General features: G+C 59.5%; 105 protein-coding genes, 3 tRNA genes, 2 pseudogenes and 2 riboswitches (1 of these 112 only partly in view). Of the genes and pseudogenes, 54 read left to right on the top strand and 56 right to left on the bottom strand.

Features of this window, described 5'->3' with window-relative positions; genetic code table 11:
* Positions 1-566, top strand: the 3' portion of a protein-coding gene (locus GRO01_RS08025; RefSeq protein WP_062510772.1) for a metal ABC transporter permease. 241 nt of this gene lie to the left of the window's left edge; only the last 566 of its 807 coding nucleotides appear in the window; its start codon lies beyond the left edge, outside the window; its stop codon occupies positions 564-566.
* On the opposite strand, the gene GRO01_RS13740 is transcribed toward GRO01_RS08025, so the two are convergent.
* Positions 553-681, bottom strand: a complete 129-nt coding sequence (locus tag GRO01_RS13740) for a hypothetical protein (protein ID WP_264787969.1) — start codon at positions 679-681, stop codon at positions 553-555. The two genes, GRO01_RS08025 and GRO01_RS13740, sit on opposite strands and share 14 nt — an antisense overlap.
* 118 nt (positions 682-799) lie before the next feature.
* Between GRO01_RS13740 and GRO01_RS08020 the strand changes: the two genes are divergently transcribed.
* From GRO01_RS08020 to GRO01_RS08010, 3 genes are all read left to right on the top strand, one after another.
* Positions 800-2284, top strand: coding sequence for a sugar porter family MFS transporter (locus tag GRO01_RS08020; protein ID WP_062510769.1), 1485 nt, complete (start codon positions 800-802; stop codon positions 2282-2284).
* Positions 2285-2318: 34 nt separating this feature from the next.
* Positions 2319-2759, top strand: a complete 441-nt coding sequence (locus tag GRO01_RS08015) for an HIT family protein (protein WP_062510767.1) — start codon at positions 2319-2321, stop codon at positions 2757-2759.
* A 175-nt stretch (positions 2760-2934) separates the two neighbouring features.
* Positions 2935-4620: a hypothetical protein gene (locus GRO01_RS08010; RefSeq protein ID WP_141306943.1), complete on the top strand. Its 1686-nt coding sequence runs from the start codon at positions 2935-2937 to the stop codon at positions 4618-4620.
* A gap of 9 nt (positions 4621-4629) precedes the next feature.
* On the opposite strand, the pseudogene GRO01_RS08005 reads toward GRO01_RS08010, so the two are convergent.
* The 6 genes and pseudogenes from GRO01_RS08005 to rfbB form a co-directional block, all read right to left on the bottom strand.
* Positions 4630-5105, bottom strand: a pseudogene (locus GRO01_RS08005) (IS5 family transposase); the annotation flags it as partial.
* A gap of 46 nt (positions 5106-5151) precedes the next feature.
* Positions 5152-6105, bottom strand: a complete 954-nt coding sequence (locus tag GRO01_RS08000; RefSeq protein WP_062510760.1) for a glycosyltransferase — start codon at positions 6103-6105, stop codon at positions 5152-5154.
* Between the two features lie 112 nt (positions 6106-6217).
* Positions 6218-7117, bottom strand: coding sequence for a dTDP-4-dehydrorhamnose reductase (rfbD, locus tag GRO01_RS07995; RefSeq protein ID WP_062510759.1), 900 nt, complete (start codon positions 7115-7117; stop codon positions 6218-6220).
* A 2-nt stretch (positions 7118-7119) separates the two neighbouring features.
* Entirely contained in the window at positions 7120-7683 is a 564-nt protein-coding gene (gene rfbC / locus GRO01_RS07990) for a dTDP-4-dehydrorhamnose 3,5-epimerase (protein WP_062510758.1), read from the bottom strand.
* Between the two features lie 90 nt (positions 7684-7773).
* Entirely contained in the window at positions 7774-8640 is an 867-nt protein-coding gene (rfbA, locus tag GRO01_RS07985; RefSeq protein WP_062511413.1) for a glucose-1-phosphate thymidylyltransferase RfbA, read from the bottom strand.
* Positions 8641-8660: 20 nt separating this feature from the next.
* Entirely contained in the window at positions 8661-9716 is a 1056-nt protein-coding gene (rfbB, locus tag GRO01_RS07980) for a dTDP-glucose 4,6-dehydratase (protein ID WP_062510756.1), read from the bottom strand.
* Positions 9717-9923: 207 nt separating this feature from the next.
* Between rfbB and GRO01_RS07975 the strand changes: the two genes are divergently transcribed.
* Positions 9924-11972, top strand: coding sequence for a hypothetical protein (locus tag GRO01_RS07975; RefSeq protein ID WP_062510754.1), 2049 nt, complete (start codon positions 9924-9926; stop codon positions 11970-11972).
* The gene (locus tag GRO01_RS07970; protein ID WP_062510752.1) at positions 11969-12655 is read left to right on the top strand and encodes a histidine phosphatase family protein; all 687 of its coding nucleotides are present in this window, start codon (positions 11969-11971) and stop codon (positions 12653-12655) included. Before GRO01_RS07975 ends, GRO01_RS07970 begins: the two co-directional genes overlap by 4 nt.
* Positions 12656-12765: 110 nt before the next feature.
* Here the strand turns inward: GRO01_RS07970 and GRO01_RS07965 are convergent.
* From GRO01_RS07965 to GRO01_RS07930, 8 genes are all read right to left on the bottom strand, one after another.
* Positions 12766-12841 (bottom strand) — tRNA-Lys (locus GRO01_RS07965).
* A gap of 119 nt (positions 12842-12960) precedes the next feature.
* Entirely contained in the window at positions 12961-13836 is an 876-nt protein-coding gene (locus GRO01_RS07960; RefSeq protein ID WP_062510750.1) for a ParB/RepB/Spo0J family partition protein, read from the bottom strand.
* A 6-nt stretch (positions 13837-13842) separates the two neighbouring features.
* Positions 13843-14646: a ParA family protein gene (locus tag GRO01_RS07955; RefSeq protein WP_062510748.1), complete on the bottom strand. Its 804-nt coding sequence runs from the start codon at positions 14644-14646 to the stop codon at positions 13843-13845.
* A complete protein-coding gene (rsmG, locus tag GRO01_RS07950; RefSeq protein WP_062510746.1) occupies positions 14636-15217 on the bottom strand; it encodes a 16S rRNA (guanine(527)-N(7))-methyltransferase RsmG in 582 nt (193 codons plus the stop codon). Before rsmG ends, GRO01_RS07955 begins: the two co-directional genes overlap by 11 nt.
* Positions 15214-17070, bottom strand: a complete 1857-nt coding sequence (gene mnmG / locus GRO01_RS07945) for a tRNA uridine-5-carboxymethylaminomethyl(34) synthesis enzyme MnmG (protein ID WP_062510744.1) — start codon at positions 17068-17070, stop codon at positions 15214-15216. The genes rsmG and mnmG overlap by 4 nt, the downstream gene beginning before the upstream one ends.
* Positions 17071-17073: 3 nt before the next feature.
* Entirely contained in the window at positions 17074-18387 is a 1314-nt protein-coding gene (gene mnmE / locus GRO01_RS07940) for a tRNA uridine-5-carboxymethylaminomethyl(34) synthesis GTPase MnmE (protein ID WP_062510742.1), read from the bottom strand.
* A 131-nt stretch (positions 18388-18518) separates the two neighbouring features.
* Entirely contained in the window at positions 18519-19955 is a 1437-nt protein-coding gene (locus GRO01_RS07935; protein ID WP_062510740.1) for a c-type cytochrome, read from the bottom strand.
* A gap of 29 nt (positions 19956-19984) precedes the next feature.
* On the bottom strand, positions 19985-22258 hold the full coding sequence (locus GRO01_RS07930; RefSeq protein ID WP_062510738.1) for a PQQ-dependent dehydrogenase, methanol/ethanol family: 2274 nt from the start codon (positions 22256-22258) through the stop codon (positions 19985-19987).
* Positions 22259-22721: 463 nt separating this feature from the next.
* On the opposite strand from GRO01_RS07930, the gene GRO01_RS07925 reads away from it, so the two are divergent.
* Positions 22722-23168, top strand: a complete 447-nt coding sequence (locus GRO01_RS07925; protein ID WP_062511411.1) for a methylated-DNA--[protein]-cysteine S-methyltransferase — start codon at positions 22722-22724, stop codon at positions 23166-23168.
* 90 nt (positions 23169-23258) lie between these two features.
* On the opposite strand, the gene rho is transcribed toward GRO01_RS07925, so the two are convergent.
* From rho to GRO01_RS07910, 3 genes are all read right to left on the bottom strand, one after another.
* Entirely contained in the window at positions 23259-24560 is a 1302-nt protein-coding gene (gene rho / locus GRO01_RS07920) for a transcription termination factor Rho (protein ID WP_062510736.1), read from the bottom strand.
* Between the two features lie 276 nt (positions 24561-24836).
* The gene (locus GRO01_RS07915; protein WP_062511408.1) at positions 24837-26366 is read right to left on the bottom strand and encodes a GMC family oxidoreductase; all 1530 of its coding nucleotides are present in this window, start codon (positions 26364-26366) and stop codon (positions 24837-24839) included.
* Positions 26367-26380: 14 nt separating this feature from the next.
* The gene (locus tag GRO01_RS07910; RefSeq protein WP_141306941.1) at positions 26381-27055 is read right to left on the bottom strand and encodes a gluconate 2-dehydrogenase subunit 3 family protein; all 675 of its coding nucleotides are present in this window, start codon (positions 27053-27055) and stop codon (positions 26381-26383) included.
* A gap of 177 nt (positions 27056-27232) precedes the next feature.
* On the opposite strand from GRO01_RS07910, the gene sucB reads away from it, so the two are divergent.
* The 4 genes from sucB (at position 27233) to GRO01_RS07890 (ending at position 33049) form a co-directional block, all read left to right on the top strand.
* On the top strand, positions 27233-28342 hold the full coding sequence (gene sucB, locus GRO01_RS07905) for a dihydrolipoyllysine-residue succinyltransferase (protein ID WP_062510730.1): 1110 nt from the start codon (positions 27233-27235) through the stop codon (positions 28340-28342).
* Positions 28343-28458: 116 nt separating this feature from the next.
* Complete coding sequence (locus GRO01_RS07900) at positions 28459-29469, top strand: L,D-transpeptidase (RefSeq protein WP_062510729.1); 1011 nt, start codon at positions 28459-28461, stop codon at positions 29467-29469.
* Positions 29470-29612: 143 nt separating this feature from the next.
* Entirely contained in the window at positions 29613-31877 is a 2265-nt protein-coding gene (locus tag GRO01_RS07895; protein ID WP_062510726.1) for a TonB-dependent receptor, read from the top strand.
* Between the two features lie 92 nt (positions 31878-31969).
* A complete protein-coding gene (locus GRO01_RS07890; protein WP_231490400.1) occupies positions 31970-33049 on the top strand; it encodes a histidine-type phosphatase in 1080 nt (359 codons plus the stop codon).
* 76 nt (positions 33050-33125) lie between these two features.
* Here GRO01_RS07890 and GRO01_RS07885 read toward each other — a convergent pair whose 3' ends face one another.
* The 3 genes from GRO01_RS07885 to GRO01_RS07875 all read right to left on the bottom strand — a co-directional run bounded on the left by GRO01_RS07885 (position 33126) and on the right by GRO01_RS07875 (position 35374).
* Positions 33126-33524, bottom strand: a complete 399-nt coding sequence (locus GRO01_RS07885) for a DUF3597 domain-containing protein (protein ID WP_062510722.1) — start codon at positions 33522-33524, stop codon at positions 33126-33128.
* Positions 33525-33600: 76 nt separating this feature from the next.
* Entirely contained in the window at positions 33601-34896 is a 1296-nt protein-coding gene (gene ahcY / locus GRO01_RS07880) for an adenosylhomocysteinase (protein WP_141306939.1), read from the bottom strand.
* A 94-nt stretch (positions 34897-34990) separates the two neighbouring features.
* Positions 34991-35374: a hypothetical protein gene (locus GRO01_RS07875; protein WP_062510721.1), complete on the bottom strand. Its 384-nt coding sequence runs from the start codon at positions 35372-35374 to the stop codon at positions 34991-34993.
* Positions 35375-35617: 243 nt separating this feature from the next.
* Here GRO01_RS07875 and GRO01_RS07870 point away from each other — a divergent pair, with 243 nt between their 5' ends.
* On the top strand, positions 35618-36682 hold the full coding sequence (locus GRO01_RS07870) for a transporter (protein ID WP_062510719.1): 1065 nt from the start codon (positions 35618-35620) through the stop codon (positions 36680-36682).
* An 88-nt stretch (positions 36683-36770) separates the two neighbouring features.
* Here GRO01_RS07870 and GRO01_RS07865 read toward each other — a convergent pair whose 3' ends face one another.
* From GRO01_RS07865 to GRO01_RS07845, 5 genes are all read right to left on the bottom strand, one after another.
* The gene (locus GRO01_RS07865) at positions 36771-38462 is read right to left on the bottom strand and encodes an alpha-keto acid decarboxylase family protein (RefSeq protein WP_062510717.1); all 1692 of its coding nucleotides are present in this window, start codon (positions 38460-38462) and stop codon (positions 36771-36773) included.
* A gap of 664 nt (positions 38463-39126) precedes the next feature.
* Positions 39127-39582 (bottom strand): DMT family transporter, encoded by a 456-nt coding sequence (locus GRO01_RS07860; RefSeq protein WP_062510715.1) that lies wholly within the window; start codon positions 39580-39582, stop codon positions 39127-39129.
* Positions 39579-40754: a Gfo/Idh/MocA family protein gene (locus GRO01_RS07855; protein ID WP_062510712.1), complete on the bottom strand. Its 1176-nt coding sequence runs from the start codon at positions 40752-40754 to the stop codon at positions 39579-39581. Before GRO01_RS07855 ends, GRO01_RS07860 begins: the two co-directional genes overlap by 4 nt.
* Positions 40755-40849: 95 nt before the next feature.
* Positions 40850-41494 (bottom strand): hypothetical protein, encoded by a 645-nt coding sequence (locus tag GRO01_RS07850; RefSeq protein ID WP_062510710.1) that lies wholly within the window; start codon positions 41492-41494, stop codon positions 40850-40852.
* The gene (locus GRO01_RS07845; protein ID WP_062510708.1) at positions 41491-42549 is read right to left on the bottom strand and encodes an A/G-specific adenine glycosylase; all 1059 of its coding nucleotides are present in this window, start codon (positions 42547-42549) and stop codon (positions 41491-41493) included. The genes GRO01_RS07850 and GRO01_RS07845 overlap by 4 nt, the downstream gene beginning before the upstream one ends.
* Positions 42550-42559: 10 nt before the next feature.
* Here GRO01_RS07845 and GRO01_RS07840 point away from each other — a divergent pair, with 10 nt between their 5' ends.
* On the top strand, positions 42560-43090 hold the full coding sequence (locus GRO01_RS07840) for a DUF721 domain-containing protein (RefSeq protein ID WP_062510706.1): 531 nt from the start codon (positions 42560-42562) through the stop codon (positions 43088-43090).
* Between the two features lie 112 nt (positions 43091-43202).
* A complete protein-coding gene (locus GRO01_RS13315; protein ID WP_062510703.1) occupies positions 43203-43790 on the top strand; it encodes a hypothetical protein in 588 nt (195 codons plus the stop codon).
* A 67-nt stretch (positions 43791-43857) separates the two neighbouring features.
* Here GRO01_RS13315 and serB read toward each other — a convergent pair whose 3' ends face one another.
* On the bottom strand, positions 43858-44751 hold the full coding sequence (gene serB, locus GRO01_RS07830) for a phosphoserine phosphatase SerB (protein WP_062510701.1): 894 nt from the start codon (positions 44749-44751) through the stop codon (positions 43858-43860).
* A gap of 42 nt (positions 44752-44793) precedes the next feature.
* Between serB and miaA the strand changes: the two genes are divergently transcribed.
* From miaA to speE, 6 genes are all read left to right on the top strand, one after another.
* Positions 44794-45792 carry a tRNA (adenosine(37)-N6)-dimethylallyltransferase MiaA gene (miaA, locus tag GRO01_RS07825; RefSeq protein ID WP_062510699.1) on the top strand — a complete coding sequence of 333 codons (999 nt, stop codon included), beginning with the start codon at positions 44794-44796 and terminating at the stop codon, positions 45790-45792.
* A gap of 30 nt (positions 45793-45822) precedes the next feature.
* A complete protein-coding gene (ilvB, locus tag GRO01_RS07820) occupies positions 45823-47616 on the top strand; it encodes a biosynthetic-type acetolactate synthase large subunit (protein ID WP_141306937.1) in 1794 nt (597 codons plus the stop codon).
* Positions 47616-48143, top strand: coding sequence for an acetolactate synthase small subunit (gene ilvN / locus GRO01_RS07815; RefSeq protein WP_062510695.1), 528 nt, complete (start codon positions 47616-47618; stop codon positions 48141-48143). Before ilvB ends, ilvN begins: the two co-directional genes overlap by 1 nt.
* Positions 48143-49162 carry a ketol-acid reductoisomerase gene (ilvC, locus tag GRO01_RS07810; RefSeq protein WP_062510693.1) on the top strand — a complete coding sequence of 340 codons (1020 nt, stop codon included), beginning with the start codon at positions 48143-48145 and terminating at the stop codon, positions 49160-49162. The genes ilvN and ilvC overlap by 1 nt, the downstream gene beginning before the upstream one ends.
* 342 nt (positions 49163-49504) lie before the next feature.
* Positions 49505-49984, top strand: a complete 480-nt coding sequence (gene speD, locus GRO01_RS07805) for an adenosylmethionine decarboxylase (protein ID WP_062510691.1) — start codon at positions 49505-49507, stop codon at positions 49982-49984.
* Between the two features lie 66 nt (positions 49985-50050).
* The gene (gene speE / locus GRO01_RS07800; RefSeq protein ID WP_062510689.1) at positions 50051-50923 is read left to right on the top strand and encodes a polyamine aminopropyltransferase; all 873 of its coding nucleotides are present in this window, start codon (positions 50051-50053) and stop codon (positions 50921-50923) included.
* Between the two features lie 35 nt (positions 50924-50958).
* On the opposite strand, the gene GRO01_RS07795 is transcribed toward speE, so the two are convergent.
* The 3 genes from GRO01_RS07795 to GRO01_RS07785 all read right to left on the bottom strand — a co-directional run bounded on the left by GRO01_RS07795 (position 50959) and on the right by GRO01_RS07785 (position 52074).
* On the bottom strand, positions 50959-51387 hold the full coding sequence (locus tag GRO01_RS07795) for a MarR family winged helix-turn-helix transcriptional regulator (protein WP_062510688.1): 429 nt from the start codon (positions 51385-51387) through the stop codon (positions 50959-50961).
* 99 nt (positions 51388-51486) lie between these two features.
* Complete coding sequence (locus tag GRO01_RS07790) at positions 51487-51768, bottom strand: putative hemolysin (protein ID WP_062510686.1); 282 nt, start codon at positions 51766-51768, stop codon at positions 51487-51489.
* Positions 51769-51771: 3 nt separating this feature from the next.
* The gene (locus GRO01_RS07785) at positions 51772-52074 is read right to left on the bottom strand and encodes a putative quinol monooxygenase (protein WP_011252655.1); all 303 of its coding nucleotides are present in this window, start codon (positions 52072-52074) and stop codon (positions 51772-51774) included.
* A gap of 91 nt (positions 52075-52165) precedes the next feature.
* Positions 52166-52255, top strand: a riboswitch (glycine riboswitch).
* Positions 52256-52332, top strand: a riboswitch (glycine riboswitch).
* A gap of 81 nt (positions 52333-52413) precedes the next feature.
* On the opposite strand from GRO01_RS07785, the gene gcvT reads away from it, so the two are divergent.
* The 5 genes from gcvT to GRO01_RS07760 all read left to right on the top strand — a co-directional run bounded on the left by gcvT (position 52414) and on the right by GRO01_RS07760 (position 57674).
* The gene (gene gcvT / locus GRO01_RS07780) at positions 52414-53547 is read left to right on the top strand and encodes a glycine cleavage system aminomethyltransferase GcvT (RefSeq protein WP_062510684.1); all 1134 of its coding nucleotides are present in this window, start codon (positions 52414-52416) and stop codon (positions 53545-53547) included.
* 36 nt (positions 53548-53583) lie between these two features.
* Entirely contained in the window at positions 53584-53943 is a 360-nt protein-coding gene (gene gcvH / locus GRO01_RS07775; RefSeq protein ID WP_062510682.1) for a glycine cleavage system protein GcvH, read from the top strand.
* A gap of 73 nt (positions 53944-54016) precedes the next feature.
* Positions 54017-56872, top strand: coding sequence for an aminomethyl-transferring glycine dehydrogenase (gcvP, locus tag GRO01_RS07770; RefSeq protein WP_062510680.1), 2856 nt, complete (start codon positions 54017-54019; stop codon positions 56870-56872).
* Positions 56873-57061: 189 nt separating this feature from the next.
* Positions 57062-57373, top strand: coding sequence for a putative quinol monooxygenase (locus GRO01_RS07765; protein ID WP_062510678.1), 312 nt, complete (start codon positions 57062-57064; stop codon positions 57371-57373).
* Positions 57374-57461: 88 nt separating this feature from the next.
* A complete protein-coding gene (locus GRO01_RS07760) occupies positions 57462-57674 on the top strand; it encodes a heavy-metal-associated domain-containing protein (protein ID WP_083541409.1) in 213 nt (70 codons plus the stop codon).
* 23 nt (positions 57675-57697) lie between these two features.
* Here the strand turns inward: GRO01_RS07760 and GRO01_RS07755 are convergent, their stop codons facing one another.
* Positions 57698-58327 (bottom strand): trimeric intracellular cation channel family protein, encoded by a 630-nt coding sequence (locus GRO01_RS07755; RefSeq protein WP_062510676.1) that lies wholly within the window; start codon positions 58325-58327, stop codon positions 57698-57700.
* Positions 58328-58412: 85 nt separating this feature from the next.
* Positions 58413-59795, bottom strand: coding sequence for a type I glutamate--ammonia ligase (gene glnA / locus GRO01_RS07750; protein WP_062511402.1), 1383 nt, complete (start codon positions 59793-59795; stop codon positions 58413-58415).
* Positions 59796-60267: 472 nt separating this feature from the next.
* Here glnA and GRO01_RS07745 point away from each other — a divergent pair, with 472 nt between their 5' ends.
* From GRO01_RS07745 to GRO01_RS07735, 3 genes are all read left to right on the top strand, one after another.
* The gene (locus GRO01_RS07745; protein ID WP_062510674.1) at positions 60268-61431 is read left to right on the top strand and encodes an aminotransferase; all 1164 of its coding nucleotides are present in this window, start codon (positions 60268-60270) and stop codon (positions 61429-61431) included.
* 77 nt (positions 61432-61508) lie between these two features.
* Positions 61509-62972 carry a metalloprotease TldD gene (gene tldD / locus GRO01_RS07740; protein WP_062510672.1) on the top strand — a complete coding sequence of 488 codons (1464 nt, stop codon included), beginning with the start codon at positions 61509-61511 and terminating at the stop codon, positions 62970-62972.
* A gap of 34 nt (positions 62973-63006) precedes the next feature.
* The gene (locus tag GRO01_RS07735; protein ID WP_062510670.1) at positions 63007-63216 is read left to right on the top strand and encodes a hypothetical protein; all 210 of its coding nucleotides are present in this window, start codon (positions 63007-63009) and stop codon (positions 63214-63216) included.
* 9 nt (positions 63217-63225) lie between these two features.
* Here GRO01_RS07735 and GRO01_RS07730 read toward each other — a convergent pair whose 3' ends face one another.
* Positions 63226-63531: a YggT family protein gene (locus GRO01_RS07730; protein ID WP_062510669.1), complete on the bottom strand. Its 306-nt coding sequence runs from the start codon at positions 63529-63531 to the stop codon at positions 63226-63228.
* Positions 63532-63673: 142 nt separating this feature from the next.
* Between GRO01_RS07730 and GRO01_RS07725 the strand changes: the two genes are divergently transcribed.
* Positions 63674-63749: transfer RNA gene (locus tag GRO01_RS07725), tRNA-Ala, on the top strand.
* Between the two features lie 285 nt (positions 63750-64034).
* Here the strand turns inward: GRO01_RS07725 and GRO01_RS07720 are convergent.
* From GRO01_RS07720 to GRO01_RS07675, 10 genes are all read right to left on the bottom strand, one after another.
* On the bottom strand, positions 64035-65177 hold the full coding sequence (locus GRO01_RS07720; RefSeq protein WP_062510666.1) for a glycosyltransferase family 2 protein: 1143 nt from the start codon (positions 65175-65177) through the stop codon (positions 64035-64037).
* Between the two features lie 130 nt (positions 65178-65307).
* The gene (locus GRO01_RS07715; protein ID WP_062510664.1) at positions 65308-67821 is read right to left on the bottom strand and encodes a glycosyltransferase family 2 protein; all 2514 of its coding nucleotides are present in this window, start codon (positions 67819-67821) and stop codon (positions 65308-65310) included.
* Positions 67822-68299: 478 nt separating this feature from the next.
* A complete protein-coding gene (locus GRO01_RS07710; protein ID WP_062510662.1) occupies positions 68300-69952 on the bottom strand; it encodes an ArnT family glycosyltransferase in 1653 nt (550 codons plus the stop codon).
* 73 nt (positions 69953-70025) lie between these two features.
* Positions 70026-70793 carry a glycosyltransferase family 2 protein gene (locus GRO01_RS07705; RefSeq protein WP_062510660.1) on the bottom strand — a complete coding sequence of 256 codons (768 nt, stop codon included), beginning with the start codon at positions 70791-70793 and terminating at the stop codon, positions 70026-70028.
* Positions 70794-70797: 4 nt separating this feature from the next.
* Positions 70798-71298, bottom strand: coding sequence for a F0F1 ATP synthase subunit B family protein (locus GRO01_RS07700; protein ID WP_062510658.1), 501 nt, complete (start codon positions 71296-71298; stop codon positions 70798-70800).
* Positions 71299-71308: 10 nt separating this feature from the next.
* Complete coding sequence (locus GRO01_RS07695) at positions 71309-71869, bottom strand: F0F1 ATP synthase subunit B family protein (RefSeq protein ID WP_062510656.1); 561 nt, start codon at positions 71867-71869, stop codon at positions 71309-71311.
* An 8-nt stretch (positions 71870-71877) separates the two neighbouring features.
* Positions 71878-72105: an ATP synthase subunit C family protein gene (locus tag GRO01_RS07690; protein WP_024717170.1), complete on the bottom strand. Its 228-nt coding sequence runs from the start codon at positions 72103-72105 to the stop codon at positions 71878-71880.
* An 82-nt stretch (positions 72106-72187) separates the two neighbouring features.
* Positions 72188-72937 (bottom strand): F0F1 ATP synthase subunit A, encoded by a 750-nt coding sequence (locus tag GRO01_RS07685; protein ID WP_062511399.1) that lies wholly within the window; start codon positions 72935-72937, stop codon positions 72188-72190.
* On the bottom strand, positions 72915-73283 hold the full coding sequence (locus GRO01_RS07680) for an AtpZ/AtpI family protein (RefSeq protein WP_024717171.1): 369 nt from the start codon (positions 73281-73283) through the stop codon (positions 72915-72917). Before GRO01_RS07680 ends, GRO01_RS07685 begins: the two co-directional genes overlap by 23 nt.
* Positions 73284-73426: 143 nt before the next feature.
* Positions 73427-74950, bottom strand: coding sequence for a TSCPD domain-containing protein (locus tag GRO01_RS07675; protein ID WP_062510655.1), 1524 nt, complete (start codon positions 74948-74950; stop codon positions 73427-73429).
* 197 nt (positions 74951-75147) lie between these two features.
* Between GRO01_RS07675 and mlaD the strand changes: the two genes are divergently transcribed.
* The 6 genes and pseudogenes from mlaD (at position 75148) to GRO01_RS07645 (ending at position 79214) form a co-directional block, all read left to right on the top strand.
* Complete coding sequence (mlaD, locus tag GRO01_RS07670; protein WP_062510653.1) at positions 75148-75672, top strand: outer membrane lipid asymmetry maintenance protein MlaD; 525 nt, start codon at positions 75148-75150, stop codon at positions 75670-75672.
* A gap of 3 nt (positions 75673-75675) precedes the next feature.
* On the top strand, positions 75676-75918 hold the full coding sequence (locus tag GRO01_RS07665; RefSeq protein ID WP_062510651.1) for a hypothetical protein: 243 nt from the start codon (positions 75676-75678) through the stop codon (positions 75916-75918).
* On the top strand, positions 75915-76601 hold the full coding sequence (locus tag GRO01_RS07660; RefSeq protein ID WP_062510649.1) for a DUF2155 domain-containing protein: 687 nt from the start codon (positions 75915-75917) through the stop codon (positions 76599-76601). Before GRO01_RS07665 ends, GRO01_RS07660 begins: the two co-directional genes overlap by 4 nt.
* 48 nt (positions 76602-76649) lie before the next feature.
* On the top strand, positions 76650-77372 hold the full coding sequence (gene otsB, locus GRO01_RS07655) for a trehalose-phosphatase (protein ID WP_062510647.1): 723 nt from the start codon (positions 76650-76652) through the stop codon (positions 77370-77372).
* Positions 77360-78708 (top strand): annotated as a pseudogene (locus GRO01_RS07650) (alpha,alpha-trehalose-phosphate synthase (UDP-forming)). The gene otsB and the pseudogene GRO01_RS07650 overlap by 13 nt, the downstream one beginning before the upstream one ends.
* On the top strand, positions 78699-79214 hold the full coding sequence (locus tag GRO01_RS07645; RefSeq protein ID WP_062507071.1) for a disulfide bond formation protein B: 516 nt from the start codon (positions 78699-78701) through the stop codon (positions 79212-79214). The pseudogene GRO01_RS07650 and the gene GRO01_RS07645 overlap by 10 nt, the downstream one beginning before the upstream one ends.
* Before the next feature lie 6 nt (positions 79215-79220).
* On the opposite strand, the gene GRO01_RS07640 is transcribed toward GRO01_RS07645, so the two are convergent.
* Positions 79221-79397 (bottom strand): DUF1328 domain-containing protein, encoded by a 177-nt coding sequence (locus GRO01_RS07640; protein ID WP_083541185.1) that lies wholly within the window; start codon positions 79395-79397, stop codon positions 79221-79223.
* A 192-nt stretch (positions 79398-79589) separates the two neighbouring features.
* Between GRO01_RS07640 and GRO01_RS07635 the strand changes: the two genes are divergently transcribed.
* The gene (locus GRO01_RS07635; RefSeq protein ID WP_062507069.1) at positions 79590-81626 is read left to right on the top strand and encodes an NAD(+) synthase; all 2037 of its coding nucleotides are present in this window, start codon (positions 79590-79592) and stop codon (positions 81624-81626) included.
* A gap of 92 nt (positions 81627-81718) precedes the next feature.
* Complete coding sequence (locus GRO01_RS07630; RefSeq protein ID WP_062507067.1) at positions 81719-83110, top strand: NAD-dependent succinate-semialdehyde dehydrogenase; 1392 nt, start codon at positions 81719-81721, stop codon at positions 83108-83110.
* A gap of 115 nt (positions 83111-83225) precedes the next feature.
* Here the strand turns inward: GRO01_RS07630 and GRO01_RS07625 are convergent, their stop codons facing one another.
* Entirely contained in the window at positions 83226-85652 is a 2427-nt protein-coding gene (locus GRO01_RS07625) for a glycosyltransferase (protein WP_231490018.1), read from the bottom strand.
* 844 nt (positions 85653-86496) lie between these two features.
* Between GRO01_RS07625 and GRO01_RS07620 the strand changes: the two genes are divergently transcribed.
* Together GRO01_RS07620 and GRO01_RS07615 are read left to right on the top strand one after the other, a co-directional pair.
* The gene (locus GRO01_RS07620) at positions 86497-87876 is read left to right on the top strand and encodes a beta strand repeat-containing protein (RefSeq protein ID WP_062507065.1); all 1380 of its coding nucleotides are present in this window, start codon (positions 86497-86499) and stop codon (positions 87874-87876) included.
* 113 nt (positions 87877-87989) lie between these two features.
* Positions 87990-90665, top strand: coding sequence for a glycosyltransferase (locus tag GRO01_RS07615; RefSeq protein ID WP_083541184.1), 2676 nt, complete (start codon positions 87990-87992; stop codon positions 90663-90665).
* On the opposite strand, the gene GRO01_RS07610 is transcribed toward GRO01_RS07615, so the two are convergent.
* On the bottom strand, positions 90662-91552 hold the full coding sequence (locus tag GRO01_RS07610; protein ID WP_062507063.1) for a rhamnan synthesis F family protein: 891 nt from the start codon (positions 91550-91552) through the stop codon (positions 90662-90664). The genes GRO01_RS07615 and GRO01_RS07610 overlap by 4 nt on opposite strands.
* Before the next feature lie 178 nt (positions 91553-91730).
* Between GRO01_RS07610 and GRO01_RS07605 the strand changes: the two genes are divergently transcribed.
* Positions 91731-92000 carry an HU family DNA-binding protein gene (locus GRO01_RS07605; RefSeq protein WP_062507058.1) on the top strand — a complete coding sequence of 90 codons (270 nt, stop codon included), beginning with the start codon at positions 91731-91733 and terminating at the stop codon, positions 91998-92000.
* An 8-nt stretch (positions 92001-92008) separates the two neighbouring features.
* Here GRO01_RS07605 and GRO01_RS07600 read toward each other — a convergent pair.
* The 5 genes from GRO01_RS07600 to GRO01_RS07580 all read right to left on the bottom strand — a co-directional run bounded on the left by GRO01_RS07600 (position 92009) and on the right by GRO01_RS07580 (position 94724).
* Positions 92009-92083 (bottom strand) — tRNA-Gln (locus GRO01_RS07600).
* 72 nt (positions 92084-92155) lie between these two features.
* Positions 92156-92845, bottom strand: coding sequence for a hypothetical protein (locus tag GRO01_RS07595; protein WP_062507055.1), 690 nt, complete (start codon positions 92843-92845; stop codon positions 92156-92158).
* 80 nt (positions 92846-92925) lie between these two features.
* Positions 92926-93747, bottom strand: coding sequence for a pyrroline-5-carboxylate reductase (gene proC, locus GRO01_RS07590; RefSeq protein WP_062507053.1), 822 nt, complete (start codon positions 93745-93747; stop codon positions 92926-92928).
* A 2-nt stretch (positions 93748-93749) separates the two neighbouring features.
* Positions 93750-94256: a type III secretion system chaperone family protein gene (locus GRO01_RS07585; protein ID WP_062500804.1), complete on the bottom strand. Its 507-nt coding sequence runs from the start codon at positions 94254-94256 to the stop codon at positions 93750-93752.
* A gap of 177 nt (positions 94257-94433) precedes the next feature.
* Positions 94434-94724, bottom strand: a complete 291-nt coding sequence (locus GRO01_RS07580) for an accessory factor UbiK family protein (RefSeq protein WP_011252692.1) — start codon at positions 94722-94724, stop codon at positions 94434-94436.
* An 81-nt stretch (positions 94725-94805) separates the two neighbouring features.
* Here GRO01_RS07580 and rfaD point away from each other — a divergent pair, with 81 nt between their 5' ends.
* Genes rfaD through pgeF form a run of 3 tightly spaced genes read left to right on the top strand, consistent with a single transcriptional unit; the run spans position 94806 to position 97379 of the window.
* Positions 94806-95786 (top strand): ADP-glyceromanno-heptose 6-epimerase, encoded by a 981-nt coding sequence (gene rfaD, locus GRO01_RS07575; protein ID WP_062507051.1) that lies wholly within the window; start codon positions 94806-94808, stop codon positions 95784-95786.
* A gap of 11 nt (positions 95787-95797) precedes the next feature.
* Entirely contained in the window at positions 95798-96619 is an 822-nt protein-coding gene (lgt, locus tag GRO01_RS07570; RefSeq protein WP_011252694.1) for a prolipoprotein diacylglyceryl transferase, read from the top strand.
* Complete coding sequence (gene pgeF / locus GRO01_RS07565) at positions 96612-97379, top strand: peptidoglycan editing factor PgeF (RefSeq protein ID WP_062507049.1); 768 nt, start codon at positions 96612-96614, stop codon at positions 97377-97379. Before lgt ends, pgeF begins: the two co-directional genes overlap by 8 nt.
* Here the strand turns inward: pgeF and GRO01_RS07560 are convergent.
* Together GRO01_RS07560 and GRO01_RS07555 are read right to left on the bottom strand one after the other, a co-directional pair.
* Positions 97349-98512: an acyltransferase family protein gene (locus GRO01_RS07560; RefSeq protein ID WP_197032590.1), complete on the bottom strand. Its 1164-nt coding sequence runs from the start codon at positions 98510-98512 to the stop codon at positions 97349-97351. The two genes, pgeF and GRO01_RS07560, sit on opposite strands and share 31 nt — an antisense overlap.
* A gap of 129 nt (positions 98513-98641) precedes the next feature.
* Positions 98642-100747, bottom strand: coding sequence for a catalase (locus GRO01_RS07555; protein ID WP_062507045.1), 2106 nt, complete (start codon positions 100745-100747; stop codon positions 98642-98644).
* A gap of 211 nt (positions 100748-100958) precedes the next feature.
* Between GRO01_RS07555 and GRO01_RS07550 the strand changes: the two genes are divergently transcribed.
* Positions 100959-101834, top strand: a complete 876-nt coding sequence (locus GRO01_RS07550; protein ID WP_062507043.1) for an SDR family oxidoreductase — start codon at positions 100959-100961, stop codon at positions 101832-101834.
* An 18-nt stretch (positions 101835-101852) separates the two neighbouring features.
* Here the strand turns inward: GRO01_RS07550 and GRO01_RS07545 are convergent, their stop codons facing one another.
* Entirely contained in the window at positions 101853-103184 is a 1332-nt protein-coding gene (locus GRO01_RS07545) for an MFS transporter (protein WP_062507041.1), read from the bottom strand.
* A gap of 185 nt (positions 103185-103369) precedes the next feature.
* On the opposite strand from GRO01_RS07545, the gene GRO01_RS07540 reads away from it, so the two are divergent.
* The 7 genes from GRO01_RS07540 (at position 103370) to GRO01_RS07510 (ending at position 108764) form a co-directional block, all read left to right on the top strand.
* Entirely contained in the window at positions 103370-104026 is a 657-nt protein-coding gene (locus GRO01_RS07540; protein ID WP_062507038.1) for a 50S ribosomal protein L25/general stress protein Ctc, read from the top strand.
* 3 nt (positions 104027-104029) lie between these two features.
* Positions 104030-104599 carry an aminoacyl-tRNA hydrolase gene (pth, locus tag GRO01_RS07535; RefSeq protein WP_062507035.1) on the top strand — a complete coding sequence of 190 codons (570 nt, stop codon included), beginning with the start codon at positions 104030-104032 and terminating at the stop codon, positions 104597-104599.
* Between the two features lie 191 nt (positions 104600-104790).
* Positions 104791-105885, top strand: coding sequence for a redox-regulated ATPase YchF (gene ychF, locus GRO01_RS07530; protein WP_041111581.1), 1095 nt, complete (start codon positions 104791-104793; stop codon positions 105883-105885).
* Entirely contained in the window at positions 105878-107134 is a 1257-nt protein-coding gene (locus GRO01_RS07525) for a glutamate-5-semialdehyde dehydrogenase (protein WP_083541182.1), read from the top strand. The genes ychF and GRO01_RS07525 overlap by 8 nt, the downstream gene beginning before the upstream one ends.
* A gap of 32 nt (positions 107135-107166) precedes the next feature.
* Positions 107167-107754 (top strand): nicotinate-nucleotide adenylyltransferase, encoded by a 588-nt coding sequence (locus GRO01_RS07520; RefSeq protein WP_041111583.1) that lies wholly within the window; start codon positions 107167-107169, stop codon positions 107752-107754.
* 98 nt (positions 107755-107852) lie between these two features.
* Positions 107853-108305 carry a ribosome silencing factor gene (rsfS, locus tag GRO01_RS07515; protein ID WP_024717179.1) on the top strand — a complete coding sequence of 151 codons (453 nt, stop codon included), beginning with the start codon at positions 107853-107855 and terminating at the stop codon, positions 108303-108305.
* Positions 108306-108764 carry a 23S rRNA (pseudouridine(1915)-N(3))-methyltransferase RlmH gene (locus GRO01_RS07510; RefSeq protein WP_041111584.1) on the top strand — a complete coding sequence of 153 codons (459 nt, stop codon included), beginning with the start codon at positions 108306-108308 and terminating at the stop codon, positions 108762-108764.
* A gap of 20 nt (positions 108765-108784) precedes the next feature.
* On the opposite strand, the gene GRO01_RS07505 is transcribed toward GRO01_RS07510, so the two are convergent.
* Entirely contained in the window at positions 108785-109501 is a 717-nt protein-coding gene (locus tag GRO01_RS07505) for a CHAP domain-containing protein (RefSeq protein ID WP_062507031.1), read from the bottom strand.
* A gap of 172 nt (positions 109502-109673) precedes the next feature.
* Complete coding sequence (locus tag GRO01_RS07500; RefSeq protein ID WP_011252711.1) at positions 109674-110024, bottom strand: RidA family protein; 351 nt, start codon at positions 110022-110024, stop codon at positions 109674-109676.
* A 150-nt stretch (positions 110025-110174) separates the two neighbouring features.
* Between GRO01_RS07500 and GRO01_RS07495 the strand changes: the two genes are divergently transcribed.
* Genes GRO01_RS07495 through GRO01_RS07485 form a run of 3 tightly spaced genes read left to right on the top strand, consistent with a single transcriptional unit; the run spans position 110175 to position 112293 of the window.
* Entirely contained in the window at positions 110175-110825 is a 651-nt protein-coding gene (locus GRO01_RS07495) for an MBL fold metallo-hydrolase (RefSeq protein ID WP_231490016.1), read from the top strand.
* A gap of 15 nt (positions 110826-110840) precedes the next feature.
* Positions 110841-111317, top strand: a complete 477-nt coding sequence (locus GRO01_RS07490) for a DUF192 domain-containing protein (RefSeq protein ID WP_174787418.1) — start codon at positions 110841-110843, stop codon at positions 111315-111317.
* A gap of 7 nt (positions 111318-111324) precedes the next feature.
* Positions 111325-112293 (top strand): NAD-dependent epimerase/dehydratase family protein, encoded by a 969-nt coding sequence (locus tag GRO01_RS07485; RefSeq protein ID WP_062507027.1) that lies wholly within the window; start codon positions 111325-111327, stop codon positions 112291-112293.
* The last annotated feature ends 72 nt before the right edge of the window (positions 112294-112365 follow it).

Below are 112365 nucleotides of genomic sequence, written 5' to 3'. Positions count from 1 at the left end.
GCGGCATTCCGGCCCAGCGGGACAGCACGATCGGGCTTGTGCTCGCGGCCAGTCTGGGGCTTGGCGCCTGGTTCCTGCATATGAGCAACCGGGGCTCCAGTCTGGCGACTACGCTGCTGTTTGGCGACGTTCTGGGCATCGATATGCCGACGCTTAAGGCGCTGTGTGGCGTCGCGGTGCTGTGTCTGGGGCTGCTGGCGTTTCTGGGACGCCGACTGCTGTTTGCCAGTTTGGCGCCGGAAGTGGCGCGGGCGCGGGGTGTGCCGGCACGTCTGGTTTCGGTCGTGTTTATGGCTGTGGCGGCGCTGGCCTGTGCGGCGTGTGCGGAAGTGGCTGGCGCGCTTCTGGCGTTCAGCCTGATGATCGGGCCGGCTGCGACGGCACTGAAACTCGGGCTTGGGCCGCTGGCCGGGATCGCGCTCTCCGTCGGGCTTGCGCTCGCACTGTCATGGGGCGGGCTGATGCTGTCCTGGGTGACGGACGCGCCTGTCCCGTTCTGGATCGGGCTTGGGGCTGCCCTGTCCTATGCCCTGGCTGATCTGTGGCGACGGGTCAGAAGTCGGTAAGGCCCGACAGCTTGAAATGGATCAGCAGGATGAATGCGACGAGCATTACATGCATGATAATCAGCGCTTTTGTGCCAATGACCGGGACGTCTCTGGTGGTATCGGGTGTCTGCATGGTCGTATCCTGACGGGCTTATGGCTGGATAGTCAATCCTGAACGTATTTCGCGCGGATTTATGGGGGTTTTCTGCCGGGCCTGAAAAACCATTCGTTTTGTGATATGTTATGTTTCTATGGAAAACGATACGAAAACAGTCCAAAGCGGACGGGAGCAGATTGATCCCGCGTCCATCGAAGTTTCCCCTAATGCAAAGCTGATGCTGATCCTGGCGGCAGTTGTCGCTGCGATCTGCGGTGGCCTGTATGGCTATGATACGGGCATCATCTCCGGAACGCTGCCGCTGATCGGCGATAATTTCGGTCTCAATGCCACCATGAAGGAATGGGTTGCATCCGCCATTCTGCTGGGTGCAATTTTCGGCGCCTTCGCGGCTGGCAGCCTGTCGGAGAAATTCGGACGCCGGAACACCACCTGCATGGTGAGTGGTCTGTTCGTGGTCGGTGCTACGGCCTGTTCATTGTCACCGGATGTCTGGAGCCTGATCGGTGCGCGTTTCGTGCTGGGTCTGGCCGTAGGTGGTTCGACGCAGGTCGTGCCAATGTATATTTCCGAGCTGGCGCCGCAGGAGCGTCGTGGCACGCTGGTCACAATGTTCAACGTGGCCATCGGTCTGGGCATCCTGATCGCCAACATCATTGGCTTTACGGAGCGCGTGAACTGGGGCTGGCGCCCGATGGTGGGTATTGCCGCCATTCCGGCAGCCATTGTGTTCGTCTCCATGTTCTTCATGCCCAAGAGCCCACGCTGGGCCGCTGAAAATGAAGGCATGAAAAGTGCCATCATCCAGCTTGGCCGGATCCGGACGACCAAGCGGGCCATTCGCCGCGAGGTCCAGACCATCCGCGAGAATGCGGAAGGGATCGAGCCGAAGAACCGTGGCTGGCGCGGTCTGTTCCAGCCCTGGGTCCGCCCGGCGCTTGTGGCTGCTCTTGGCGTTGCGTTCTTCACGCAGTGCGGCGGTCTGGAAATGATGATCTACTACACCCCGACCTTCCTGAATGATGCAGGTTTTGGCACGTCGTCGGCGCTTCTGGCGTCGCTGGGTGTGGCCGTGATCTACTGCATTATGACGTTCCTGGGCTGCATGTTCGTGGACCGGATTGGCCGTCGGCGCCTGATGCTCATCATGGGGCCGGGTGCGGCTCTGTCGCTGGTCGGGCTGGGCGTGATGTTCATGAGCCATCCGGCACCGGGAAGTGTGGGCGCTTACATGATTGTTGCGTTCCTGCTGCTGTTCATGATGTTCAATTCCGGCGGTATTCAGGTCTGTGGCTGGCTGCTGGGGGCTGAGATGTTCCCGCTCTCCATGCGCGGGCAGGCAACGTCGCTGCATGCCGCGACGCTGTGGGGGGCCGATCTGCTGGTGACCAGCACGGCGCTGAGCATGGCCGAAGCCATCGGGCTGAGCTGGACGATGTGGTTCTATGCGTTCGTGAACCTGGCGTCCGTGATTTTCGTGTTCTTCTTCGTGCCGGAAACGGCTGGTGCATCGCTGGAGGATATTGAGGAAGCGCTGATCGAGAAGCGTTTCCGTCCCACGCCGGGAAATACCCGGATCGTGCAGAGTGATGACGAGGACGCCGAAGCCGCTGCATGATACGCTTTCCCCTTCACGCAGAAGGGGACTGACCATGACGGATGTTATCGCTCAGAGGGTTGCTGCCGCACGATGTGGCAGCAACCCTTCTGTTATCGGGCGTATGAAATCGGGCTGGCTGGTGATCGGTCAGACGCAGCCTCTGCCGGGATACTGCCAGCTTCTGGCAGATCCGGTCGTGCCGACAATCAATGATCTTCAGGGTGAGGCCCGCGCGCAGTATCTGGCGGATATGGCGGCAGTCGGGGATGCGCTGCTGGCCGTCACCGATGCCGTGCGGATCAATTACGAGACATGGTGCAATCTGGCGCCATCCCTGCACACGCACATTGTCCCGCGCTATGCCTCCGAAGATCCGGAGAAGGCCACACGCCCGGCGGCAACGGTCTATGATTATGATGCTGCGCGACCATTCAGTCTGGAGCAGGACGGGCCGTTCATAGAAGCCATGCGGCGGTTTCTGTTTCGAGCATAGGGGGCTGTAAGACCGATGATTTGTTAGGCCTCTGTCGTAGCGCATGGCCGGTGTATCACCAGCTTGAGTTCTTCAGACGAGGTATCATTAATGTTACAAACCGCGTTTATGCGCATGTAGCTATACATGATGAAATTTCTGTCCCAAGGTTCAGGCAACGATTATCGATCCTAGTATGGCCCATAGAGTAGATTTATACATAGATCTGATCTACTTAATAAAAAAATGTGTTCCACTTCCGGGGGAAGTTATTATGGCATATTATATAAAATCAGTTGAAAATGAATTCATTACTAATCAAAATGGGAATCTATCAAAAAGTAAAAATCCGGAAAATCCATTACATAAAATAATACTTCTCAAATTTGAAAAATTTCCTGCATTAGGAATTCTATTTTCCTTGGATAATTTCAATCCTGATATCGGAATTGAAAGTTTTTCAAACTGTTTTCAGAAAGTTGTTTCCATAAACGAGGTCTATCTCAGGGAAAATATTGGAATACAGTTTCTGGAAACAGGGACTTATTTGAGATGCATTCCGTCTAGTGACACAGTCGATACATCCGGTTTGCACTATTCAGGGTGGGAAGAATTAATCGAAGTATATTTCGATGAAGATACGGCTGATGAAAATGTTAAGTTGGTTTGCAAAGAAATTATAAAAACAACTCATCTTGATGAAAAATTTATTATAGAATCAGATTTGGGATTCTTAAATATTATAAAAGATTTGAAAATAATAAAGGATTTTAATAAATTGGGTTTGAATATTCATGATATAGAAATGGGAAAATATAAAAATAGAAATAGAAACTATTTAGCAACATTAAAACAAAATCTTGGAGAATCAATAAAAAAATCAGTATATATTTTAAAAGATGAAAAATCATCCTCTTTTGATATTGTTCCGGATGTTGGTGTTGGAATCTTATCTTCATCCTTAAGAAATCACATTGAAAGGAATGAACATTCCAAAGTAATGGAGACAACTTCTGTTGAAATCCCGGTTGGGTTTATGGCGACGTACAGAGATGCGTTGATGGGGAGAAACGGTCAGGCATTTTTGACTGGGGGATCGAACGATCTGATCAGGCAGTATGGCAAGGAAAACGAGGAAACGCTGACATCTAACTCTTGGTATTCCCTGATTAAAACAAGAAATAAAAAAATATCTTCATTAAATGCAAAATTTGTTCAGATAATAATTCCGGAAAAGATGTCAGTTTATCCTGAGCTTCTTCCATTTGAAATTGAAACACCAACGAATAATTTGTCTAATCTTGAAAAAAAGCTTAGAGGGGAAAATTTCTACATATCTGTAATTGACCTTTTTTCTAAAAAGACACAAGAAAATAAAGAAAAATTATATAAAAAACTAGATACGCACCTTCAGCCGACTGGAAGTTACGAGGTGTTCTCTCATATAATATTCTCAGTGTTTAATTTTATTACCAAAGATAGAGAATTCAACAAGGAAATAATTTGCAAAGGTGATTTAACTGATCGAATTTTAGGGGATTTTATTTTCGATAAATTTTATGATACTGAAAATGATGACTTCATGTCTAGTAGGGTCAACGTAGAAACCTTCCACGGTGCTCCGGGGAAGCATACAGGTCAGTACTCGATCTGGAATAATCCATCAGCACCAATTAAGAAAAAGGTATTGGCTTTTGGAAACTCGTTTTTTGGGAATTGTTTAGACCAAGGATGTCTCGGATGGTGGTTCTCGAACTATTTTGAGAATTTCTATGGCGTTTGGTCGCCCGATGTTGATTTTTCCCTTGTAGAAAAAGAAAAGCCTGATCTGGTTATTTGTCAGACAGCAGAACGGTTCATGAATATAGTGCCACAGTCTTAGGCTCAGGATTCATAGCCAGAAGATGACGGTTGCGGCGAGGCAGATGGCTGAGAAGAAGACGGTCGGGCATCTGTCGTAGCGGGTTGCGACCCGCCGCCAGTCCTTGAGTCTTCCGAACATGATTTCGATGCGGTTGCGGCGTTTATATTTTCTCTTATTGTATTTGACCGGTTTTCCGCGGGATTTCCGTCCTGGAATGCAGGGCTTTATCCCTTTCTCTTCCAGGGCGTCCCTGAACCAGTCGGCGTCATACCCGCGATCTCCCAGCATCCATTGTGCTGCAGGAAGACTGTCCAGCAAAGCAGCGGCACCGGTATAATCGCTGATCTGCCCCGCTGTCATGAAAAAGCTCAGCGGTCGTCCGTTCTGATCGGTGATCGCATGGAGCTTGGTATTCATACCGCCTTTGGTGCGACCGATCAGGCGGCCTGGATCCCCTTTTTGAGCCGCAGGCTCGAAGCCGTGCGGTGCGCCTTGAGATACGGGGTATGCTCGTCCCCATCAGCATTCATTGTCATCCGGTTGGCAGTTTCATTCCAACGGGTGCTGGTCTGCAAACAGATACCAGAGTTGGAAGACTATGGTCTCGGAAAAGCGCTGGCGTCTGAGAGACGGGTATCGGATGAGGATACGCAGGCGGGCAGGAAAATTCTGCGCCGCAGCAAGATCCTGCAGGAGACACAAGGACGGTGGAGACAGGTTTTCTGGTTGCTCCAGAAGACGTGTTACGTTGGCGCGGAAAATCGTCATGAAAACTTTGGGGCCGCGGCGGCAGGCGGCCCAGGCACGTCTGATAAAGGAACCGGTTGCGCCGACCGTGTTATGGGCGTGCTGGCGGTAGTAACTGACGCAACGATTGTCGAAAATGATGTCCCCTTCGATCGCGGCTGTCAGGAGATAGGCCCACCAGTCATGCAGGACTGAGGGCGGCGGCGGGTTGTTCCGCATCAGTCTGTGTGTTGCGGCGTTCAGAAGAACGGTGTGACCCGTTGCGATGTTCTGCGTCAGGGAGGCCGGGAAATCGGGTCTGCGGCGCAGGGGAGCGGATTCCTGACAGACTGTGAGATCCGCGTTCGTCAGATATTGTCTGGCGCAATACAGGGTCGGCCTTTCAGCCGGGCGCCGGCTGACGGCGTCTATGGCCCATTCCAGTTTCTGTGGTTCCCAGATGTCATCCTGATCGGCGAAGGCGACATAGGGTGTGTCGGGGATGGCGTCGAGCAAATGGGCATAAGAGCCGGCTACGCCCAGCCGTTCGTGACGGGTGGTGATCTCGACGCAGCGTCCCTGTCCGGGGCCAGCGGCAAAGACGCGCATTTTTTCAGGTGAGGAATCACTTGAAGCATCATCACGCCAATAGAGGATCCAGTCCGGATGAGTCTGGGCCAGAATGCTGGCCAGCTGGCCATCCAGATAAGCCTCGCCATTATAGAGCGACAGAAGAATGGCGATCTGGCGGGGAGAGTCGGCCCTTTTCTGTGTCATGTTTCGGCACCTGGTCTTAAGGCCGAAAGAGGGGAAAAGGGAATCATTCGGACGCAACGGTAAAGATGATGACAGGTGGCCGCCCTCTCGCCAGGAAAGGGCAGCCGACTGATCAGGCTTCGGAAAACAGCTTGTGAACGATGCGTGTCACGCTGTGGCGCCAGTCTGGCATCTTTACGCCAAAAATACGATGGAGCTTTGAATTATCCATCCGGGAGTCCTGCGGACGTTTGGCAGGCGTTGGCCAGTCTTCGGTGCGGATGGCGTTGACCTGTGGCATGGTCCGGCCATGCTTTGCGGCGTCTTCCAGTGCAGCGACCGCAAGGCCGTGCCATGTGGTCTCGCCGGTTCCGCTGGCATGGAAAATGCCACGGTATTCCGGCTTCCACCCATCGCGCTCGATCAGGGCGATGATGGCGAGAATGGCTTCGGCCAGATCGTCCGAGCTGGTCGGGTTGCCTTTCTGGTCGCCGACGACCTTGAGCACGGGGTTCTTGGCACCCGCATTGATCATCGTGCGCACGAAGTTCTTGCCGTGGGCCGAATAGACCCAAGATGTGCGCAGGATGATGCTCTTGATGTTGGCAGTCAGGACGGCCTGCTCGCCTTCGGCCTTGGTGCTGCCATAGACCGTCTCGGGAGAGGTGGCGTCCTCTTCAGTATAGGGCGTGCCCTTGTCACCGGAGAAAACGTAATCCGTCGAGACATGGATGAACGGGATGTCTGCCTTGGCGCAGGCTGCGGCCAGTGCTGCCGGGCCGGAATTGTTGGCGCGTTCGGCGCCGTCCTTTTCCGTCTCGGCCAGATCGACGGCTGTCCAGGCGGCCGCGTTCACAACTACGGAAGGCTTATATTTCTCGACCGTGGCGGTAATGGTTTCTGGGCGGTCGAAATCGAACTCCGGACGTCCGACACGGATGATCCGCTCGTTGCCGAGGTTCTGAAGGGACGTCGCGAGCTGGCCGTTGCCGCCCGTGACGAGAATGGGGCCTGTGCTGCTGGACATCGTCATGCTCACTTTTCGTACTGGAACCAGCCCTTGGCTTCCGAGAAATGCGGCGCGACCAGATCCTTGTCGGACAGGACAGCGTCAGCTTCGGAAACGGGCCAGTCGATCTTCAGTTCGGGGCAGTTCCAGATGACTGCACGCTCGGAGACCTTGCTGTAGAGCGAGGTGCATTTGTACTGCACTTCGGTGTTCTCTTCGAGCGTGACAAAGCCATGCAGAAAGCCGGGCGGAATCCAGAGCTGGGACCAGTTTTTGGCGGAGAGTTCGGCGGCGCACCACTTGCCGTAAGTCGGCGAGCCGGTGCGGGCATCGACGGCCACGTCCCAGATGGCGCCGCGGGTGACACGGACAAGCTTGCCCTGTTCGTAAGGGGCAAGCTGGCAGTGCAGGCCACGGACAACGCCTTTCTGGCGCGACAGGCTCTGGTTGTCCTGAACGAAGGGCAGGTCGATACCGGCTTCGCCCATGCGCTCCACATTGTAGGTTTCGGAGAAGAAGCCGCGATTGTCACCAAAACGGGGAGGCGTGACGAGAATGACCTCTGGAATGGAAAGACGTTCGACCTTCATGCTCTGAATTCCTGCTGTGAAAAGATGTTATGAAAAAAAACGGTTCCGGCTGCAGGGAGAGGCATAAAACCGGAACCGTGGTAGAAAAAATCAGCTGTCAGCCAGTTCCAGAAGCAGGCGGCCGAGTTCGGTCTTGCCCATTTTCTTCGCATGTTCGCGAAGCTGGTCGGCGGTGATGAATTTGTTGCGGAATGCGACTTCGGCCGGGGAGCCGACCAGCATGCCCTGACGGGACTGGATGGTCTGCACGAAGGTTCCGGCCTGCATCAGGCTGTCGGGCATCCCGGCATCAAGCCAGGCGCAGCCGCGGCCCAAGCGATCCACCTGAAGGGTGCCCTCTTCGAGATACATGCGGTTGAGGTCGGTGATTTCTAGCTCACCACGGGGGCTGGGCTGCACCTTCTTGGCGAAGTCCACGACGCGGTTGTCGTAGAAATACAGACCAGTGATGGCCCAGTGGGATTCCGGATGGGTCGGCTTTTCCTCGACCTTCAGGGCCCTGCCGCTCTCATCGAAGGAGACCACGCCGTAACGCTCTGGATCGCGGACCTGATAGGCGAAGACCGTGGCACCCTGCGGCCGGTTCGACGCTGCACGCAGAAGGACACCGAGATGTTCGGAGAAGATCAGGTTGTCGCCCAGTGCCAGGGCACACGGAGCGCCCTGAATCCAGTCTTCGGCGATCAGGAAAGCCTGTGCCAGACCGTCCGGTGACGGCTGGATGCGGTATTCGAATTTGACACCGAACTGCGAGCCATCGCCCAGCAGGCGCTGGAATTGGGGCATGTCATGCGGGGTTGTGATGATCATGATGTCCCGAATTCCCGCCAGCATCAGCGTGGAAAGCGGATAGTAGATCATCGGCTTATCATAGACCGGCAGCAGCTGCTTGGAGGCTGCGAGCGTCATCGGATACAGGCGCGTGCCCGAACCGCCGGCGAGGATGATGCCCTTCATGGGCTTTGTTTCGATGGTGCTCACTTGCTGGCTCCCAGTCTCTGGCCGGTGTAGCGCTTGGAACGGATGCCTTCCCACCATGCGCGGTTGTCGAGATACCACTGAACGGTCTTGCGAATGCCGCTTTCGAAATCGTGTTCCGCTTTCCAGTCGAGTTCTTTCTCGGCGTGGGACGGATCGATTTCGTAGCGGAAATCATGACCGGGACGGTCGGTCACGAAGCGAATCAGGCGCTCGTGCGGGCCAGCCGGATCGGGCTGAAGCTCGTCAAGGACGGCGCAGATCTTTTTGACGACTTCAAGATTGGTGCGGGGCTGGCGGGCACCGATGGCATAGGTCTCGCCCGGCTTTCCAGTTTCTACGGCCTTGACCAGTGCTTCGGCATGGTCTTCGACGAACAGCCAGTCGCGGACGTTCTCGCCCTTGCCATAAACGGGAAGCTCGCGGCCCTCGATGGCGTTGATTGTGACCAGCGGGATCAGCTTCTCGGGGAAGTGCCAGATGCCGTAATTGTTGGTGGTATTGGTCACGAAGGTCGGCAGGCCGTAGGTGTGGAACCAGGCGCGGACCAGATGGTCGGACGAGGCCTTGGAAGCCGAATACGGGCTGCGTGGGTCGTAAGGGGTGGTTTCGGTAAACGGTGGGTCGTTCGGCTCAAGATGGCCGAAGACCTCATCCGTGGAAATGTGATGGAAGCGGAAGGCTTTCTTTTCGGCATCTCCAAGCGTGTTCCAGTATTTCCGGGCGGCTTCGAGCAGGGAATACGTGCCGACGACATTTGTCTGGATGAAGACGCCAGGGCCGTCGATCGAGCGGTCCACATGGCTTTCTGCTGCAAGATGCATGACGGCGTCCGGGCGGTATTCCTCGAACAGGCGCTGCATTTCCACGCCGTTCACGATGTTCGCGCGGGCATGGGAATACCGGGAGTCGTTTGCGACCTCGCTGACAGTGTCTTCCGAGGCTGCATAGGTCATGCAGTCAACGTTCAGAACCGAATGCTCGGTGTTCCGGATCAGATGGCGTACAACGGCTGATCCTATGAAACCACAACCGCCTGTCAGCAAAATCCGCATTTGAACCTCATTGGTTAAGATCAGGGTCTGAACCCTGGCAGAATAACTTTATCTTACAGCGTTGTTGAAACAGCGCAAATAACGTCGATATATTTCTTATGACACCATAAGACACCATAGAGTGGATCTCGGGAAGTGCTTTCACCTCTCGCGCTATCCGGACTGATGGGCTAATCCCACAGTCGTGCGGAGGCAGGAGAGGCAGATATGCTGGCTGATACTTTGACACGCTCCCTGACGGATGTTCTGGAGCGGCCCGATCTTCGGGTGATTGCGGACGGGCTTGTTCCCATTCTGGATGTGTCACTGCCGCTGCCATTCCGGGTCGCGGGAGCGCTGGAACCGGGGAAACCTTTCTGTCTGCGGATGGCCACGCTGACTCTGGGTGGTCCGTGTCTTGAAGCGCCGCGTCTTGCGCCAACATATCTGCGACATGCCATCGAGCTGATGCGGCTGCTGGAGCCGGGTGCCAATCCGTACCTGGCCAGCTTTGCAGCAGCCCGTGTGGCTGCGCTGTTTCATGCGCTTGATACGGGCGATGTGGCACCGCTTCCGGCGTGGCTTGCCGTATTCAGTGATGATGTGCCAGCTGCATCCGCGCTTCTTCAGAGCTGGGAGACGCTGAATGCGTTCCTCCCGGATCTGCCTGTTTTCACGCAGCATGAAGCCGAACGTCTGCAGAAGGTTCTGACCCGTCTGTGGCCTGTTCTGGCGCCTGCCGAGAGCCTGATGAGCGGTGGTGGGGATTCCCGGTTGGCGGTTGATCCGCATACGGGGCTGAACCGGTATTCGAGCTCCCATCGTCCGCGGCCTTGGGCAATCACTTTTGGGTCATCGACGGCGTCATCGTTGTCCGAGCGTGGTTTCGGGGGAGCGGAAGCCGCTCGGCGCGGCATGATGAGCGCGCTTCTGGCCAAGCAGGACCCGGATCTGGTGCAGGAAGGTGTCGTGCGCCGGGCGCGCGAGGCAATCGGCGCGCATTTCGGTCTGCCGGAAGATGCCGTGCTGCTGTCTGCATCTGGCACGGATTGCGAACTTGCGGTTCTGGCGCTTGTGGCAGCGGGAACGGATCGGCCGGTCACGTCCATTCTTCTGGCGCCCGATGAAACGGGCAGCGGGGTTCCGCTAGCAGCTTGCGGGCGGCATTTCGCAACGGATAGTGCCTGTGCCACGCTCGTGGGCAAGGGCGAGGTGATCGAAGGGTTCTCGTCCGAGACGCGGCTGATCGGTGTGGATATTCGCGCGGCTGACGGGACGGCGCGGCCGGTGGCTGAGATCAATGCGCAATGTGCGGAACTCGTGCGGCGGGAAGTGGCCGAGGGGCGGCATGTTCTGCTGCACCGGCTGGACCAGTCGAAGACCGGACTTGCAGCGCCGGACATGGATCTGGTCTGGGAATTGTGTACGGAGCTGAGCGATCAGCTCAGCGTTGTTGTTGATGTCTGTCAGGCGCGGCTGAGCCCGTCGCGTGTGGCGGAATGGGTGGAGCGGGGGATCATCGTCATGATAACCGGCTCAAAGTTCTTCACGGGGCCGCCTTTCTGCGGGGCCATTCTTCTTCCTCCCGTAATCCGCAGTCGCCTACCGTCCCTGTCGCTCCCCAAAGGGCTGCGGGCCTATGGCAATCGGGATGAGTGGCCGGAAGGCGCGGATGCTTCGGCGCTTAATAACGGTCACAATATCGGTTTGGCGCTGCGCTGGTATGCGGCTCTGGCGGAAATGGATGCGCTGTTTGCGCTGCCCGATCCTGTTATTCGTGGACGTCTGACCCGCTTCATGACGGAAGCCGTGGCCATGGTTAAGGCCCGTCCGGCGCTGACCATGCTACCGATGGGCACGCCTTTTGATGACGGTCGCTGGGATGCAGTGCCGACTATTCTGTCCTTTCTGGTTGAAGATCCCCATGCGCCCGGGCGTCCGCTGGCGCTCGAAGATGCGCGGCGGCTGCATCGCTGGCTGAATGCTGATCTGTCGCCCTGGGTGACGGAAGGTGAGGGCAGTCTGCTCTGTGTGCTGGGGCAGCCGGTGCCGGTGCCTCATCCGCTGGTGGAAGGTCCGGCCGGAGCGCTACGCCTGTGTGCGGGCGCGCGTCTTGTGTCGGGTGAGCCGTCGCATGAAGGGCTGGACGAGGAGCGCCGGCTCCAGCGTGAGTGCATGGATGCGCGCCGGGTGCTTGGAAAACTGGAGCTGATCCTGAAGCACTGGGATGTTCTGCTGGACGCGAACCCTGTCCCCCGTTACGCCCCGTTGTCATGACCCAGACAGACAAAGCGGTCCCGCACGGGCATTTTCTCGATACGCCGGAGCTGCCGAAGGGCGTCACCCGGTTCTGGCTGATCCGTCATGCGGTCGTGGAAGCCAGTGCGCGCAAGACGATGTATGGCGCACTCGATGTGCCCCTATGCCGTGAAGCGATGGCGAGCCAGCAGGGCGGTTATGCCACGCTGGCCCGGCGTCTGCCGAAAGATGCGCTGTGGTACAGTTCGCCGCTTCAGCGGGCGCAGGACACTGCGGCTGAAATCCGCAAGGCCGGTGCGTTTTCGCAGGATGTGACGATTGACGGGCGCTTCATCGAGCAGTCGATCGGGGAGTGGCATGGCACGCCGCATTCGGAGTTCATGTCCCTGCTGCGTCTTCCGCCCAATCCGTTCTGGTCCATTTCCGCGTGTGAGCTTCCGCCGGGCGGGGAGAGCATGCTGGATGTCTGCGCGCGCGTGGGGCACGGGCTTGAGGATCTGGCGAATGCGCATGAAGGGCAGGATATGGTTGTCGTCAGCCATGGTGGCGCCATCCGCGCGGCTCTAGCACATGCGCTGAGCGTTCATCCCGATACGGCGCTGCGCTTTTCGATCCAGAATCTGTCCATCACCATTCTGGAACGTATCGACTGCCTGTGGCGTGTCGTGACGGTCAACGAACTGCCTGATTTCCGGGGCTGAAAGCCAAGGGCAGTCTCTGGATTTCAGGGGCTGTCCGGAAGCACGAAAAGACCCGGAAGGGGCTTTGTCAGATCACTATGGAATTTTTGGGAAATAACCGGAGACGGGCATGGTGGGCACACAAGGGCTCGAACCTTGGACCCGCTGATTAAGAGTCAGCTGCTCTACCAACTGAGCTATGTGCCCATGGCCCGTCTACCGGTGGAGCGGCTTATAGCGAAATTTTGCCGCAGTCTGCAAGGGTTTTTTTCATCTTTTCTTCAAGTTTGGTCTTAAAAAGATGAAAATCCTTATATTTCAGTAGTTTATGTCCGGTTGAGCAGGCGCATGACGCTCTCGAACTGCTCTAGGGACGTGTAGTCGATTTTCAGGGAGCCGCCTTTTTTCCCATTATAGGAAATATGGACTTTTAAGCCGAGGCGGGAAGAGAGGTCATTTTCGATCTGCAGGATTTCCGCGTCCCGTGCCTTTTTGGCCGGTGTCAGGGTATTTTTACCGCCGGTCAGAGCTTCGGTCTGGCGCACGTTGAGGCCACGGGCGATGACGATTTTTGCTGCGGCGACCGGATCGGGATGGGTCAGCAGGGCGCGGGCGTGACCGGCTGTGAGTTCGCCGTTGCGGACATGCGCGCGGACTTCCGGCGGCAGGTTAAGCAGGCGCATGGTATTGGTGATGTGGGGGCGGGACTTGCCCACGGCACCGGCCAGTTCTTCCTGCGTCAGGGTGTAGTCCGTGACGAGACGTTGCAGGCCTTCGGCTTCCTCGATCGGGTTGAGGTCCGCACGCTGGAGGTTCTCCACCAGAGCGGCCGCCATGGCGTCCGTGTCGTCCAGTTCGCGGATATGGACGGGGATGCTGTGCAGGCCTGCGAGCTGTGAGGCGCGCCAGCGGCGTTCGCCGGCGATGATCTGGTAGTGGCCCGGCTTTTCCGGATCAGGACGGACGAGCAGGGGTTGCAGGACGCCGCGTGAGCGGATGGAATCGGCCAGTTCGGACAGGAGCTCGGGGTTCATGTCCTGTCGCGGCTGGAAGGGGCTCGGAGCCAGAACATCCACCGGCAGGGATGAAAGCTGCTGCGGCTGTGCATTCACGCGTGTGGCACGGGCGAGCTGCGGGGCCTGATCGCCCAGAAGAGCCGCGAGGCCGCGACCAAGCCGCGGGGAACTGTCCTTTTTGGCCATCGCAGGTTACGCCTTTGCCTTGTTCTTGTTGCGTTTGATCAGTTCGTCCGCCAGCGCCAGATACGCGATGGCACCCGTGGAGCGGGCGTCATAGTCGAGTACGGGGCTACCGTGGCTCTGGGCTTCGGAAATGCGGATGTTGCGCGGAATGAGCGTCTCGAACACCTGATCGCCAAAGAAGCCCCGCGCGTCCTGCGCCACGAGCTCGGACAGGTTGTTGCGCCGGTCATACATCGTCAGGACGATGCCTTCGAGATGCAGATCGGCATTGAAGGCGCGGCGCACGCGATCGATGGTGCGAACGAGCTGGCTGATGCCTTCGAGCGCAAAGAACTCGCATTGCAGCGGCACGATCACACTGTCAGAGGCGACCAGCGCGTTCAGCGTCAGCAGGCCCAGGCTCGGGGGGCAGTCGATCAGGATGGTGTCGTAATCGCCTTCGAGCGCGCGCAGGGCGTCGCGCAGACGGTATTCGCGGCGCTCATCGCCGATCATTTCCAGCTCTGCACCCGCCAGTTCGTTATTGGCGGTGATGATCGCCAGATTGTCGAATTCGGTTGGCTGGGGCAGGGCATGGGGTTCGGCTTCCACCATCAGCGCGGCATAGGTGCCGGTGTTGCGCTGGTCGTAGTCGATGCCCAGACCGGTGGAGGCATTGCCCTGCGGGTCCAGATCCACGAGCAGGACGCGCTGTCCCTGACGGGCCAGACCGGCTGCCAGATTGATGGTGGTGGTGGTCTTGCCGACGCCTCCCTTTTGGTTGGTGACGGCAATGATCCGGGTGGTGGGAGATTCGGTTTTAGACGACACGCTTGAAATCACTGACCTTGATGATGGCTCCGCCGGGGTCGGTGCGGCTGGGAATAATACTGTGGCTCATGTGCCAGTCGGCGCTTGCCTCGGTCAACTCGGCCTGCGCCTTCTGACCTTTCAGGAACAGGCAGAACCCGTCTTCTTTCAGCAATGGCCGCGCCCATTCGAGGAGCCTGTTGAGAGGAGCCAGCGCCCGGGCCGTGATGATGTCGGCCGGAGGAGGGCTGGCGGCTTCGATACGCTTGGCGATGACCGTGACCTTTGCCTCGCAGATGCGTCCGGCTTCCCGCAGGAAGGCACATTTGCGCTGGTCCGATTCGATCAGGGTGACAGGATTTCCGGTGGCGATGGCCAGAATAATGCCCGGGAAACCGCCCCCCGAACCCAGATCGGTGATGGTCGCGCCTTCGGGGATCAGTTCCGCGAGCTGGAGGCTGTCCTCGATATGGCGGGGCCAAAGCTGGCCGATGTCACGCGGGCTGACGAGATTGATCTTTGCGTTCCACTGCACGAGCAGGTCGGCAAAGTGCTCCAGCCTCTCATGTGTTTCACGTGAAACGGTGGTCATGACAGGGTCCTTACATGGGCCAGCAGGGCGACCAGCGCGGCAGGTGTGACCCCGCGCACGCGCTGTGCTGCGGCGAAACTGGTCGGGCGGGCCTGGGAAAAGCGCTCGCGCATTTCGCTGCTCAGGCCGCCAATGGCAGTGTAATCCAGATCGGCCGGAAGGGCGATGGCACTTTCGGATGCGAGCTGTCGAATTTCACGATCCTGCCGGTGAAGATAGCCGCCATAACGCGCTTCGGTCTCGACATGGCGACGCACGCGCAGGGGAAGTTCGGCGAACCATGGGGCCAGTGTGTCCAGCTTCGTATGGTCGCCATTACTGGCGAGGACATCGAGAACCGTGCGCCTGCGACCGTCCAGCGAAACCTCAAAACCGACATCGCGCAGGGTTTGCGGCAGGAAAGTCGTCTCGGCTGCTCGGGCCATGGCGGCGTCGAGTTCCGCTTTCTGGGCGGTGAAAGCGGCTTCGCGTTCGGACAGGACGCAGCCTGCGGCGATGCCTTTTGGCGTCAGGCGCAGGTCGGCGTTGTCGGCGCGCAGGGTCAGGCGGTACTCGGCGCGCGAGGTGAACATGCGATAAGGTTCGCTGATGCCGTGCAGGGTCAGATCGTCGATCATGACGCCGAGATAGGCGTCGCTGCGATCCAGTGTGAGCGGTTCATTGCCTGCTGTGGCGCGGGCAGCGTTCAGGCCGGCGAGCAGACCCTGTGCGCCGGCTTCTTCGTAACCGGTCGTGCCGTTGATCTGTCCAGCAAGGTACAGACCCGGCAGGCGGCGGAGTTGCAGAGACGGCAGAAGCTCCCGCGGGTCTACATAATCATATTCGACAGCATAGCCTGCCGTGACGATACGGGCCTTTTCCAGACCGGGCATGGTGGCGATCATCGCGGCCTGTACATCGGCGGGCAGGCTGGTGCTGATGCCGTTGGGATAGACCAGATCGCCGCCCGGATTGCCGGGCAGGGCTTCGGGTTCCAGAAAGACCTGATGCGACGTGCGCTCGGCGAAGCGGACGACCTTGTCCTCGATGGACGGGCAGTAGCGCGGGCCGCGTCCGGCGATGGCGCCCCCATACATGGCCGAGCGGTGCAGGTTCTCGTTGATGATCCTGTGGGTCTCGGCAGTCGTGTGGCTGATGCGGCAGGAGAGCTGCGGGTTGGTGATGGCCGCCGTCATGGGGCTGAAGGCCTCGGGCTCGGCATCGCCAGGATCGGCTGGAAGGTTGTCCCAGTCGATACTGTCTCTGGCCAGACGGGGCGGTGTGCCAGTTTTAAGGCGGCCCATCTGGAGGCCGAGCGCATAGAGCCGTTCGCCCAGACGCTTTGCCGGAGCTTCGCCGATGCGTCCGGCTTCCGTCTGGGTGTGGCCGACATGGATGACACCGCGCAAGAAGGTTCCGGTGGTCAGCACGACGGCACAGCAGCGGAACTCGCGGCCATCTTCGCAGATGATTCCGGTGATGCGGCCGTTTTCTTCGATCAGGTCTCCGGCGGCGTCTTCGAGGATTGTCAGGTTCGGCGTAGCAGCCAGAAGATCCTGAATGGCGGCGCGATAGAGCGAGCGGTCGGCCTGTGCACGCGGGCCGTGAACGGCTGGTCCCTTGGAGCGGTTGAGAAGTTTGAAATGGATGCCTGCGCGGTCTGCGGCTTTGCCCATCAGGCCGTCGAGCGCGTCGATTTCGCGCACGAGATGGCCCTTGCCGATCCCGCCGATGGCCGGATTGCAGGACATGGCGCCGATCGTTTCAAGCCGATGGGTGAGCAGCAGGGTGCGTGCGCCGAAGCGGGCCGATGCCGCTGCGGCTTCACATCCGGCATGACCGCCGCCGATTACGATGACATCGAAATCGCTCAAAACCTACTTCCCGATACAGAACTGCCCGAAAATTGCATCGAGCAGGGATTCAACATCAACACGTCCCGTCAGACGCCCCAGAGCCAGCATGGACAGGCGGAGTTCTTCGCCCCGAAGCTCCGGCCATGTCGCGGTTCGCGCGCGGTCCAGATGGGTTGCGGCCTCCTGGATTCCGGCGCGGTGTCTGGCGCGGGTCAGCGGCGGCGCGGCGGAACCTGCCATAAGTTCTGCCACCCGTTCGGACAGGATCTGACGCAATGCAGCGAGGCCTTCGCCGGACTGCGTGCTGATCCCTAACATGCCGGGCGGGGCGGGCGCGATGTCGATTTTCGTCCGGATGGGAATTTCCTGTCCGGAAAGGGATTCGAGGCTTTCATCCGGGCCGATCAGATGCAGCACGACATCAGCCTGTTTCACGTGAAACAGGGCGCGGCGGATGCCCTCGGCTTCGATCTCGTCTTTGGTTTCGCGCAGGCCAGCCGTGTCGATCAGGCGCAGGCGCACACCATCCAGAACCCAGTCGAGCGCAATGGCGTCGCGTGTGGTACCGGCGCGATGGGTGACAATGGCGGCATCAGTTCCGGATAAGGCATTGAGAAGGCTGGACTTTCCGACATTTGGCGAGCCCGCGATCACGACCGTCAGGCCCTGACGCATGAGTTCGCCGCGATTGTCCTGAAGATGGGCGGACATCTCGGTCTGGAGCTTAGACAGTTCCTCGATCAGGCCATCTTCCACGTCCTGTGGCAGCTCTTCGTCCGGGAAGTCGATCAGGGCTTCCTGATGGGCGAGGACGAGACGCAGGCGTTGGGCCCAGTCATCATACAGGCGGCTCAGGGCGCCGTCGGCCTGACGCAGCGCCTGTTTGCGCTGGCTTTCGGTTTCGGCGTCCACGAGGTCGGCAATGGCTTCGGCCTGCAGCAGGTCCAGTCGTCCTTTCTGCACGGCGCGGCGGGTGAATTCGCCCGGTTCGGCGGGACGCGCGCCCAGATCGGTCAAGGCGTCGGCGACGCGGGCGATGATGGCGGGGCCTGCGTGGAGATGCAGCTCGAAGCCATCTTCGCCGGTGTAGGAATTGGGGCCGGGGAGCCAGAGGGCGACTGCGTGATCGAGCACCTCTCCGTCATGGCGCAGGGTGCGCAGGCTAACCCGGCGGGGTTCGGGCAGGCGTCCGTTGCAGAGTGCTTTCAGGATCGTATCGCTGCCCGGTCCGCTGGCGCGCATGATCGCGATGGCCGCACGGGACGGACCCGTGGCCAGTGCAAAAATGACCTGCGGCGTATTGTCAGGGGCGTCCGGGAGGGGTGAGCGCGTCATGGGGTTCTATGTAGTGCAGGTGGCTCTGCGGTGAAATGCCCTGAGCGCAGACATGAAAAGCGCAGACACAAAAAAAGGCGGACCGTTTCCGATCCGCCCTTTCTGTCAGACTGACAGGAAGTGTGGGAAGCTTATTGAGCTTCGTCCACACCGCTGTGGGTCTGTGGGGAGAAGGTCCAGCCTTCGCCGTAAGGCTGCGGCATGTAAGCCATCCAGCCCTTGCTGGAGACATTCCAGCCAGCGGTGGAGACCGGTGCACCTGTCGTGCGCAGCTTCTGGATGTCGGAAGCGGACACGGTTCCCGGTGCGTTGTTGCCCCAGCCCTTGCGCATGAAGTTCACGACATCAGCCATCTCCTGATCGGAGAGGTGATTCTTGAACCCGGGCATGGCAACAGCGGACGGTGCGCTGTTGGTCGGGGGCAGGATGCCACCGAAGGCCACGACATTGGCGAGCGACGTCGGATCATCCGTCAGGACGACCGGGTTGCCAGCCAGCGGCGGGAACATGCGGTTGACGCCCGAACCATCGTTCATGTGGCAGATGGCGCAGTTGTGCAGATAGACTTCCGCACCGGCATTGCCCTGGCCACCCTTGTTCAGCAGAGCGGTCGTCTGACCGTCATCCTGACCGAGGTTCTTGCCTTCCGGCACCGCCGGCATGCTCTTGAGGTACTTGGCCGTGGCGCGCAGATCGTCGTCGGACCAGTGCTGCGTGCTGTAGGCCACCACATCGGCCATGCCACCAAAGACGGCGGAGTGGTCGATACGGCCGCTCTTGAGGAAGGTCACGAGGTCATCTTCGGACCAGCGGCCCAGACCCGTGTCGCTGTTGCTGCGCAGGCTCGGTGCGATCCAGTTGTCGATCGGTGCACCACCGGCGAGGTAGGCGTTGCCGCCAGCCGTACCGTAAGCCTTGACCTGCATCCCGAAGCCACGGGGCGTATGACATTCGCCGCAATGGCCCGGGCCGTTGACGAGATATTCGCCGCGGGCGACTTCCGGATCACTGATGCTCTTGTCCACGCCCGGCGTCATGCTCGGGACGAACATGGCGCGCCACATGCCCAGCGGCCAGCGCATGGAGAGCGGCCAGCTGATGTCCGGTGCCTTGTTCTGCTGGGCAACCGGCTTCACGCCATGCATGAAAAAGGCATACATCGCACGGATGTCTTCATCAGACAGACGGGCGAATTCAGGATAGGGCATGGCCGGATAGACCGTTGCACCATCCTTGCGGATGCCCTTGCGGAGGGCTTTCGTGAAGTCCTCCAGGGTGTAGTTGCCGATACCGTGTTCCGGGTCCGGCGTGATGTTGGTCGAATAGATCGTGCCGATCGGGCTCTTGATCTCCAGACCGCCCGCATAGGGCTGTCCGTGCAGGGCCGTATGGCAGGCAATGCAGTCCGACAGGCGGGCGACATATTCGCCACGCTTGATCAGGGCGTCATCGGCGTCCTGGGCATGGGCGGCGCCGAAAGACACCGCCATAAGGCCAATAGCGGCCGCGAGTTTCCATCCCTGTTTCATCTCAGATACCAGCCTGTCCCGAGTTAATGCGTTCAGCATGTCACGTGCTCCTTATGCGTACCGCTATCTCAGGGGTGATCCGCGGTCGGAACATCGGCCGTGGACTGCGGGACATTGAGGAACTGATCGTTCGGAACGCCTGTGGAGTTCTGACGCGCCTTGACTTCGTCCTCGTAGGACTCGTTGGCACGCTTGACGATGAAGTTACGGATATCCTCGATCTGGTCAGGCGTCATGGACGTGTCGAAACGATCCATGCCGTAAGCCGTCAGAGCACCGCGACCAACGAGCTTGTAGAAGCTTTCCTTGCCACGCGGAGCACCGGACCAGCGAAGGTCAGGCAGAACGCCACCGGAGATGCCGTTATCGCCATGGCAGGCCGAGCAGAACGTCTGATACAGGAAGTATCCGTTCTTCTGACGGGCCTCGTCATAGGTCGGAACCGGCTTGACCGGGGTGAAGCCCAGCTCGTTCTTCGGCGGCAGGCTGTCCTTGCCGTCAAGCGAGAAGGCAATCACGCGGGAATGGTTGACCGTCCAGCCCGAGGTGCGGGCAACGCCGCCGTACAGGAACGGATAGATACCACCCCAGCCCACTTCAACTGCGACATACTGCTTGCCATTGGCCGTATAGGTCACCGGCGGAGCGATGATCGCGCTCTGTGCAGGGAAGGAATAGAGATCGTTGCCGTTCGTGGCGTCGTAGGCGTGGAACTCGCCGTTTGCCAGACCCTGGAAGATCACGTTACCGGCCGTGGCCAGAATACCGCCGTTCCACGGACCCTTGTGGTTGATCGTGAAGGCAGGTGCCATCTTCTCCGGATCCCAGGCCACCGTCCAGCCCTTCAGAACCTTCAGGAAGTCCTTCTTGGCGGCGACGTGTTCCGGATTGGTGTCGTCGAAGAGGCCAATCTTGTTCATGTCGAGACCGAGGTTCCAGGCGTCGTGATACGCCTTGAAGCCGCCTTTCTGGCCATCATACATGAGCGGAATCTGCTGTGCCGGGATGTAGACCAGCTTCGTCTTCGGGCTGTAGGCCATGGCAGCGAAGTTATGGCCACCAAGCTCACCCGGGATACCGATCCAGGGCTTGCCCGTCAGCGTCCACAGGGCGTCAGGTACATAGTTCGGGCGACCCGTGACCGGATCCAGGCCAGTGGCCCAGTTCTCGTAGGTGTAGGGCTTGCCGGTGATGAACTTACCCGTCTTCGCATCGATGATGTAGAAGAAGCCGTTCTTCGGAGCATGAACGATCACATGGCGCATCTCGCCGTTGACCGGCATATCGAGCGTCATGATCTGCTGGACGGAGGTGTAATCCCATTCGTCCATCGGCGTTTCCTGGAAGTGCCAGACATACTTGCCGGTGTCAGGATTGATCGCGACGATGCTGCCGAGGAAGAGGTTGTCGCCCTTGCCTTCGGAGCGGAACTTGTAGTTCCACGGCGAGCCGTTGCCGACGGCCAGGTAGACGAGGTCCGTCACCGGGTCATAGACGAGCGAATCCCAGACGGTACCGCCGCCGCCCTGCTGCTTCCAGGCGCCGTTCTTGCCCCAGGTCGGGTAGGCCTTGGACATCAGGATGTCGTCGGAGGCTGCGCCGTCCGGCTTGTTCTCGGGGTTCGGAACGGTGAAGAAGCGCCAGTCGAGCTTGCCGGTTTCCGCGTCGAAGGCAGAGACGAAGCCGCGGGCACCGAATTCTGCACCACCGTTACCGATCAGGACCTTGCCCTTGGCGATACGGGGGGCACCGTCAACCGTGTAGGAGCGCTGGTGGCCGAGCTGGGCTTCCTTGGGGATCGTGTAGACGCTCCAGACCAGCTTGCCGGTTTTGGCATCGAGGGCGATCAGGCGTCCGTCGAACGTGCCGAAATAGACCTTGCCGTTCCAGTAGGCCGCGCCACGGTTCACGGAGTCACAGCAGCCGCGGTCGGCGATGTTGCCCGGGACCTTGGGATCGTAGGACCACAGGAGCTTGCCGGTCGCTGCATCCAGCGCCTTCATCTTGCTCCAGTTGGTCGTGGCGTACATGACGCCGTTGACGATCAGGGGCGTGCCTTCCTGGCCGCGGTTCGTGTCCAGATCGAAGTGCCAGGCGAGCTTGAGCTTGCCGACATTGTCCGTGGTGATCTGGTCGAGCGGGCTGTAGCGCTGCTCGGAATAGGAGCGGCCATAGGACATCCAGTCCCCGGCATGGCCACCGTTATCGGAGCTTGTGATTGCTGCGCCAGTATCTTCCTGCGCAAAAGCGACAGGGACAGCTGCAGAAATCGCCAGTGCGGCGGCGCAGCTGAGAAGGCGCTTTTTCGTAACCTTGATCGGCGTCAGTAGACCAGAAGTCATGATCCAACTGTCCTTTTTGTAAAGACTGTTTCCGCTGTGATATTCTGGACCTGTGAAGTCTTGAAAGGGGCAGGGGCAATCCTGTTCCTCTCAAGCCGACGATCAGTACCGGACACCGGCAGCATGAGAACTTACTGAGCCTATTTTATTGCTTAAGACAAACACGGCTTCTGACGTTTCCGTGAGGAATTGGGAGCGACGGTGCCGAAACGGGCTATGAGGTTGCTCACCGAATAATTACACTGGCGTTCCGGAAAACCCCGTGCCACTTTTCAGATACAAAAAATGGCAGTTTTCCAACACATTACAGAATATTGCTAAAAAGCCTACAGAAGCGGTACGATATGCTTGATAAGCATGTTGCTATGTCTCGATATGCGCACAGAGCATGGCTAAAAAGTCTCGCTTGGTTGGCAACACTGCCGGATTGACGGTTTCGGGCGGCTCGGGCACCGTGTCGTTCATGCCACAGCTATCCTGCCATTCACCTTTCGGGGCCCTTACCATCAGTGAAGATGAGGGCCAGATCGTCGCTCTGGACTGGGGTTGGGGGCGCGATCAGGAGGAGACTCCACTCCTTCTGAAGGCCCGCGACCTTCTGGAGCGCTATTTCGACGGGGAGTCGGTCGATTTCGACACCCTGCCGTACCGTCCTTACGGGACTCCGTACCGCCAGAAGGTGTGGGATGCGCTGCGCCGGATTCCCTATGGGAAAACACGGACTTACGCGGATATTGCCGCCGAAGTCGGAGGCTCTGCCCGGTCTGTCGGCGGGGCCGTGGGGGCGAATCCGATCCCCATCCTGATCCCCTGTCACCGTGTTGTCGGGCGTTCGGGTCTTGGGGGATATTCAGGACTTGGTGGCGTGGCGGACAAGCATGCCATGCTGCATCTGGAAGGCGTTCTTTAAGGGGTACGCCTCCCTTTCATTCCGGCACACCGGACCAAAAAAAGGGGAGCCGAAGCTCCCCTTTTTCATGTCGGCCGTGCTGATCGTGGATCAGTTGTTCATGGCTTCGAAGAAGTCGTGGTTGGACTTGCTGTATTTGAGCTTGTCCAGCAGGAAGTCCATGGCGTCCATCGTGCCCATCGGCGCGAGGATACGGCGCAGGACCCACATCTTGGACAGCTCGGCGCGGTCCACCAGCAGCTCTTCCTTACGCGTGCCCGACTTGGTGATGTCGATGGCGGGGAAGGTACGCTTGTCGGCCAGCTTGCGGTCCAGGATGAGCTCGGCGTTGCCGGTGCCCTTGAACTCTTCGAAGATGACTTCGTCCATGCGCGAGCCCGTGTCGATCAGGGCGGTTGCGATAATCGTCAGCGAGCCGCCTTCCTCGATGTTACGCGCGGCGCCGAAGAAGCGCTTGGGGCGCTGCAGGGCGTTGGCGTCCACACCGCCGGTCAGCACCTTGCCCGAGGAGGGGACGACGGTGTTGTAGGCGCGGGCGAGACGGGTGATGGAATCCAGCAGGATGACCACGTCGCGCTTGTGCTTGACGAGGCGCTTGGCCTTTTCCAGCACCATTTCCGTCACCTGGACGTGGCGGGTTGCCGGTTCGTCGAAGGTGGAGGAGACGACTTCGCCGCGGACCGAGCGGGCCATGTCCGTCACTTCTTCCGGGCGTTCGCCGATCAGCAGGACGATCAGGAACACTTCGGGATGGTTAGCGGAGATGGAGGCTGCGATGCTCTGGAGCATCACGGTCTTACCCGTGCGGGGCGGGGCGACGATCAGGGCGCGCTGGCCCATACCGATCGGCGTTACGAGATCGATCACGCGCGGGGTGTAGTCGCGCTGGTCTTTCTTGCCCTTGCCGCGCGGGGAGGATTCCGTGACGGCGGCTTCGGACTGTTCGACTTCCATCTTCAGGCGACGCTCGGGGTAGAGCGGCGTGAGGTTGTCGAAGTTGATGCGGGTCCGGACGGTTTCCGGAGCCTCGAAGTTGATGGTGTTGACCTTCAGCAGCGCGAAATAGCGCTCGCCGTCGCGCGGGGCGCGGATCTGGCCTTCAACCGTGTCACCCGGACGCAGGCCGAAGCGGCGGACCTGGGCGGGGGAGATGTAGATGTCGTCAGGGCCGGGAAGGTAGTTGGCTTCCGGGCTGCGCAGGAAACCGAAGCCGTCCGGCAGGATTTCCAGCGTTCCTTCGCCGTAGATCGCCTGATCGCGCTCGGCAAGGGTCTTGAGGATGGCGAACATGATGTCCTGCTTGCGCATGGACGAAACGTTCTCGATCTCCAGTTCCTCTGCATAAGCCAGCAGATCGGCCGGAGATTTCTTCTTAAGTTCGGCGAGATGCATGAAAGACGCGCCTTGATGTGCCGTAGGGGGCAGACCTGATAGGGGAGGATGCGCGACCACACAGAAGACAGGGCGACTGGGCGGGGGCTTCGGGTGTCAGGCGGGGATCCGTAAAGATTTCGCAGGACAGTGAAGCGGGCGTCATCCGGATGGAAAGGGAGACCGGGTGACAGGACGTCACCGGAAAGTCGTCCTTCGATTACCGGAGCGCGCGAACCGGTGTCAAGGCTGGTGCGCGTGCTCCGGAACACTTTGATCCATGTCAGTTTTTTGGGATCAGGTTTTCAGCATGGCGTCCGCCGTGCGCAGGGACAGGGCCATGATGGCCAGAGCCGGGTTGGCGGCGGCGGCGCTGGGGAAGATCGAGTGATCCGAGATCCACAGATTGTCGATATCGAAACTGCGGCCTTCCGGATTGACGACATTGCTGCCCGCATCCGTGCCCATGCGGCAGGTGCCGATCATGTGAGCGGCGCGGTCGATGACGCGGATATCTTTTGCGCCGATGGCCTCCCACATCCGGCTTAGCAGGTTGGCGGCGTGATTGTGCATGGCCCATTCGTTGGGGCCGTAAGAGTGCTCGATCAGGGGTTTGGGGATGCCGAAGGCGTCTTTCTCATTGGAGAGGGTCACGCGGTTTTCGGGGCGGGGGAGACATTCACCGTTGATGCCCATGCCGGCGGAGCGGTTATATCCGGCAAGCGCGCGGGCAAAGGCCGGCCCGCGTGTCGTGGTGCTGCGGGCGAGGTTCTGGCCCCAGGTCGCGGGCATCATGCCCAGTGACTGGATCAGGTAGCCCCCGACGAAATCCGCGTCTTTGGGGCGCATCATGTCTTCGGTGATGGTCAGGGAGGGATAGCCGCGATTGGGGCGGATGTCCTCGTCGAATTCACCCCAGACCTGTGTGGAGACATGCGTCATGTAGTTCTGGCCGACCTGACCGGAGCTGTTGGCGAGGTCGTTGGTCAGGAGCAGGCGCGGGGTTTCGACGGCACCGGCAGCCAGGACGAGGGTTGCGCATTTCTGGCGGTGTTCGACGCCGTTCTGGCGATAGACCACGCCGGTCACGCGGCCGGAACTGTCACGTTCGATTGTATGGGCGAAGCAGCCGGGGCGGAGTTCCGCGCCATAAGCGACGGCCATGGGAAGCCAGGTATTGTCCGCGCCGGATTTGGCGCCGTTGCGGCAGCCTTGATGGCAGGCACCGCAGTTCGCGCAGCCATGGCGGGTGCCGAAATGCGGCTGTTCGATATCGCGGGTGATGAGGGCGGCGGGGCCGTCTGCGTGGCGCAGGCCGAGCGCGTCACAGCCTTCACGCATTTTCAGCGCGGCGGAGTTGGCGAGCGGGGGCGCGTAGGCGTAGCGCCGCTCCGGGTCCCACGGGTAATGGGTGGGGCCGGAGACGCCGATGAAGGATTCCACGCGCTCGATATAGGGGAGCAGTTCGTCCAGACCGAAGGGCCAGTCCACCCCCTTGCCGGTTTCGGTGTGCAGGTGGAAGTCGCGGGCGTCCATGCGGGGCATGAAGGCGCCATAATGCAGCAGGGAGCCTCCGAGGCCGGTGCCGCTGTTATTGCCGCCGAAAGCCTGCGGGTTCGTGCCGGCGGAGAGGCGTTCGTGCAGCCAGTACAGTTCGCGCGCCGCGATTTCGTCGGGTGTGTGGCCCATGGCGGTGAAGGCGGGGCCGGCTTCGAGCACCACGACGGTTTTGCCATTGCGGGCGAGTTCTGCGGCCAGAGGTGCGCCACCGGCACCGCTGCCGATAACGACGGCATCGACGATGTTTGTTTCTGCGAATGTCTTCATGACGGTCGTGCTGTTCATTCCCTGGAGTCTGCCATCTGGGCGAGGGGTGCGGTGGCTTTGGGCTCGAAATCTTCGCGGCTGTCCGGGCCGACTTCGGTGAAGCCCTGGAAGACGGTGTCGCCGCCGGTGAGGCTGGAAGAAATGCCCAGTGCCTGCTGCACGCGCGGATCGCTCATGACGCAGTCCACGACTTCGCCGCGCAGATCGCCGGCCCAGCGTGCCATCTGGGGAATGGAGAGGCGGCCGTCGCGGTCGAGGCCGAGCTGGCCGGTCATCATGGCATCGAGCAGGGTGCCGCGCAGCTCCGGAGCCAGATGAATAAAGCGGATGCCGTGCTGTTCGGCTGCGACATCGTCGAGTGTGAGGAGGGCCGCTTCCCAGGCTTCCGCATCGGGCGGGAGGTCCGCAAAGCGCCAGCCGTCACGGGGGCCGGAGAGTGCAGCGTCGATCCGGGCTGTCATGTTGATGTCGGTGCCGGGTGGCAGGATTTCGTCGAGGGGAAGCAGGACGGGGAGGAGCGCATCGAGGACGGCATAGGCCTGAAGCGACAGGGTGCGGGGCTGTGTTTCAGGGGCTGAAAGCCGGGATGTCAGGATGTCGCGGGTGCGGGCGGAGAGGTGGTCGGAGTCCAGAATTTCAGGACGGTCGGGCGGGGGGGGACATTGCGGCCTCCTGTGTTTTGGTTTCAAAGTCCGGCGACGGTGATGGTTCCGCCTCCCGCTGGCGGCAAAGATGCAGTATCCTGCATGACCGAACCTTTTCCGGTATGGTGCCGGGCGTGATTCTGGGAGCCAGTTTTTGGAACGGGCCGCAGGACAGACAGACATTTCCCCGCTTCGGGGCGGGACGCAAGACAGGGAAACAGCATGACGGTCGAGATCAGGGTTCCGGCGCTTGGAGAAAGCCTGACGACTGCGACTGTCGCGCGGTGGCTTAAAAAATCCGGCGACTATGTGCAGCATGACGAAACCATCGTGGAGCTGGAGACCGACAAGGTCAGCGTCGAGGTGACGGCGCCGTCCGCCGGGCGTCTGGAAGACTGTGTGGCGGTGGGGACGGAAGTCGAGATCGGTGGGCTGCTGGGTGCTGTAGACGAGACGGCGGAGGCACCGGCTGCGCCTGAGCCTGCTCCGGTGGCTGAAGCGCCTGCTGCACCGACCACTCCGCCGCTGTCACCCGAGCCTGTTGCACAGCCTGCGCGCGTGGCGCCGCCCGCACCGGAAGCGCCGAAGCCTGCTGCTGTTGCTCCAGCCCCCAAATTGTCTTCGCATGAAGCGCGGGAACGTCGTGTGCCGATGAGCCGTCTGCGTCAGACGATCGCCCGCAATCTGAAGGCCGCGCAGAACACGGCGGCCATTCTCACGACGTTCAACGAGATCGACATGTCCGCCGCCAAGGCGCTGCGGGCACAGTATAAGGAAGAGTTCGAGAAGAAGCATGACGGAGCCCGACTGGGCTTCATGTCCTTCTTCGCGCGCGCTGTGGTCGGGGCGCTGAAAGATTATCCGGCGATCAACGCGCAAATCGAAGGCGATGAGATCGTCTATCGTGATTTCGTCAATCTCGGCATTGCGGTCGGGACGGAGCGCGGACTGGTTGTGCCGGTGCTGCATGATGCCGACCAGATGAGCTTTGCCGAGCTGGAGCGTCGCATTGCCGATTATGGCAAGCGGGCGCGGACGGGCGGGCTGAAGCTGGAAGAGCTGTCGCATGGGACGTTCTCCATCACCAATGGCGGAATTTTCGGATCGCTGCTGTCCACGCCGATCCTGAACACGCCGCAGTCGGGGATACTGGGGATGCATGCCATTCAGGATCGCCCGGTCGTGCGGGACGGGCAGATCGTGATCCGGCCGATGATGTATGTGGCGCTGTCTTATGATCACCGGATCGTGGACGGGCGGGAGGCGGTGAGCTTCCTCGTCCGGATCAAGCAGCTTGTTGAAGATCCGCGGCGCCTGCTTCTGGATCTGTGATGCCTTTTGCGTGGCCGGGGCGTTGAAAAGACGTCTCTGCTGCGCTGAACGCCGGACAGGTTTCTGTTCCCTCGCGTTCTGTTTGTTGTTCTGAACCCGAGGATGGTGTCCTGAAGATGCGTGATGTTTCCAGTCTGACGCGGTTTGCTACCCTGTTATGTGTGTCCACGACGATGGTTGTGGGGGCGGCACCGCTGGCGGCCTGTGCCCGGCCAGACAGTGCGGGGCCGGAACTGTCAACGCATCAGCCGGACACGACGCCATCGCTGGGCGCTTCGGTACCACCGCCCGCCAGCAATCCGCCAACGGATACGCCGCCGCAGCCTGATCTTGCGCCGCCGCCGATCGATATCCCGGATCTGCCGGTCGTGTCCGATGAAGCCGCGCGGGAAGAGGCATCCCGTCTGGCGGTGCTGATGAAGCATAATGTCAAAGGATTCAGCACCTACACGCCGGAACGTCGCAAGGCATTCCTGATGCTTGCGAAGGATGCGGTGACGCAGTCGGGGATGCCAGTGTCCCGGCCGCAGCTTGTCATGGTTGTGGACCGCAACGAGCATATCCAGCATCTGGATTATATTCTGGCGCTGCCGGATGCGCCCTGGGAATCCCTTGGAGGGACTCCGGTTTCGACCGGGACGACGGGGCGTAAATATTACTACATCACACCGACCGGGGTTTTTCAGAACACGGCGGACCGTCTGGGCTATCGGGCGGAAGGTACAAAGAACAAATATGGGATCCGCGGGATTGGCGCCAAGGGCTCGCGCGTATGGGACATGGGGTGGCAGACGGCGATGAAGGGCTGGTTGCCGCGTCATGAAACCGGGCAGATCCGGCTGGAAATCCATGCGACGGATCCGCAGTTTCTGGAATGGCGTCTGGGGCATCCGGCGTCGGAAGGCTGTATTCGTATTCCGGCGACCATGAATAAATTCATGGATCATTACGGGCTGATCGATGCGCTGTATGAGCAGGCCGCGAGTTATGACCCGCGCTTTCAGGCGCTGCTTCCGAAGGATCGTCAGCCGACGCAGATTGCAGGCGATCTGGTGGTTGTGATCGACTCAGGACCGCTGACGGAACCGAAGATCGACCCCATTGCGGATAAAAGACCGTTACCTTAAGTATAGAATAAGAAATATTTCAAAATAAGTATGAAGGTTTGAAGTAAAACGTGTGAATGTTTTATTTCAGGAACGGTAAAGCGGTTTTCCTGAGCTGAAGCCTTCCGTATGGAGTGCGCGCCATTCACTGGAGCCCATTCCTCATGACGTTCAAGATGCGTAACCATATCCTGCTTTCCGGGTGCTTCGCCGGTGCCTTGTTGCTGGGAGGAAGCGCCCACGCAGATGTTTCTGATTCAAAACAGAAGAAGCATGAGGAGCACAAAGCCAAAAAGGAAAAAGCGGCGACGCCTGGCGTGGAAAATCTGACCGTTCTTGGTCATGCCGCGCGGATTGCACCTGCGACGGTGCCGCTGGATATTACGGAACCGACATCAAAAATTCAGTCTGGCTTTCTGAGTAACAATATCATTCCGCTTGCCAGCATCGACGATATCATCCGTTTCCAGCCGAGTGTTTATTCGCAAAATCCTAACGGTCCCGGAATGGGTAAGGCCGAGGCGATGAGCCTGCGCGGCTTTCAGGATGGACAATACAACATGACGTTCGACGGCATTCCGTTCGGTGATGCCAGCGATTTGCACCACACGACATCGTCCCTGTTCATTTCGCACTTTCTGGGAGAAGCGCAGATTGATCGCGGTCCCGGAACGGGCTCCACGATCGGAAATGCCACGTTCGGTGGAACGATGGGATTCATGTCCAAGACGCCGTCGGCCAAAAGGGGCGTGTCGCTGTACGGGACTTATGGCAGTTTCAACACGCGCGCCGGTGGCATCGAATTCGACAGTGGCAAGACACGTTTTGGGCGTGCGTTTCTCGACATGCAGCATGAAGAGACGAACGGTTATCTGACCAATTCGGCTGAGCGCCGGAGCAATCTGATGTTCAAGGACGTGATCGATCTTGCGCCCGAGACGACGCTGACATTCGAGACGACATACAACAAGGAATGGCAGTACACGACGCAGGGTGCGACGCTCGCCGAATATGCGAAATACGGCAAGAATTACGGGCTGTGCAACGACCCGTCCAAGCAGTGTTATTACGGATATAACCCCAGCACCTACACGTCCGATTTTGATTATGTGAGCCTCAAAAGCCGCCTTGCATCATGGCTGACGATGGAAAACCAGCTTTATACGAGCGGGTTCGAGCATGATTATACGGAAAGCACGGATGCCAGCCAGACGAGCACGGCTGCGAATGGTGTGACGTTCTATAATTCGGCCGGGAAGAAAGTGGCGACCTATGCCAATGACATTCCCGGAAAATATGCGGACGCCAAATTCCGTTCTTATGGCGATACGTTACGGTTCAAGGCGCATACATCCTATGCGGATATTCTGTTTGGTGTGTGGGCGGATGTGCAGAAGGATCGTCGCTACACCTATGCGCTGGATCTGAGCAAAAATGCGATCCCGGTTCCGTCCAAAACAGGTTCGGCTTACAGCTATGATATTTCCGATCTGAACACGACGGTGCAGCCCTATCTCGAGTTCGATATTCATCCCTGGAAAGGGGTGGTTATCAAGCCGGGTGTGAAATATTCCATGTTCACAAGGGACTATGATGCAACGATAAACAAGTCGACAAAGGTGCCGATGAAGGACACCCAGTATTATGGATCCTGGCAGCCGTCCATTGCGATTAATCAACGGATTATGAAAAACTGGAGCGCGTATGCGCAGGTTGCGCGCGGGTTCCTGGCCCCTCCGATGTCGGTTTTTCAGGTTCAGTCTGTTGGGAATGTGAAGCCGGAAACGACCCTGAATTATCAGGTTGGATCGGTTTATCACGGCAAGAACTGGATGCTGTCGCTGGATGGATATTACATCGATTTTTCCAATTATATCGCTTCCGCACAGATCAATGTTGAGAACATCGGCACGACCTCGACCTATGTGAACAGCGGTGGCGCGATTTATCGCGGGATCGAACTCGAAGGGCAGTATGTCATCGGATACGGCTTTTCGCTTTACGGCAATTACAGCGTGAATGACGCACGCTACAAACACAGCAGCGTGCGTGTGGCGACGACGCCGGATTCACTGGCATCGTTCGGGCTGCTTTATGAAAATGCGAAGGGTCCGTATTTCTCGTTGATGGGGAAATATGTCGGGCATCACTGGGGTTTGGACAGCACCACCAATTCGGCTGGTCATACGGTGTTTGAAAACCAGTACAGGATCCACGGCAATGTGACGGCTGATCTGGCTCTGGGCTGGCGTATTCACAACATCGGTGGCTTCATGCGCGATGTGACGCCGAGCCTCAAGATTTCCAACCTCTTTAATAACCGCTCCATCAGCGATTTTGCGGGCAACCAGTCTTATGGTGATGCGCCGCTTTACTGGCGGCTGGCCGGACGGAGTGTGTTCTTCAACATGACGGCGACCTTCCCGTGAAAAAGACCGGCTGTATCTTTCTGTTTGTGCTGTCTCTAACGAGTTGTTCGGGCGAAGCCTCTGCGCCGTCCGGGCCTGTTCTGGAAAAAGTCATGCTCCTGTCCCGGCACGGGATCCGGAGTCCGACGGCGTCTCCGGTATCTTTAAAAGCGAAAACCGGGTTTGACTGGCCGGAATGGTCCGTGGCGCCCGGCGAGATGACGTCGCATGGTGCGGTGGCGCTGGGGGCCATGGTTCAGGCTGTCCGGTCGCATTATCGGCATCTAGGTTTTGGACCGTTGCAGAACTGTTCCGATCAGATCCGTGTCTGGGCGGATGGTGCGGATCACAGGACGCAGCAGACCGGGCAGGTCTGGGCGCGGGATGTGGCGCCGGACTGTCACGTTACGGCGCAGTGGCAGGCGCAGGGGCCGGATCCTGTCTACAACGCCATTGCGGCAGGTCGGACTGTGCCGCCGCGACAGGAAACGGAACAGGCGTTTGCGTCGGCGCTGCCTGTCTCCCACACTCCGGATGTGCAGCATGGATTGCAGGCGTTGCAGATGCTGATGGCGCCTGGAGCGTGTGACGGGGCGACGCACACATCGCGCTGTCTGCGCGATGCTGCGGTTCTGGACTGGAAGAAAACTGCGCCGCATCTTTCCGGCGGCGTTGCGACGGGGGGTATGTCAGCGGAAAGTCTGCTGTTGCTGTATTCCGAAGGCTTTCCGGTGGATGTGTTCGGTTCTGCGAAAGCGGATGTGCCGGGGCTGCTGAAGACCGTCATGCCGGTTCATGAGGCTGAAAGTCTGCTCCTGCGGCGTCTGCCGGTTGTGGCGCAGGCGCGGAATGGCGTTATGGCGCAGGGCATCCGGGCGTTTCTGGCGGATCGTCCGGTTGCGGATATTCCCGGTGTGACGGCGTCCACTCGGCTGCTGGTGCTGGCGGGTCATGATACGAATCAGGATGCCATGGCGGCGATTTTCGGGCTGTCCTGGGCGTTTGCCGATCAGCCGGACAGTACGGCACCGGATACGGTTCTGGCGTTCGAGCGGTGGCGTTATCCGGACCGTCATGTGGAGGTCAAAGTGCGGATTTTCCATCAGTCGCTGGAGGAACTGCGGGCAGGGCAGGCGTCTGGGGTGGAGCGTTCGATGCAGACACTTGAGCCGCACAATCCGATCCTTCCCTGAGGCCAGCATTTTATAAAAAAAGCCCGACTGTTACCAGCCGGGCTTTTTCATGTTGTCCGTGCGGACGTGGCGCGGATCAGTGCGTCCAGTCAGCCGGAACCTTGCCACCATTCTTGGCCAGCTCGGCATAGACCTGCTTGATGAGCCAGACGTTCATCGTCGCGGTGTCGTCCGTGCTGCCCGAATAATGCAGCTCACCGGCCAGTTCCTTGCGGGACTGGAGCGAGCTGTCGAGACCGAGCAGCTTCAGGAGATCCACGATGGAGGTCTTGTAGTTCAGCGGCTGACCAGCCTTGGCTGCCAGACCGGACAGAACGACATCGACGTCCACCGGTGCAGCTGTCTGGGAGGCAGCGGCTGCTGCAGGAGCGGCCGGTGCGGCTGCATCTGCCGCGGCCGGAGCTGCGGAGGTGGCCGGGGTGGCTGCTTCGGCATGGCCAAAGATCTTGGACATGATCGTGCTGAAAAGACCCATGAGTGTAACTCCTGTTGATTAAGGAAATCCGGAAGGGGGCGGCACTGGAGTATCGCCCTTCCTGATCCGCCTCGTCTTAGTAGCGGTATTCTTCGTGCTTGAACGGACCATTGACTGGAACGTCGATGTAGTCCGCCTGTTTCTGTGACATTTTGGAAAGTTCTGCGCCGACCTTTGCGAGGTGCAGGGCAGCGACCTTTTCGTCCAGGGCCTTCGGTAGGGTGTAGACCTTGACTTCGTACTGGCCCGGCTTTGCCGTCCACAGTTCGATCTGTGCCAGGGTCTGGTTGGTGAAGGATGCGGACATCACAAAGGACGGGTGGCCCGTTGCGTTACCCAGGTTCACCAGACGGCCTTCGGACAGAAGGATGATGCGGCGGTTCGGAGCCAGCTCGATCTCGTCGACCTGCGGCTTGATGTTGTTCCAGCGATAGTTGCGCAGGGCTTCGACCTGAATTTCGCTGTCGAAGTGACCGATGTTGCAGACGATCGCACGGTCCTTCATCTCACGCATGTGGTCGATCGTGATGATGTCCACGTTGCCCGTGCAGGTGACGAAAATGTCGCCGCGCGGTGCTGCGTTTTCCATCGTGACGACTTCATAGCCTTCCATGGCGGCCTGAAGGGCACAGATCGGATCGACTTCGGTCACGAGCACGCGGCAGCCTGCGTTGCGCAGGGAAGCGGCGGAACCCTTGCCGACGTCACCGTAACCGGCGACCACGGCGACCTTGCCAGCCATCATGACGTCCGTGCCGCGACGGATCGCGTCCACGAGGCTCTCACGGCAGCCATACAGGTTGTCGAACTTGGACTTGGTGACGCTGTCGTTCACGTTAATGGCCGGAACCTTCAGCGTGCCCTTCTTGGACATTTCCCACAGACGATGCACGCCCGTCGTCGTCTCTTCGGACAGTCCACGGACATCCTTGAGAAGCTCGGGGTACTTGTCATGCATCATGATGGTGAGGTCGCCACCATCATCGAGGATCATGTTCGGCGTCCAGCCATCGGGACCATGGATGGTCTGCTCGATGCACCAGTTGAACTCCTCTTCCGTCAGGCCCTTCCAGGCGAAGACGGGGATGTTCGCTGCGGCGATGGCGGCTGCGGCGTGATCCTGTGTGGAGAAAATGTTGCATGAGGACCAGCGGACCGTTGCGCCGAGAGCCGGCAGCGTCTCGATCAGCACGGCGGTCTGGATGGTCATGTGCAGACAGCCGGCGATGCGTGCACCCTTGAGCGGCTGTGTGTCCTTGTACTCTTCGCGAAGAGCCATCAGGCCCGGCATTTCGCCTTCGGCGATGGAGATTTCCTTGCGGCCCCAGTCTGCCAGAGTAATGTCGCGAACCTTGTAATCCTGCGTCGTCATGAAATGGCCCTTGCTGCCCATCTTTGGATGGTTGCCTGTATAAAGGCTTGGCGGACCCGCGGAAAGGGCGGGCCCGGCAATAGGCCTGTACGTCTTATTCCGGCGACGAGGTCTGCGGTGTCGCGTCAGTCGCAGCAGATGTCTTCTTGTGCGTGTGCTGATGCTTGCCGGAAAGCTTGTGCACGTCCTTCTGGTTCGACGGGACCGGGCCGGTTTCGCTTGTCGTGCGGCTCATGGTGCCCGGTGCGTTCGGCGGGGGCTGGTCCGGCTGTTCCATAATGGTGTGCGGGTTGGTCGGCAGACGGTTGTTCGGCTGGTCGATGGTAGAGTTCTGTGCCTTCTGCACAGCCGAGGTCGAGGTCTGCGTCTGGTCATTGCTGGGCGCGCTGACGGCCTGGGCCCTCACGGACGGAGCGGCGACTGCGGTGCCGAGCAGGAGGCTGGCGGCGAAGAATGATGTGCGGAGACGAATGGACATGAACGTTCCTTCCCTGAGGGGAGGTCCCCTGTGACAGGGGCTCACTCATTGCGGAGTAAGGCAGATAACCCTTGATTACGGGTGAAGTTGCATTGAAGAGCGCTCACATTTACGCAAGCAGGGGTATATTGCGTCACTGCGCCGGGCGTGCGAGAAGCCGGACTGAGTTTGTCCCCAGTCGTTTCTGTCGAAGCTGCATGCCGGTTCTGCCGGTCCTGAACCCCCTGAGAGCAGGAGGATGTCGTGTCAGAGAGCACTGCCTACAACTTCCCCTTCACGGTTCTGGATCCTGACCATCAGGAAACAGGGGCACCCGCATTCGCAAACGGGCTGGTCTGGGCGGTTCATGCTGTCCCGGGGCAGGAGCTGCGTACGCTCGGATCGGCTGAGGTCGAGGCGCTTCTGGCGCCGGAGCGTCCTGTCGAGAGTGATGGCTGGTACTGGCTGCATTTCGATACGGTGCACAGTTCGGCGCGCGGTTATGTCGCGCATCTGCCGGATCTGCCTGAAGATGTCTGTGCGATGTTGGCCGAGACGGAATATGGCATTGCACTCGAGGCGTTCGGCGATCTGATCTGGGGCGCACTGCCAGCTTTTGACGATGCGTTGTCCGAAGAGGACCGGGACATCTGCGCCTGGCGGTTTGCGATGCGGCCGGATCTGCTGATCACGACGCGGCGCAATCCCATTCCGGTTCTGGGCGCGGCCTATCGTTCGCTCAAGCCGGACCAGATTCCCCGGACGCCTGCGGGGATTATTGATCGCGCTTTGCGTGAGTTTACGGGAACGGTGCGGCGGCAACTCGGGCATCTGGATGACGAGCTGGACCGGGCGGAAGATGTCCTGCTGCTGATCGAGCATCGCTCCGATCTGGGACATCTGGGTAGCATTGTCGGTAAGGTGCGCCGTCGTGCGACCGAGCTGCGCCGGGTGGTGACGCCGATTGACCGTGTTCTGAAAGACGAGGATCTGGATCTTCCGGACTGGGCCGAGGACGAATTGCGGGATCGGGCCGAGCGGCAGGTTCATGCGGCGCTGGACGATCTGATCGCGCTTCAGGACCGTGCGCGGTCCTTGCAGGACGAGCTTGGGTCCAATCAGGCGGAAGAGACCAACCGGCGTCTGTATATCGTCTCGGTCGGGACCACGTTGATGCTGCCCGCGACATTCGTGACCGGATTCTTCGGCATGAATACTGGCGGGATGTTTCTGGCGCAGGGACAGATGGGGACCGTGGAAGCGGGCATTGTCTGTTTCGTCTTCATGACCGTGACGTTTCTGTTCATGAAGATTGCGCGTCTGCTCTGATTTTTCGGCTAAGAGCTGCTCCAAAAGAAAAACCCCCCGTGCGAGGCACGGGGGGTTTTCTGTGTCACAGGGACTGATCCGGGAAGGATCAGACGTTCTGCGGCTTGCGGGAGTTTGCGGCGGCAACAGCCTTGCCCCACTCCACGAGGGTCTTGGTGCAGTCCGTGCGATCGAGCTTGCACTCGATGAGCGTCGGGCCACGGGTGTTCTTCTTGGCCTTGGCGATGGCATCGGCCAGTTCTGCACCCGTCGTGGCATGCAGGCCGAGACCGTACTTGCCGCTTTCTTCGCCCGGGACACCCTGGTTGAAGCACTGCATCAGAGCTGCGTAATCCCAGTTCTGGATGTAGTTGTACGGGCCGTCATGGATGGCGATTTCGATGACGTAGCCGTGGTTGTTCACCAGGAAGATGATGACCGGCAGTTCGTAGCGGACCATCTGGGCCACTTCCTGCGCCGTCAGCTGGAAGGAACCGTCACCGACCATGAGAACGTGCTTGCGATCCGGCGAACCGGTTGCATTGCCAAACATGGACGGAACGGACCAGCCGATGTGACCCCACTGCATTTCCGTCTCGACTTTTGCACCTTCGGGAAGATGCATGCGCATGGCGTTGAACCATGAGTCGCCGGTCTCGGCGAAGAGGGTGGTGTTGCCGTCGACCAGTTCGTTGATCTGGCGGGTCATTTCGTCGTTGGACAGCGGCTTTGCCGGGTCGGCCTTCGGCAGCATGACGGGCTTGTATTCGCCGGCCAGGGCTGCAGACTTCTTCGGAGCCTTCTCGGTCAGGGCCTTGACGAATTCCTTGAGACGGAAGCCGTCGAAGGTCTTGCCGTTGACGGTGACGCGCTCGGGATCAACTTCGAGAACCTTTTCGCCACGGACAATGCTCTTCCAGCCGCCCGAGGAGTAGTCGTTCCAGACCGGTGCCAGGCAGATGACCGCATCGGCGCCTTCGATGATTTCCTGTGCGCCCGGGCTGCTGACGTCACCCCAGTACACGCCACGGAAGCCGGGGTGCGTTTCGGGAAAGTAGCTCTTTGCAGCGGCCATAACCGTAACGGGGCAGCCGAGCTTGTCAGCCAGTTCGACCGTTTCCGTGAGGGCTTCCGAAGCGCGCAGCTTGGTGCCGACCAGAATGGCGACCTTGTTGGCCTTGTTGAGGAAGCTCAGGCTCTCGTCCAGAGCGGCCTTCAGGCTGGCTTCGTCAGGACGCGGATAGGCGTGCAGAGACGAGACCGGACCCGGACGGACGCAGGGAGCGGCCGAGACGTTACAGGCGATTTCAAGATAGGCCGGCTTCTTCTCGCGCAGCATCGTGCGGATGACGTGGTCGATCTTGGCCGGGGCGGTCTCGGCAGAGGTGATGCTTTCGGCGGCACAGGTGACGTGCTTCGCCATTTCCATCTGGTAGCTGTATTCCGTCGTGCCGATCGTGTGGTGCAGGACGTGGCCCGAACCGTGATCGTTGGAGTTCGGAGCACCCGAAATCACGAGGATCGGCAGGTTCTCGGCATAGGCTCCGCCGAGGCCGTTCATGGCGGAGATGGCACCGACACTGAAGGTGATGACGGCAGCAGCCGCACCGTTGGCACGGGCATAGCCTTCGGCGGCGAAGCTGCAATTCAGCTCGTTGCAGTCATAGATCTGCTTCGTGCCGCCCTGTTCGATCAGTTGGTCGAGCAGAACGAGGTTGTAGTCACCTGCGACGGCGAAATGATGCTTCAGGCCGATCTGTGTGAGTCGTTCGGCAAGATAATGTCCGACAGTATAAGTCATGGTTTCAGTACCTCAGGAGCCATAGGGACGATCAGATGACTGGATGATCTGCCGTGCAGACAGGACCATGCAGTCATCCGACCGAAAGGAGGCGGATGACAGGTTACGGGATACGGAACCGTCTGACCGTTTGCCGGGATTGGAAAATCCGGGCGCGCAGCCTCCGGTGGGTCCGGCGGACCTTCGCAGCCAGTGGGGAAAACAGCGATGTGGAGAAGGAACCTGACCGACCTGCATGTCCGGAAAAGCGTCTGAGCCCATCCGGAGTTTGCGGGTGGGTGTCTGGAACAGGGCTTTTAAAGGTAACGTACCGTCAGGGGACCGTGAAAAACCGGGATTTTCAGGATAGCGATTTTCTGTCGTTAAATAACGGGTAGTATAACAGAATAAACGGCCCGTTCCGTCATGACGGACCCCAGAAACGGCAAGAAAATAACCCCTTGGTGACATATCTTCCCATCACAGCCGGAAAACAGACCGGCTTCGTATGAAATAACTGCCTGTTCCAGACACAGGAATGTTTAGAACAAAAATCCTGTCTGTGAAGGACATCGATCAAACATTACAATTAATTGAAAAAACCCTTTCTCATGAAGGGGAATTGAATACAGCCTGAACAGTTCCGCAAACCGGATGAGGACCACAAAGGTCTTGTTGCGCTATTTCAGGTGAAGGAAACCAGCAGAACACCCCCGATGGCCATGGCGGCTCCCAGAAGACGGGGAAGGGACAGGGCGTGCTGTTTCAGGCCGAGCAGGCCGTAATGGTCCAGAATAAGGGACAGGCAGACGGCGCAGGTCAGGGTAATGACCGTGAAGGCGGCCGAACCCGTCTGCCGGGTGGCAATCGATCCGGCGACGACGAACATCAGATTGCACAGACCGCCGGTCCATGCCCACCAGGGGACATGCTGGAGTCGCGTCATGAGGGGCTGGGCAGCGGTTGTGCTGTCGGTCGGCAGGAAGGCGAAGAGGCAGGCCAGTCCGCTCAGGGCGACGGCGTAGACGGTCAGGATGGTCAGGCCGGGCCCGAGAGCCTTGTTGAGCCCGGTATTGGCAGCGGATTGAAGCGGATTGCTGAGGCCTGCAAAAACAGGCAGGAGCCAGATCAGGATTTTCATTCCTGAGGAAGCCGGATCATGCGGTCTTCTCGGGCTGAACAATAAAGCGCTTCCATCAGTTTCTGGTCGCGCAGGCCTTCTTCGCCAGATGTCAGGGGGGTCTCATCCTTCAGAATGCACTGGGCAAAATGATCGATTTCAAGGGTGAACTGGTTAGCCGGGGGAATATGCCACTCGGTGACGGCGGGGTGCCCTTCGTTTTCGCGCGAGATGCGGAGTCTGTGGCCCTGATAGGCGAAGGCGTTTTCCAGTTCGATCGCACCCTTTTCCAGCCGGATGCTGAGTTTGCGGACGATGGAAGCGCCATAGCTGGTGGCGCAGTTGGCGATCACTCCGGAAGGAAAGCGCATCATGAAGGAGAAGGTCTCGTCTACATTGGCAAAGCGGGGATCATCCGCCGGACTGACCATCCGGGCAAAAAGCTCGACAGGTTCTTCGCCCAGAAGATTGCGTGTGCCGTTCAGGCAGTAGAGACCGATATCGGGCAGGGCGCCTCCGCCGGCGACAGGCGCTTTCAGCCGCCAGTGGGAGGCATCGGTTTCCACCTGTGTGTTGACCGCCTCGACGAGCTTGGGTTTGCCCAGCTCTCCGCTGCGGACGAGTTTGATGACGGCGCGGTTGAAGGGCTCGAAATGGCAGCGATAGGCAATCATCAGCTTCACGCCGGCCTGTTTGCAGGCAGCAATCATGCGCTCGGCTTCCTGCACCGTATTGCTCATCGGCTTTTCACACAGGATATGTTTTCCAGCGGCAGCCAGGGCTTCCACCTGATCGACATGCATGGCGTTTGGCGTGGCCACATAGACGGCCTGGATGTCCGGACGGTCTGCAAGGCGATGGATTTCGTCATAGGTAAAAATGGACGAGGACGGGATGCCGTATTCCTGCGCGATGGTCTGGGCCTTTTCCTTCCGGCCGGAAATGAGAGCGACGGGTCGGGCCGTGCGGCTTTCCACAAGAGCGGGAAGGATCTGCCCTACGCTCAGTCGGCCCAGCCCCATGACGGCAAAGCCAACCCGTTCATCAGGCGGCAGAACCGGGGAGGAACCGGTATCCGTGTGTTCCGTGTTACCGCTTCCGCTGCCGAAGACCACCTTTCCGTTTTCAAGGCGTCCGGTATCTGCCTCGGAGGGTGAGGCAGGGTGGCTGCTGGCGGGCAGGTCTCGCGGCATGACAGGTCCTTGTGGTCTGGCTGTCTGTCATGAACGCCGGGTCGGGCAAACGGCTTCGCAAGGGGCGCGCTGCCATCAGAAATGTGAAAAATCTTTCACACCGTTGCGGGTTCGGTTGCGGCCTCGCGATGAGCGACGAAAGAAACAGGTGGAGTGTCGATCTGCCATGTCAGGGAAACCGGGGCGGAATTTCCAGGCATGAGTTGACCGATCTGTTTCAGGGCGGCCGTGTTCAGGAACAGGGGAAGATCTTTGTCTTCGAAACGGAGGATGAAACCTTCATGGAGTGTTGGCAGCGGAAGGAGATCCTGTGCCTCGTTTTCCAGCCTTATGGCATGATGTGCCGTAAGGATCAGGGACAGTCCACGCAGCATTTCTATCGTCATGGGGAAGAAGGTTTCCCATGCCTGAGGGGCAGGGGCAGCATAGTCTACCCTGTTTTGTCCTGAAGGTACGCTTCTCAGATAGGTTCCGGTTTTTGGAACGAGAAAGATGACCTGGTTATGGGAAAGCTCCTGCATTTCCAGCTCAGGAAAAGGGCGGGGCATGGAGATGCGTTTTTCCATAACCGGATGACAGGGAAGCTGGAAAGGGACAGGAACAACGGCGTTGAGACCGGGAAGGCGGCCGGGCTGGAACGGGTTGTGTGAGAAAGTGTCCGTTAGGGGGTTATGGTCTAGCATCCAGCCGTGCCAGTCCATGAACCACAGGCGAAGTGTCGGAATGGTCTCAGTCATCATGTCTCCGAAGGGTGCTTGGTGAGAGCCAGGCATTTCTTCATGACGCCGGGCAGTGCGGCGCGTTTGCCTGAACGGAACGTGCCGAAAGAGGAATCGATCCCTGCATTATGGCCCTGCGGAAGACAAGCCTCGTAGACCGTGAGGTACAGGGTGAAATGGGTAAAGACGTGACGGATCTCGCCCCTACCGACCCAGTCGGTCAGGCAGGGAGCGTGGGCAAGGGCTTCCTCTTCGGTCCAGGGCCTGCTGCGCCACTCGGTCCCGGGAAGCTCGTCCATGCTGCCCAGCAAACCGGTTGGCGGGCGTGTGCGCAGGAGGATCTGGCCGTTTTGGTCATGAAGAAGAAAATGCGCGCCGTAACGGGTGGGGCGGGCCTGTTTGGGCTGTTTGGCCGGAAGCTGTGCTGCGATACCGCGGGCATGGGCGATGCAGGATGTCTGCCAGGGGCAGGTCAGGCAGGCGGGGTTGCGCGGGGTGCAGATCGTGGCGCCAAGGTCGAACAGGGCCTGTGCGAAATCGGACGGACGGCTCTGGGCGACAGGATCGTTGTTCAGGAGCGCAGCCTGTCGGGCAAGGAGCGGGCGTGAGGCTGGCAGAGGATCTTCTGTGGCATTCAGGCGGGCTGTGACGCGCTCGACATTGCCATCAACGGGGACGACGGGGCGTCCGAAGGCGATGGCGGCGATGGCGCGGGCCGTGTAGGCGCCGATTCCGGGAAGCGTTAGCAGCTCTTCGACCGTATCGGGGAAACCGCCACGTTCGGAGACGCGTTTTGCACAGGAATGGAGATTGCGGGCGCGGGCGTAGTAGCCAAGGCCGGCCCAGAGGCGCAGGACGTCTTCGAGCGGTGCGGCTGCAAGGTCCTGAACCGTCGGGTAATGCGTGAGAAAGCGCTCGTAATAGGCTATGACGGCCTTGACGGTTGTCTGCTGGAGCATGATCTCGCTCAGCCAGATGGCGTACGGGTCCGGGCGATGGCCGGGGAGGCTGCGCCATGGCAGGACGCGGCGGTGGTGGTCGTACCAGCGCAGCAGGGCGGATGCATCAGGAGTCACGGGGACGGATATGACGAAGGATCGCGGTTCGGACAAGCGCCCCTCAAGAAAGAAACCCGTATCGGAGCCCGATGGCTGGGTGCCGTCAAACCGGAACTGGACGCCGCGGCGCTCGGGGACGAAGCAGATCGGGACGTTCGTTCAGGGCCTGACTCAGCCTGTTTTCAAAAAGAAGCCGCCCGTGCTGGCACGTCTGATGATGGACTGGGTGGACTTCGTGGGACCGCGTCTGGCCAAGCAGACCGAGCCGCGACGTCTTTCTGCGGGGACGCTGACCCTGGCGTGTTCGGGGCCGATCGCCATGGAATTGCAGCATCTGGCGCCCCAGATCATCGAACGCATCAATGTAGCCTGCGGGCTACGGGGGGAATACGAAATCGAGCGGCTGAAGATTGTTCAGGATCTGGTGGCGTTCGAACGGCCGACACCGAAGCGCCCGAAACCAGTACAGATCGAAGTGCCGGATATTGAAGACGAGGAGCTTCGTCTGGCGCTTGAAAACCTGGGTGGACATCTGGGGGCACGGCGCAAGCGAAGGTGACGGAAGTGTTTCACGTGAAACAAGTTGTTTCGTCATGGGAAAGCCACCTTCCCACGCGATCTGATAATGCCGATATGGGAAAATGATCAGGCTTTCCCACAGGAGACTTGCCATGACCTTTGCACACAGACCGGCCGCAGCGCTGATGCTGACCCTGCTGGCGTCCACGATTTCCCTTCCTGCCTTCGCCCAGCATGGCGGTGGACCCGGCGGTGGTGGAGGCGGTGGCTTCCATGGCGGCGGTGGCATGGGAGGTGGCGGTTTCCACGGTGGGGGCATGGGCCCCGGTGGAATGGGCGGTGGTTTCCGCGGCGGCATGGGTGGCGGCGGATTCCGTGGTGGTCCTGGTGGCGGCTATCGCGGTGGCTGGGGCGGTGGACGTCCAGGCTGGGGTTTCCGTGGCGGCGGCTGGGGTGGCCCGCGCTTTGGTGGCTGGGGTTATCCGGGCTGGGGTGGCTGGAACGGCTGGGGCGGTCCGGGCTGGTTCGGTTATGGCTGGGGTATGCCGGGCTGGGGCGGCGGCTGGGGCTGGGGCGGATGGGGCCTTGGCGTCGGTCTTGGCATGGCGGCCGGAATGGCTGTGGCCTCGCCTTATGGCTATGGCGGCTACAGCGGTTATGGATATGCGCCGGGCTATGCTCCCGGTTATTACGCCGCACCGTCCTATTCGGGTGTGCCGCCTTACACCTGGGGATACTGATCGAAAAAAAGCCGCCGGAGTCCGGGACTTCGGCGGCTTTTTCATATCCGGAGCTTTGACGTTCCGGTCAGCCCGTCACGAAATCCTTCGCGTGATAACCCTGCGCAAAGAGATGCGCGCGCAGGCTGGCGAAGTTGATCTGCGTGGAAATGATGCGGCGGACATTGGGTTTGGCATGGAAGGCCAGACCGAGCCCGGCGCTGGCGAGCATCGGAATGTCGTTGGCACCATCGCCGGTGGTCAGGGCTGCACGAAGCTGCACGCCGCGCTCTGCGGTCAGACGTTCGAGGTGGTCGCGCTTGGCGTCGGGGCCGAGGATCGGGCCGGCGAGGCGGCCGGTGATCTTGCCGTCCTCGATTTCCAGCGCATTGCCGTAATTCTCATCGAAGCCGCAGAGTTCGGCCACGCGCTGGGTGAACCATGTGAAACCGCCGGACACGAGGGCCGTGCGGCCGTTGTGTTTGCGCATGGTCTGCACGAGTTCGCGCGCGCCTTCGGTCAGTGTGACGGAAGCCCAGACGTCTTCAAGGACGGAGGCCGGTTTTCCGGCCAGAAGCGCCACGCGCTGCTCAAGGGCTGTTTCGAAATCCAGCTCACCGTTCATCGAGGCACGGGTAATGGCGGCGACGTCTTCGCCACAACCCAGCAGATCCGCCAGTTCGTCGAGCGTCTCGCCCGTGACGATGGTGCTGTCCATGTCGGCGACGAGGACGGCCCGGCGGCGGCCGCGCGTTTTCAGAAGCAGGGCATCGACGCGATAGGGCGCGAGGGTTGCGCGGATGGTGGCGGCGCTGGCCGAGCCGGGACGCGGCGGCGGGCAGGGAATGTCCACCGCTTCGCCCGGCGACAGGACGATCGGGGCATTACCCTTGACGAGCGTGCGGGCCACGTCGATGGCCTCGGGTTTGAGGGGGCCGGATTTCCGGTCAGCGATAAGGGTCAGGACGGCAGGAAGGGACATGGGATCTCGTAACGGTCCGGCACGTGTGGCAGGAGGGGAGGAATGAACGTCCCGAAGACGACAGAAGCAAAAACTGCGATCATTGTGGCTGGACCGACGTGCTCCGGCAAGTCGGCACTGGCGCTCGACCTTGCCCGGACCTTTGGCGGCACGGTCATCAATGCGGATTCCATGCAGGTCTATCGTGATCTGCACATCCTCACAGCCAGGCCTGACGCGGCCGACGAAGCCGCTGTGCCGCACCGGCTTTACGGCGTTCTGGACGCGGCCGTGCCGGGGAGTGTGGCCTGGTGGCGGTCCGAGGCGCTGCGGGAGATGGACGCGGCCTGGGCTGAGGGACGCATGCCGATCCTGTGTGGCGGGACGGGGATGTATCTGCGGGCGCTGACAGATGGTCTGGTGGAAGTGCCGGACCCTGGCGATGCGGCGCGGACCGAAGCGCGGAGGCTGGCGGAGGAAATCGGGCCGGAGGCGCTGCATGCGCGGCTGATGCAGGTTGATCCGGAGACAGCATCGGGTCTGCGTCCGAATGATACGCAGCGGATTTCGCGGGCCTGGGAGGTCTGGACGGGGACGGGGCATGGGCTGGCCTGGTGGCGATCGCAGCCGGGTCTTCCGCCTGCGCCCTGCCGGTTTGTGTCCGTGCGACTGGACCCGGAGCGGGAGGGGCTGCGCCGGGCGATCGATTCCAGATTCGGGCAGATGCTGGAGGCCGGGGCTCTTGAAGAAGTGTCCGCTCTGCTGGAGCGGGGGCTCGATCCGGTTCTGCCTGCCATGCGTGCGCATGGGGTGCCCGAACTGGCGGCCGTTCTGCGGGGGGAGGTCCCGCTTGAGGAAGCGCGGAAATCCGCCGTCCTTGCCATCGGGCGCTATACGCGGCGGCAGGCGACCTGGTTCCGGCATCATGCGCTGGGAAAGGGGGATGATGGGATGATTTCGTTGCGCAGATATACCCATTCTGCGCAAGAATCGGAAAGTCAGTATGAAAAAATAGAGAACTTTATATCTGAACGAGTTGACGCCGCTGCGCGGGCGTCCTAAATCCCGCCGCTCATACCTTGGGAGGAAACGGTGACGGCTGCTGAAAGAGACGCAGGAACAGGCAATGAGGCGCTGAATGGCGCGGAGGTGCTTCTGCGCGTTCTCGATGAAGAGGGTGTGGAGGTCATATTCGGATATCCGGGTGGGGCTGTCCTTCCGATTTACGATGCTCTCTTCAAGCAGGACCGTATCCGCCATGTGCTTGTCCGCCATGAACAGGCTGCCGTTCACGCTGCCGAGGCCTATGCGCGTTCGACGGGCAAGGTCGGTGTGGTGCTGGTGACATCGGGTCCGGGGGCAACCAATGCCGTGACCGGGCTGGTGGATGCGCTGATGGATTCCATTCCGCTCGTCTGCCTGTCGGGTCAGGTGCCGACCAAGCTGATCGGCAATGATGCGTTCCAGGAAGCTGATACAACGGGCATCACGCGACCTGCCACGAAGCACAACTATCTCGTGCGGGAGCCGGGCACGCTGGCGCAGACCGTGCGCGAGGCGTTCGAAGTTGCGCGTTCGGGCCGTCCGGGGCCGGTTCTGGTGGATCTGCCCAAGGACATCACGGTCGGCAAGGCACCGCTGACGAAGCCTGCGCTGTCTCGCCTGCAGCGTCTGAGTCATCAAGGTGGCCCGGATGCAGAGGCGATCGCGCGGACCGTCGAGGCGATGAAAACGGCCAAGCGTCCGCTGCTCTATACGGGTGGTGGCATCATCAATTCCGGGCCGGAAGCGTCGGAGCTGCTGCGTCGTCTGGCGCGCAAGACCGGTTTCCCGGTCACGTCCACGCTGATGGGGCTGGGGGCGTTTCCGTCTCCCGATCCGCAGTTCCTCGGCATGCTGGGAATGCATGGCTCGGTCGAGGCCAACATGGCCACGCATGGCTGTGACCTGCTGATCGCACTGGGTTCGCGCTTCGATGACCGTGTGACGGGGCGTGTGGATGCGTTCTCGCCCAATTCGTTCAAGGTTCACGCCGATATCGACCCGAGCCAGATCGACAAGATCGTGCCGGTGGATGTGCGGATCGAAGGCGATGTGCGCGATACGCTCAAAGCACTGCTGGAAGCCTGGGGCGATACGCCGGCGCCGGATCTGTCCACCTGGTGGAACCAGATCGCGTCCTGGCGCAGTGTGGATGGCTTCGGCTTCACGCAGGACATGGACCCGTCGGCCATTATCCGTCCGCAGCATGCCATCCGCCGTCTGTACGAGCTTGCGAAGGAGACGGGGCGTGACACGTTCGTATCCACCGAGGTCGGGCAGCACCAGATGTGGGCGGCCCAGCACTTCCAGTTCGACAAGCCGAACCGCTGGCTGACGTCGGGTGGTCTGGGGACGATGGGCTACGGTCTGCCGGCGGCTGTGGGTGCGCAGGTGGCCCATCCGGATGCACTGGTGATCGATATCGCCGGTGAGGCGTCCACGCTCATGAATATCCAGGAACTGGGGACGATTGCGCAGTATCGCCTGCCGGTGAAAATCTTCATCCTGAACAACCACTACATGGGCATGGTCCGTCAGTGGCAGGAACTGCTTCACGGGTCGCGCTATTCGCAGTCCTACAGCGAGGCGCTGCCGGACTTCGTAAAGCTCGCTGAAGCCTTCCATGCAACCGGGATGCGGGCGACGCATGTGGGTGAGCTGGATGACGTGATCCGCCGGATGCTGGAGCATGACGGTCCGGTCGTGGCTGATATCTGCGTGGCGGAAGGCGAGAACTGCTATCCGATGATCCCGTCGGGTGCGGCCCATAACCAGATGCTGCTGGGTCCAGATCAGGATTCCGAAGCGGCGGGACTGACCGAAGAAGGAAAGATGCTGGTCTGATGACGGAGACTATCCAACATTCGGTCATCTCGGTTCTGATCGAGGACGAGAGTGGCGCGCTGGCCCGCGTTGTGGGCCTGTTTTCCGGCCGCGGCTACAACATCGAGAGCCTGACCGTGGCGCTTGTGGATGCGGAGCAGAAGCTCTCACGCATTACGGTGCTGACGTCGGGCACACCGATGGTGATCCAGCAGATCAAGGCGCAGCTCAAGCGCCTGATTCCGGTGCATGATGTCTGCGACCTGACGCAGGAAGGCCCGTATGTGGGCCGCGAGCTTGCGCTGGTGAAGATCGTCTCGTCCGGCGAGCGCCGGACGGAGGCCCTGCGCATTGCGGATTCGTTCCGTGCGCGCCCCGTCGATACGACGGCCACGAGTTTCGTGTTCGAGCTGACGGGGTCTCCCGAAAAGATCGACGCGTTCATCGAGTTGATGCGCCCCCTTGGCCTGGCCGAGGTTTCGCGCACCGGGATTGCTGCCATCGGGCGCGGTCCTTCTGTCTTTCACCTTAAAAAGGAGCCTGTCTGATGCGGGTGTATTACGATCGCGATGCCGATCTGAATCTGATCAAGAGCAAGAAAGTCGCGATCATCGGCTATGGTAGCCAGGGTCACGCACACGCCAACAACCTCAAGGACAGCGGCGTTTCCGACATCGTCATCGGCCTGCGTCCGACCTCTTCCGCCGTGAAGAAGGCTGAGGAAGCCGGTTTCAAGGTGATGGAGCCGGGCGAGGCTGCTGCCTGGGCCGATGTTGTCATGGTTCTGACGCCAGATGAAGGCCAGGGCGCGCTGTACAAGGAAAGCCTTGAGAAGAACCTGAAGCAGGGCGCTGCCCTTGCCTTCGCTCATGGTCTGTCCATCCACTTCCGCATCATCGAAGCCCGTCCGGACCTGGACGTGTTCCTGATCGCGCCGAAGGGCCCGGGCCATACGGTCCGTTCCGAATACCTGCGTGGTGGTGGCGTGCCGTCCCTCGTGGCCGTGGCTCAGAACGCTTCGGGCAATGCACTCGAAATCGCGCTGTCCTATGCGTCCGCAAATGGCGGCGGCCGTGCAGGCATCATCGAGACGACCTTCAAGGAAGAAGTCGAAACCGATCTGTTCGGTGAGCAGGCTGTCCTGTGCGGTGGTCTCGTCGACCTGATCCGCGCCGGCTTCGAGACGCTGGTCGAAGGCGGTTATGCGCCGGAGATGGCCTATTTCGAGTGCCTGCACGAAATGAAGCTGATCGTGGACTTGATCTACGAAGGCGGCATTGCGAACATGAACTACTCCATCTCCAACACCGCCGAGTACGGCGAGTATGTCACGGGTCCGCGCATCATCACGCCGGAAACGAAGGCCGAGATGAAGCGCGTTCTGACGGACATCCAGGACGGTACGTTCGTTCGCAACTTCATCCTTGAGAACCAGTCCGGCGGCGTTGGCTTCAAGGCCATCCGCGCCCGCAACGACGCTCACCCGATCGAGAAGACCGGTGAGAAGCTGCGTGCGATGATGCCGTGGATTGCCAAGGGCAAGCTGGTCGACAAGGCCAAGAACTGATCGGACGGATCTGGAGGGCCGGATTCGGTCCTCTGGAACGGAGAAGCCTCAGCTTCTGTCGGGCGTCGGGATTTTCGGGGGATTCGTTCCCTGGAGATCCGGCGCCCGAACTGTATTTGCCATGGGATATTCAAGGTATTTTCGAACGTCAGCCCTGTGTGCAGGAAAGGGAAAACCGCTTTCTCATGCAGTGGGGACATGGGCTGGCAGAGATATGTGACATATTGGGGAATCACCCCATAAAGTGCTTGCATCAGGGGGGAGGGGCCGCTAACTAGCGCGCTTCCTGGCCCAAGGGGGCAATTTTGCCCAACAGGCTGTCTACTGGTTTGGGGGTACGTGATGAACGCACTTGCTCAACTGGGGATGGTATCGGAACTCCCGAGAGATATCCAGAACAGCGCAGCTCACCTCGTTGAGGAAGAGCGCAAGGACTACTTCATTGAGCGTGATGGCGAGCGTTTTGCTGGCAATCACCTGCTGATCGATTTCTGGGACGCCCGGAATCTCGATGATCCCATGCGGATCGATGAAACGCTGTGCGAAGCTGCGGTGGCGGCTGGCGCAACGATCCTGCACAGCCATTTTCACCACTTCACGCCCAATGGTGGCGTGTCCGGCGTGATCGTGCTGGCTGAAAGCCATATCTCGATCCATACGTGGCCGGAACGGAATTATGCGGCTGTGGACGTGTTCATGTGCGGTGCATGTGATCCGAACCTGTCGATCCCGGTGATGCAGCGCCTGTTTCAGGTCGGCCGGATCGAGGTCGACGCCGTGCGGCGTGGCCGCGTGCAGGACAAGGCTGTCAAGGCGGCCTGAACTGACGAAAGGACCGGGCAAAAACCGGTCCTTTTCCAATACAATCCGACAAGGAAACGATGATCCATGGCTGAAACATGGCTCAACGAGACCCTGTACCCGGACTGGGGACAGCGCTTTCTCGTTACGCGTGAGCTCGCACGGGTAAAATCCGACTTCCAGGATGTGGTGGTGTTTGAAAGCTCCAGCCACGGCCGCGTGCTGGTTCTGGACGGTGTCATCCAGATCACCGAGCGTGACGAGTTCGTCTATCAGGAAATGCTGACGCATGTGCCACTGCTGGCGCATCCCTGTGCGAAGCGCGTGCTGATCATCGGTGCGGGTGACGGTGGCGTCCTGCGTCGCGTCCTGCAGCATGACACGGTCGAGAAGGCTGTCATGGTCGAGATCGACGGTGCGGTGATCGACCTGTCCAAGCAGTATCTGCCGGATATTGCCGGTGACGCGTGGAACGACCCGCGGGCCGAAGTCATTGTCGGTGACGGCATCGACTATGTCGCCAAGGCGGCTGACGGCTCCTTCGACGTGATCATCGTCGATAGCACCGATCCGATCGGTGTGGGCGAAGTGCTGTTCACGGACGAGTTTTACAGCAACTGCGCACGCATTCTTTCGGCTGAAGGGCTGATCGTGAACCAGTGCGGCGTGCCGTTCATGCAGGCTGATGAGCTGTATGAGACGAGCCTGCGTCGTGCGAAGTTCTTCCCACATGTGGGGGCGTATGTGGCTGCTGTCCCGACCTATGTCGGCGGGTTCATGACGCTGGGTGTAGCTTCCAAGGGGCAGGCGCCGAACACGCAGACGGTCGAGCAGATCCGCACCCGTGCGGAAGCTGCGAAGATCCTGGGGACGACGCGTTACTGGACGCCGGAAATCCATGTCGGGTCGTTCAACCTGCCGCCCTATATTGCCGAGCATCTTCCCAAAACCGGAAAATGATCGTGTGCCTGCCCCTTCATTAAAGGGGCAGGCAGCTACAGCTGGCTTTTCAGGCTGCTGTTGATCCGTTCCAGAAGCGTTACGAGAATGTCGCGTTCGAGGGGTGTGAACCCCTTGAGTGCCATGTCGGTTAAATGTTCCATAGCAGGAACGATATTCCGGCTTTTCCGCTGACCGTCCGGTGTCAGTGTGACCAGTGTGCTGCGGCGGTCTGTCGGGTCTGGTTCGCGCTGGATCAGGCCGTCGCGCTCCATCCGGGCGAGAAGTGTCGTCATGCCTGGCTGTTCGATATCCGCAAAATCCGCGAGGGCTTTCTGATTGAGGGTCTTTCCGTCCTGCAAAGCCTGCAGCACGGGAAGCTGACCGATCCGCAGGCCTGTCTTTTTGAGTTCGCGTTCCAGCAGGAGCGTGAAGAGCCTGGTGTTGCGCGTGGTCAGGGCGCTGAGCGGAGAAGGGGCAGTCATACGGATTCCGGGGAACGTGTGGATAGAATACATAACATGTTATGTATTTGGATTATGAAAAACCCGGCGGCCCCGTTAGGGCCTGACCGGGCTGGAAAATCAGGGCGCCATTTTGGCCAGGGGAGCGACGCAGCGGTGTTCGCGATAGAGCGTCCACTCATCGCAGACCTGGTTGGGCGGGAAAGTGCAGATGCCGGTTTCGCCGCCAGCGGTCCGGACATCGCCGTGGCGACCACCCTGCTGCGTGCAGTAAACGCTGGCGGGGTTGGGGATGCCGATCAGGCGCTGGCGGGGATTGTGCTGCGGATGTGAGGCACAGGCGGACACCGTGCCGCACAGGAGGGTGATGGCGAGGAGGCGTTTCGTGCTTGAAAGATGCATTGTTCAGGGGGCTCTCTTCTTCAGGAAGCGGACACTGCGTTCCTTGATCTCCAGATCTTTTACAGCTTTTGCAAACACCCCGAAATGCGGGGTCTTGAGGTGCTCTTCGAAGGCAGCGCGGTCGGTATAGACTTCCACGAGAATGACCGTGTCGGCTTCCGTTTCGGGGGACAGGACCGTGAAGCTGTGGCAGCCGGATTCGTCAGCCACGGAGCGCTCGCTGTCATAGGCGCAGGCTTCGAGGAACTTTTCGTATGTCGCAGGTGTGGTCTCGAATTCGGCGATGACCGTCAGTTCGCCAGCCATGACGTTCTCCTTTGCGTGTTGCAGGACAAAAGACCCAACGCATGAGCGATCGTAACGATTGCGGAGTTTTTCGGAAACTGGCAGGATCGAGATGACCGACACGGGAGAGACCAGCCGTCAGGCTGGCGCCGAAGGAGCAACCGCCCCGGAAACTCTCAGGCCAAAGGACCGAGGCGGTCAGGACATTCTGGAGAGAGGTGCGCTGGACGCATCCGCCGACGGGATAGCGATCTCAGGCGAAAGGACAGAAGGGGCGACGTCTTTCCGACCCGTTTTTGCGGGGAGCCGGAGTCGTCTGCATCTTCACGTCTTTAGATAGATTGGTCCGGGGCTTTCCATATGACTGAATCCCTCCAGCGTACTCCTCTTTATGATCTGAATCTGGAACTTGGCGCGAAGATGGTGCCGTTCGCAGGCTTTGAAATGCCGATCCAGTTCCCTGCCGGGCTGATGACCGAGCATCTGCATACGCGCGAAAAAGCCGGTCTGTTTGACGTCTCCCATATGGGCCAGATCCGCATTGCCGCGAAAAGCGGGGATGTGAAGGACGCGGCTGCGGCTCTGGAAACGCTGGTTCCGGCTGATTTCGTCGGGCTTGCTGCCGGGCGTCAGCGTTATGGACTGCTGACCAATGAGGAAGGCGGAATTCTGGATGATCTGATGGTCGCCAATATGGGCAAGGACCTGCTGGTTGTCGTCAATGCGGGCTGTAAGGTTCAGGACGCGGACCGGATCGAGAAGGCGCTGTCCGATCGCTGTGTGGTGACGCGCCAGTTCGACCGTGCGCTCATGGCGCTTCAGGGCCCGGCGGCGGAAGCGGCTCTGGCGCCGCTCTGCCCGGCCGTGAAGGACATGCGCTTCATGGATGTGATCGAGACCGAACTGTCCGGTGTGCCTGTGACGGTGTCGCGCTCCGGTTATACGGGTGAGGACGGGTTCGAGATCGGTTGTGCGGGCGCGGATGCTGACAGGGTCGCACGCGCGATCCTGGCGCAGGCGGATGTGCTGCCGATCGGTCTGGGAGCGCGGGATTCGCTGCGTCTTGAGGCCGGGCTGTGCCTGTATGGCAATGATATTGATGTCACGACCACGCCGGTCGAGGCGGCGCTGGGCTGGGCGATCCAGAAGGCGCGTCGTGAGGGCGGTGTGCGCGAAGGCGGCTATCCGGGTGCGGATGTCGTTCTGAAGCAGACGCGCGATGGCGTGGCGCGCAAGCGTGTTGGTCTGATGGCGGAAGGTCGCGCTCCGGTGCGGGCGGGGGCCAAGCTCTTTGCCGATGCCGAGGGGCAGAAGGAAATTGGAGTGGTTACGTCCGGGGCGTTTGGTCCGAGCGTGAAGGCTCCTGTTGCGATGGGCTATATCGCGTCGGATTATGCGGCGCTGGATACACCCGTCTTTGCGGAACTGCGGGGCAAGTATGTGCCGCTGCATGTGCGGGCGATGCCGTTCGTGGCACCCGGCTTCAAGCGCTGAACTTACAGTCGAACTTCAGATCAGGAAAAAGCAGCAATGACGACCTATTACACGAAGTCCCATGAATGGATCCGCGTCGATGGCGAGCAGGCGACTGTCGGCATCACCGCACACGCTTCTGAAGAGCTGGGCGAACTGGTGTTCGTTGAAGCCAAGGACGAGGGCACGGAAGTCGCCGCTGGTGATGCGGCGGCTGTCGTTGAGTCCGTGAAGGCGGCATCCGACATCTATGCGCCGGTTGCGGGCACGCTGGCCGGCTTCAACGAGGCGCTGTCCGATGATCCGACGCTGGTGGGCAAGGATCCGGAAGGTGAGGGCTGGATTTTCCGGATGACGGTTGCCAACCCGGACGACCTCAAGGGCCTGCTGACGGCCGAACAGTACAAGACCCTCTGAAGGAATACGGGGTCTGCGCTGGCAGGCCCCGTTTTTCTTTAGCCTGCCCGATTTCCGCCACTGCTTTCATGAAATGCCAGAGAACCTGCCTGTGACGACCTTGTGGCCTGCCCAGACCGAAGATTTCAGCTCCCGCCATATTGGCCCGCGCCCTTCCGAAATCGGAGAGATGCTGCGTGTCGTGGGGGCTTCCAGCCTTGATGACCTGATCGACAAGACCATTCCGGCCGCCATTCTCGATCGCGGGGATCACGGGATTGGTGTGGCCCTGACCGAGCAGGATGCACTGGCGCGTCTGCGCCAGATCGCCTCGCGCAATCAGGTTCTGACATCCATGATCGGGCAGGGCTATTACGATACGGTTCTGCCGCCGGTAATCCAGCGCAACATCCTGGAAAATCCGGCCTGGTACACGGCTTACACGCCGTATCAGCCCGAGATCAGTCAGGGCCGTCTTGAGGCGCTGCTGAACTTCCAGACGCTGGTAGTGGATCTGACGGGGCTCGACATCGCCAATGCGTCCCTGCTGGACGAGGGCACAGCCTGTGCGGAAGCCATGGCGCTGGCGCAGCGCGTGGGCAAGTCGAAGGCGACGGCGTTCTTCGTGGATGCCGATACGCATCCGCAGACGATTGCCGTGATCCGCACGCGGGCCGAGCCGCTGGGCTGGGATGTTGTGGTCGGTGATCCGGAAACGGATCTGGATGCGTCCTCCGTGTTTGGCGCGCTGCTGTCCTATCCGGGGTCTTCGGGGCAGGTGCGGGATCCGCGCAAGGTGATCGCGGCGCTGCATGAAAAGGGCGCGATTGCGGCTCTGGCCTGTGATCCGCTGGCTCTGGTTCTGCTGGAAAGCCCGGGCGCGCTGGGCGCGGATATCGCGATTGGCTCCATGCAGCGTTATGGCGTGCCGATGGGGGCCGGTGGTCCACATGCGGCGTTCATGGCGACGCGCGATGCGTTCAAGCGGCACATGCCGGGGCGTCTGGTTGGGGTGTCGCGCGACAGTGCGGGCAAGCCGGCCTATCGTCTGGCGCTTCAGACGCGTGAGCAGCATATCCGCCGCGAAAAGGCGACGTCCAATATCTGCACGGCGCAGGCCCTGCTGGCGATCATCGCGTCCATGTATGCGGTTTATCACGGTCCGGAAGGGCTGAAGGCGATTGCTGCACGCACGCACCGGATGGCGGCGATCCTGTCCGCCGGGCTGAAGGCTCTGGGTGTGACGGTCGAGACGGATGTGTTCTTCGACACCATCACTGTTCAGACTGGCGATGCTGCGCCACAGGTTCTGGCGCGCGCCGTGGCTTCTGGCATCAATCTGCGTGACGCGGGCAATGGCCGGATCGGCATGTCCTGTGACGAGACCACGACGCCGGAGACGGTCCGTGCAGTCTGGGCGGCGTTCGCGGGCGAGGGTGCGGATCTGTCGGCCATCGAGCAGGCGCTGGATGTGGCGGATGCGCTGCCGGAAGCCCTGTCGCGGACGGCACCGCTGCTGACGCATCCGGTGTTCCATGCGCACCGCTCCGAGACGGATCTGCTGCGCTATATGCGTGCGCTGGCGGACAAGGATCTGGCGCTGGACCGGACGATGATCCCGCTGGGCTCGTGTACGATGAAGCTCAATGCGACGGCGGAGATGATCCCCATCACCTGGCCGGAATTTTCGCGGATTCATCCGTTTGCACCCGCCGGTCAGGTTCAGGGTTATGCCGAGCTGTTCGCGTATCTGGAGCGCACGCTCTGTGCGATTTCGGGGTATGACGCCGTGTCGCTTCAGCCGAACTCCGGTGCGCAGGGCGAATATGCGGGGCTTCTGGCGATCCGGGGCTATCACCGCGCTCGCGGCGATGAGAACCGGGATGTCTGCCTGATTCCGGCCTCCGCACACGGGACCAATCCGGCGTCCGCCCAGATGGTCGGGATGCGGGTTGTGGTCGTGGCCTGCGATGAAAACGGCAATGTCGATGTCGAGGATCTGAAGGCGAAGATCGCGCAGCATGACGGGCGCGTGGCGGCCATCATGATCACCTATCCGTCTACGCATGGCGTGTTCGAGGAGCGGATCGTCGAAATTTGTGAACTGGTTCATGCCGCGGGTGGGCAGGTCTATCTGGATGGCGCGAACCTCAATGCGCAGGTCGGGCTGGCGCGGCCGGGGCTGTATGGCGCCGATGTGTCGCATTTCAACCTGCACAAGACGTTCTGCATTCCGCATGGCGGCGGTGGGCCGGGCATGGGTCCGATCGGTGTGGGCAAGCATCTCGCGCCGTATCTGCCGGGACAGCATGGGGTTGCGGTGTCCGCAGCGCCTTATGGCTCGGCATCGATCCTGCCGATTTCTGCCGCTTACATCATGATGATGGGCGATGAGGGGCTGCGTCAGGCCACGACAATGGCGATCCTGAATGCGAACTACATCGCGTCGCGTCTGGAAGGGCATTATCCGGTTCTGTATCGCGGCACGAATGGCTTTACGGCGCATGAATGCATCGTGGATCTGCGTCCGCTGAAGGATGCGGTCGGTGTGACGGTGGACGATATCGCCAAGCGTCTGATTGATCACGGCTTCCACGCACCGACTGTCAGCTTCCCGGTAGCGGGGACGTTCATGATCGAGCCGACGGAATCCGAAGGCAAAGGCGAGCTGGATCGCTTCTGCGATGCGATGATCGCCATCCGTGCGGAAATTGCTGAGGTCGAAGCCGGGCGCGTCGGGATGGAAGACAGCCCGCTGCGGTTTGCGCCGCATACGACGGCGGATCTGGCAGGGGACTGGGAGCGCTCCTACAGCCGTGAGGCAGGATGCTTCCCCGGTGGTGTGGATACGTCGAAATACTGGTCGCCTGTCGGGCGTCTGGACAATGCCTGGGGGGACCGGAACCTTGTCTGTTCCTGCCCGGATATTTCGACCTACGCGGAAGGCTGAAAAGCTTTTTCCAGTTTAATGTTTTGAAAAGGCGTCTTCCTTCGGGAAGGCGCCTTTTTTCTGTCCGGACTCTGATACCCGGCACGGGTTCTTTATCACAAAGGAGTGAGGTATGGTTTCACGTGAAACGCTGCCCGCCTGCATGGAAAACGAGGCAGGGCAGCTCTATCGGATATGAGGAGTTCCATCATGAGCCAAACGGTTCACATCACGGCTGTTGTCACGGTTCCCGCTGAACATGCCGCTGCTGCGGAACAGGCTTTTGCAGCCTGTGTCGTGGAATCCCGCAAGGAAGATGCCTGCCGCCAGTATGTGATCAGCAAGGATATCGAGAAGGCCGGCCGGTTTGTGGCCAATGAGGTCTGGGCTTCGGAAGCCGGGTTTGAGGCCCATCTGGCCGCGCCGCATTTCAAGGTTCTGGGTGAGGCGCTTGCGAAGTGCGGAGCGCAGGCCGACATCATGAAGGTCCAGCCGCTGGATGAAACTGCTGACGCGGCCTGAAATAGCTGTTTGCTTTTTCGTCTGAATATGCCCCATTCGGGCATCGACTGCTTTGCGGAGCAGCCTCTGGAAGACAGGAGAGTCTCTTATGGTTTCGATGGTGACGTTCAAGGTCGACGGGATGTCGTGCAACGGATGTTCGGGCAAATTGCAGTCCGCGCTGTCCAATGTCCCCGGAGTGTCGTCCGCACAGGTGACGCTCGATCCGGGACAGGCTGCCGTTCAGTATGATGAGCAGAAGGTGACGCCGGTGGCGTTGCAGCATGTGGTGGAAGACGTCGGGTTCGACGTCATCGCCTGAAGCGTACCGGAAAGGCCTGTCACCTAGCGATGGTAATGGGGCAGGCCGATCCCTTTGATGAGTGCTGCTGCACGCAGGCTGAAGCCGGCCAGAACGGCGATGGCTGCTGCGAGCGTGGTGTTCAGGCCCAGGGCTGTCAGGGAGACATAGGTTCCTGATGCCAGGGCGACGGCCGTGACATAGAGTTCCGGCCGGATGATGATGGATGGCACGCCTGCCAGCACATCCCGGAAAATACCGCCCATACAGGCACTGACGATGCCCATCAGAGCCGCCGGAATCAGAGGGATTCCGTAGGCCAGCGCCTTGGCTGAGCCGAAGACGCCATAAGCTGCGATCCCAAGCCCGTCGAACCACTCCACCGCGCGGGCAGGCCAGAAGCGGGCTGGCGTGAACCAGACGGCGATGGCTGAAAGCAGGCAGGCCGCAATCGGGACGGAGGTGTGCATCCAGAAGACGGGCGCGCCGATCAGAAGGTCCCGCACGGTGCCGCCGCCGACGCCTGTGATGGCGGCAAAGAACATGAACGTCACGATGGTCAGACGTGAGCGTGCGGCCTCGATCGCGCCCGAGATGGCAAAGACGATCGTGCCGGCGATGTCGAGGATCGGCAGGGCGGAGGAGGAGAAGGCCTGAAGGGCGGGAGGGATCATCGGGCCGTCTTGAAGTGGAGTGTTGGAAACAGAAAAGCCCGGCACGAAGGCCGGGCTTTCCGTTGAGGGGATGTTCTGACCCGGATCAGACCGAGTAGTACATCTCGAACTCTGCCGGATGCGGCGTGTGTTCGAACTTGTAGACTTCCGGCCACTTGATGTCGATGTAGCTTTCGATCTGGTCCTTGGTGAAGACGCCGCCTTCGAGCAGGAAGGCATGGTCTTCCTTGAGGGCTTCGAGAGCTTCACGGAGCGAACCGCAGACCGTCGGGATCTGGGCCAGCTCTTCCTTCGGCAGCTCGTACAGATCCTTGTCCATGGCTTCGCCCGGATGGATCTTGTTGCGGATGCCGTCGAGGCCGGCCATCAGCATGGCGGCGAAGGCGAGGTACGGGTTGGCGGTCGGGTCCGGGAAGCGGACTTCAACGCGCTTGGCCTTCGGGTTCGTCGCATGCGGGATACGGCAGGATGCCGAACGGTTCGCAGCGGAGTAAGCCAGAAGCACGGGGGCTTCGAAACCCGGAATCAGGCGCTTGTAGGAGTTGGTGGACGGGTTCGTGAAGGCGTTCAGGGCCTTCGCATGCTTGATGATGCCACCGATGTAGTACAGCGCCTCATCGGACAGGTCGGCATACTTGTCACCAGCGAAGTTCGGCTTGCCGTCCTTCCAGATGGACTGGTGGACATGCATGCCCGAACCGTTGTCGCCCGCAATCGGCTTCGGCATGAACGTGGCTGTCTTGCCGTAGGAATGGGCCACGTTGTGCACGCAGTACTTGTAGATCTGCATGAAGTCGGCGGACTTCACGAGCGTGTCGAACTTCGTGCCGAGCTCATGCTGGGACTGTGCGACTTCGTGGTGATGCTTCTCGATCGGCAGGCCCATTTCGCCCATCGTGGAGAGCATTTCGGCGCGCAGATCGTTCTCGCTGTCCACCGGCGGGACCGGGAAGTAGCCACCCTTGACGACAGGGCGGTGGCCCATGTTGCCTTCCGGATAAGCCTTCAGGGAAGCGCCGGGACCTTCGATGCTGTCGAGCTGGTACATGCCGAAATTCGGGCCTGTGCCGAACTGCACGTTGTCGAAAATGAAGAACTCGGCTTCCGGACCGAAGAACGCCGTGTCACCGAAGCCGGCTTCCTTGAGGTAGGCTTCTGCGAGCTTGGCGGTCGAGCGCGGGTCGCGGTTGTAGAAGTTGCCCGTCTTCGGATCGATGATGTCGCAGAACAGGATCAGCTGCGGCTTGGCGGAGAACGGGTCCATGACGGCCGTTTCCGGATCCGGAAGCAGGACCATGTCGGACTCATTGATGGCCTTCCAGCCCTGGATGGAAGAGCCGTCGAACATGAAGCCTTCAACGAAGGTATCGTCTTCGATGGTCGAGACCGTCTGGGTCGTGTGGTGCCACTTGCCCTTGGGGTCCGTAAAGCGCAGATCGACGAATTCCGCCGCGTGCTCCTGGATCATCTCGAAGACGCGGGCAACAGCCTGCGGGTTCGGGGCGGGCGGCTTGCCGGCTGCTGCGGGAGCAGCCTTGGGGGCTGCGGCCTTCGAGGTACGGCGCGCCGGAGCGGCCTTCGGTTTCACGGTAGAGGAAGTGGGGGCTTTCTTGGCCATCGATCTGTCGCCTTGCATCGTGTAAACGGCTGCAAAACGATTAAGCGACAAATGCCCGTCTGTCGAGTACGGGAAATTACGCATTTTCGCGGATTTACGACGGAATCTTACGAAGCCGAACCGGGTTTTACTGGCAGGTTCGGCAATCGTAGGGGGCGGGGATTGTGAAACAGAGCCCATGACAGGGCTGCTCAGGACACAGTTTGCCGTGAATATCGCAGTCGCGGAGAAGGGCAAGGCTTTGCAGCGTTGTTCTGGCCTGCGATGGTAGCGCGCTTTCTGCCTTGTCGGATGTGGTGGAAATCAGTTCTGGGAATCATCAATGAAAACGCCGAACCAATATCTTGCAGGTCTTCCAACAACCATCTTCACGATCATGTCACAGCTGGCCGTGAAGCATGGAGCGATCAATCTCGGGCAGGGTTTTCCGGATACCGAGGGACCGCAGGATATCATTCAGGTTGCGGCCGAGGCGTTGCAGGACGGGCGGAACCAGTATGCGCCGCTGACCGGACTGCCGGAACTGCGTGAAGCTGTGGCAGCATCCAATCGTCGTTTCTATGGTCTGGATGTTGATCCTGCGACGGAAGTTGTCGTGACGTCCGGTGCGACGGAAGCTCTCGCAGCGTGTCTGATGGCGGTCGTGGAGCCGGGTGACGAAGTGGTGGTGATCGAGCCACTTTATGACACCTATCTGCCGGCGCTGAAGCTGCTGGGGGCGGTGCCGCGCTGCGTCAGGCTTGCGCCGCCGCACTGGTCTCTGCCGGAGGCGGAACTGCGGGCAGCGTTCGGTCCGAAGACCAAGGCGATCATGCTCAACTCGCCGATGAACCCCTCGGGAAAGGTTTTCGTTCGCGAAGAACTGGAGCTGATTGCGGATCTGGTGCGGGAACATGATGTCTATGCGATCTGTGATGAAGTTTATGAGCATCTGACGTTTCACGTGAAACACGTGCCATTGATGACGCTGCCGGGGATGCGTGAGCGCTGCATGCGGATCGGAAGTGCAGGCAAGAGCTTCTCCCTGACGGGATGGAAAGTCGGCTATGTGACGGCACCGGCGGCGCTGGCATCCGTGGTGGCGAAGGCGCATCAGGTTCTGGTGTTCGCGACTGCGCCGAACCTTCAGCGGGCCGTGGCTTATGGTCTGAACAAGGATGACAGCTATTATCAGGCGCTCTCGGCTCAGATGGAGACGCAGCGCGATCTGCTCCGGGATGGGCTGGAGCGGCTGGGCTTTGAGACACTCCCTGCGGATGGCAGCTATTTCATCGTGGCGGATATTTCGCGGCATGCGCAGGGCCGGGGAGATGTCGAATTTGCCCGCTGGCTGATTGAGCATGCAGGTGTGGCGACGATCCCCGTTTCAGCCTTCTATGATCCGGATGGAGAGACGCCTCCGCAGAATCTGATCCGGTTTGCCTTCTGCAAAAAGCCCGAGATCCTGCGCGAGGCCTTGAAACGGCTGGAAAAGGCCCTTTCTTAAAAAGTCCTGCGCTGTGAGCCATTTCTTGTTCAATCTGTCTGCCGGGAAAGCCGGTCTGTTCTGTCTGGAGATTTTCCATGTCTGTTGCTGCTGATGCTCTGGGCGCTCTTGCGACGACCGATGCTCTGTTTTTCGGGCGACCCGATTCAAAGCTGACCCGCGATGATGCAAAAGCGCTCGTCAATCGCGGGCTCAATGGTGTGGATGATGGTGAACTATTCCTGGAATACCGGGAGAACGAAAGCATCAGTCTGGATGACGGGACGATCCGGTCGGCCAGTTTCAACACGTCCTCGGGGTTTGGACTGCGTGCTGTTCTGGGGACGGAAACGGCTTTTGCGCATGCGGATGATATCAGCCGGGATGCTCTGGAACGTGCCGTCAGTACGGTTGGTGCCGTGCGGCAGGGGCGCAGCGGCATCATGGCGCCGGGGCCGCAGGCGACGAACCAGCGGCTTTATGGCGATTCCCGTCCGCTTGAAGGCACGGACTTTGCAGCGCGCGCGGCTGTTCTGAGCGAGATCGACGCTTATGCCCGCGGTCTGGATTCTCGGGTGGTTCAGGTCAGTGCCGTGCTTAGTTCCGAATGGCAGGCCGTGCAGATCATGCGACGTGCGGATTCAGGCGGCGATGTTGCGGATCTGCGGCCTCTGGTGCGCATGAATGTGTCGGTCGTTGTGGAGAAGGACGGGCAGCGGGAAAGCGGAAGCTGCGGCCTTGGTGGACGTTATGAACTGGACCGGCTTCTGGCTCCGGAAACGTGGCGTGAGGCGGTGGAAAAGTCCCTGAAGCAGGCCCTGATCACATTGGAGGCCGCGCCTGCACCTGCGGGCGAAATGGATGTGGTTCTTGGTCCGGGGTGGCCTGGTATTCTGCTGCATGAGGCCGTAGGGCATGGTCTGGAAGGCGACTTCAATCGCAAGGGCACTTCGTCTTTTTCCGGGATGATCGGCAAGCGGGTGGCGTCTCCGGGTGTAACGGTCATCGATGACGGGACATTGCCAGAGCGTCGTGGTTCGCTGAGCATTGATGATGAAGGGACGCCGACGTCCCGGACGGTTCTCATCGAAGACGGGATCCTGGCCGGCTATCTTCAGGATCGGTTGAATGCCCGCCTGATGGGGACGCATTCGACCGGGAATGGACGTCGGGAATCCTATGCCCACGCTCCTATGCCGCGCATGACCAATACGCTGATGCTGGAAGGCAGTGCCACGACGGAAGACATGATCCGCTCCATGAAGCGCGGGCTTTATGCTGTGAACTTTGGCGGGGGACAGGTCGATATCACGTCTGGCAAATTCGTGTTCGCGGCGTCAGAGGCCTATCTGGTGGAAGATGGAAAGATTGTCCGCCCAGTGAAAGGCGCCACCCTGATCGGAAACGGAGCGGACGCCATGAACCAGATTTCCATGATTGGTTCGGATGTGGCGCTTGATCCGGGGATTGGGACCTGTGGCAAGGCTGGTCAGGGCGTGCCGGTTGGTGTCGGGCAGCCGACGTTGAAGATTTCGGGTCTGACCGTGGGCGGGACGGGCTGAGATCCCGGATAACTTAGAGGAAAGGTTATCGGCAATGGGGCACAATTACGCAAAGCCACTGACGCCTGAGGTCCGGATGGAGCGGGTTTTCTCCCGCCTTCCGGAGGACTGGGCCGTGCGGATGGAGCGTCAGAAAGGGGAAGGCTGGTCCGTCTGGATGCAGCGCCCGGATGGAACACAGCACCATGCGGCAGGCACTGTTCTTGTGGACGCGCTGGAAGAAGTCTGGCGCGCCCTCAGATAGATGGTCGCTTCAGAAGTTGTGGGGTGCTGCAAGCATGAAGAAGATTCGATTGACGGCCGGATAAACCAGAAACTGGATCAGAAGCAGGACGACCATCGGGGCAAAATCCATGCCACCCGTGTTGGGCAGGATATTGCGGATCGGGGTCATCACGGGTTCGACGATCCGGGCAAGCGTATTGAAAACGGAATAGAAGAAGCGGTTGCGGATATCCAGAATCCCGAAACCCAGCAGCATCGACAGGATGCAATATGCCAGCAGAATCCACACAAAAGCCTGGATCAACATCAGGATAATGGCATGCAGGGCAACCATGTAAAAACCTCATCGAATGTCGGAAGGGCAGCCGAAAGGCCGGTTGGAAAATGCTTGTAGCCACAGCATTAGCACAGAACAACGCCCTGGGTGCAGGGCTGCTTGACAGGCTGGTCGAAGAGGAGAACTATTGTGACACCGTGGGGCTGTAGCTCAGATGGGAGAGCGCCTCGTTCGCAATGAGGAGGTCAGGGGTTCGATTCCCCTCAGCTCCACCACGGTATTTCCTATGGATAGTAGCAAAAAGACGGGATGGCCATATCCCTTAGCGGATTACAACACATCGCCAGCGCTTGAAGGTGATTTGGATGCGATTGCATCGTTTATATTTATGCTGTTTTGATTGCCAAATTTTCAGAAAGATCTCTGCCTTAAACTACGAACTTTGATTGCCATGTCCTTTGCATTTACAAGAAACATGGCTGGCGAATACTTGCTGTCATAAGACAGAAGTCTGCCTTCCTACCCCGAACTTGGAGCTTGCGGTAGGAAATTGACTGAGGTTACTGGCGGCTGACCCGTCTCATTTCGTCACGAAGACGCTGGATTTGGTCATCGTCACGCCAGGCAGAACGATAAGCACATTCATCTTGGATCGTCTTAAAAATCTTAGTGTTTTCATCCACATACTGTTGAGAAAAATTTGAAACAGAGTCCATGACCTGTAGTCCCTCTCCAAGCAAGAAAAATGTTGCAGAGGCCCTGTCTGCTTTCGGCAGACCGCCATATCCCATTCGAATCAGACGTAACGTATGCTCGACATGTTCATGCCCATAACGACCGAACCGTGTGTCGATATAGCCAACGTATGACAGGGCTTCCCGACTAAAGCCAGAGCACTGTGCTGTCAGGACAGTGCTGCGATAGGGATTATGCCAGGAACCGTTCCCCCTTCCCAATCCTGGAAACCAAGAAGGTGCAAAGTTTACATGGCCAAATCTGAGGCAGGCCAGCATCCAGTCAATATTCCACCCTTCGACAACAGGCTGCGCATCATCTTCCAGCAATAGGATAATGTCGCATTTTTCAACCTCGTGCAGATGAAAGAGCAAACGGTTCTTGTTCCAAGCAATACCAGCATTTGGTGCGTTAAGAACATGTATATTTTCAATTTTTCCAAGAACGTCGGCAGTATCATCGCTCGATCCATCATTGGAAACAAAAATTACGGGATCGAAATGCGTGAGTTCCTGCACCCGCCGCACAGTTTCCTTTACCAAGGCTGAGCGATTATAGGTAGGAATCCCGATGCCAAGCCGAATGTCACACAAAGGCTTATTAATAAGGTCAGCTGCTCCGTTATTTTTGCTGGATGCAAGTCCCAACCTCAAGGCACTGCCATCCTTTTCGAAAGACAGTTCCATAGCCTCAATAAGTGCGAGGGATAAGTTGTTCGGAAATGGAAATCCAATATTGAAGCGCACATTATTACAGTGAGGGTTAATCAAAGCGGCAACATCCAAGCTAGGCTGATGCCATTCCCCTGCCTGTGCGACATGCAGTGTCCTGTCACCACAGACAACCCGTAGCGTTTCAAAGTTGGCACTATCCAGAAACCAGCCTGCAATCGCAATCCGACCATCTACTGTCCGGACATGATCTATTGAATAAGATTCATTGGGAGCCTTTTTGGCAGTTCCCATCATAGCCTTTTCCTGCTGGGAGCTATTCATCTAAAGTGGATCTTTCCAAGCATTTGAAATCTAAATTTAAAAGCGTTGAAGAAGTCATTTTCTGCGCAAAAAATTTCTTCAACGCAGGCACAATTTCAGGGAATTACACCCCAAGGTCTTCCGGATCGACCAGATTAAAGAAAGTTTGCTGGTCGACGGTAAAATAGCGCGGATAAGAGGGATCACGCTCAAATAGCGGGTCAGAACTCCAGCGTTCCAGCATGGTCTGGGTTTCTAGGAAAAAGCGGGTTTCATGTTCAGGTTTGTCATCCGTACCACGAGACAGACTTTCGTGATGATAGGCAATTGTTTCGGCACTGAAGATAATCCGATATCCGGCCCGACGAATTTTCAAACACAGGTCGACGTCATTAAAGGCAACTTTGAGAGCTTCTTCATCGAAGCCGCCCACTTCCTCAAAGACACTCCGTTTGACCAGCATGAGCGCTGCCGTAACAGCAGTTACTTCATGTGACAGCATGGTGCGACCGATATAACCATATTCTGAAAGCGGGTCCCCTCGATGTACGTGGGCTGCTACACCGGCCGGACCAACAACAACACCAGCATGCTGAATTGTATCGTTTGGATAAAGAAGCTTGGCACCAACGGCTCCTACGTCCTTAAATGCCTGCGCTTCTCCCACCATACGATGTAACCACTTTGGATCTTCAATAAAGACATCATTATTCATAAACATAATGAAATCAGATGTGGTCTGATCAACAGCAATATTGTTGAGACGAGAAAAATTAAATGGCTCTTCTACCGTAATAACGGAAACATTTTCATGTTTTTGAATTTTTTTGATAAAATCCAGTGTCTCGTCACGTACTGACCAGTTGTCAATCAGAACAATATTGTAATTCTTGTATTCTGTATTTTCGCGAATTTTCTCTACGCAGGTTAGAGTCGTGTCGACCTGATCTTTGAAGGGAATGATGATACTTACAGAAGGCTGCGTCCGCGACGTCCAGTCCACACCATAAAGTGTTAGCCCACGGATGGACGAAACCTTGGAGGCGACTTTACGACGCTTGAGATGGTCGGCCACACATTTTACGCCTGCATCAATAGCGTAAGTTTTCTGGCTTACATCAACGGCTGTGGAATTAGGAGTTTTGCGCCAATGATAAAGAATTTCTGGCACGTGAAAGATTTCTGACGGGTCAAGAATTTCCGTTGCTTTTAGGACGAAGTCATGGTCCTGCGCTCCGTTATAATCAGAGCTGAGATGCCCGATTTGCCGCATTGTTACAGTTTCGACCATGGTTAAATGGCATATGTAATTGCAACCAAGGAGATAACGGTAGTTAAAATCAGGTTTGAGATTGGGCTCCAGATAATATCCGGCCTGATCGATTTTATCCTCGTCCGAATAAAGCAGCTTTGCGCCGGTTTCATGAGCTGCACGAACCATGACTTCAATAGCAACATCCACCAGCAAGTCATCATGATCAAAGAAAGCAACGTATTGCCCTTTGGCAGCATCCATTGCTACGTTTGTAGCATCTGCAATACCCACATTCTTTTTTAAGGTAATGCATTTGACCCGCGGATCGTTCTTAGCGAAATCCTTGATGATTTCTGTTGTTTCCTGACTTTTACCGGCGTCATCAACGAGAATGAGTTCCCAGTTCTGATAGGTCTGATCGAGAACTGACTGGACGGCTGCTTTGAAGTCGCTTTCAAGAGGGCGATAGACCGGGCAAAGAATTGAGACGAGCGGCTCGAATGTGCTCTTCTTCTTTTCATCACGTCCCCTTTGTTCGGCGACGCGTTTTCCAAGAAGGGTATAGTATTTGCGTGCCCAGCGATCATAGTCGCCTAGCGTATACGGACGCTTGGGAACAAGATCACGAAGTTCTTGACGCAGCTTTGCCATGCGCCTGTAAATTTCATCGAGTTCGTCTGTAACATCGATGATCCGACTTTCAAACGCATCATCAGCAAACGAAGTTACTATAGGACAGCCATCCAGTTCCGTATTATCCGGCTGCGCCAGCACTTTGATTGTATGCTGGCTACTTCCTCTTAACATTTGTGGAATTGGAAACTCAAAGCCGCAATTGGGATCACATCCCAAAACTGCAGCGACATCACCACGATAACGGTCCGCGCGAGTCTGTCCGATACGGACGCCATCAACAATAATGGAAAGTACTACCCCACCAGTCTCTTCGGTGTCCCTGAGTTTGCGAAGTACCCAGCCACGTAGAGCGCCTTGTTTCACTCCGTCGACATGGCTTTTATAGGAAGGCTTGAGACGGCCTGAAAAGACGACAGAGGTCACACCATCGGGTGAAAGCACCAAGGCTGAACGGTCATCTAACCGCAAGGAAAGTGTATGCTTTTCACCATCAAAATAGCTTGAGGGAATATTAAAGAGAAATCCCACGTTAGATGTTGGCAGCGATAAAGCAGCCTGTACATCTTTACGTGGTAAATCGGCAGTCGCAACACCCACCTCTTGTCCATCAACGATGATATGGATTTTTACAGGAGAGAAGTTTGCTGAGTTACACGTCGCCCAACCCTGAACAGAACCATCTTTTAATTCATCAAAATGGCCAATGAACTGAACTGAGGACGATGGAGTTACTAATGACTCAGACATTCCGGCATATCCATTTCATAAAAGATTTAATCAAGACCGATCTTACTCATTTAAATATCTATCCCACAATTGTTGTTCCGCAGACAAGTGTGATTTCTGAGTGTTGGTATTTGGATAACAGATTCAGTTATGATTTGATTGGGAATAACCTTGGTTCTTGATACATAAAATCTAAATCAACAAATTAGAAATAAATCACTAACATTATTTATAAATTTGGAATACATAAAAGTATAAATTTAAAAAATATTGTTGATTAAAACTACAGAAAATTAAAATAGATATTTCCATAACTGTGGAATAAAGACATTATATTGACTTTTAAAAATATAAATCATTCAAATTTTAAATCGTCGCTAAGATATAAATAAACTACTGTTAAAAATGATTATATAAAATTAATATATATATTAATCACGTAGTTTAATTTTTTTATTATATAAAAAATTATATATAAATGCATTTTAAAAACTTCTATTCACCGAGGGGCAAGTATTTCTAAAACAAGCTTCTTGCCATTTGAATAGTTTAGACCCTCTATTTTCCCATAGCTCACAACATCCATGTCGTAATTTTTCAAAGAAAATGTGAAAGCAGGTTGATCCTTGCGATCAATCAACACCAGGCTGCACTGGGCGTGATCGTGCAGATATTCAGCAGCCTGGGCAGGGCCGATAAGCTGGGTATTGGGGCCGACAAGGAAGACGAGGCTTGGCTCGGAATAGGATGACGAAACGAGCACGCTGTCGTTGCAGGGCCGGACATCGTCGAAAAGCTCTGCGATCCGCGGGCTGAGGCGAATAGTCTGTAGATTGGGAATGACGCCTAGAAAAAGCCCGGCATGAGCGATAACGGCGGCACCCATCGCGCAGAAGGCTGCCTGCCGCCGCTGGTGTTTCAGGAGCATCAGGATGGCGCCGAAAACCAGAGGCAGGCTTCCTCCAAGGGCGATCAGCGCGGACAGGGAAAATGTGTGCTCAAGTTTATAGAGGGCAATACTGCCAGCGAAACAGAAGGCGAGTCCGATGGCTGTCCACAGCACACCGTAGATGCCGAAAAGGGCTTTTGCCCATCGGGGCACGGTAGGCGTTGGCCATGCCACAAGGCTTGCTGCGGTAAGGATCGCTATCGCCGGATAGGTTGGCAGGACGTAGTGTGGGAGTTTGGTGGCGATTAGTTCGAACACCAGCCAGTGCGGGATAATCCAGCTGAGCAGGAAGCGGACCTGGGGAAGCTTCCGCTTTTTCCAGATGGCAGGAATGGCAAGGGCTGCGAAAAGTGAGCCGGGCCAGAAGGCTAGTCCGAAAACCAGAAGGTGAAAGCCGGGGGGAAGACCGTGAGCTTCCTGACCATGAGCGACCTTACCGAGAAAATTGCGGCCGACGGCATGGGCAAAGAAGTCGCCGCCGCTGATGACCTCAATGGCCACACACCAAGGAACAACGACGGCAATCATGAGCAGCCAGCCCCAGCGCGGGCGCAGGCGGGACCACCACGAGCGGTCTTTTTCCAGAAACCACAAGGCTAAAGGCGTGCCGAAGCCCGGGATTAGAACAACAGGCCCCTTGAGCATGAGCCCGGCGCCCAGAGCCAGCCAGTATGCGATCGCAACTCTGAGATGGGTGGGGCGGGCTTTCTGGCGATCGTTGAAAGCGCACAGGAGCGCGGCTTCGATACACAGAATATCGAGCAGCAGGACGGTGTCGATCGTCGCCATATGGCTTTCGGCCACGAACAGGGTCGAGACCATCAGCAGGCCTGCCGCCATCAGGCCCGTTGCACCTCCGAAGAGGCTCGCACCAATCCAGGCCGTGAGGGGCACGATGACCGTGGCGGCGAAGAGACTCGGAATCCGGTAAGGCCATGTCTTGCGCAGGACTGACGGGCCAAAGACCTTTTCGGCAACGGCGGTCGAAGCTGCTTCTAGCCAGTAGATTCCCGCCGGCTGGAGATAGCGTGGCTTGTCCTGAAAACGGACGTCAATGAAGTTGTGGGAGAGAAGCATCTGTTCGGATGCTTCCATATAGCGGGGTTCGTCCCGATCGAGCGGCGGAAGCGTCATGCGGCCGGGGAGCGCGAGCAGAAAGGCCAGCAGCCCGAGAAGAGCATAATGCCGGAAATTCAGGGTCATGGGGACTCTCCGCGCCGTTCTGTCAGGCCGGGCATGCGGCAGGATCCCGGAAGGCCCGGATCCGGTGACGGCTTCAGTGTTCGGTCAGATGATCGGGCAGATGCGTGCGGTTCTGGAGCCACATGACGCCCAGAAGGTCACGGATTCCCACGAGGGCCCGGTTGAAATTCGTATATTTAGAACTGCCGTGCAGTCGGGCCCGGTGCTGGACTTCGATGCAGATCAGCGGTGCGCCGTAATGTCCCAGTAGGGCAGGCAGAAAGCGGTGGACGCCTTCAAATTGCGGGATCTTCAGGAAAAGATCGCGGGAGAACAGCTTGAGCGGTGCCCCGGTGTCGGGGCAGCCGTCATTCAAAAGACGACGACGCAGGCCATTGGCGAAGCGTGTTGCGATACGACGGGACAGGCGGTCATTGCGCTTGCGCCGGACACCGACAACCAGCGGCGCTGCGCCTGGAGCCGATGCGGCGTGATCCAGCATTTTCAGAATAGCGGACGGGTCGTCCTGACCATCACCGTCAATGGTGGCGATCCACTGACCCTTCGCGGCTGTAATGCCGGTGCGGAGTGCAGCGGATTTTCCGAGACGCTTTGGATGGCTGATGATGCGCAGGCGGGGCAGGAGCGTCTGCCTAGCTTCCAGAAGCTTTTTGACGGTGGCGTCGGTGCTGCCGTCGTCAATGGCCAGAATTTCTACGCAAGGATCGGCGCCGAAGGTGTCTGCCAGTTCCTGACAGACGGGAAGGATGTTTTCCGCCTCGTTCAGAACGGCCATGACGACGGAGAGCCTTGTGGGCTGTCCGTCGTCATGAAAGGAACCTTGCACCGTGGAGGTGGGCATCGGATCAGGCAGCGGAGCGCCGAAGAGCTTCCGGCAGGCTGTCGATACCCTTGTCGATCAGGGTCGCAGCGATGTCGGGGCTCTCCGTCAGACGGGTTGACACGACGTCGCGGGCTGCAGCCACGGCGATCTGGGCTGCGCGATCCTGGATTTCACGGATGGCCGAACGTTCGGCTGCGTGAATGCGATCCTGCGCTATCTTTTCATAACGGGCTGCGGCGGCTTCGGCGTCCTGACGGGCGCGTTCTGCCAGACCGGCGGCTTCGGCTTCGGAGCGTGCAAGCATGGCCTGTGTTTCGGCCAGGGTCTTTTCACGCTCGCGGGTAGCATCTTCCAGCATCTGCTCGGCTTCGCGACGCAGGCGGGCAGCCTCGTCGAGGTCGTGGCGGACGCTGTCGGCACGTGCATCCAGATGACCGGTAATGGCGATCCAGAGCTTGCGCCCGAAAATGACGAAGAACAGGACGAAGGCGAGGGCGGTCCAGAACCGGGGATCGTGGAACATCTTCGTCTCCTTAGGCGCTGACGCGTTTGACGGCGCTGGCGACAGTCTGTTCGTCCTGCGTGCCGATCAGTCGCGTAACCAGATCCTGGGTGGTGCTGGTGGCGATCTCGGACAGGCTGGACAGAGCCTGTTCACGGGACTGGGTGATACGGGTCTCGGCGTTTGCGATCTCGGTTTCGAGGCGCTTGGCCGTTTCCGCAGCGTGAGCGTCCGCACTGGCGCGGGCTTCGCTCTGGATCCGCTCCACATGGGCGCGGGCCTGCTCGGCTGCTTCATGACGTGCGCTGAGAAGTTCCGCGCTGGCACGGTCGGCTTCAGCCTTGGCCTTGCGGGCAACATCCAGATCGCTCTGGATCCGGGTACGACGGTTGGTCAGCACCCGTTCGACACGCGGCAGGGCGAAGCGGCTCAGGGCAAGGTAGAAGCCGCCGAAGATGACGGCTCCCCAGACGACCTGTCCGATCAGCAGCGGATCGTGGAAGTTCAGCTGTGGCATGCCCGCAGCCACGGCACGGCCCGGCACGGCCGCAAGCGGAGCGGCGAACAGGAAGAGGCGTGGCGTACGGTACATGTTCGACCTCAGGCGAACAGGATCAGGAAGGCGATCAGCAGGGCGAACAGCGCGACGGCTTCCGTCAGCGCGAAGCCCAGCATGCCGATGCCGAAGACATGCGGACGGGAAGCCGGGTTGCGGGCAACCGAGCTGATCAACGTGGAGAAGATGTTGCCGAGACCCATGCCGACACCGGCGAGGGCGAAAACGGCAATACCGGCACCGAGGTCACGGGCGGCCTGGGCGATGCTGATGCCGAATTCGTGAGCGGCTTGAACGTCCATTGTCAGGTTCCTTGTTGGGTCGATTAAAGGGTTAGTGCGAAGCTGGTGTGGCTCAGTGAGCGACGGCCTCACGCAGATAGATGCAGGTGAGGATGGCGAACACATAGGCCTGCAGCACACCCACCAGCAGTTCGAGGGCCGTCAGCGCGACGTTGATCGCGATCGGGGCGACGGCCAGGACATGGCCGAATGCGCCCAGACCGGCGAGCATGATCGTGAAGCCGGCAAACACTTCCAGAAGCACGTGACCCGCCACCATGTTGGCGAAAAGTCGGATCGACAGGCTGACCGGACGCGAAAGGAAAGAGATGATCTCGATCGGCACCAGCAGCGGAGCAAGCCAGACAGGCGTTCCAGCGGGCAGGAAGTGCTTGAGGAAGCCGACACCCTGAAAACGGATGGAAGCAAGGATCGAGATGACGAACACCATGATGGCCAGACCGAAAGTCACGGCGATGTGGCTGGTGTACGTGAAGGAGAAGGGCAGCAGGCCGAGATAGTTGCCGGCCAGGATGAAGAAGAAGATCGCGAAGACGAACGGGAAGAACGTCGCGCCGTTTTCACCGATCGTGCTGACGGCGAGGTCGTGGACGAAATCGTAGCTGATCTCGGCGGCGGCCTGAAGGCGGCCTGGCACGACGGCAGCGGGGCGCATTCCGACATACAGGAAGACCAAAACGACGGCAGCGGCGATCAGCATGAACAGTGGCGACTGCGAGAACCGCAGGGCTTCTCCCAGATGTCCAAGAACCGGATGGAGCTCGAACTGTCCGAGCGCGTCAATCGTCGATCCGGCTGCCACGCTGGCTTCTCCCGTCATCTTTCGGTCCGGACACCATGTCCGAATCCTTCAAAACCCGCCAGACATTCAACATGCCGGCACCACAACCTGCCAGGGCGAAAACGGACAGGAACAGAGCCCTGTACCCGAACCAGTGACCCAGCGCGTAGCCAATGGCTACACCGACCGCGAGCCCCGCCACAAGGTCGGTTCCCACGCGGATCGCCAGTCCAAGGGATGACATGGAACTGTCACCATTGCCCTCGTCGGTTACGGCGAATTCCCCTGAGCGGGGATCGAGCTTCTGACGCGCACGCCGGAGGCGTTCGTCGAAGTTTCCGTCGTCACCGGCAGGGGCGTGTCCCATGAGGTCTGATCCCTTACCCTGTACGCATCCTTCTTACCCGGTCAGTTAACCGGATTCCTTCTCAGCGCAGGCGCTAGCTACCGGCGAGTCCGTTGACTGTCAATGTATTCTGCGCGCCGGAGCCACCGAAACCTGTTTTCGGCCTAGCTGACCAGTTTCAGACGACGCCCGCGGTCCTTCCATTCCGGCGTCTCGCCCGAGCCGCGTCCGAAGGGAAGCATGGGGGCAGGATCTTCCGAACTGGGTTCTATCCGGGGGGCATCGGGCATGTGTTCGCCCAGATAGGCTTCGGACAGCGTGCGGAAGGCATAATCCAGCATGGAGGTCGCATAAGCCGTGGACGGATCGCCCTCGACGGTGCCCGCAGGACCGAAGCGCGTATAGGCGAATCGCTCCACAAAAGCCTCCAGCGGGGCGCCATATTGCAGGCCGATGCTGACGGCGTGTCCGAGGCAGTCCATCAGGCCGCGGGCCATGGGGCTCTCGCGGGGCGGGGTGAGGCTGATTTCACCAAGCGTGCCGTCTTCGAACTCGCTGGTCCGCATGAAAAGACTGTGACCACCCACGGCCGCACGCTGTGTGAAGCCGGTCTGGCGCATGGGGAGCGGACGACGCACGCCCCGGGCCAGTCTGGCCTGCAGGTCGGCCAGATCGGGTTCGGGGACGGCAGGCAGGAAGTCCACGGCGTTTTTCAGGGCGGCATGCATGGCGGCCTGGGCCTGTGGGCGAACGGGTGGCAGCGGGGTTTCGCCAGCCAGTGCGAGCGCCAGAGCAGATTCGGGTGTCAGACCACGGGCGGCCAGCCGGGCCAGTGTGGAGGCGCGCAGATGTCCGTCCTCGCGCAGGGGCGAGAAAGCCGGGGCGAGGCCGCAGGTTTCAACGCCCAGCAGTCCTTCGGTCGGGGCCGGGGAGGAAAATCCGGTTTCGATCGGGCAGAAATGCCGCCCCTCTTCGGCAGCACAGACCGAGGACGCGAGGGTTCGCAGCCCTGACAGGGGCGATTCCGGAATGGAAGGTGGGGACAGCTTCGTTCCGGCGCGTGCCACGGTGGTGGCGAGTGCGGCCATGGCGCAGGCGGCGTTGCGGGCGTCGTCACTGTCATAGTCGAGACCGAGTGCTGCCAGGCAGGCATCGAGATCGGTCAGGAGAATGAGTCCTGCGGCTTCGTCTTCCGGTTTCGCGGGGAGATCGAACAGGGGCAGCTCACCTGTGCGTTCGATCCGGGTCGCGGCGTGAAGGCGGCGCAGGGCATCGCAGGCCAGACGCAGGCAGGCGACGAAATGTTCGGCAGCGAATCCGGTTTCCTGCACGAAGCTGGACAGGCGGATGGTGAAGCCGGGTGTTTCGTCCGGCTGGCACTGCCACAGTGCCGCGTTCGGTGCCATCTGCTGCATCAGCAGAAGATAGGACAGGCTCCGGCCCGGCGACGGCGTGTTGGCCGGGGTGTCGGGCAAAGGCGGGCACGCATCGATCGTGTCCACCCAGCGGGCGGCCTCGGCGGCAAGTCTGACCGGCCCACCATTCAGGGTGATCTGCGCGAGGGCCTGCGCGGCCTCGTCATCCCAGGCGGCAGGAAGGGTGACGGAGCGCAGGGCGCTGTCGTCGGGGTCGGTCATGACCTGAAGCGTCCTCATGCGAACGCCGGTCCAGTGAAGGCGAGCTGTCATGCTGCGAATCTACGCCCTGCGGCCATGAGCCCGTAAGCCGGAAAAGGGCCTTCGGAAGGCCGCTAATGGGCGGGAACATGGGGATATGGGGGATAACATTTTTCATCTGCTCGATCGGGACGATTTCTGCGGGAGGATTGGACGCGCGAAGCGGAGTCGGGTAGTGCAGGAAGGATGATTTTCACGAGGGTAACGTCATGAGCGCTGTCACGGTCCGCCATGACCGGCTGGAGCTTCTGGCCGGGTTCGCTGTCCTGGCCTGTCTTGCGGGTCTTCTGGTTGCGGCAATGATCGGGCACCATCAGAGCGATGACGGGGGATATCCTGTTCATGCGTCCTTCAGCCAGATTGATGGCCTGACGGTCGGCTCCGATGTGCGGCTTGCGGGCATTACCGTGGGGCATGTGACCGGGGCCGTGGTCGATCCCAAGAGTTTTCAGGCCCAGGTAACGTTTACACTCGCACCCGATGTGAAGCTGCCGACTGATTCCGCGGCGATCGTGACCTCTGACAGTCTGCTGGGCGGCAAATATATCGCGCTGTCTCCGGGCGGGGCGGATTCGATGGTCAAGGCTGGCGGGGTCATGACCGAGACACAGGGCTCCATCAGTCTCGAACAGCTGTTGAGCAAGTTCATTTTCTCCGTGACGGATTCGCTGCAGAAGAGCCAGAAGGCTGCTGCGGGCAAGCCGCCTGCGGGTAGTCTTGCGGATGAGCCCTGAGCCATGACGGATGCGCAGAAAGATGCGTTTCTGTGGGTCGACCACGAAGGCAATCCTGTCTCCTGCGCGGAGAAGGTGCAGATCCTGCGTGAGAACGATGCAGAGCTGCGGCAGGCCTTGCAGGATGCGTTTGATGACGGTGTTCTGATGGGTGTTGCGCCGCAGGCCATGCTGCAGACGTTTCAGGCCATGCTGTCCGATCTGAAAAGTCCGTTTCAGGGCGGGGCTGGAGAACAATCGTCATGATGAAGCGGCATCTCACAAAGGCTCTGCTGTGTGGTGCGGCTGGAGCGCTCCTGCTGGGCAGTGCGCCGGTCCGGGCTGCGACGGGTGTTGCGCCTCCAGCAATGTATCCGGCTGCAACCTGGCAGGGGCAGTCACAGGCCGTGGTGCGTGTGCTGGACCGTCTGGACGCGCATCTGGAACTGCTGACGATTCCGGTGGGTGGTAGCGCGACCTATCACAGTCTGTCGGTGGGTGTTGAAGCCTGTGTCAGCCGGCCTCAGACGCTGGCGGCGGATGCCGGAGCCCTGCTGCATCTGAAAGACAGCAGCGATCCGCAGCGGCCGCCATTTGATGGCTGGATGCTGGCGCAGGAACCTTCTGTCGCGACTTATGGCAGCCCTTTGTACGATGTGCGCGTTGTCTCCTGCGCGGGAGCGCCTACGGCACCGCAGGCGGGACCTCTGCCTGTGGTGAAGGCACCCGTGCTCGCCAGTGCGGAGGTTCCGGTGGAAGAGGGCGGCGATGCTCCGGCATCCCAGCCCGGTTCTGCCTCAGGTGGTCCCGTACCGCTTGCTCCGGACAGTCATAATCCCATTCCGCTCGCACCTCCCAGCGGTGCGGCGCCGTCCCTTGCTCCGGCTGCACCAGCGCAGCCTTCGGGGCAGCCTCTTCCGCCTCCCGAGGCCGATCCCGGTCTCGAATAGGATTGAATGGGGCGGAATGATCCAGAAACAGGAAGAAATGACAGCTTCATGATTCAGGTTCCCTTTTCCCCGTCCCAGGCGGCTTTGCTGCTTGATTTCGATGGTACGCTCGTCGACATCGCCCCCACTCCCGAAAGCGTCCGCGTCCCGGATGGGCTGACAGACGATCTGCTGCGTCTGCGGGATATGCTCGATGGTGCGCTTGCGATCATCACGGGGCGCCCCATTGCCCAGATCGATCATTTCCTGCCGGGTATTCCCTATGCCGTGGCAGGCGAGCACGGTGTGGTCGTGCGTCCCGCTCCCGAACAGGCATTGCGCGAGCGCGAGCTGCCCGTAGTCCCCGCGCATTGGGTGAATGCGGCTGAAAAAACCGCGTCAGATCATCCGGGCGCCAGTATTGAACACAAAAAAGCTGGAATGGTGCTGCATTATCGGCGCGCTCCCGAGGCGGAATCCGCTTTTCGGGAGCTGACGTCGGCCTGGCCGGTGGAAAGCGGGGGGTTCCATCTTCAGGATGCGCAGATGGCCATAGAGCTGCGGCCTCTGGGGATCGACAAGGGAATGGCGCTTCAGGAACTGATGGCTGAGGCGCCCTTCAAAGGACGCCGCCCACTTTTCGTCGGTGACGACGTTACAGACCGGGACGGGGTGAGGGCGGCGAACCAGATGGGGGGCGCAGGCTGGCTCATCCCTGATGATTTTCCAGACGCAGCCACGTTCCGTCGCTGGCTGCATGATCTGTCGGAGGGACGTGGATGGGGCGCCTGATCATTGTTTCCAACCGGACACCTGCCCCGGGGGAGCGTACGCAGCCCGCGGGGGGGGGGGGCTGACGGTCGGGCTGTATGACGCGATACAGACGAAGGAAACCCTCTGGTTCGGATGGTCGGGACAGCAGCACGAAGATGCTGCCAAACGGCCGGTCCAGCAGGAGCAGGTCGGGAACGTCAATTATGTGACGTTCGATCTGACGAAGCGCGAATATGACCGCTTCTATCTGAATTTCTCCAATGGTGTCCTGTGGCCGCTGTGCCATTACCGCACCAACCTGATCCGCTACACGCGTGAGGACTGTGACGCCTATTATGCGGCCAACGAGGTCTTTGCGGACCGGCTGGTCGGGCTTCTGGAACCGGACGATACAATCTGGATCCATGACTATCATTTGTTTCCGCTGGGCCGGATGCTGCGGGACCGGGGCGTAAAAGGCCGGATCGGATTCTTTCTGCATATCCCGTTCCCGCCCTGGAGCGTGGCGCGGCTGCTGCCCAAGCTCGACATGCTGCTGGCCGGAATGGCGGCTTGTGATTTGATCGGCGTCCAGACGCCCGAGGACGAGACCAATCTCAAGGGTTGTTTTGAGGCTTATGGCCTCAAGGCAGCCGTTGAGGCGGTGCCGATCGGGATTGATCCCGTCAGTTTCCGTCAGCAGGCGATCGAAAGTGCCGCCTCGGAAGAGGTGATCAAGATCGTCGATACGCTGGACGGAACGCGGCTGATCATCGGGGTGGACCGGCTGGACTATTCCAAGGGTCTGCCAGAACGGATGAAGGGCTTTGCGGCTCTTCTGAAGAACTATCCCGAGCATCGCGGACAGGTGACGTTCCTTCAGGTCACGCCGGTCTCCCGTGGTGGGGTGGAGAGCTATCGTCTGCTCAAGGAAGAGCTGGACGGGCTGGTCGGGACGATCAATGGCGCCTATGGCACGCCGGACTGGGTTCCGATCCGCTATACGACCTGGCCGATCGGGCGGCATATCCTTGCCGGCCTGTATCGGATGGCGGATGTGGGATTTGTCACGCCACTGCGCGACGGCATGAATCTGGTGGCCAAGGAGTTCATCGCGGCTCAGGACGAGGATGATCCCGGCGTGCTGGTATTGTCACGGTTTGCAGGGGCGGCTCCGGAAATGCCCGAGGCGCTTCTGATCAATCCGCTGGACGCCGAAGGGATGGCCGATGCGCTGCATATCGGTCTGACCATGGACGTCGAGGCCCGTCATGCGGCATGGTCGGCCATGTATGGCGAGGTTTCCCGCAACACGGCGGGGAGCTGGTCCAAGCAGTTTCTTGACAGCCTGGAGGCAATCAGTCCGTGCCACTGAACAGAACGACCCGCCCTGTCTCAACAACTGCGCTGGGCGGTCTGTATGTTCTGGCGGGGGCGGTGGCCCTTGGGGTGGTCTGGTTTGCCGAACACTGGTTACAGCTTGCGCCCTGCGAGCTGTGCCTGTGGGAGCGACGCCCCTGGTGGGTGCTGATCGGGCTCGGGATCATCACGATCGTGCTGCCGAAGCGTTATGCGCGATACGGGGTTTTTCTGGGGATTCTGTGCCTGATGACCAGCATCGGCCTCGCCGTGCTGCATGCAGGCGTGGAACACAAGTTCTGGCCGAGCCCCGCGCCCGAGTGCCGGGCTCCGGTATTCCATGGGGGAAACTTTAGGGATTGGATGTCCACCATGCCGGCACGGCCGAACAAGCCGTGTGATTCGCCGGATTATCTGTTTGGTCTGCCGATCTCCATGACGGAGCTGGGCGGACTGTACGCGATTGTGGTGTTTGTGGTTGCTCTGGTCGGGAGCGCCCGCATGGGACGCTCCCGACGCTGAGTTGGATCAGAGGCGTGTGCCGCGTCCGCGTCCGAAGACGAGGCTGACGATCAGCAGCACCAGGAAGATGAAGAAAAGAATCTTGCCGATATAGGCAAAATCTGCCGAAATTCCGCCAAAGCCCAGCACCGCGGCGCACAGGGCGAGGATAAGGAAGGCAATGGTCCAGCGCAGCAGGTCCATGAGAATGTCTCCTTTGTCAGTAACGCCCTCCGACGGAGAAGCGGGGTTTGAAAAGGCTGAACGGCGGCGAGGTGAACAGGTTCATTTTCGTAACATCCGTTTTATTTTCGGGCTGTTTGCACAGTCCCTGTTTTCGATATTGCCATGGGCAGGAGTTCTGAATCCGGAAGTCCCGCCTGCCGGAGGACCGTCATGACCCTGTTTCGCTCCCTGTATCATCAGGGGTTCGCCCGGATCGCCGCCTGCACGCTGCCGGTGACTATTGCCGAGCCGCGCGTGAACGGTGAACGGACCCTTGAGGTGCTGCGTGACTGTGACCGGCAGGGTGTGGCGGCGGTGGTGTTTCCGGAGCTTGGGCTGACGGGCTACACGCTGGAAGATCTGCGGTTTCAGGATGTGATCCTGAATGGGGCGCTTGAGGCCCTCCGGCAGGTTATGGCGGGCTCGCGGGAGCTTCTGTCCGTTGCCGTGATGGGGCTGCCGCTGGTGCGGGGGGACCTGCTTTATAACTGTGCGGCGGTCGTGCATCGCGGGCGGGTTCTGGGGGTGGTGCCGAAATCGCATCTGCCGCGCTACCGGGAGTTCTACGAGCCACGGCATTTCACGTCCGGGCTCCAGACATCCGGGGTAATCCGTCTGTTTGGCGAAGACGTACCGTTCGGAGCAGATCTGCTGTTTCAGGCCGACGATATGCGTGGGCTGACGCTGGGTGTGGAGATCTGTGAGGATCTGTGGGTGGCGTCTCCGCCGAGCGGGAAGCTTGCGGAAGCAGGGGCGACCGTCATTCTCAATCCGTCTGCGTCTCCGGTGACCATCGGGCGGACAGATGACCGGTCGTTGCTGTGTCGGGCGCAGTCCATGCGGACGCTGACGGCCTATGCCTATGCGGCAGCGGGCGAAGGGGAGTCCACGACCGATCTGGCCTGGGACGGACAGGTCTCGATCCATGAGGCCGGGCGGCTTCTGGCGCAGTCGGACCGGTTTCCGCAGGGCGAGCGGCTGGTGGTCGCGGATGTGGATCTGGATCTGCTGCGGCAGGAGCGGATGCGGACGGGGCAGTTCGGGCAGTCGGGACAAGCGTTCCGGACGATCGAGTTCACGCTTGCGCCGCCGAGGACGGATCTGGGGCTGAAACGGGAAGTCGTGCGGTTTCCGTTCGTGCCATCCGATGCGCGGACATTGGCGCGGGACTGCTATGAAGGCTGGACCATTCAAGTCAGCGCCCTGCGCCGGCGATTGCAGGCGAGCGGGGCGCAGCGGGCCGTGATCGGTGTTTCAGGCGGTCTGGACAGTACGCTGGCGCTGCTGGTGGCCGTGCGGGCAGCGGATGAGCTTGGCTGGCCCCGGACGCATGTTCTTGCTTACACGATGCCCGGATTTGCGACGGGAAGTGAAAGCCGCTCGCTGGCCCATGCGCTCATGGAAGCACTTGGCGTTGAGGTGAACGAGCTGGATATCCGGCCGACGGCGCAGACGATGCTGGCGGGGATCGGTCATCCTTTTGCCGAGGGGCAGCCTGTTCATGACATTACGTTCGAGAATGTGCAGGCCGGTTTACGGACTGATTTCCTGTTCCGGATCGCCAATTACCGCAACGGGATCGTCATCGGGACGGGGGATCTGTCGGAGCTGGCGCTGGGCTGGTGTACTTATGGCGTGGGGGACCAGATGTCCCACTACAACGTCAATGCCGGGATGCCGAAGACGCTGATCCAGCATGTCATCCGCTGGCTGGCGCGGGATGGAAAACTGGGCGACGGTGTGGTGGGGGCGGTTCTGGAGCAGATCGTCAATGCGGAGATCACACCGGAGCTGGTACCCGATACCGGACAGGGCGTGCAGAGTACCGAACAGACAATCGGGCCGTATCCGCTTCAGGATTTCACGCTTTATCACATCCTGCGTCACGGGTTCCGTCCGTCACGGATCGCGTTTCTGGCGGAGAAGGCCTGGGGCGATGCATCGCGTGGCCACTGGCCCGCGCATTATCCCGAAGACCGGAAGATTTCGTACGATCTGGCGGAAATCCGGCACTGGATGGAAGTGTTTCTGCGGCGGTTTTTCGGGACGAGCCAGTTCAAGCGCTCGGCCATGCCCAATGGTCCGAAGCTTGTTTCCGGCGGGTCCCTCTCGCCACGGGGAGACTGGCGGGCGCCGTCTGACAGCACGGCGAAAGCGTGGCTTGAGGAGCTTTGTGATAATCTCCCTGAAACGAACACACATCCGTGAAGTTTTGGTGTCCAGGAATGTGGGGGGTTTTGTCTGCCCGCATCCGTGCCAATATGTTGGAAACCCGTCACCACATAGGAACATGACTCGTCATGGCTTACGCTACGATCAACCCTTATACCGGTGAGACGCTCAAGACCTTCCCGGAAGCAACCGACCAGGAAGTCCAGACCGCGCTGACCGAAGCCTATGATGCCTTCAAGAGCTGGCGTCACACACCGTTTGCCGAGCGCGCCAAGATCATGACGGCAGCGGCGAACATCCTGCGCCGTGACATCGACAAGTATTCCAAGCTCCTGACGCTGGAGATGGGCAAGATCTATGCCGAAGCCAAGGCAGAGACGATCCTGTCCGCCGAGATTTTCGAATATTATGCCAAGCATGCCGAAGAGCTGCTGAAGGCCGAGAAGCTGCCGGTTGCCGACCCGAAGGAAGGCGAAGCCGTCCTGATCCATCAGCCGCAGGGCATTGTGTTCGCGATCGAGCCGTGGAACTTCCCGTTCTACCAGATCGCCCGCATCATCGCGCCGCAGCTTTCCGCCGGTAACACGGTCATCCTCAAGCACGCGTCCAACGTGCCGCAGTGTGCTGCCGCATTTGATGATCTGATGAAGGAAGCCGGTCTGCCGAAGGGTGGATTCCGCAACCTCTATACGGCCCGTCATCACACGGAAACGATCCTTAAGGATCCGCGCGTCTGTGGTGTGGCTCTGACGGGTTCCGAAGGGGCAGGCGTCATTGTTGCCGGCATCGCCGCACAGGCTCTCAAGAAGTCCACGATGGAACTCGGCGGCTCTGACGCGTTCCTTGTTCTGGACGATGCCGATCTGGAAAAGACCGCCAAGTGGGCTGCCTTCGGTCGCCACTGGAATGCCGGTCAGGTCTGCGTGTCCGCCAAGCGTCTGATCGTGGCGGATGCCGTGTATGACCGTTTCGTTGAGCTGTACAAGGCAGAAGTGGCCAAGCTGAAGGCCGGTGATCCGATGGATCCGTCCACGACGCTCGCACCGCTGTCCTCGCAGAAGGCTGCGGACGATCTGAAGGCCCAGGTCGAGGAAGCCAAGAAGCACGGTGCGGTTGTCGAAACCATTGGCAACCCGGTTCCCGAGAAGGGCGCCTTCTTCCAGCCGCTGCTGATGACCAACCTGCACGAGAACAATGAAGCCCGTCTGTGGGAGTTCTTCGGTCCGGTGACGCAGTTGTATCGTGCCAAGGACGATGCCGATGCCATCCGTATCGCCAATGACTCGCCGTTCGGTCTGGGGGGGTCGGTCTTCACGAAGGACACCAAGCGTGGCGTGAAGGTTGCCGAGCAGATCTATACGGGCATGGTCTATATCAACCATCCGACGATGGTGAAGGCTGACCTGCCGTTCGGTGGCGTGGCCCGTTCGGGTTATGGCCGCGAGCTGATCGGTCTGGGCATCAAGGAATTCGTCAATCACAAGCTGATCGACGTTGTTGATATCGACGCTCCGTTCTGATTGACCCGTATCGGGCTTCTTCGCGAAGCCCGGTTCGATCTTTCAGGTCATGAAAAACCCGCTTCCGGAGTTGTCCGGGAGCGGGTTTTTCTATGGCCGGTCTGGAGAAGGATCTTCAGTTTTTCCGGGGCGTTGCGCGTTCGGCACTGAGGCGGATCCACGGATGTCTGGCCTGAACAAAGGCCACGACGCGGGCCTTATGGGCGTCCTTTTCGGTCGAGGCGTTCGTCATGGATGTCGCATGCTGGCGGTAATCGGCCAGAATTTGCGGAACATGATGGCCGGGCAGCCCGCGTTCAGCCAGCGAGCACCACAGGTCGAAGTCCTCCCAGCCCATTGCTTCACGTGAAACATAGTAGCCTCCGACCGCGGCCCAGGCCCATTTCGTGACCATCGCCATGGCGTCGATGCGGTTGCCGGAAACAAGGGACAGCGGATTGAACGGCAGATCTCCCAGAAGCTCAAGAGCTCCCGGCTGCTGATGGGTGTCGGCGCTCACATCCATCAGCACCGGCCCGTGTTCGTTGAAGCAGGCGATGAGCGGATAGGCATAGGCTGTGCCATCGCTCATGGAGGCCAGAAGCGTTTCGCAGGCTTCAGGGCGCAGGGTATTATCGGCGTCCAGTTGCATGACATGCACGGTTTCGGCAGCGTCCATGCCAATGTTGCGCGCGCCGCCCAGACCGGCATTTGTCATGGACTGGCGCAGAATGAGGCGGTTGAAACGGTCGCAGTGCCGTTCCATCCAGGTTCTGGCCAGAGCAACCGAGCCGTCAGACGACCCGTCATCCACAACGATCAGATCCAGCAGAGGCAGCGTCTGTGCCGCGACGGATTCAAGCGCATCCAGAAGATGGGCATCATAATTATAGGACGTGATGACAACCGTAACGGGGGCTTCACCAAGCGCGTCATGGTGGAAGAGTGTCCGGCTGGGCGGGATGACCGGAAGGCCCGGAGGCGCAAGGCGGTCTCTGGAGAGACGTATTTCGGTGGCCAGTGCCGCTGAATCATCTCCGGACATCGACGTCAGGGCAAGTCTCATGCGACGCGCCTGTGCCTGTGGACTGAAGGGCCACAGGACGGAGTGATAGGCGTCGCGTGCCATCTGGTTGCGCCGTTCCGGATTGTCGATCAGCTCGATCAGAGCGTCGTACCATTCAGAAGGTGAGTCAGCCAGAAAGCCCGTTTTGCCGTTCTGGATCACACGTCTGAACGGACCGGTCGGGGACGCGACGGTTGCCGCGCCGGAAAGGGCAGCCTCGAAGAACTTGATTTCGCTCTTGGCCTCACAGAAGACGTTTCCGGTCTCAAGCGGGGCAATGGAGATATCAAACCGGGCAAACTCATCCTGCAATTCCGCAAGCGGGACCATGTCGCGCCATTCAATCTGGTCCTGAACCGGGGTCAGGCTTGGAAATTCTTCCATGAGCAGGATCGGACGGTGGGTTTCCCGCTCGCGGAACAGCACGAGCCGGGCCTGAGGACGCTGGCGCAGGATTTCCGCGATTGCAGGACAGATAGGGCCAAAATCCCGCTGATGGGTTCGCGATCCGGTCGCATAGCCGATGCGGACGAGCCCATCGCCGGTGTTTACGCGGCCCGGTTCTCCTCTCATGCGCAGTGCCAGACGGGCACGCTGGAGTGAGGGCATGTCATAGACGTTGGGAAGCAGATGAACGACGGGCCGCAGGCTGTGCATGGCAAAGACCAGTTCAGCCGTCGTAGCTGACCCCTGATCGCAGCGTAGGAAAGTGCGGCGCATGTCGGAGAAGCATTGTTCGATCCGGGCTTCGCTGGCGCCAATCGAACGGATGCCGTCGATCAGGTCAACGCGGGCGTAGTGTGGAACAAAGACAATATCATCTGCATCAAAGACAGTAATGACATTTTCCGATTTTGCGAGATCGAGAATGGTACTCACATGGCCGCTATATTCCACACGCCACAGGACCATGACATCCGCCCAGTGGATGTCGTCATAGCCGACTGATGCGCAGGGCAGGACCCTGGCTTCAAAGCCAGCATCCCGGGCAGCCGCTGCATTGCGATGGCAACGGTAGAGGACACCTGGCGTATCGGGCTCGCCGGCAACGAAAATCACGCGACGTACAGAGAAAGGCGCCGGTGTCAGAGCAGGAGGATTTTCGTGTGCATGAGTGTCCTGAACCGGATTTTCAGGGGCCGGCGGTTGCGAGCGTATGGACTGTTTCAGTCGCCGGGATGCCCGAAGCCAGAAGGACCCTTTCGCAACAGGGGCCGGTGTGGGTTCCACAACCTGCGTCTCTGTAGCAGGCTGTATGAGAAGCTGCTCCATGGCCGCCTGAGATGGTGAAGTGTCCAGAAGACGCATCATCTTGGCAGAAAGCATCCGAAGGGAGACCCGCAGGTCCTGAATGATCCGGGTCTTTTCAAGCGACGTCTGCTGGAAAGCCTTGGCCTCGGAAATGACGCGGCGGGCTTCCCTGTCTTCGTCCAGAAGAAGGCGAATGCTGCGGCGAAGTCCGCGGCTTTCTTGCGTTTCTGAGAGCAGGAAATTCAAAAAGGATGATTCTCCGCCAGCAGTAAGGACCGCATCCTGAGTGAAGGCAAAGGTTCCAGGGCCAGAATACGACCCGAGCCGAAGAAGCGGGGCGGATGAACCGGTGGTTATCTCGTCCTCTGAAACACGGAACAACAGCGGCAGGCTGTTGTCATCAAGATGAGACGCTGAGGAAATGATCCTGATATCCAGGTCAGGACAATGAAGTTTCAGGGCTTCGTAAAGGGTGTGACGCGTCAGAGTGTAAAGATAAGGCGAGCATTCGACTCTGGCAGCAGTCAGGCCCTGCTCTTCAGCCAGTATTGTTGTCAGCCAGACCATCAACTGAACGTGATCTGTATTGCTCCGTGGGACGAGGGTGTTTCGTGTGGCTGATTTGTCAGCGGCCAGCAGAAGCGCCAAGTATGCCAGATAATGGTCCGCTTTGAGGTGTGGAAGTGACATGGGAATAGGAAAATTCACGAAGAGGCCTGTCAGGATCGCTGTATCTGTGAAGGGTGGTGCGGTTCAGAAGGAAGGCAGTGCAGCCCAGTGTGGCCAGAGGCAATACTGCCAATATTTATTTCTTGTGAAATTAACATTGACGGAACTTTTTTTGATATAAAAGGATTTGATTGAAGAGCTGGATCATCCGCTCTTTCCCGTTTCCAGATAATGAAAACGGAGAACTCGTTGTTGGTACGGCGTCTTCAATCCTCGAATGGCGGACAGTGAATCCTTGTATCGATTGCGAAGTGGATTGCTTTTGGTAATCTGGCTCTGATATATGCAAGACTCGTCGCTCGATCATTTGGGTGGTCCGAGGGCCGCCGGTGCGAGGCAACCTTTTTAGGAGTGCACGGTAATGGCTAACATTACTACAGTAGTTGGCGCCTCCGGCCAGACCTTTGCGGTCACGGTCACTGGTGGGCAGACCCAGTTGCTGGCACAGCAGTATCAGACTGCTGTGTCCACCCTCCACAGCAGTGGCGGGCTTGATTCTTACGACATGGCTCCAGGCAGCAATTCCGATGCCGGTACCGGTGTCGGCCATGGCCTGATCAGCCAGGGCGGTCAGTACTCCCTTGCGGACAGCGCCACGCAGTATGTTTCTGTCGGTAGCTATTCCACGACGGGTCAGGACACGCTGAACTCTGCTGTCAGCCTGGATCTTTCCAACAGCACGGCAAAGAACATCAGCGTTCTTGCTGGCGACTACGCTGGCGTGTCCCTGACGGCTGGCAACCAGGATGGTACGTTTGTTGGTGGTGTTGGCAACAACACATTCAACGGCGCCAACTCCACCGGAAACTGGAACATCGCCACGGGTGACGGCAACGACACCATTACGGGCACCAGCGGCAACAACACCATCAGCGGTGGTGAAGGCAGCAACACCATCCAGCTCGGCAGCGGCACGAACGTTGTTCGTTCCGAGGGGCAGGACACGATCAGCGGGACCACCGGTACCGATACGGTCACTCTGCTTGGTGGCAGCTCCCAGGTCACGCTGGGTGCAAACGGAACGGTTTACGACACGACGTCGCACAACACCGTTTCGGGCGGCAACAACACCCTCATCACGGGTGGCAGCTCCAGCACGTACTTCTCGACCGGCGCCATGAGCACCGTTTCGGGCGGTCTGAACGACACCATCTCGGCTTCTGCCGATATCTGGCAGGTTCGTGGTACGGCCAACTCGATCAGCGCATCGGGCTCCCTGACGTTCCTGAACGGTACGGGTGCAACGACGGTTTCCGCCGGTACGTCCACGCTGTTCGGCGCTTCGGGTCTTGACCTGATGCTGGTCGGTGGATCTGCAAGTTCTACCAACCTGTTCGTTGGTAACGAAGGCAACGAGACCGTCTCGGCTGCTTCGTCCAACGGAACGCTGCATGCGTTCGCCGGCACGGGCAACGAAACCATCATCGGCGGTTCCTCTGCTGATACGCTGGTTGGTGGTTCGGGCGCTGCAACCCTTACGGGTGGCTCGGGTGCTGCAAACCTGTTTGCCCTGAACAAGGGTTCTGCCGGTGGTGATTACACGATCACCGACTTCGGTAGCGCAGCCGGTAACCTGATGGCCCTTTATCAGTATGGCCTTCAGAACAACAATGGTCTGGCAAATGTTCTGGCAAGCGCAACGGTCGCTGGTGGCAACACCACGATCGAGCTGTCCGACAACTCCAAGATCACGTTCGTTGGCGTTAGCGACCTGAACGCTTCGAACTTCACCCTGAGCTAATAACGGCTTCTGTCTCTGACAGAACCTGAATTGTTCAGGAGGGCCGGATCCGCAAGGGTCCGGCCCTTCGTGTTTCTGCTTCAGTTTTTTCATTCTTGTGAAAGCCAGACAGAATGCGGGATGACCCGCGCGATACCCTCACAGACAGTTACCGAAGTGCGGCCCGGCTGCATGGCCTGAGAGCCGAGGAGTTGCAGAAGGAAAACCAGAAACTTCTGCGCCAGCTTTCCCAGATCCAGACATCTCTGTCCTGGCGTGTGACAGTTCCTCTGCGAGCAGTCCGGGCTCTGATGCTGGGCAAACTTCTTTCGGGACGACCAGTACGCGAATTACCGGAACGTTTCCTGCGGCTTTGGGGACGGGAGGGTCTCTCGGGCGTCAAAAAGACTGTCATTCACCGTTTTCGTCGGTTGCGACGGACGCGTTCTGGCCTGTCGGGCATAAAGGATGAAACGGGTCAGGAGCATCCTTACAGGGCACCTGTTCCCGCGGCTGCGGATGGACTGGCGCCAAAGATCCTGATCATCGCCGAGCTCAGTCTTCGGCAGTGTGCCAAATATCGCGTCTGGCAGAAGCAGGATTTCTTAAAAGCGCTGGGCTGGTCGGTTCAGGTCGTGGACTGGCGCGACATCGCGGAAGCCATGTCGGCCCTGCAGCTTTGTACCCATGTCATCTTCTATCGCGTCCCGGGTTTTGATGATGTTCTGAAGCTGGTGGCTGAAGCTCATCGGCTGAAGCTGGCGCCGCGCTGGGAGGTGGACGATCTCATCTTTGACGAGAATGAGTACCGGCAGAACGGAAACATCGACACGCTCCCTGTAGCGGAACGTGATCTGCTGATGTCTGGTGTGGTGCTCTTCCGCCGCTGCATGCTGGCCTGCGGGCATGGGATCGCATCCACGCAGGCTCTTGCAGATGCCATGCGTAATGCAGGGCTGACAGATGTGACCGTTCTTGAGAATGCCCTGGATGCAGAGACGCTCAGGATCGCCACATCGTTGCCCGGACATGAAGGATCAGATCGCATCTGGGTGTCCTATGGGTCCGGGACGAATACCCATGATGCCGATTTCAGACAGGCCGAGGCGGGATTGCTGGCGGCCATGGCCGAGGAACCGCGACTTTGTCTGAGGGTGATTGGGCAGTTGCAGCTCTCTTCGGCTTTCAGCCGTTTCGGAGACCGGGTCGAACGTCTGACAGAACTGTCATATCCGGACTATCTGCGGGCCCTGTCGCAGACGGATATTGCGATTGCTCCGCTGGAACGGACGCTGTTCAACGACTGCAAAAGCAACATCAAGTTTCTTGAAGCGGCTGTGGTGCGGGTCGCTGCCATCTGTTCTCCCTGTGCCGCCTTCCTGACCATCATGCGTAACGGTGAAAACGGTCTTCTCGCGGCGGATGCAGAGGCATGGCGAACCGGATTTCTGTCCCTGGCGCGGGACGGTGCGTATCGCAGGCGGCTGGCGGATGCGGCGTATGTGGATGTGATGGCGCGGTATGCTCCGCAGGCCATGGCACAGACCCAGGCGCGCGCCCTGTTTGGCATTCCGACTAACAGGGTAAAGCCGCCCCTGAAAATCCTGATGGCGAATGTCTATTTCGCTCCCCGTTCGTTTGGCGGGGCCACGATCATCGCTGAGGAAATGGGACGCCAGCTGGTTAAAAAAGGGGCGCAGGTCGGCGTCATGACATCCCGACCGTCTGTTGCGGATCTTCCCGACGGTGACATCCGGTACAATGTGGATGGCATGACTGTTTTTGCCTCCGTCCTGCCGGACGATCAGGGCGGTCTGGGCCAGCTAGATAATCCAGTGATGGCTTGCCGGTTTACCGAGGTTCTGGAGGCCTTTCAGCCGGACGTGGTGCATGTTCATGCGGCACAGGGGCTGGGAACAGGTCTTCTGCGGGTCTGTCAGGAGAAGGGGGTCCCGTACGTTCTGACCCTTCATGATGCCTGGTGGCTGTGCGAACGGCAGTTCATGGTCCGCGCGGATGGACGTTACTGCTTCCAGACAACCATCGACCTGTCGGTCTGTCAGGCCTGTGTCCCGGGTGCGCGACATCTTCAGGATCGGGCTGTTGTAATGCATCAGGGGTTGGCAGACGCCGCACTTCTTATCAGCCCGTCACGGGCACATCGCGATCTCTATCTGGCCAATGGGATTTCTCCTGACCGTATCGTGGTCAACCGGAACGGATTCCGCTGGCCGGAGCGTCCCCGTCGGGCGCGGACTGTTGGGTCGCCATTGCGGTTCGGGTTTGTCGGGGGGACCGAAGCCGTCAAGGGATATGATCTGCTGAAAGAGGCCATGCAGTCCCTATCGCGCAGCGATTGGGAGCTTGTGCTGGTTGATAACAAGCTCAATCTCGGCTTTCAGTCCATTTTTCCGGAAGACTGGTCGGTCCGTGGGCGGCTTCGGGTTGTACCGGCTTATACGCAGGCGGAACTGGACGACTTCTATGACCAGATCGACGTGCTGCTTTTTCCATCGCAATGGAAGGAAAGCTACGGGCTGACAGTGCGTGAGGCGCTGGCGCGGGATGTCTGGGTTGTCACGACGTCGCCGGGCGGACAGTCTGAAGACGTGGTGAATGGCGTGAATGGAACCTGTCTGCCGCTGGATGGAAAGTCCCAGACGCTGGCGGAGGCTGTTTCTGCGCTTCTGGATGAGCCCGGGCGTTTCGACGGTTACAGTAATCCCCGAAAGGACTGTCTGCCGACATATCAGACGCAGGCGGATGAACTGTACCGGTTCCTGAAACAGGCCTGCGGTCAGAAAACCTAGCGGCCCAGAAGCAGGGCCATGAGGGCGTGTCGGCGGTCTTCACTGGCAAGGGCTTGCACGACTCTGGCCCGGAAGCCTGCGCGTTTGGCGCGGCTGCGCGGAGGGGTTGCAGCCAGATAGGCCGCAATCCAGTCCGGATTGAAAAATGTCGCATCCGGGATTTCCTGTCTCCACAGATGGGTGGAGGCAATTCCGCTTGGGTTATCGCGCAGAAGCTCGGTCTTGATGAAGGGAGCATGTCCGGAGCGCAGGACCGTGCGCCAGTCGGTATGCATGGGATTGAGGGCCAGCAGGCGTGCAAGGCCACGGGGATTGCTCCAGGCTGCTCCTGAGGACAGACCGGCGGCCGTGATGGCCAGTCCGAGGCCAAGCTCGCCGTGCAGGACGATTTCGTCCTTGCTCATCTCGGTGAAGGGTTGGCTGAAAATGCGCTGGATCGCCGGATGGTCCATAGCGTCCCGGGTCATGCACAGGAACCAGGACTGCAGATGGGACACCACGGCTTCCGAGCGGACCATGCCCCAGACCTGAAGCTCCTTCTCCCGCATCTGCTCCACAATCGGGCGCAACGGGAGGAGAGGGCCAAAAACGCTGTCATTGGCAAACAGGATTTCGCCGGCGTCCCCGGTGCATCCCAGCGAAAGCAGGAACTGCCATGCTCCGAAGTCCAGCCCGGCATTGGGCCGTGGATGGACAGTCACAGTAACCGGGGCAGAGCCCTCTGCAAGATCGTTTCTCAGGGACTGGGCCGCAGCTTCCGAAAGGCCCGAGGCGGCGATGTGAATCGTAAAGCCGCATGAGGCGATCTGGCTGAGCAGATGACGTGTGTGGTGAGGGAGTTTCGTTTCTGTGCTGTAATATGCAAATAGGCAGACAGAAGCTGACACGGGTCGTCCTGTTTTAAGAAAGAAACGTTAAATTTATGATATACAGTTGTTTCCTGGGTGGTTCTATAGGAAAGACAGACGCTTTCCGAGGAGATAGATCCTCCACCCTTCGGTTCGCATTAGCGGAGTTTGTACCGGCAAGATGCGACCTGCACTGAGTAAATCCGGAGTTTTATTCATGAGCAAAGCTTTTCTTGCCGCAGTTCTTCAAGATTCGATGAACTGCACCGGGGTCGTTGCCCAGCGGGCCGTCAATGACATGATTGAGGCCATTATCGAGGAGCTGCGGGAAGAAGGCGGCTTCACCCTGCCATCTTTCGGAACTTTTACGGTCTGTGAAACCAAAGCGCGTCAGGCGGTCAATCCGCGTACAGGCGAACCTGTGGAAGTTTCCGCCGGGCGTACCGTGAGGTTCAAGGCCAGTCCGGGACTGAAGCAGGCTGTCTGAGGGAGAAATGGCTGGGGTGGGAGGATTCGAACCTCCGCATGGCGGAATCAAAATCCGCTGCCTTACCGCTTGGCTACACCCCAATCGCTGCGCTTCTCAGAAGCGCAGGCTCTGGGCCTTCTAATCTGAACCGGAGGCCTTCGTAAAGTCCGAAGTCAGGATTCCAGTTCCAGATCATGATCAGGCAGGCCGGTATTGTTCAGGGCCTCGTTCATTTTCCGCCGGGCAGAAGGTTTGAGAATCCCATAACGCTCGGCACGGTCCAGTGCGGTATCGAGGGCCGCCATGGTCGCAGCAAGGTCGGGGCTTTCATCCTTTTCCCAGGCCCGCATAGCGTGGGCCCAGACTGCAGCCAGGGCATTAATGCGCATCACGCCGCCAAAGCCCGTGCAGTCGATCCCTGCGGCTTCCGCCAGCCACTTCATGGAATCAAGGGTGGTTCCGGCCAGAAAAGCGGCAAGGGCGGGATCGTAGGGCACGGCCTGCAGAACGGCCCGGACGCCTTCACGATATTCCTGGAAAATATCGAAACGGCGCATGATCAGGCCGAAGAGATATTCACGCAGCGTGCCGCCATCTCCGTCGTCACGTAGCGCGCTGGCATCGGCCAGACGGCCCAGCTGGAGCAGGAGAAGCGCCTTGACGGGATAGCGCTTGCGCACGGTCTCGACGGGGAGCCCGGCTTCGCGGGCCGCATCCACGAGGGAAAAGCGGTGCCATCCCTCGCTTCCGGCAAGCGACAGGGCAGACTGGAGGAGGGCGGCGTCGAAAACTTCCTGCGCCATGTCCGGCGGGCCGCTCAGTGCCATATCGTCCGAATCAAAGGGGTCCTGCCGTCCGTCCATACGGGTCTCCTGTCGAAAGCTACTGGTTTATGGTGGGAGCATTGACGTTCGCCGACAGGCTCTCTCCCATAAAGAAACCGTCAGCCTGCGAGTTCGTCGGCCCGTTTTGTCGCAGCGTCAATAGCTTTTGGAACAGTCTCCGGCCAGGCATCGGATTTCATAAGGACCGCCAGAGCTGCGGCTGTGGTGCCATTGGGACTGGTGACGGCCTTGCGAAGGTCTTCCGCGCTGTCAGGCATATCATCAAGCATGCGTCCGGCCCCGTAGATCGTCCCGCGTGCCAGACGGCGCGCAACGGTGGGGGACAGGCCGTGCTGCTGACCAGCCTCTTCGAGAAGTTCGGCCAGAAGGAAGACATAGGCCGGGCCTGAACCGGAAATGGCCGTGACGACGGACAGATCGGCTTCCTTCTCCACCGGAACGACGTCTCCGACGGCAAACAGCAGATCGTGACAGATGGTCTTCTGTTCTGCCGTGGCCGTGTCCGAGGCATAAAGACCGCTGATCCCGGCGCCGATGGCGGAAGGGGTATTGGGCATGGCGCGGAGGACCGGAACATCCGCGCCGTTCAGCCGGGCGGCGTCTGCAAGAGACTTGCAGGTTCGACCGGCCATGACGGAAAGAATGGCGGCGTTGTTCATGCGGGCGCCAAGCGCTTTGCCGATCGCATCAATCACGATCTCGGCTACGGCTGGCTTGACCGCAAGAACGATGATGTCAGGCTGGAAATCAGCGGGGATTTCGGCAGCCGTACGGACGACGCTGACAGCGTCGCCTGAGCAGGTTCGGTGTCGGTCGAGAACGACGAGCCGGGGCGGGGTGGGGGAGGCGAGCCAGCCGTCAAACAGCGCGCCTCCCATCTTTCCGCACCCTGCAAGAAGAACCGAAGGGACGGATGGCACGGTCAGGCGTCTCCTGCGCAGTCGAGCATGGCGGCGTCTATGGCGTCCTGTGGCGATTTCCCGCCCCAGAGTGCAAACTGGAACGCCGGATAGAACCGCTCGCATTCGGACATGGCAATGTCCACGAGGTCTTCCATGCTTTCGCCGGGAAGGGTCTGCACGCCACGCATCAGCAGCGTATGTCGGTAAGAGGGGGTGCCGGTGTCGGGATCGACGGCGAAATGGCCGATCCAGAGGCGGTTATTGGCCAGGGAAACGAGTTCATGAATGGCCGGACGGCGCTTGGCAGGCGAGCGCAGGTCCAGGATGCAGTTGAGATGCAGGGCCGAGAGTTCGTCGGACCATGTGAAATACAGCGAATAGTCGCACCACTGTCCGGGGGCCTGGGCGGCCATTTCGGACGGGCCGAGACGTTCGAACTCCCATTCATAGAGGCCCATGACCTGTTCCATCAGGTCGAGCGGATGGGATTCTGTTTCCGTGGTGAGTGAGGTGCTCAGGGCAGGCATGGCGGGTCTCCCAAGGCCGTGGAGCCTGGCACCGGCCTGGCGCCGGTGCGGCGCTCCAGATGTCTGCGGCCGGAAGTGGAAAATCCGCTCCCGGCATCAATCACGTTATGGACCCTTTGCCCCGTGTGCAAGCGTTACGCTTTGCAAAATCCACACCGGGCCTTTGACTGTTGCAGATCAGCCCTGCGGACCGCCTTTTTCTTCGGTTGCGAGTTCCTCGACAGCGGAGAGACGCGATTCGATTTCGGCCAGACGCTGTTCGGTGGCGTCCTGTGCCATGCGGGCACGGGTGGCCATTTCCTGCACGGCGTCGAATTCGTCACGGCGGACGAGGTCGAGGCTGTTGAGAATCTCGTCCACGCGGGTGCGGACGATGGCATGAAGCTCTTCGCGGGCGCCGGTCACTGCGGAAAAGGCGTTGCCGGCAAGGCCTGCAAGGTCGTCGAAAAAGCGGGGTCTGTCAGCCATGATGAAGTTCCTGCTGTTCTGCGGCGTGTCATGTCGGGCGCGTCGCTTGGATCGTTATCGGGGGCAGACTATACAGGAAGGATGATTATCGTCACCGGCGGGGCCGGATTCATTGGTTCGTGCCTTCATGCAGCCCTGCGTCGCCGGGGCCTGCGGACGGTTGTGGTCGACCGGCTCAGGGACGGGGTGAAGTGGCGGAATCTGGCGTCCCATGCGCCGGATCGCATCATCACGCCTGACGCGCTTGAGGGTTTCCTCGCGTCGGAGCCGGATGTCGAAGCTGTGTTCCACATGGGGGCGATCAGCGCCACCACAGCGCGGGATGGCGATCTGGTCTGGTCGAGCAATGTGGACCTGTCGCAGAAGCTGTGGCGCTGGTGTGCGGCACGGGGCGTGCGGATGATTTACGCCTCCTCTGCCGCGACCTATGGCGCCGCGGACCGGCCGGAGATGTTTCGTGACGGGCTGGAGAATATCGACGGGCTGCGACCGCTGAACCTGTATGGCTGGTCCAAGCAGGCCTTTGATCTGTGGGTGAAGCGGGAAATCGAAGCCGGTGCGCCAGTGCCCCCGCAATGGGCCGGGCTCAAGTTCTTCAACGTCTACGGGCCGAACGAGTATCACAAGGGATCGATGATCTCTGTGGTGAAGGTCAAGTATGACGAGGTCGTGCAGGGCCATGCCGCAAAGCTGTTCCGCTCGGATGTGCCTGGTCTGGCTGACGGGCAGCAGAAGCGGGACTTCATCTGGGTCGGGGATGTGGTGAACGTCATGCTGTGGCTGTTCGACCATCCGGAGGTCAGCGGTCTGTTCAACTGCGGAACCGGCGTGGCACGGAGCTATCTCGATCTCGCGCATGCGGTCTGCGACGCGGCGAAGCGGGCGCGGGATGTGGAGTTCGTGGACATGCCCGAGAAACTGCGCGGGCAGTACCAGTCCTTCACCTGTGCGGATATGAGCCGCCTTCGCGCTGCGGGATATGATGCGCCGTTTACGTCTCTTGAAGGCGGTATCGGGCAGTATGTGCGCGAGTATCTTTCCCAGCCTCACCCCAATCTCTGAGAACCGATTCCTTGAGCCATCCCCTGATCTTTCCGGATTTTGACCCGGTTGCCTTCCATATCGGTCCGCTGGCGGTGCGCTGGTATGCGCTTGCCTATATGGTGTCGTTCATCATCGCGCTGCCGATTGCGCGGCGGCTGAACCGTCTGGCGCCGGAAGTGGCGACGAACGAGCAGGTGGATGACTTCCTGTTCTATGCCATTCTCGGCGTGCTGCTGGGGGGACGGCTGGGCTATGTGCTGTTTTACCGGCCGATGGATTACCTGTCGCACCCGCTGGAGATCTTCAAGACCTGGGATGGTGGGATGTCGTTCCATGGCGGGGCGTTGGGCGTCATTCTGGCGCTGGCCTATTTCAGCTGGAAGACGCGGCTCAGCTTTCTGGCGTTTGCAGACCGCATCGTGCCGGTTGTGCCGATCGGGCTTGGCCTGGGGCGCTGTGCGAATTTCGTGAACGGTGAGCTGTGGGGGCGTCCGGCGTCTCCGGATCTGCCCTGGGCAATGATTTTCCCGACGGGTGGGCCGATTCCGCGGCATCCTTCCGAGCTTTACGAGGCCCTGACCGAAGGTGTCCTGCTTCTGTGCGTGATGCTGTTTGCGGCCAGCCGTCCGCAGGTTCGAGAGCGGTTCGGGTTTCTGTCGGGGCTGTTCCTGTTCGGCTATGCCTGTGCCCGGAGTTTCTGCGAGTTCTTCCGTCAGCCGGATGCGAATATCGGGTTCCTCTCGGGTGGGACGACGATGGGGCAGTTGCTGTGTATTCCGATGGCGCTCGCGGGGATGGGACTCATGGTTTACGCGATGCGTCGTCCGGCTCAGGTGTCGGCGCATGTCTGAGGCCGTGCTGACAGGATCGGTTCTCAAGGTTCCGCATGGATTCTTCACCCGGCTCGGGGGCGTCTCGCCAGCGCCCTATGACAGCCTGAACTGTTCGCTGTCCTCGCAGGACGATCCGGCGAATGTGGCGGAGAACCGGGCGCGGGTGGCGCAGGCGATCGGGGTGGCGCCGGATCATCTGCTGGGTCTGAAACAGACGCATAGTGATATCACCGTGCCTGTGACGGCTGAAACGCCGCTCTGGGTGGCTGGAACCGGGCAGGCGGGTGATGCCTTGGTGACGGACCGGCCGGAGATCGGTGTGGGGGTCATTACGGCGGATTGCGGGCCTGTGCTGCTGTCGTCCGAGGACGGACGGATTGTCGGGGCGGCCCATGCGGGTTGGCGCGGAGCTGTAGGTGGAATTCTGGAATCCGTAGTTGCGCAGATGGTGACGCTGGGGGCTACGGGGATCAGTGCTGTTGTCGGGCCGTGCATTGCGCCAGAGAGCTATGAAGTCGGTCCGGATATGCGGGATGCTGTTCTGGCTCAGAGCGCAGCGGGTGAGAATTTCTTTCGTTCAGCGCCGCGTGAGGGACATTTCCTGTTTGATCTGCCGGGTTATTGCGGCTTCCGCCTGGAGCAGGCTGGGGTTCGGACCGTGCAGATCCTTGGTGTGGATACGCTGACGGACCCTCGGTTTTTCAGCCATCGGCGGCGGACGCTCGCGGGTGGTGGGCATATTGGTCATCAGATCTCAGCGATCCGTCCGCTGGGCTGAGGACGGCGCAGGCCGGATTTTTCGAGCAGCCAGCGATCGGCGGGGCGTGAGAGAAAGCGGTCCACGAGGGCACCGAGGCAGAAGGACAGGCCAAGGGTTAGGATGAACCATACCCAGCCGAACGTCCAGTTTTCTCCGGTGGCTCTGAACAGATGGACCATCGGTATGACGACGAACATGTGGCTGAGATAGATTTCATAGCTCAGCCGGCCCCACTGGCGGGGCCATGCCAGAAACCGGCTTCCGGTTGCCTTGCCCCATCCGTTGTAGAAAGCGAGAAGCAGGGCAGCGCATGAGGCTGTTAAGAACAGCGGTGTTGCGTAGCCGAGGGTCAGCCATACGACATGGCCGTCGATCAGATAGAGACCGACGCCGAGACTTCCGGCCCAGCCGAGCCACGGTGTGAGTCTTGCAAAGAGGGGTGGGGTCATCCGGTGCGCCAGAAGGGCTGCGCAGACGCCCATGGCGATGGCGGAAATGCCAGGTCCGTAGGCTTCATCCTGCCAGATGTCCGATGCATTCCGGATCTGCCATTCCGCGAAAGGGCTGGACAGGGCAAGCAGCGCGAAAACGAGGCCGGGCAGTTTGGGAACGCGTCCGCCCAGCAGGCAGAGGATCGGGAAGGCCGCGTAGAACAGTTCCTCGACCGAGAGGGACCACAGCACATCCCAGTTGGGGGGAAGATAGTTCGTCCGGGCTTCGTAGAGGTTCAGATGCATGAACAGCGCTGCGAAGATGGCGCCGGGCAGGGTCTGGCTGTTGTGATAGAAAAGGAAATCAGGCGCGCCTGCGAGGTTGAGAACGGCCAGAATCCCGAGCAGGACCAGCAGGCATGGCAGGATGCGGCAGGCCCGGCGCATTGAGAAGGCGATGGCGTTGATGCCGCCCAGACTGCCCCATCGTCGTAGTGTGTGATCGGTGATCAGGAAGCCTGAAATGACGAAGAAGATCTTCACGCCTTTGCCGCCATCCCAGTTCAGGGCTTTCAGCAGCATGGTGGGAAAAACGGCCGAGAGGCCGGTCTGCATCAGGGGGATGCGCAGGGCGAGGTGATGGATGACGACGAGGATAATGGATAATCCTCTGAGCAGGTCGATCCCCGGATTGCGCTGTGCGCCTGATGTTGTCTGCATCCTGAATCCCATCCTGCAAAAGCGGAACGCTTCTGTAATGGAAGTCAGGCATGATTCCGTTCGGAATATGGCGTGGGGAGGGGCAGATACAAAAAAGGGCCGGAGAATGTCTCCGGCCCCTGTTCTGTCTCAGACAGCGTGGGTTCTGGCTTCCCGGTCCCAGAAGCGCAGTTTGCGGCACAGGGTGATGAAGGTCTTGAGGTCGCTGGGCGCCTCAAGCGGGATGATGCCGTCATCCATGTCTTCCGGCGTGATGCCACCCTTGGCGAGAAGGGGCTTGGCGTCCGGGCCGTAACCGATGAACTTTGCATGGGCGAAGGCGTCGGCCACGAAATCCCTTGCGGTGGCTTCGCCGGTCAGGAGCTTTGCCCCTGCTGCGGACGGGAGCAGTACAACCGCATCATACAGGACCGAGGGTGCGCCAACGATCTTCTGACCAGCCGGAACGAGCTTGCCATCCGTCGTTTTCACGCCACCAACCGCCGGAGCGACCAGTTCGACGATCGTGCCTTCGGCTTCCGCAGCTTTCATCAAGGCTGCGAGCAGGTCCGCATCCGTGCCATCAGTGACGAGCACACCCAGCTTGCGTCCCTTGAAAGTTTTGGGGCCGTTCTTGAGGATGCTGAGCGGGTCCGAAGCCGGCAGATCCGTCAGCGGTGTGCGGGCAGCCGGGGCAGGAACCGGCATCTTTTCCAGACGCAGACCTTCAGCCACGCCCTTGGCGAGCTTTTCATCGACGTTCAGCAGATGGGCGACGACGCGGGCACGAATGGCCGGTGTGAGGCACTTGCTGAGTTCGAAGACGAAGGCGTTCTTGATATGCGTCTGCTCGGTCGGGGTCTGGCTCGTGTAGAACTGGCGGGCCTGACTGTAGTGATCGGCAAACAGTTCGCCACGCTCACGGGTCTTCCGGCCGTTCACTTCCTCGGCATAGGGCTTGTAGCCGGTCTGCGGGTTTTCACGCGGTCCCATGCCCCAGGAGTTGGGCTCATAGTTTGCACGACCTTTCGGGTTGTGCATGGCCATATGGCCGTCCTGCTGGAAGTTGTGGAACGGGCATTTCGGCGCGTTTATGGGGATATGCGTGAAGTTCGGACCACCGAGGCGCTTGGTCTGGGTATCCAGATACGAGAAGTTCCGGCCCTGCAGAAGTGGATCGTTTGTGAAGGCAATGCCGGGGACAACGTTCTGGGTACAGAACGCGACCTGCTCGGTTTCGGCGAAGAAGTTGTCCACCGTGCGGTTCAGCACCAGACGACCGATGCGACGGACGGGGACGAGTTCTTCCGGGATCAGCTTGGTGGCGTCCAGGATGTCGAAATCGAATTTGTCAGCGAAGTCGTCATCGAAGAGCTGCACGCCGAGTTCCCATTCCGGGAAGTCGCCGGAATTGATAGATTCCCATAGGTCGCGGCGATGGAAGTCCGGATCGGCGCCGTTGATCTTGACGGCTTCGTTCCACACAACGGACTGCAGACCCTGCTTGGGCTTCCAGTGGAACTTCACATAGGTGGATTTGCCCTCGGTATTGACGAGGCGGAACGTGTGAACGCCGAAGCCTTCCATAAAGCGGAAGGAGCGCGGAATGGCGCGGTCGGACATGATCCACATGAGCATGTGGACGGTCTCGGGAGAGAGCGATGCAAAGTCCCAGAAATTGTCATGGGCGGACTGGGCCTGCGGGAAGCCGCTGTCGGGCTCTTCCTTTACGGCATGGACCATGTCCGGGAACTTGATGGCATCCTGGATGAAGAAAACGGGAATGTTGTTGCCAACAAGGTCCCAGTTTCCTTCTTCGGTATAGAGCTTCACGGCAAAACCGCGCACGTCGCGGGCCACGTCGAAAGAGCCGCGACCACCGGCGACGGTCGAGAAGCGGACGAAGGCGGGAACGCGCTTGCCGATTTTGCCCAGCACACTGGCCGTCGTGTAATCGGCCAGCGAATCCGTCAGTTCGAAAAAGCCATGGGCACCATAGCCACGGGCATGGACGACACGCTCAGGGATGCGCTCGTGATCGAAATGAAAGATCTTCTCACGGAAGTGGAAGTCTTCCAGAAGTGCTGGACCGCGTGCACCAGCCTTCTCGGTGTTCTGGTCGTCGGAGGCGGCCACGCCCTGCTGGGTGGTCAGGGTCGGTGTATCGCCTTTGGCCACCTGATGGGTAGCGCCCTGCGGGCCCCGTTCGAAAGTCTGGTCACCGATGGTGACGGTCGTGCGTTTTTCCGTGCTCATCTGAAATGCGCCTCTGCCGTTTGGGTTCCGGACATGCAAATGGCCGGAAAGTCTGGTGAGGAAGTGTCTTTCCCGCTGGAAAGCCGTGCCCATAGAAAGTGTGCCCGGACGCAAATGTTCCGGAAATAAATCCGGGAAAATTTCTGAACCGGGGAAGAAGACGCACCGTTAAGGCTGGACTCTGTCCTTTGACGACCTGAGGAGCTTTTTCATGCCTGCTGATCCTCGCACCCGGTATCCGCGCCCGCCTTTCAGGGGGCAGACGCAGAAATTCCCCGGCCTTTCGGAAAAGATGCATCCGAAACCCGATTACGGGGAGGAAACCTACAAGGGCTCGGGAAAACTTGAGGGGCTTGCAGCACTCATTACCGGTGGTGATTCCGGAATTGGACGTGCGGTCGCACTGGCGTTTGCCCGTGAAGGCGCGGATGTCGCGATTTCGTATCTGGAAACGGAAGCGGATGATGCACGCGATATCGGCGAACAGATCAAGGCCGAGGGGCAGAACTGTTTGCTGCTGCCGGGAGACATCCGTGATGGGGCGCATTGCCGCGAGATGATCAGCAAGACTGTCGAGACGTTCGGTCGTCTTGACGTACTGGTGAACAATGCAGCCTTCCAGAAGGCACGCGCAAAGCTGGAAGAAATTTCCGACGACGAATGGAAGCGCCATTTCGCGACGAATACGGATGCGCTGTTCCATCTGACGAAGGCGGCTCTGCCGCATCTTCAGGCTGGCGCCTCTATCATCAACACGTCTTCGGTCAATCTGAAGACAGCGCCGGAACTGCTAGTGCCGTATTCCATGACGAAGGCGGCGATTGCGAATTTCACGTCCAGCATGGCGCAGCAGCTCGCCGGGCGAGGAATCCGGGTTAATGCCGTGATGCCGGGTCCGATCTGGACGCCGTTCATTGCAACCGGCATGCCCGAGGAAGAGCAGGAGCATCTGGGCTCGGATGTGCCGCTGGGCCGTCCAGGACAACCGGCTGAGCTGGCGGGGGCCTATGTTTATTTTGCCGATCCGATGAACAGCTACACTACGGGCGCGCTTCTGGCAGTCAATGGCGGCGTGCCGATGATCTGAAGGCTCGCGCCTAAGGGTTTAAGACCGTGCCAGCGCCTGCTCGTCATCGAGCGGGCGTTTTTCTGTTCTGGGGCCGAAGACGAGCGTGACAGTGGCGCCTGACAGCAGGATCAGGGTCGTGAGGCCGAAAACGCCGGGGAAACCGGCAAGCGGATACAGCCAGCCGATCAGGACGGGCGATGCGATGGCGCCCAGACGTGCGATGGCAGAGGCGAGACCCATGCCGCGGGCGCGCAGGGACGTTGGAAAGAGTTCGGGTGTGTAGGCATAAATGCCGCCATAGGTGCCGTTCATGAAGAACGACAGCAGGATGCCGAAGATCAGAACTTCCACGGGGGTCTGGCTGGCGGCCATGCCAATGGCGCTGATGGCCCCGGCGACCATGAAAAGGGCGACAGTGGCCCGTCGGCCCAAACGCTCGGTGAGCAACGCGGAACAGGCATAACCCGGAAGCTGGGCAAAATAGATCGAAATGGCGTAGCCGAAGCTGCGGGTGACGGTCATGCCACGCTCGATCATCAGGGTCGGGATCCAAGTGAAGAACGCGTAGAAGCTGAAGGTGATGGCCAGCCACATGGCCCAGCTCATGAAGGTGGAACGGCGCAGATTGGGAGCGAAGAGATCCCGGACCGGACGGATGCTCGGCGCGCCACGGTCGGTCGTGGTGGTGAGGCCGACGGCAAGGCCTGCGCTTTCCTCGATGTCGCCAACGATGCGGCAGGCTTCGGCGGTCCGTCCCCGTTCGTCCAGCCAGCGGGGGGATTCAGGAAGGGCGCGGCGCCACCACAGAAGCATCAGGACCGGAAAACCCGTCAGAGCCAGCGCCCAGCGCCAGCCATCAGCCAGAGCTGGAACCAGCACGAAGCCGAGAACGGCCGCCGTGACATAGCCGAAGGAATAGAAACCGGTGAGGGCGGCTGTGAAAGCGCCACGATAACGGGCAGCGACGAATTCGCTGAGATAGGGCGCAATGATGGTGGCTTCCGCACCCGCGCCGATTCCGGATAACAGGCGGCAGAAGAAAAATCCTGCAAACGAGGCCGATCCGGCTGAAAGCAGGGAGCCGATGGCATAGATGGCCAGCGCACTCATCATGACCCGGCGCCGTCCGGAACGGTCGCCCCACCATCCAGCCAGCAGAGAACCCAGCCCATAGCCTAGATAGGTCGCGCTGCCGAGCAGCCCAAGCGCCGGACCACTCAGATGCCACTGGTTTTTCAGCATCGGGAGCGCAAAAGCCACGATCGCGGAATCGAGACCGTCAAACGTGTAGCCAAGACCGCCGAGGAACAGGAGTTTCCAGTGAAAGCGGGTAAAGGGCAGGCGTTCGATGCGGGCGGCGATGCTCATCGGGTAGGGGATCTGCCGGAAACTGTGGAAATGAAACGCAAACGTAGCGGTCCGCAGACGGGCAGGTCCAGAGGGGCAGAGTCCGAAAATGGTTGTGCCGGTGGCGGTTTTCCGCTACTCCGCGCCTCGCACAGGCACCCCTGGAGGTCTGTGTTGAACGAAATTCAATACGCAGGAGCGTAACAGTGGCTAATTTGACGACACTTGCTGTCTCGACGCGTGCGAAGGCTGGTAAGGGGGCAGCGCGCGCAACGAGACGTGAGGGCCTCGTGCCGGCCGTGATCTACGGTGGCAAGCAGGAACCCTCCATCATCGCACTTGATCCGCGCGTGATCATGAAGGAACTGCATCGCGGTGGCTGGTCCTCCCGCGTGTACAACCTGGCAGCCGAAGGCGCAGAGCCGGTTGCTGCCCTGATCCGTGACGTGCAGCTGCACCCGGTTTCCGACGCCCCGATCCATGTGGACTTCCAGCGCGTTGCCGCTGGCACGAAGGTTCACGTCGAAGTCTCCATCGCTTTCGTTGGCGAAGAGAAGTCCCCGGGCATCAAGCGCGGTGGCGTTCTGAACGTCGTCCGTCACTACATCGACGTGCAGGCTGATCCGGCCAACATTCCGGAGCACTTCACGGCAGATCTGAGCGGCCTGGACATCCACGAGAACGTGCGCTGGACGGACCTCAAGGGCACCGAAGGCGTTGTTCTGGGCAGTGGCCAGGCTGCTGACATGGTCATCGCCTCCATCGCTGCACCGACGATCGATGCCGAAATGGAAGCCGAAGCTGCTGCCAAGGCCGCTGCTGAAGCTGAAGCCGCTGCAAAGCCCGGCGCAAAGAAGAAGTAAGTCATGAGGCTCTGGACCGGTCTCGGCAACCCCGAGCCGGGGATGAGCCGTCATCGACACAATATCGGCTTCATGGCGGTCGACGAGATCGCCAGGCGCCACGGTTTCTCACCGTGGCGCAAGCGTTTCCGGGGGGAAACCTCCGAAGGCGTCATCGGGGGGGAGAAGATCCTGCTCCTCAAGCCGATGACGTATATGAACCGGTCAGGCGACAGCGTTCAGCAGGCCGCGCAGTTCTTCAAGATCGCGCAGGACGATATCACCGTATTCCACGACGAACTCGACCTTGCCTTCGGCAAGCTGCGCATCAAGCGTGGCGGTGGGGCGGCCGGGCATAATGGTCTGCGCTCCATGGATAAATGTCTGCCGGGGCCGGATTACTGGCGTGCGCGCATGGGGATCGGCCATCCGGGACACAAGGATCGCGTAACCGGCCATGTGCTGGGCAATTTCGCCAAGGCGGAAGAGCCGGAGCTCGAGCGCTGGCTTGAGGCCATCGCCGATGCCGCGCCTCTTCTGGCCAAAAAAGAACACGAAGCCTTCATGACGAAAGTCGCTCTTCTGGCAGCCTGACGGGGCTGCGGCTGCAATCGCTCCTCAACAAGAAAGCTTGCAGGATCACGCAGGAATCGTGGACTGAAAAGTCTGTTTCGCGGCGGGAGGTGGTTGTGAGCCTCTTCGGTTTCTGCGAACACAGGGCAACGGAATTTTCTGGAACGGATCGTTCGCGTCTGGACGGTCTTCAATGATGATGGAGAGCACGAATGGGTTTCAATTGCGGCATCGTTGGTCTGCCCAATGTCGGCAAGTCCACGCTGTTCAATGCCCTGACGGAAACGGCGGCTGCGCAGGCTGCGAATTACCCGTTCTGCACCATCGAGCCGAATACGGGCCGTGTGGCTGTTCCGGACCCACGACTGGATGAGCTGGCACGGATCGGCAAGTCCATCCGTAAAGTGCCGACCAGCCTTGAATTCGTGGATATTGCTGGTCTGGTCCGTGGGGCGTCCAAGGGCGAAGGCCTGGGCAACCAGTTCCTGGCCAATATCCGTGAAGTCGATGCCATCGTGCACGTCCTGCGCTGCTTCGAGGATGACGATATCACGCATGTCGAAGGTGGGGTCGATCCGGTTCGGGATGCGGATATCATCGAAACGGAACTGATGCTTGCGGATCTGGAGAGCTTGGAGAAGCGCCAGGTCGGCCTGCAGAAGCGGGCCCGTGGCAATGATCGTGAGGCTCAGGCCCAGCTTGAACTGATGGAGCCGCTGCTGGCCGCTCTGCGTGACGGCAAGCCGGCCCGGACGGCTGTTCCGAAGGGACAGGAAGCCGAGGCCTCCCGTCTTCAGCTTCTGACGACAAAGCCGGTTCTGTATGTCTGCAATGTCGAGGAAGGTTCTGCCGCGACCGGAAACGCCTTTTCGGAAGCGGTGCGCAAGCGGGCCGAAGCCGAGGGCGCGGGCGTTGTCGTGGTGTCGGCTGCCATTGAGGCGGAAGTCAGCCAGCTGCCGCAGGAAGACCGGACCGAATTTCTTGAAGGTCTGGGTCTGACGGATAGCGGGCTGGATCGCGTCATTGCGGCTGGCTACAAGCTGCTGGGCCTGCGGACGTATTTCACGGTCGGACCGAAGGAATCCCGCGCCTGGACGATTACGGCCGGGACCAAGGCACCGCAGGCCGCCGCCGTCATTCATAACGACTTCGAGCGCGGGTTCATTGCCTGCGAAACCGTGGCCTTCGACGATTACGTCGCCTGTAATGGTGAGGCCGGGGCGAAGGAAGCCGGAAAGCTGCGGATCGAAGGCAAGGAATATGTGGTGCAGGATGGTGACGTCCTGCTGTTCCGGTTCAATGTCTGAGGCAGGGCACATTCTGGACGGTCTGGCGGAGCGTGCTCGCCGGGTCAGCCGGAGTCTGGCACGGGCAAGTGCGGAAACGCGCAATCAGGCCCTGTCCGAAGCTGCGAAAGCGCTGAGGGCCCGGTCGGACGAGATCGTGGCCGCCAACCAGAAGGATCTGGCCGTGCTTTCCGAAGACCGGAACGCGGCGTTCCGGGACCGTCTGACGCTGACGCCGGAGCGGGTTGAGGCGATGGCGCGCGGTCTGGAAGACGTGGCGGGTCTGCCGGATCCGGTCGGGCGTGTTCTGGCGGAATGGGACCGGCCGAACGGGCTGCATTTCCGCCGGGTCGCGACGCCGCTTGGCGTGATCGGCATGATCTACGAAAGCCGCCCCAATGTTGGGGCTGATGCCGCGGCGCTGTGCATCAAGTCCGGCAATGCGGTGATTCTGCGTGGTGGTGGGGAAAGCCTGCATTCGGCGCGTGCCATTCAGGCGGCGATGGAAGACGGATTGCGCGCAGCCGGCCTGGATGAGGCCTGTGTGCAGATCCTGCCATCTGCCGACCGGGCTCTGGTCGGAGCGATGCTGCAGGCTTCGGGAAAGATCGACCTGATCATTCCACGCGGCGGCAAGTCCCTTGTGGAGCGCGTGCAGCGTGAGGCCCGGGTGCCGGTTCTGGCGCATGCGGACGGTCTGAATCATACTTACATCCATGCGAGTGCCGATCCGGCCATGGCCCGGAAAGTGCTGCTGGATGCGAAGATGCGTCGGACCGGGATCTGTGGTGCGACGGAGACGCTGCTGATCGATGCGGCGATTGCGCCGACGCTGTTGCCGCTGCTGGTTCAGGATCTTGCCGCGAAGGGATGTACGTTCCGGGCAGATGATCGGGCGCGTGCGATTGTGCCGACGCTTGCGGCAGCCTCGGACGATGATTTCAACACGGAATGGCTGGACGCCGTGCTCTCGGTTGCCGTGGTGGACGGGGTTGAAGATGCTCTGGCTCACATCGCGCGGCATGGAAGTTCGCATACCGAGGCCATTATCGCCGAAGATCCTGAAGCCGCGGCGGAGTTCCTCAACGGGACGGACAGTGCGGTGGTGATGTGGAATGCGTCCACGCAGTTCTGTGACGGTGGGGAGTTCGGATTCGGTGCGGAAATCGGCATTGCGACGGGGCGGATGCATGCCCGGGGGCCGGTGGGGCTCGAGCAGCTGACATGCTACCGGTACGAAGTGATCGGCACCGGGCAGGTGCGGGGCTGATCAGTATCCCGACGTCTGGTGATGGCCGAAATATGCGGATCGGTCTGCTGGGCGGGTCTTTCAATCCGGCGCATGCGGGTCATCTCATGCTGGCGCGGCGGGCCTTGCGGGCTTTGCGTCTGGATCAGGTGTGGCTCATGGTCTCACCCGGGAATCCGCTCAAGCCGAGTAAAGGCATGGCACCGTTCAGGGTGCGTCTTGCTTCTGCGGAGCGGATTGCAGACGGACGGCGAATCGTTGCAACGGATATCGAATCGCGGCTTGGGCAGCGCTTCACCGTAAAAACGGTCGGATTGCTGAAACAGCGCTTCCCGCATGTGCGTTTCGTCTGGCTGATGGGTGCGGACGGGCTGGCGCAGCTTTCGCACTGGAAGCGCTGGCGGCGGTTGGCTGCGATGGTTCCCATTGCTGTGCTCCCGCGTCCGGGCAGTGTTTCGCCAGCCCTGCGGGGGGCCGCGGCTTCTGTTTTGCGGCATCAGAGACGGCCTTCGCGCGAATCTCCCATGCTTGCGGAGCGAAAAGGCAACGCATGGACGTTCCTTTCTGCGCCGCAGAACGATATATCGGCTACAGCGTTGCGTGAGTCCGGCCAGTTTCGTCCGGATTCCGATCAGGAGTAAAAATCATCACCAAGACGACCTCTCCCGAATCGCAGGCCAAAAAGCCTGTGCGCCGGAAAACCAGCTCCCCCGATGCGGCACTGGCCGAGGCTGCCAAGGTGCCGGGAACGGCTCGCAAGAAGGCCGCAGTTGCCGGACCGAAGAAAACGGCCGTCAAGCGCGAAGCCGTGCAGCCGGATCTTCTGACCAGCATGCTGACGGTCATCACCACGAGTCTGGATGAAGACAAGGGTGAAGACATCGTTGTGCTGGACCTGGTCGGCCGCGCGAATTTTGCTGATCGCATGGTCATTGCAACCGGTCTTGCCGATCGCCAGATTTCCGCGATGGCGCATCATATTGAGAAGAAGCTCAATGAGATCGGCATCAAGCGCATTCTGATCGAAGGCGCGAATGGCAGCGACTGGGTCCTGATCGATGCCGGCGATGTTGTTGTGCATCTCTTCAAGCCGGAAAGCCGTGAGCTTTATGGGCTTGAGCGCATGTGGGGCACCGATCTGGATGGCAGCGAAGACGAAGTTGCTGTCGGGCAGGATGAAGAGCAGGACTGAATGAAACTGGTCGCAATCGGCCGGCTCAAAGCCGGGCCGGAGCGCGAACTGTTCGAGCGTTATGCGGGCCGGATCAGGCCCGCTTTGACGGTGACGGAACTCGCGCCGTCAAAAGGCAGCGTCCAGGAGCAGAAGCGCAAGGATGCTGCGGCTCTTCTGGGGGCCTGTCCTGACAATGCCCTGATCGTGGCGCTGGATGAGGGTGGCAAGACACCGGACAGCCTGCGGCTGGCGGAGATGCTGTCCCGCTGGCAGGAATCCGGGCGCCCCATTCATTTTCTGATCGGTGGCGCGGAAGGGCTGGATTCAAGCGTGATCCAGCGGGCCGATTCCGTGATTTCTCTGGGGAAACTGACCTGGCCGCACATGCTGGTCAGGGTTCTGATCGCCGAGCAGGTGTTCCGGGCTCAGGCCATCAATACCGGTCATCCCTATCACAGGGAATCACGACCGGACTGAAGCCCGGTCGTCAGGCCTTATCAGCGAATCGAACGGTCGGGAGCGTCCGAAGTGAAGGCATCGTCCGGAGCTTCGGCGACTTCTGTGCTGCTCATCGGATGGCTCAGAGCGTCAGAGCCGTTCAGGACGGCGCGGTGACGGAAACCTGAGACGTTCGAAGCGCGTGCCATCACGACATGCGGGGCCGGATTGCGATCGCCATTGTCGGAATGGGGATAGATGAAACCGTAGGTCGGATAGATGCTGCCAAGGCGGCCGCTGCGATCGTTGAGAGCGACGCGGACCGCGCTCCAGTCATTGTTGGGCGAAACGTCAACGACGCGCACGTTATGTGCGATGCCGTTGGAAGCCCAGTGGGACTGGTCGATATAGATTGTGCGGCTGTCTTCCACCGAACGGACCACGGCGACATGGCCGAGCGGCATACGGCGGATGGCCCGGAAATTCAGGACCGAACCGGCCTGCGGGGCGGATCCGCGGGCATAAACGCCGGCGGCATTGTACCACCAGTCACGCGCATTGCCGTGCAGAACGACTTCTGAAGCCGTCTTGGCGTAGGCGACGCATTGGATGACGTGAGCATAAGAGTGGCGATGGCTGCTGGAACGATGGCCGTGGAATGCCACCCGTCCATGATGACCCGAACTGTGACGGGCCTGAGCTTGTCCCGAAAAGAATGCGATCGCGGAGAGCGCCAGAGCAGAGAAAAAGGTTTTCCGGCAACTTTTATGCTTCACGATCTTTAGGATCCTGATTGGTTGTGTGTTGTTCGGGTTACAGGGAGGTAACAACCTTCCTGCAACCCTGACAAGAGCAGAATGCAAGCCTGTGGGTTAAATTTTCATTTCCAGAGAAAATCTTTTTGACACCACACTCTGCTGCAATCTCGCCATAATTGGCTGATTCAGATCACTTCGTGGTCGTGAGCATGATTTCCACGAGAATCTTCGGGTCTGCCATGACGGCCTGAACGCAGGCACGTGCAGGCGCCATGTTTTCCGGAAGCCAGGCAGACCAGACCGTGTTCAGAGCCGTGCGATCTGCAATATCTTTCACCCAGATCTGGGCCTGAAGGATGCGGGTCTTGTCGGTGCCGTGCACTTCAAGAATTTCGTCGAGCTGGTCGAGAACGCTCTTGGTCTGTTCTTCGATTCCCTTGGACAGATCAGCTGCAACAACGCCCTGCGTGAAAATGAAGCCATGATACTCGACGGCCTTGGAAAGAATGGCGTTGGGTTCTGTGCGGATGATACGGCTCATGATGATACCTCGTCTGGGTGGGAAAAGGGGAGAGTGACCGTCCTGTGACGGAGGGTCAATGATCTGCGCTATCAATCCCGTACCTGACTTGTCCCGCAGGGGCTGACCCTGTATCGCCACATCATAACGGACCGTCTGGAAGGGGGAGTTGTGACTCCTTTGTATGCAAAGCGGGTGCCGGTAACGCCCCTGCGGCAGAACTGCACCATTCTCTCCAATGATGAGAACCGTGCCGTTGTGGTCGATCCGGGAGGCGATGTTGAGGATATTCTCCAGCATCTGGATGGACAGACCGTAGAGGCCATCCTTCTGACGCATGGTCATCTGGATCATGCAGGCGGAGCGGCCGCCCTGAAGAAAGCTCTCGAAGCCCGTCAGGATCAGACGGTACCGGTCATAGGCCCTGATCGACGGGATGATTTCCTGCTGCAGAGCATCACGAAGCAGGCTGCTGCCTTCGGCCTGACAGGCATGGACAACGTCACGCCTGACCGCTTCGTGGAAGACGGCGAAGTCCTGCATCTGTTGGGGCAGGATCTGCACGTGGCTCATGTGCCCGGTCACACACCCGGACATGTTGTCTTTATCGACCATGATAACCGTCGCGTCATGGCCGGGGACACATTGTTCCGGGGAACTGTCGGCCGGACGGATTTCGCCTACGGTGATTCACGGGCCCTTATCGACGGAATCCGCAAACATCTTCTGTTCCTGCCCGATGAGACTGTCGTTCTGTGTGGGCATGGAATGCCGACGACCATTGGGGAAGAACGTCGGACCAATCCTTTCCTGATTTCCTGACCTGAAAGTCATATCATGCGAGTTTTATGCTGTGCGCTGGTGGCGGCGCTTGGAATGAGTGCCGGCATTGCCAGAGCGGAAGAGGCAATTACGCAGGCGCAGGCCCGTTTGCCAACAGAGAGTCTGACCATCACCACGCGTGACGGTCAGAAGCACGCGTTTACGGTGGAGTTGGCCAAGACGTACCGACAGCAGGAAGTCGGGGAAATGTTCCGCAAGCATCTGCCTGAAAACGAAGGGATGCTGTTCATGTGGCCAACCCCTCAGGTGTCGGACATGTGGATGCGCAATACCCTTGTGCCGCTGGACATCGTCTTTATCGATTCAACCAACCATATCCACGCCATTGCGGAAAATGCCGTTCCCCTGAGCGAAGCAATCCTTCGGAGTGATGGCGTGGTTGCCAATACGCTTGAACTGGCAGGCGGGGTCACGGCCAAGCTGGGAATCCGCGTGGGCGATGTCGTAACCAGTCCCGCGCTGAAGCACTGATGCCCCTGTGAAAGTTCTGGTCACCGGGGTTGCCGGATTTATCGGGTTTCATGTTGCTGAAGCCCTTCTCAAGCAGGGTATGAATGTCATCGGGGTCGATAGTCTCAACGACTATTACGACCCGGCCCTGAAAGCAGCGCGACTAAAGCAGCTTGAACCTTATCCGTCGTTCAGTTTCCAGAAGCTGGACGTGGCGGACCATCAGGCCATGCTTAGCCTGACTGAATCGCATCCCGATCTGGAAGCAGTCGTTCATCTCGCAGCGCAGGCCGGTGTCCGCCATTCGATGGTAGATCCCTATTCCTATGTGACATCCAACGTCATGGGACAGGTCGCGCTCCTCGAAGCATGCCGACATCTGAAAAATCTGACCCATGTCGTCTATGCGTCATCGTCGTCTGTCTATGGACGCAACAGGAGCACGCCTTTCCGTGAAACGGATCGGGTAGACCAGCCCAGCTCCCTCTATGCAGTGACCAAAAGAGCGGCGGAACTGACATCGGAGTCCTACGCCTATCTGTATGGCATCCCGCAGACCGGTCTGCGGTTCTTTACGGTGTATGGTCCATGGGGCCGACCCGACATGGCGTATTACGGATTTGCCAAAGCGATTTCCGAAGGCCGTCCGGTCACGCTCTATGATGGAAAGAACCTGTCCCGGGATTTTACCTATATCGATGATATCGTCAGAGGCGTGCTGAAGGTTCTGGGGCGGCCTCCCGAAGCAGGAACGTCCCGCGTGCTGAATCTTGGAGGGGATAAACCTGAAAAGGTTGTCCGGATGATCGAGCTGCTGGAGCGCAATCTGGACCAGAAAGCCGTTGTGGAATGTCGGCCCCGGCCGGTGGCCGATATGGAATCGACCTGGGCTTCTCTGGAAAACATAAAGGAACTCTGCGGCTGGGAGCCCGAAGTTTCCTTTGAAGACGGCATGAAAGAGTTCTGCCTCTGGTTCAGAAAGTTCTACGGAATCTGATTTTTTCACAAAAATGCAATTTTCCTGTTGACCCCCCTCCGAGCTCCCCGTATAAGCCCGTTCACCGACGCG

The sequence above is a fragment of the Gluconobacter roseus NBRC 3990 genome, from assembly GCF_006538885.1.
Lineage (GTDB): Bacteria > Pseudomonadota > Alphaproteobacteria > Acetobacterales > Acetobacteraceae > Gluconobacter > Gluconobacter roseus.
Note: the sequence above shows the minus strand (reverse complement) of the source record. Positions and strands in the feature narration are given on the sequence as shown.

Excerpts from the sequence above, each read along its gene's own strand:
- GRO01_RS07545 (WP_062507041.1), bottom strand. The coding sequence starts at position 103,184 with ATGAGCATCGCCGCCCGCATCGAACGCCTGCCCTTTACCCGCTTTCAC.
- rfbA (WP_062511413.1), bottom strand. The coding sequence starts at position 8,640 with ATGAAGGGCATCATCCTCGCCGGCGGTTCGGGCACGCGCCTGTATCCG.
- GRO01_RS08010 (WP_141306943.1), top strand. The coding sequence starts at position 2,935 with ATGGCCCATAGAGTAGATTTATACATAGATCTGATCTACTTAATAAAA.
- GRO01_RS07720 (WP_062510666.1), bottom strand. The coding sequence starts at position 65,177 with ATGATGGGAACTGCCAAAAAGGCTCCCAATGAATCTTATTCAATAGAT.
- GRO01_RS07935 (WP_062510740.1), bottom strand. The coding sequence starts at position 19,955 with ATGCTGAACGCATTAACTCGGGACAGGCTGGTATCTGAGATGAAACAG.
- mnmE (WP_062510742.1), bottom strand. The coding sequence starts at position 18,387 with ATGACGCGCTCACCCCTCCCGGACGCCCCTGACAATACGCCGCAGGTC.
- GRO01_RS07510 (WP_041111584.1), top strand. The coding sequence starts at position 108,306 with ATGAAACTGGTCGCAATCGGCCGGCTCAAAGCCGGGCCGGAGCGCGAA.
- pgeF (WP_062507049.1), top strand. The coding sequence starts at position 96,612 with ATGTCTGAGGCCGTGCTGACAGGATCGGTTCTCAAGGTTCCGCATGGA.
- GRO01_RS07520 (WP_041111583.1), top strand. The coding sequence starts at position 107,167 with ATGCGGATCGGTCTGCTGGGCGGGTCTTTCAATCCGGCGCATGCGGGT.
- ahcY (WP_141306939.1), bottom strand. The coding sequence starts at position 34,896 with ATGACGACGCAGGATTACAAGGTTCGCGACATTACTCTGGCAGACTGG.
- otsB (WP_062510647.1), top strand. The coding sequence starts at position 76,650 with ATGATTCAGGTTCCCTTTTCCCCGTCCCAGGCGGCTTTGCTGCTTGAT.
- GRO01_RS07745 (WP_062510674.1), top strand. The coding sequence starts at position 60,268 with ATGAAAACGCCGAACCAATATCTTGCAGGTCTTCCAACAACCATCTTC.
- GRO01_RS07900 (WP_062510729.1), top strand. The coding sequence starts at position 28,459 with ATGCGTGATGTTTCCAGTCTGACGCGGTTTGCTACCCTGTTATGTGTG.
- GRO01_RS07755 (WP_062510676.1), bottom strand. The coding sequence starts at position 58,327 with ATGATCCCTCCCGCCCTTCAGGCCTTCTCCTCCTCCGCCCTGCCGATC.
- GRO01_RS07970 (WP_062510752.1), top strand. The coding sequence starts at position 11,969 with ATGACCCAGACAGACAAAGCGGTCCCGCACGGGCATTTTCTCGATACG.
- GRO01_RS07710 (WP_062510662.1), bottom strand. The coding sequence starts at position 69,952 with ATGACCCTGAATTTCCGGCATTATGCTCTTCTCGGGCTGCTGGCCTTT.
- tldD (WP_062510672.1), top strand. The coding sequence starts at position 61,509 with ATGTCTGTTGCTGCTGATGCTCTGGGCGCTCTTGCGACGACCGATGCT.
- rho (WP_062510736.1), bottom strand. The coding sequence starts at position 24,560 with ATGCATCTCGCCGAACTTAAGAAGAAATCTCCGGCCGATCTGCTGGCT.
- rsmG (WP_062510746.1), bottom strand. The coding sequence starts at position 15,217 with ATGACCACCGTTTCACGTGAAACACATGAGAGGCTGGAGCACTTTGCC.
- GRO01_RS07795 (WP_062510688.1), bottom strand. The coding sequence starts at position 51,387 with ATGACTGCCCCTTCTCCGCTCAGCGCCCTGACCACGCGCAACACCAGG.
- gcvT (WP_062510684.1), top strand. The coding sequence starts at position 52,414 with ATGACTGAATCCCTCCAGCGTACTCCTCTTTATGATCTGAATCTGGAA.
- GRO01_RS07730 (WP_062510669.1), bottom strand. The coding sequence starts at position 63,531 with ATGGTTGCCCTGCATGCCATTATCCTGATGTTGATCCAGGCTTTTGTG.
- gcvH (WP_062510682.1), top strand. The coding sequence starts at position 53,584 with ATGACGACCTATTACACGAAGTCCCATGAATGGATCCGCGTCGATGGC.
- GRO01_RS07700 (WP_062510658.1), bottom strand. The coding sequence starts at position 71,298 with ATGTTCCACGATCCCCGGTTCTGGACCGCCCTCGCCTTCGTCCTGTTC.
- rfbB (WP_062510756.1), bottom strand. The coding sequence starts at position 9,716 with ATGCGGATTTTGCTGACAGGCGGTTGTGGTTTCATAGGATCAGCCGTT.
- GRO01_RS07585 (WP_062500804.1), bottom strand. The coding sequence starts at position 94,256 with ATGCCTGCCCTGAGCACCTCACTCACCACGGAAACAGAATCCCATCCG.
- GRO01_RS07550 (WP_062507043.1), top strand. The coding sequence starts at position 100,959 with ATGCCTGCTGATCCTCGCACCCGGTATCCGCGCCCGCCTTTCAGGGGG.
- GRO01_RS07615 (WP_083541184.1), top strand. The coding sequence starts at position 87,990 with ATGCGGGATGACCCGCGCGATACCCTCACAGACAGTTACCGAAGTGCG.
- rfaD (WP_062507051.1), top strand. The coding sequence starts at position 94,806 with ATGATTATCGTCACCGGCGGGGCCGGATTCATTGGTTCGTGCCTTCAT.
- GRO01_RS08020 (WP_062510769.1), top strand. The coding sequence starts at position 800 with ATGGAAAACGATACGAAAACAGTCCAAAGCGGACGGGAGCAGATTGAT.
- GRO01_RS07705 (WP_062510660.1), bottom strand. The coding sequence starts at position 70,793 with ATGCCCACCTCCACGGTGCAAGGTTCCTTTCATGACGACGGACAGCCC.
- GRO01_RS07790 (WP_062510686.1), bottom strand. The coding sequence starts at position 51,768 with ATGCATCTTTCAAGCACGAAACGCCTCCTCGCCATCACCCTCCTGTGC.
- ilvC (WP_062510693.1), top strand. The coding sequence starts at position 48,143 with ATGCGGGTGTATTACGATCGCGATGCCGATCTGAATCTGATCAAGAGC.
- GRO01_RS07855 (WP_062510712.1), bottom strand. The coding sequence starts at position 40,754 with ATGCCGCGAGACCTGCCCGCCAGCAGCCACCCTGCCTCACCCTCCGAG.
- glnA (WP_062511402.1), bottom strand. The coding sequence starts at position 59,795 with ATGATCCAGGAGCACGCGGCGGAATTCGTCGATCTGCGCTTTACGGAC.
- GRO01_RS07665 (WP_062510651.1), top strand. The coding sequence starts at position 75,676 with ATGACGGATGCGCAGAAAGATGCGTTTCTGTGGGTCGACCACGAAGGC.
- GRO01_RS07925 (WP_062511411.1), top strand. The coding sequence starts at position 22,722 with ATGCCACAGCTATCCTGCCATTCACCTTTCGGGGCCCTTACCATCAGT.
- ychF (WP_041111581.1), top strand. The coding sequence starts at position 104,791 with ATGGGTTTCAATTGCGGCATCGTTGGTCTGCCCAATGTCGGCAAGTCC.
- GRO01_RS07875 (WP_062510721.1), bottom strand. The coding sequence starts at position 35,374 with ATGTCCATTCGTCTCCGCACATCATTCTTCGCCGCCAGCCTCCTGCTC.
- GRO01_RS07680 (WP_024717171.1), bottom strand. The coding sequence starts at position 73,283 with ATGGGACACGCCCCTGCCGGTGACGACGGAAACTTCGACGAACGCCTC.
- GRO01_RS07890 (WP_231490400.1), top strand. The coding sequence starts at position 31,970 with ATGCTCCTGTCCCGGCACGGGATCCGGAGTCCGACGGCGTCTCCGGTA.
- GRO01_RS07595 (WP_062507055.1), bottom strand. The coding sequence starts at position 92,845 with ATGGACGGACGGCAGGACCCCTTTGATTCGGACGATATGGCACTGAGC.
- miaA (WP_062510699.1), top strand. The coding sequence starts at position 44,794 with ATGAACGTCCCGAAGACGACAGAAGCAAAAACTGCGATCATTGTGGCT.
- GRO01_RS07765 (WP_062510678.1), top strand. The coding sequence starts at position 57,062 with ATGAGCCAAACGGTTCACATCACGGCTGTTGTCACGGTTCCCGCTGAA.
- GRO01_RS08000 (WP_062510760.1), bottom strand. The coding sequence starts at position 6,105 with ATGACACAGAAAAGGGCCGACTCTCCCCGCCAGATCGCCATTCTTCTG.
- GRO01_RS07555 (WP_062507045.1), bottom strand. The coding sequence starts at position 100,747 with ATGAGCACGGAAAAACGCACGACCGTCACCATCGGTGACCAGACTTTC.
- GRO01_RS07885 (WP_062510722.1), bottom strand. The coding sequence starts at position 33,524 with ATGGGTCTTTTCAGCACGATCATGTCCAAGATCTTTGGCCATGCCGAA.
- GRO01_RS07630 (WP_062507067.1), top strand. The coding sequence starts at position 81,719 with ATGGCTTACGCTACGATCAACCCTTATACCGGTGAGACGCTCAAGACC.
- GRO01_RS07930 (WP_062510738.1), bottom strand. The coding sequence starts at position 22,258 with ATGACTTCTGGTCTACTGACGCCGATCAAGGTTACGAAAAAGCGCCTT.
- GRO01_RS07675 (WP_062510655.1), bottom strand. The coding sequence starts at position 74,950 with ATGACAGCTCGCCTTCACTGGACCGGCGTTCGCATGAGGACGCTTCAG.
- GRO01_RS07840 (WP_062510706.1), top strand. The coding sequence starts at position 42,560 with ATGACGAAGGATCGCGGTTCGGACAAGCGCCCCTCAAGAAAGAAACCC.
- GRO01_RS07695 (WP_062510656.1), bottom strand. The coding sequence starts at position 71,869 with ATGTACCGTACGCCACGCCTCTTCCTGTTCGCCGCTCCGCTTGCGGCC.
- sucB (WP_062510730.1), top strand. The coding sequence starts at position 27,233 with ATGACGGTCGAGATCAGGGTTCCGGCGCTTGGAGAAAGCCTGACGACT.
- GRO01_RS08015 (WP_062510767.1), top strand. The coding sequence starts at position 2,319 with ATGACGGATGTTATCGCTCAGAGGGTTGCTGCCGCACGATGTGGCAGC.
- GRO01_RS07960 (WP_062510750.1), bottom strand. The coding sequence starts at position 13,836 with ATGGCCAAAAAGGACAGTTCCCCGCGGCTTGGTCGCGGCCTCGCGGCT.
- speE (WP_062510689.1), top strand. The coding sequence starts at position 50,051 with ATGGCTGAAACATGGCTCAACGAGACCCTGTACCCGGACTGGGGACAG.
- GRO01_RS07640 (WP_083541185.1), bottom strand. The coding sequence starts at position 79,397 with ATGGACCTGCTGCGCTGGACCATTGCCTTCCTTATCCTCGCCCTGTGC.
- GRO01_RS07605 (WP_062507058.1), top strand. The coding sequence starts at position 91,731 with ATGAGCAAAGCTTTTCTTGCCGCAGTTCTTCAAGATTCGATGAACTGC.
- GRO01_RS07865 (WP_062510717.1), bottom strand. The coding sequence starts at position 38,462 with ATGACTTATACTGTCGGACATTATCTTGCCGAACGACTCACACAGATC.
- GRO01_RS07635 (WP_062507069.1), top strand. The coding sequence starts at position 79,590 with ATGACCCTGTTTCGCTCCCTGTATCATCAGGGGTTCGCCCGGATCGCC.
- serB (WP_062510701.1), bottom strand. The coding sequence starts at position 44,751 with ATGTCCCTTCCTGCCGTCCTGACCCTTATCGCTGACCGGAAATCCGGC.
- GRO01_RS07525 (WP_083541182.1), top strand. The coding sequence starts at position 105,878 with ATGTCTGAGGCAGGGCACATTCTGGACGGTCTGGCGGAGCGTGCTCGC.
- GRO01_RS07860 (WP_062510715.1), bottom strand. The coding sequence starts at position 39,582 with ATGAAAATCCTGATCTGGCTCCTGCCTGTTTTTGCAGGCCTCAGCAAT.
- rfbC (WP_062510758.1), bottom strand. The coding sequence starts at position 7,683 with ATGAAGGTCGAACGTCTTTCCATTCCAGAGGTCATTCTCGTCACGCCT.
- GRO01_RS13740 (WP_264787969.1), bottom strand. The coding sequence starts at position 681 with ATGCAGACACCCGATACCACCAGAGACGTCCCGGTCATTGGCACAAAA.
- GRO01_RS07560 (WP_197032590.1), bottom strand. The coding sequence starts at position 98,512 with ATGCAGACAACATCAGGCGCACAGCGCAATCCGGGGATCGACCTGCTC.
- GRO01_RS13315 (WP_062510703.1), top strand. The coding sequence starts at position 43,203 with ATGACCTTTGCACACAGACCGGCCGCAGCGCTGATGCTGACCCTGCTG.
- GRO01_RS07490 (WP_174787418.1), top strand. The coding sequence starts at position 110,841 with ATGCGAGTTTTATGCTGTGCGCTGGTGGCGGCGCTTGGAATGAGTGCC.
- GRO01_RS07660 (WP_062510649.1), top strand. The coding sequence starts at position 75,915 with ATGATGAAGCGGCATCTCACAAAGGCTCTGCTGTGTGGTGCGGCTGGA.
- ilvN (WP_062510695.1), top strand. The coding sequence starts at position 47,616 with ATGACGGAGACTATCCAACATTCGGTCATCTCGGTTCTGATCGAGGAC.
- GRO01_RS07620 (WP_062507065.1), top strand. The coding sequence starts at position 86,497 with ATGGCTAACATTACTACAGTAGTTGGCGCCTCCGGCCAGACCTTTGCG.
- mlaD (WP_062510653.1), top strand. The coding sequence starts at position 75,148 with ATGAGCGCTGTCACGGTCCGCCATGACCGGCTGGAGCTTCTGGCCGGG.
- pth (WP_062507035.1), top strand. The coding sequence starts at position 104,030 with ATGAGGCTCTGGACCGGTCTCGGCAACCCCGAGCCGGGGATGAGCCGT.
- rfbD (WP_062510759.1), bottom strand. The coding sequence starts at position 7,117 with ATGACGATGTCCAGCAGCACAGGCCCCATTCTCGTCACGGGCGGCAAC.
- GRO01_RS07850 (WP_062510710.1), bottom strand. The coding sequence starts at position 41,494 with ATGATGACTGAGACCATTCCGACACTTCGCCTGTGGTTCATGGACTGG.
- gcvP (WP_062510680.1), top strand. The coding sequence starts at position 54,017 with ATGCCAGAGAACCTGCCTGTGACGACCTTGTGGCCTGCCCAGACCGAA.
- GRO01_RS07760 (WP_083541409.1), top strand. The coding sequence starts at position 57,462 with ATGGTTTCGATGGTGACGTTCAAGGTCGACGGGATGTCGTGCAACGGA.
- GRO01_RS07785 (WP_011252655.1), bottom strand. The coding sequence starts at position 52,074 with ATGGCTGGCGAACTGACGGTCATCGCCGAATTCGAGACCACACCTGCG.
- GRO01_RS07500 (WP_011252711.1), bottom strand. The coding sequence starts at position 110,024 with ATGAGCCGTATCATCCGCACAGAACCCAACGCCATTCTTTCCAAGGCC.
- GRO01_RS07975 (WP_062510754.1), top strand. The coding sequence starts at position 9,924 with ATGCTGGCTGATACTTTGACACGCTCCCTGACGGATGTTCTGGAGCGG.
- GRO01_RS07915 (WP_062511408.1), bottom strand. The coding sequence starts at position 26,366 with ATGAAGACATTCGCAGAAACAAACATCGTCGATGCCGTCGTTATCGGC.
- speD (WP_062510691.1), top strand. The coding sequence starts at position 49,505 with ATGAACGCACTTGCTCAACTGGGGATGGTATCGGAACTCCCGAGAGAT.
- GRO01_RS07895 (WP_062510726.1), top strand. The coding sequence starts at position 29,613 with ATGACGTTCAAGATGCGTAACCATATCCTGCTTTCCGGGTGCTTCGCC.
- GRO01_RS07580 (WP_011252692.1), bottom strand. The coding sequence starts at position 94,724 with ATGGCTGACAGACCCCGCTTTTTCGACGACCTTGCAGGCCTTGCCGGC.
- GRO01_RS07715 (WP_062510664.1), bottom strand. The coding sequence starts at position 67,821 with ATGTCTGAGTCATTAGTAACTCCATCGTCCTCAGTTCAGTTCATTGGC.
- GRO01_RS07735 (WP_062510670.1), top strand. The coding sequence starts at position 63,007 with ATGGGGCACAATTACGCAAAGCCACTGACGCCTGAGGTCCGGATGGAG.